64 protein-coding genes and 1 tRNA gene (1 of these 65 only partly in view) are annotated in these 84395 nt (G+C 35.8%); 23 read left to right on the top strand and 42 right to left on the bottom strand.

The window, feature by feature from the left end:
• Positions 1-205: 205 nt before the first annotated feature.
• Together pheS and ICJ84_RS15550 are read right to left on the bottom strand one after the other, a co-directional pair.
• Positions 206-1225 carry a phenylalanine--tRNA ligase subunit alpha gene (pheS, locus tag ICJ84_RS15555; protein ID WP_188217337.1) on the bottom strand — a complete coding sequence of 340 codons (1020 nt, stop codon included), beginning with the start codon at positions 1223-1225 and terminating at the stop codon, positions 206-208.
• A 128-nt stretch (positions 1226-1353) separates the two neighbouring features.
• Entirely contained in the window at positions 1354-1710 is a 357-nt protein-coding gene (locus tag ICJ84_RS15550; protein ID WP_188217336.1) for a hypothetical protein, read from the bottom strand.
• A gap of 74 nt (positions 1711-1784) precedes the next feature.
• Here ICJ84_RS15550 and ICJ84_RS15545 point away from each other — a divergent pair, with 74 nt between their 5' ends.
• Entirely contained in the window at positions 1785-2327 is a 543-nt protein-coding gene (locus ICJ84_RS15545; protein ID WP_188217335.1) for a CvpA family protein, read from the top strand.
• A gap of 1 nt (position 2328) precedes the next feature.
• On the opposite strand, the gene ICJ84_RS15540 is transcribed toward ICJ84_RS15545, so the two are convergent.
• The 10 genes from ICJ84_RS15540 to ICJ84_RS15495 form a co-directional block, all read right to left on the bottom strand.
• A complete protein-coding gene (locus ICJ84_RS15540; protein ID WP_188217334.1) occupies positions 2329-2955 on the bottom strand; it encodes a carbonic anhydrase in 627 nt (208 codons plus the stop codon).
• 38 nt (positions 2956-2993) lie between these two features.
• Positions 2994-3743, bottom strand: a complete 750-nt coding sequence (locus tag ICJ84_RS15535; RefSeq protein ID WP_188217333.1) for a tetratricopeptide repeat protein — start codon at positions 3741-3743, stop codon at positions 2994-2996.
• Between the two features lies 1 nt (position 3744).
• A complete protein-coding gene (locus tag ICJ84_RS15530) occupies positions 3745-5517 on the bottom strand; it encodes a BatD family protein (protein WP_188217344.1) in 1773 nt (590 codons plus the stop codon).
• An 82-nt stretch (positions 5518-5599) separates the two neighbouring features.
• On the bottom strand, positions 5600-6472 hold the full coding sequence (locus ICJ84_RS15525) for a tetratricopeptide repeat protein (protein WP_188217332.1): 873 nt from the start codon (positions 6470-6472) through the stop codon (positions 5600-5602).
• A 102-nt stretch (positions 6473-6574) separates the two neighbouring features.
• A complete protein-coding gene (locus tag ICJ84_RS15520) occupies positions 6575-7612 on the bottom strand; it encodes a VWA domain-containing protein (RefSeq protein ID WP_188217331.1) in 1038 nt (345 codons plus the stop codon).
• Between the two features lie 37 nt (positions 7613-7649).
• Positions 7650-8657, bottom strand: coding sequence for a vWA domain-containing protein (locus tag ICJ84_RS15515; protein ID WP_188217330.1), 1008 nt, complete (start codon positions 8655-8657; stop codon positions 7650-7652).
• On the bottom strand, positions 8657-10333 hold the full coding sequence (locus tag ICJ84_RS15510) for a BatD family protein (protein WP_188217343.1): 1677 nt from the start codon (positions 10331-10333) through the stop codon (positions 8657-8659). Before ICJ84_RS15510 ends, ICJ84_RS15515 begins: the two co-directional genes overlap by 1 nt.
• A 7-nt stretch (positions 10334-10340) precedes the next feature.
• A complete protein-coding gene (locus ICJ84_RS15505) occupies positions 10341-11207 on the bottom strand; it encodes a DUF58 domain-containing protein (protein WP_188217329.1) in 867 nt (288 codons plus the stop codon).
• Between the two features lie 44 nt (positions 11208-11251).
• Positions 11252-12253 carry an AAA family ATPase gene (locus ICJ84_RS15500; protein WP_394367630.1) on the bottom strand — a complete coding sequence of 334 codons (1002 nt, stop codon included), beginning with the start codon at positions 12251-12253 and terminating at the stop codon, positions 11252-11254.
• Positions 12254-12439: 186 nt separating this feature from the next.
• A complete protein-coding gene (locus ICJ84_RS15495; protein ID WP_188217327.1) occupies positions 12440-13579 on the bottom strand; it encodes a DUF4382 domain-containing protein in 1140 nt (379 codons plus the stop codon).
• Positions 13580-13850: 271 nt separating this feature from the next.
• Between ICJ84_RS15495 and ICJ84_RS15490 the strand changes: the two genes are divergently transcribed.
• Together ICJ84_RS15490 and ICJ84_RS15485 are read left to right on the top strand one after the other, a co-directional pair.
• Positions 13851-14603: an SDR family NAD(P)-dependent oxidoreductase gene (locus ICJ84_RS15490; protein ID WP_188217326.1), complete on the top strand. Its 753-nt coding sequence runs from the start codon at positions 13851-13853 to the stop codon at positions 14601-14603.
• A gap of 3 nt (positions 14604-14606) precedes the next feature.
• A complete protein-coding gene (locus ICJ84_RS15485; protein ID WP_188217325.1) occupies positions 14607-15740 on the top strand; it encodes an ATP-binding protein in 1134 nt (377 codons plus the stop codon).
• A gap of 142 nt (positions 15741-15882) precedes the next feature.
• Here the strand turns inward: ICJ84_RS15485 and ICJ84_RS15480 are convergent, their stop codons facing one another.
• From ICJ84_RS15480 to nhaA, 4 genes are all read right to left on the bottom strand, one after another.
• Entirely contained in the window at positions 15883-17073 is a 1191-nt protein-coding gene (locus tag ICJ84_RS15480) for a DUF1501 domain-containing protein (RefSeq protein ID WP_188217324.1), read from the bottom strand.
• 2 nt (positions 17074-17075) lie between these two features.
• Positions 17076-18455, bottom strand: coding sequence for a DUF1800 domain-containing protein (locus ICJ84_RS15475; protein WP_188217323.1), 1380 nt, complete (start codon positions 18453-18455; stop codon positions 17076-17078).
• An 81-nt stretch (positions 18456-18536) separates the two neighbouring features.
• Positions 18537-20090 carry an L-piperidine-6-carboxylate dehydrogenase gene (amaB, locus tag ICJ84_RS15470; protein WP_188217322.1) on the bottom strand — a complete coding sequence of 518 codons (1554 nt, stop codon included), beginning with the start codon at positions 20088-20090 and terminating at the stop codon, positions 18537-18539.
• Positions 20091-20186: 96 nt separating this feature from the next.
• Entirely contained in the window at positions 20187-21503 is a 1317-nt protein-coding gene (gene nhaA, locus ICJ84_RS15465) for a Na+/H+ antiporter NhaA (RefSeq protein ID WP_188217321.1), read from the bottom strand.
• A gap of 146 nt (positions 21504-21649) precedes the next feature.
• On the opposite strand from nhaA, the gene ICJ84_RS15460 reads away from it, so the two are divergent.
• Positions 21650-22672 carry an isoaspartyl peptidase/L-asparaginase family protein gene (locus ICJ84_RS15460; protein WP_188217320.1) on the top strand — a complete coding sequence of 341 codons (1023 nt, stop codon included), beginning with the start codon at positions 21650-21652 and terminating at the stop codon, positions 22670-22672.
• On the opposite strand, the gene ICJ84_RS15455 is transcribed toward ICJ84_RS15460, so the two are convergent.
• On the bottom strand, positions 22673-24559 hold the full coding sequence (locus tag ICJ84_RS15455) for a T9SS type B sorting domain-containing protein (RefSeq protein WP_188217319.1): 1887 nt from the start codon (positions 24557-24559) through the stop codon (positions 22673-22675). It abuts the gene before it with no gap.
• Positions 24560-24780: 221 nt separating this feature from the next.
• Here ICJ84_RS15455 and ICJ84_RS15450 point away from each other — a divergent pair, with 221 nt between their 5' ends.
• The 3 genes from ICJ84_RS15450 to ICJ84_RS15440 are packed head-to-tail and all read left to right on the top strand — an operon-like array spanning position 24781 to position 33275.
• A complete protein-coding gene (locus ICJ84_RS15450; RefSeq protein ID WP_188217318.1) occupies positions 24781-30360 on the top strand; it encodes an alpha-2-macroglobulin family protein in 5580 nt (1859 codons plus the stop codon).
• A gap of 52 nt (positions 30361-30412) precedes the next feature.
• Positions 30413-32764: a penicillin-binding protein 1C gene (gene pbpC, locus ICJ84_RS15445; protein ID WP_188217317.1), complete on the top strand. Its 2352-nt coding sequence runs from the start codon at positions 30413-30415 to the stop codon at positions 32762-32764.
• Between the two features lie 52 nt (positions 32765-32816).
• Complete coding sequence (locus ICJ84_RS15440; RefSeq protein ID WP_188217316.1) at positions 32817-33275, top strand: hypothetical protein; 459 nt, start codon at positions 32817-32819, stop codon at positions 33273-33275.
• A gap of 1 nt (position 33276) precedes the next feature.
• Here the strand turns inward: ICJ84_RS15440 and ICJ84_RS15435 are convergent, their stop codons facing one another.
• Genes ICJ84_RS15435 through ICJ84_RS15425 form a run of 3 tightly spaced genes read right to left on the bottom strand, consistent with a single transcriptional unit; the run spans position 33277 to position 34929 of the window.
• Positions 33277-33813, bottom strand: coding sequence for a YciI family protein (locus ICJ84_RS15435; RefSeq protein WP_188217315.1), 537 nt, complete (start codon positions 33811-33813; stop codon positions 33277-33279).
• Positions 33804-34274, bottom strand: a complete 471-nt coding sequence (locus ICJ84_RS15430; protein WP_188217314.1) for a CYTH domain-containing protein — start codon at positions 34272-34274, stop codon at positions 33804-33806. The genes ICJ84_RS15435 and ICJ84_RS15430 overlap by 10 nt, the downstream gene beginning before the upstream one ends.
• The gene (locus ICJ84_RS15425) at positions 34261-34929 is read right to left on the bottom strand and encodes an NAD(P)H-binding protein (RefSeq protein ID WP_194408575.1); all 669 of its coding nucleotides are present in this window, start codon (positions 34927-34929) and stop codon (positions 34261-34263) included. The genes ICJ84_RS15430 and ICJ84_RS15425 overlap by 14 nt, the downstream gene beginning before the upstream one ends.
• Positions 34930-34985: 56 nt before the next feature.
• Between ICJ84_RS15425 and dinB the strand changes: the two genes are divergently transcribed.
• A complete protein-coding gene (dinB, locus tag ICJ84_RS15420) occupies positions 34986-36083 on the top strand; it encodes a DNA polymerase IV (protein ID WP_188217313.1) in 1098 nt (365 codons plus the stop codon).
• A 67-nt stretch (positions 36084-36150) separates the two neighbouring features.
• Here dinB and pyk read toward each other — a convergent pair whose 3' ends face one another.
• The 5 genes from pyk to ICJ84_RS15395 form a co-directional block, all read right to left on the bottom strand.
• A complete protein-coding gene (gene pyk, locus ICJ84_RS15415) occupies positions 36151-37584 on the bottom strand; it encodes a pyruvate kinase (protein ID WP_188217312.1) in 1434 nt (477 codons plus the stop codon).
• A gap of 3 nt (positions 37585-37587) precedes the next feature.
• A complete protein-coding gene (locus tag ICJ84_RS15410; protein WP_188217311.1) occupies positions 37588-38070 on the bottom strand; it encodes an IPExxxVDY family protein in 483 nt (160 codons plus the stop codon).
• A gap of 119 nt (positions 38071-38189) precedes the next feature.
• The gene (gene rnc, locus ICJ84_RS15405; protein WP_188217310.1) at positions 38190-38930 is read right to left on the bottom strand and encodes a ribonuclease III; all 741 of its coding nucleotides are present in this window, start codon (positions 38928-38930) and stop codon (positions 38190-38192) included.
• Positions 38931-38937: 7 nt separating this feature from the next.
• On the bottom strand, positions 38938-40188 hold the full coding sequence (gene fabF, locus ICJ84_RS15400; RefSeq protein ID WP_188217309.1) for a beta-ketoacyl-ACP synthase II: 1251 nt from the start codon (positions 40186-40188) through the stop codon (positions 38938-38940).
• A gap of 12 nt (positions 40189-40200) precedes the next feature.
• Positions 40201-40434: an acyl carrier protein gene (locus tag ICJ84_RS15395; RefSeq protein ID WP_008269813.1), complete on the bottom strand. Its 234-nt coding sequence runs from the start codon at positions 40432-40434 to the stop codon at positions 40201-40203.
• Between the two features lie 274 nt (positions 40435-40708).
• On the opposite strand from ICJ84_RS15395, the gene purN reads away from it, so the two are divergent.
• The 4 genes from purN to ICJ84_RS15375 all read left to right on the top strand — a co-directional run bounded on the left by purN (position 40709) and on the right by ICJ84_RS15375 (position 44918).
• Positions 40709-41281 carry a phosphoribosylglycinamide formyltransferase gene (gene purN / locus ICJ84_RS15390; protein ID WP_188217308.1) on the top strand — a complete coding sequence of 191 codons (573 nt, stop codon included), beginning with the start codon at positions 40709-40711 and terminating at the stop codon, positions 41279-41281.
• Positions 41282-41315: 34 nt separating this feature from the next.
• A complete protein-coding gene (locus ICJ84_RS15385; RefSeq protein WP_188217307.1) occupies positions 41316-41957 on the top strand; it encodes a ribonuclease H1 domain-containing protein in 642 nt (213 codons plus the stop codon).
• A gap of 54 nt (positions 41958-42011) precedes the next feature.
• Positions 42012-42938 (top strand): PfkB family carbohydrate kinase, encoded by a 927-nt coding sequence (locus ICJ84_RS15380; protein WP_188217306.1) that lies wholly within the window; start codon positions 42012-42014, stop codon positions 42936-42938.
• Between the two features lie 81 nt (positions 42939-43019).
• On the top strand, positions 43020-44918 hold the full coding sequence (locus tag ICJ84_RS15375) for an amidophosphoribosyltransferase (RefSeq protein ID WP_188217305.1): 1899 nt from the start codon (positions 43020-43022) through the stop codon (positions 44916-44918).
• 712 nt (positions 44919-45630) lie between these two features.
• Here ICJ84_RS15375 and ICJ84_RS15370 read toward each other — a convergent pair.
• Positions 45631-46239 (bottom strand): superoxide dismutase, encoded by a 609-nt coding sequence (locus tag ICJ84_RS15370; protein ID WP_188217304.1) that lies wholly within the window; start codon positions 46237-46239, stop codon positions 45631-45633.
• Between the two features lie 127 nt (positions 46240-46366).
• Here ICJ84_RS15370 and ICJ84_RS15365 point away from each other — a divergent pair, with 127 nt between their 5' ends.
• The 7 genes from ICJ84_RS15365 to ICJ84_RS15335 all read left to right on the top strand — a co-directional run bounded on the left by ICJ84_RS15365 (position 46367) and on the right by ICJ84_RS15335 (position 58205).
• Positions 46367-49498 carry a UvrD-helicase domain-containing protein gene (locus ICJ84_RS15365; RefSeq protein WP_188217303.1) on the top strand — a complete coding sequence of 1044 codons (3132 nt, stop codon included), beginning with the start codon at positions 46367-46369 and terminating at the stop codon, positions 49496-49498.
• Between the two features lie 135 nt (positions 49499-49633).
• A complete protein-coding gene (locus tag ICJ84_RS15360; protein WP_194408574.1) occupies positions 49634-50941 on the top strand; it encodes an OmpA family protein in 1308 nt (435 codons plus the stop codon).
• A gap of 126 nt (positions 50942-51067) precedes the next feature.
• On the top strand, positions 51068-52459 hold the full coding sequence (locus tag ICJ84_RS15355) for an OmpA family protein (protein ID WP_188217302.1): 1392 nt from the start codon (positions 51068-51070) through the stop codon (positions 52457-52459).
• A gap of 79 nt (positions 52460-52538) precedes the next feature.
• A complete protein-coding gene (locus ICJ84_RS15350) occupies positions 52539-55307 on the top strand; it encodes a PD-(D/E)XK nuclease family protein (protein WP_188217301.1) in 2769 nt (922 codons plus the stop codon).
• The gene (locus tag ICJ84_RS15345; RefSeq protein ID WP_188217300.1) at positions 55308-56150 is read left to right on the top strand and encodes an alpha/beta hydrolase family protein; all 843 of its coding nucleotides are present in this window, start codon (positions 55308-55310) and stop codon (positions 56148-56150) included. It abuts the gene before it with no gap.
• 1 nt (position 56151) lies between these two features.
• Complete coding sequence (locus ICJ84_RS15340; protein WP_188217299.1) at positions 56152-56862, top strand: NUDIX hydrolase; 711 nt, start codon at positions 56152-56154, stop codon at positions 56860-56862.
• An 89-nt stretch (positions 56863-56951) separates the two neighbouring features.
• Entirely contained in the window at positions 56952-58205 is a 1254-nt protein-coding gene (locus tag ICJ84_RS15335) for a hypothetical protein (RefSeq protein WP_188217298.1), read from the top strand.
• A gap of 71 nt (positions 58206-58276) precedes the next feature.
• On the opposite strand, the gene ICJ84_RS15330 is transcribed toward ICJ84_RS15335, so the two are convergent.
• From ICJ84_RS15330 to ICJ84_RS15270, 13 genes are all read right to left on the bottom strand, one after another.
• Positions 58277-59464, bottom strand: coding sequence for an aldose epimerase family protein (locus ICJ84_RS15330; protein ID WP_188217297.1), 1188 nt, complete (start codon positions 59462-59464; stop codon positions 58277-58279).
• A 67-nt stretch (positions 59465-59531) separates the two neighbouring features.
• Complete coding sequence (locus ICJ84_RS15325) at positions 59532-61517, bottom strand: alpha-L-arabinofuranosidase C-terminal domain-containing protein (protein WP_188217296.1); 1986 nt, start codon at positions 61515-61517, stop codon at positions 59532-59534.
• A 22-nt stretch (positions 61518-61539) separates the two neighbouring features.
• Positions 61540-63903 carry a glycoside hydrolase family 127 protein gene (locus tag ICJ84_RS15320; protein ID WP_188217295.1) on the bottom strand — a complete coding sequence of 788 codons (2364 nt, stop codon included), beginning with the start codon at positions 63901-63903 and terminating at the stop codon, positions 61540-61542.
• A gap of 2 nt (positions 63904-63905) precedes the next feature.
• The gene (locus tag ICJ84_RS15315) at positions 63906-64892 is read right to left on the bottom strand and encodes an arabinan endo-1,5-alpha-L-arabinosidase (RefSeq protein ID WP_188217294.1); all 987 of its coding nucleotides are present in this window, start codon (positions 64890-64892) and stop codon (positions 63906-63908) included.
• Positions 64893-64901: 9 nt separating this feature from the next.
• Positions 64902-65831, bottom strand: coding sequence for a glycoside hydrolase family 43 protein (locus tag ICJ84_RS15310; protein ID WP_241748773.1), 930 nt, complete (start codon positions 65829-65831; stop codon positions 64902-64904).
• Positions 65832-65901: 70 nt separating this feature from the next.
• Positions 65902-67602 (bottom strand): arabinan endo-1,5-alpha-L-arabinosidase, encoded by a 1701-nt coding sequence (locus ICJ84_RS15305; protein WP_241748771.1) that lies wholly within the window; start codon positions 67600-67602, stop codon positions 65902-65904.
• Positions 67603-67613: 11 nt separating this feature from the next.
• Positions 67614-69170, bottom strand: coding sequence for an alpha-N-arabinofuranosidase (locus ICJ84_RS15300; RefSeq protein WP_188217292.1), 1557 nt, complete (start codon positions 69168-69170; stop codon positions 67614-67616).
• Positions 69171-69425: 255 nt separating this feature from the next.
• Positions 69426-70991: a RagB/SusD family nutrient uptake outer membrane protein gene (locus ICJ84_RS15295; protein WP_188217291.1), complete on the bottom strand. Its 1566-nt coding sequence runs from the start codon at positions 70989-70991 to the stop codon at positions 69426-69428.
• 30 nt (positions 70992-71021) lie between these two features.
• Positions 71022-74321, bottom strand: coding sequence for a SusC/RagA family TonB-linked outer membrane protein (locus ICJ84_RS15290; protein ID WP_188217290.1), 3300 nt, complete (start codon positions 74319-74321; stop codon positions 71022-71024).
• Between the two features lie 158 nt (positions 74322-74479).
• Complete coding sequence (locus ICJ84_RS15285) at positions 74480-75634, bottom strand: FecR family protein (RefSeq protein WP_188217289.1); 1155 nt, start codon at positions 75632-75634, stop codon at positions 74480-74482.
• A gap of 182 nt (positions 75635-75816) precedes the next feature.
• On the bottom strand, positions 75817-76350 hold the full coding sequence (locus tag ICJ84_RS15280; protein ID WP_188217288.1) for an RNA polymerase sigma-70 factor: 534 nt from the start codon (positions 76348-76350) through the stop codon (positions 75817-75819).
• Between the two features lie 195 nt (positions 76351-76545).
• Positions 76546-76619 (bottom strand) — tRNA-Ala (locus ICJ84_RS15275).
• 5 nt (positions 76620-76624) lie between these two features.
• Positions 76625-77419 (bottom strand): universal stress protein, encoded by a 795-nt coding sequence (locus ICJ84_RS15270; protein ID WP_188217287.1) that lies wholly within the window; start codon positions 77417-77419, stop codon positions 76625-76627.
• A 174-nt stretch (positions 77420-77593) separates the two neighbouring features.
• Here ICJ84_RS15270 and ICJ84_RS15265 point away from each other — a divergent pair, with 174 nt between their 5' ends.
• On the top strand, positions 77594-78937 hold the full coding sequence (locus ICJ84_RS15265; protein ID WP_188217286.1) for an MATE family efflux transporter: 1344 nt from the start codon (positions 77594-77596) through the stop codon (positions 78935-78937).
• 15 nt (positions 78938-78952) lie between these two features.
• Positions 78953-79123, top strand: coding sequence for a hypothetical protein (locus ICJ84_RS15260; RefSeq protein ID WP_188217285.1), 171 nt, complete (start codon positions 78953-78955; stop codon positions 79121-79123).
• Between the two features lie 210 nt (positions 79124-79333).
• On the opposite strand, the gene ICJ84_RS15255 is transcribed toward ICJ84_RS15260, so the two are convergent.
• Positions 79334-79975, bottom strand: a complete 642-nt coding sequence (locus ICJ84_RS15255) for a 2OG-Fe(II) oxygenase (RefSeq protein ID WP_188217284.1) — start codon at positions 79973-79975, stop codon at positions 79334-79336.
• Between the two features lie 114 nt (positions 79976-80089).
• Between ICJ84_RS15255 and ICJ84_RS15250 the strand changes: the two genes are divergently transcribed.
• Positions 80090-80542 (top strand): 6-pyruvoyl trahydropterin synthase family protein, encoded by a 453-nt coding sequence (locus ICJ84_RS15250; protein WP_188217283.1) that lies wholly within the window; start codon positions 80090-80092, stop codon positions 80540-80542.
• A 172-nt stretch (positions 80543-80714) separates the two neighbouring features.
• The gene (locus ICJ84_RS15245; RefSeq protein ID WP_188217282.1) at positions 80715-81467 is read left to right on the top strand and encodes a UDP-2,3-diacylglucosamine diphosphatase; all 753 of its coding nucleotides are present in this window, start codon (positions 80715-80717) and stop codon (positions 81465-81467) included.
• Here the strand turns inward: ICJ84_RS15245 and ICJ84_RS15240 are convergent.
• Positions 81464-82732 (bottom strand): MFS transporter, encoded by a 1269-nt coding sequence (locus tag ICJ84_RS15240; protein ID WP_188217281.1) that lies wholly within the window; start codon positions 82730-82732, stop codon positions 81464-81466. The two genes, ICJ84_RS15245 and ICJ84_RS15240, sit on opposite strands and share 4 nt — an antisense overlap.
• A 3-nt stretch (positions 82733-82735) precedes the next feature.
• On the bottom strand, positions 82736-84395 hold the 3' portion of the coding sequence (gene recJ / locus ICJ84_RS15235; RefSeq protein ID WP_188217280.1) for a single-stranded-DNA-specific exonuclease RecJ. The gene runs 32 nt beyond the window's last position; 1660 of the gene's 1692 nt are visible here — the last part of the coding sequence; the start codon falls outside the window, past its right edge — the gene reads right to left on this strand; it ends in the stop codon at positions 82736-82738.

The following is an 84395-nucleotide window of genomic DNA, read 5'->3' as shown; positions in this document are numbered from 1 at the left end:
ACATGAAGAATATTTTTGAATTTGTTAAATGACGAATGGGTATTGAGTACTCCTGTGGGAGTTTTTAATGCCAAAACTATACTATATATAATGGATACTAATCATAATACTCTTTATTATATAGGCATAGATCCTATATACAATATATGTAATAAAAAAGCCGGTGATTTCTCACCAGCTTAATTCAATATATATTTTCATTTTTTTATAAAGCAGATTTAAACTGCTCTAAGAAACGCACATCGTTTTCACTTAATAAACGAATATCGTTAATCTGATGCAATAGCATCGCGATACGATCGATACCCACACCAAAAGCAAATCCTGAATATTCTTTAGAATCGATATTACAGTTTTCAAGTACATTTGGATCTACCATACCACACCCACCAATTTCTAACCAGCCGGTTCCTTTAGTGATACGATAATCAGATTCGGTTTCTAATCCCCAGTACACATCAATCTCGGCACTTGGCTCGGTAAACGGGAAGTAAGACGGACGTAAACGGATTTTTGATTTTCCGAATAACTGCGTGGTGAAATACTGTAAGGTCTGTTTTAAATCGGCAAAACTAACTTCTTTATCAATATATAATCCTTCAATCTGATGGAAGAAACAGTGTGAACGTGCCGAAATAGCTTCATTTCTGTATACACGCCCCGGTGAAATAGTACGAATAGGTGGTTGATTCTTTTCCATATAACGCACCTGCACCGAACTGGTATGTGTACGCAATAACACATCTGGATTCGTTTGAATGAAAAAAGTATCCTGCATATCACGTGCCGGATGGTATTCCGGCAAGTTTAATGCCGTAAAGTTATGCCAGTCATCTTCTATCTCTGGTCCTTCACTTACATTAAAACCAATATTAGAAAAGATATCAATAATTTGATTCTTTACGATAGATATCGGATGACGTGCTCCTAAATTAACTGGTTCCCCCGGACGCGATAAATCGCCATAAACCCCTTTTACTTCTTCTTTACTCTCTAACTCCTCTTTTAAGGCATTTACTTTTTCTTCAGCAGCTTTCTTTAGGGCGTTAACAGCTTGACCAAACTCTTTCTTCTGTTCGTTTGCTACATTCTTAAACTCTGCAAAATACTGATTTAATAACCCCTTTTTTCCTAAATACTGAATTCTAAAAGCTTCAACTTCTTCTTTAGTTTCCGCTTTAAACGCATCGGCTTCAGCTATAAGTTCTTTTATCTTATCTATCATAACATCCTTAAAATGATGGCAAATTTACTATTTTTTGTTTATTTGCGTTAGCGATTGGAATGGAAATCCTTTTGTTTGCAACAAAAGATTGAAATAGAAAGCGCGCCCCAAAGGGTAACGCCCAAAATCTATTGAATATATTCGGCTTCTAAAAAGTAATTTACAATAGCCTCTTTCATTAACACACTTTGCTCTCCGGCCTTTAAATGGGGTAATTCTGCCTTTACTTTATAGTGCGGCCATTTATCGTCATCGTAAAAATCGAACTCATAATACCCGTAAGGCTCTAAAAGTCGGCAAATCGCAATATGCATTAAATCTAACTTATGGTCTTTTTTAAATTTAAGGTGCGGCTGTCCCAATTCCTGAACACCAATTAAGTAAATAATAGCATCTAAATCTAGAGTATCACCATCGGCAAATTGCTTTGAAAGCTTATCTACCACCAAATCCCATCGTTCTTTTAATTGTTCGTCTCTTGCCATTTTGAAATGTGTTTTGTAGTCTGTATCTACGAAGTCGCAAAGTTAATTTATATTTGTTAAAAATCTGATAGAATATGAGTGTATTAGACATCGTTTTACTGGCCTTACTGTTATTTGGACTAATTAGAGGATTTTCAAAGGGGTTATTTGTTGAAGTAGCCTCGTTAGCTGCCTTAATTGCCGGTGTTTATGGTGCGATTCACTTTAGTGATTATGCAGGAAGTTTTGTTGAAGACAACGTAGACTGGGATGAAAAATACATTAACATTGTAGCATTCGCCATTACTTTTATTATTATTGTTCTAGTAATTGCAATTGCCGGAAAAGCATTAACACGCCTAGCCGACTTTGCGGCTTTAGGAATCGTTAACAAAGTACTTGGTGGTATTTTTGGCGCTTTAAAAATCGGGTTGATTTTAAGCATCGTTCTAATTGTTTTTGATACGATGAACAAAACGCTTCCGTTTGCAAGTGAGGAAAACCTGGAAGACTCCGTGCTTTACGAACCTGTAAAATCTTTGGCGCCTATGATTTTCCCAAGTATTTTAAATAAGAAGAACATTCTTGATGAAGACGGCACTGAGGAAGCACCAACAATGGAGACCCAGACGACTTAGATTAATCTAAGTGATAAATCTCTCTAATTTTTTCGAGAATCGCTTCAAAATCTATTTTTAGATCGATAAGTTCTCCAGTATGTACATCGAACACCCAACCGTGAACTTTTAAACCGCGTTCGCGTACCGCTTTTTGAACCGCTGATGTTTTAATTAAATTCACACATTGCTCCTGAACATTTAGTTCTACCAGTCGTTCGTATTTTTTTTCTTCATCTGTAATGTCATTTAGTTCCTTTTTATGAAGTCGGTATACATCACGAATATTACGTAACCATGGATTTAAAATCCCTAAATCGGCAGATTGCATTGCTGATTTGACTCCACCACATGCGTAATGCCCACAAACCACCACATGATTCACTTTTAAATGCATCACGGCATATTCGATAACCGACATCACATTCAAATCGGTAGCGATAACCATATTAGCTATGTTTCTGTGAACAAAAGCTTCACCTGGGCCTAAACCCATCAATTCTTCAGCTGTTACGCGACTATCTGAACATCCAATAAATAATAAATCAGGATTTTGACCTTCACCTAAACTTTCAAAGTAATCAGGATCAACTTCCAGTTTACTTTCAATCCATTTTCTATTGTTTTCAAAAACTCTATCTAAATTCATATACAACCATTAATGGATTAAAGGTAGTCTAAAAAACGTTATAAGGCTTTAATATCTTCTGCAGACACCCAACCTGATTTTCCATCGGCAAGTTTAATTTTTTTCCAGTCTTCAACTGTATCTAAAATTTGCACTTTGGTACCTTCATGTAGCCTGAACGCTTCCTCACTTCTGTTGTTCGGTTCATTCTTCACCTTACTCTCCTGAACAAATACAATGGCAGGACGATCCTTTTTATCTAAACTAAATTTATGAAAAGCAAAAGACAGACTAATACAAATCAGTCCTAAAGCGATAAAAGCACCAATAAACGCCATGCGTTTTCTTAAGGTAGAATAGGCAAAATAATATGTTAAAAACAATATGACGAAACAAAATACAAAAGCTACAGCCAATTTGGCCCAGCCATCGAAAGTGAATGTATTGGTCACCTTTTTAACGAATTTAGAAAAACCGCCTTCGGGTAATATATCAATCGCATCGATGGTCATGTTTCTGGCGAAACTTAAATTGTTTTGAATATCGGAATCGTTTGGCGACAGCTGTAAAGCCTTTTCATAATAATAAATACTTGGTGCAATATTATTCAATTTATAATTTGCATTTCCTAAATTGAAATACAGCTCTGCCGATTCCATTTTAGTAGCCAAAATGGCTTCATACTTATCAATCGCTTCGGCATACTTACCCTCGTTATATAAGGTATTTGCTTGCTGAAACAGTGCCTGATTTTGTGCAAACACTCCAAAACTTACTAAAACCAAAAGTGTACATAATAACTTTTTCATCTTATCGTGCTTGTTTATCAATTAACGAAATGGTCTTCGCTGCTTTGTCGTAATCTTCCTGCATAGTCACAATATCAATAGGCGTATAGCGTGCCAACTCACAACTTTGTAATATGCCCTTGAAATCGTTAACCACATCTTGTTCTACCTGCTTTTCTGTAAGCAATTCCGTGATATTTTCTTTACTTAACTCACTGGTTTCAATATGCAGTTTCGCTTTTAAATAGTTGTGTAATGCTTTTTCTAAAGCAATATAGAATTCTTCCTCTTTTCCTAGTGATTTCTTAGCGTGCCCCAAATATTTTCTCGCCAGTTTATCGGCCTTACGGATTCTGTTACCATACACATCGGCATCACGAACTGCTTTTTTCTTTCTAATTACAATAGCTAAAGGAATTGCTAAAAATGGCAGTAACAATAAACTCCAGAACAGGTTTGTTTTGAAAAACTTCGATCTTGAAGTGCTTATAAATTCGGTATCGGTTTTTATAAACGCAAACTGATCGTTGTTTAGCATAATAGGCTGCTTAACATTACTTGCTGGTGTATTCGCATTTGAAGCCACATTATTGGTCGGCCCTTCCAACACATCAATGACGATTTCATCAGACGACAAACGTTTATAGCTCTTCGTTTTTAAATCGAAATAGGAAAACGAAATGCTTGGGATCGGGTATTTTCCTTTGTATTGCGGCACCACCGTATAACTGTCGGAAATGCTTCCTTGCATACCGGATAAATTCGTTCTGATATCTTCGTTGTGTTCCGGTTCATAAACTTCCAGTGAACTTGGTAAAGACACTTTTGGCAACTTGAATAACTTTAAATTACCATTACCCTTTACAGCCACTTTAAGCTGAAGCGACTCTGAAGCGCTTAATTCTTTTTTTGAAGCCGTAACATCAAAACTGAAATCACCAACGGCTCCTGTAAAATCGGCCGGTTTGCCAGCTTCCGGTAAGGCTTTTACATTAATGGATCTATTTCCAGCAGACACAGTTCTATTGGTACGCGTCATTAATACGCCTCCAAAAATATCACGTCGGTTGGTTGGTACTCGTAATGCGATATCTAACGTTAAAGGCTCAATGTTTAATTCTCCTGTTTTCTGTGGATACAATACGGTTTTACGCAATACTAAAAAGCGATAATTTTCACCTTTATACGTTCCGTTTTGTACTTTTTGTCCTTGGGTATCGATATTCTGACTCCAGAAATCGTTGAATCTAGGTGTATCGATTTCATTCCAGTTATCTACCGCTACCGTAGGGGATACATAAAGTTTATACACCACCGTAATGGCTTCGTTTAAATACGGATTTTCTTTAGACACCTCTGCTACCAAATGCACACTTTCCGATGCTATGTAATCCGGATTATTCGGGTCTTTAGGAATATCGACGGCTGCTGTGACTTCAACTTTAATAGGTACCGTTTTATACACTTCGCCATCTATGGTAATAGACGCCTGGTTAATAGTAAAATTTCCTCTTTGCTTTGGTGCTAAAAAATAACTGTAGGTTTTCTTATAAGAGCGCACCCCATTAATCCAGGAGTTACTTACCGACTGATTTGGCCCACCAACCACCGTAAAATTTGAAAAATCGGGAGGATTGAAATTATCGCCATCCTGATTCATTTCAAAATCGATACGCAGGCGCTCGTTAACGCCCAAAGTTTGCTTACTAACTTTGGCTTCAAAGGTTACTTGTGCTGTTAGTACACTTGTACATAATACAACTAACAGTAAGGTTATGTGCTTTATCAATTTCATCATAAATACGATATTAGATTTCTTGTTTACCATTTGTTTGCTCTTGAAATTGCAATTCGTAAACCATAAATCGTCTATTCGTTTACCAGTCTTTTTCCGTTTTTATTTTCACGCCTTTAACCTTTTCTGCGTTCATTTTCTCCTGAACTTTTTGCTCTTGGTTATTCATGGCTTCTAATAAATTCTTTATTTGTTGTGGCGACATTTGACCTTTTCTAGGCTGTTGTGGCTGTTCTTTTTCATCACCCTCACCTTGATCTTTTTCATCTTTAGGCTTACCATCGTCACTTTCTTTATCGTCGCCGTCTTTTTTATCCTGATCGCCTTTATCTTGGTTATCTTTATTCTGATCGTCTTTATCGTCGCCCTGATCTTTGTTATCCTTATTCTCCTGATCTTCCTTGTTTTCCTGATTTTTATCTTTCTGTTGATCCTGATTATCTTTGTTATCCTGATCATTTTCGTTTTGATCTTGCTGATCCTGATCTTTTTGTTGCTCGGCACAAATCTTTGCTAAACCCAAATTGTACCGTGTTTCGTCGTCGCTAGGATCGTTTCTTAAAGCATTTTTATACGCTTCAACCGCTTCTTTACACTTTTTGTTTTCCATTAACACATTCCCTATATTATGGAAAGCTTTATGTTTTTCAGATTTAGACGTTGCTGTTTTAGCTGCCTGTTCTAAACGATAAAGGGCTTCATCTGTATTTCCCTTTTTAATATATGAACTTCCTAAATTATAAATACCGGCAACAGACGATGGTTGTTCTGAAACCGCTTTTCTATAGGCCATCTCAGCCGATATAAAATCGTCATCCTGAATTAGATTATTGGCTTCATATACATAAGTATCCGCTTTTTTTTGCGCTAACAAAGCCTGCTTTTGAGCATCGTCATCCTGTGCAAAAACATTGCAAACCAATAATGATAATAAGATTACTATTATATTTTTCATTTTCATAATTTCTAAGATATAAAACCCTATGTTTTTGTTAGTTAAAAATTATATAAAATATTCTTTTAAATTCCTTGAATAAGATTTCCGCTTTCGCGGAAATTAAAGATTTTCGTTAAATAAATTTAATTTCTTTAACCAAGCCGTTTTACGGTCTAATAAGAAAATATCCAATAATAAAAAGAAAATAGCAAAACCTAAAAACCATTGAAACTGGTCTTTAAAATCGGCGAATTGTTTGGTTTCAAATTCCTTTTTATCCATGTTGTTTAAAATGTCACGAATACTTTCTACAACCTCATTGGTATTCCTTCCATTTATGTAAATACCATTCGCTTCGCTGGCTATGGTTTTAAGGGTTTCTTCATTTAATTTGGTAATAACCGTTTCGCCCTGGCTGTCTTTCTTGTAATTTAAAAGTACCCCGTTACGCTTTTCAGGAATCGGGCCACCTTGCACATCTCCTACACCAATTGTAAAAATACGAATGCCTTCTTCGTTGGCTTCTTCGGCCACAGCAGCCGCTTGTTCGCTGTGATCTTCACCATCTGAAATAATGATTAACACACGATTGGTCTGCTCTTCGTCATCAAAATAGGTTGTGGCTAATTTGATTGCTTCATTGATTGCAGTACCCTGCGACGATAACATATCGGTATTCATGCCTTGCAGAAACATTTTAGCCGAAGCATAATCGGTAGTAATAGGTAACTGCGGAAAGGCTTTTCCAGCGTAAGCGATAATACCCACACGGTCGCTCGCTAAATTATTGATGATTTGCGTTACCAGCTGCTTTGCCTTCTCTAAACGATTCGGTGCAATATCTTCGGCCAGCATACTTTTAGACACATCGACAGCGAAAACAATATCAACACCTTCACGCTTTACGGTTTCTAACTTAGAACCTACTTTTGGATTCACCAAAGCAATCGATAAAGAGGCAAACGCCAAACTTAATACAATCACTTTTAAAACCGATTTAAACAATGAGGTATTCGGACTTAAACGCTTTAGGAGTTCTTTATCGGCAAATTTACGCTGTGCCCTGTGTTTCCAAAATTGAAGCACCAAAAAGAATAGGATTATTACCGGAATAACACCTAATACCCAAAACCATATTTTTTCTTCTAATTGATACATATTCTCTCTTTAATTTCCTTGGAGTTGCTTAGTATAATTAAACAAAACTTCTAAAAATAGTGTTACGTAACAGAAATTCCAGCAATAACATTAAGCCTGCTAAAATCACCAGTGGACGGAATTTCTCGTCGTAATTATAATATTTGAATTCTTCTATTTCTGTTTTCTCCAACTTATTAATTTCTTCGTAAATATCTTCAAGCTTTTTATTATCGGTTGCTCGAAAATATTTTCCTCCCGTTACCGATGCGATCTCTTTCAATAAAGCTTCATCGATTTCTACCTGAATTCGCCCATATTGAAAATCGCCGGTTCTTGGATCTATCGCAATTGGTGATAAAGCCATACCATTCGTCCCCAAACCAATCGTATACACTTTAATACCGTATTCTACCGCTAACTCGCTGGCAATTTTGGGATCTATAAATCCGGAATTATTAACCCCATCGGTTAACAAAATGATGACTTTACTCTTTGCTTTACTGTCTTTCAAACGGTTTACCGAAGTGGCTAATCCCATACCAATGGCGGTTCCTCCTTCAATAACCGTGTTATACTTGATGTCTTTTAAAGAACGTAATACAATCGTTTTATCACTGGTAATTGGTGTTTTTGTATAACTTTCTCCAGCGTACTCCACCAATCCGATACGATCGTTCGGTCGTCCTTTAATGAACTCGGCTGCCACATTTTTTAAAGCTTCCAGACGATTAGGACGTAAATCTTTAGCCAACATACTCGCCGAAACGTCAATCGCCATAACAATATCAATTCCTCGGGTTGTTTTTGTTTTCGTCGACACATCGACTGTGCGGGGTCTAGCCAAAGCCGTAATTAACAAACCTAAAGCCAATAATCGTAACACAAAAAGCATATGTTTGAATTTCGGCAATACCGAATTAGTCACTTTAAAGCCTTTTATACTTGATATTTTCAGCTCGGCGGTTTGCTTATGGTGTTTAAACACGTACCAAAGAATGACTAACGGCAATAATAACAGTAACCAGAAAAATTCTTTGTTTAAAAATTCTATCCCTTCAAACATTACTCTTCTGATTTTTTAAGTTCAACTGAATTTAAAATACGCTCTACCATTTGATCGGCATAAGTATCGTTTTGTTTCCAGGTTAAGCTGATTTGCTGGATTACACTTCCTGCTGTAAACCCTAAAATAGCATAGTTAGCTGTTTCATGTCTATCAGTATTTGGAACCGGCATGTCTAAAGTTCCGAATACTTTTAATCCTTCAGCACCATTTGGCGTCGTAAACTTTTCACTTTTAGTAACTATATTTTGTGCTCCAGCTTGTTCTAAAACCTTCAAACTATTATCTAAGGCTTTTTGCAAATCGATTTTATTCTCCTGATCTTGATTCTGACCTAAATTTTTAATCTTAGTAGTCGTTACCACAACATAAAAACGATCTATTAAACTGCCATAAGTAAACTGAGTTAACTCAATTTGTTGTGCAATGTCTTCTGGCAATTCCGGCGTAGTACGTCTTAACACTTTAGGCGTAGAAATCGTTACCGGTGGCACACCATAATCACTGGTTACCCATTCACCTTCTAAAAGTTCTTTAGTCTCATGCCCTATAATGGTATCTTTAACATAACCAAAACCATACTTGATACCAAAACCTACAAAGGTTGCTGTTAATAAAAATACACAAATGGCTACAGTTAATATGATTTTGTTACGTTTCTTTTTACGCTCCTGTTCGGCTCTGTATTGCTCATCCAGAAGTTTTTCCTCCTCACTTGGCTCAGGAAGCGCTTCTTTAACGTGATCGATTTCTACGTCAATGGTGTTACGGTCTAATTTAGCCAACTCAACATCGACAGCAGACTTGGCAAACTTCACCAAATCGGCACGTTTTAAAATGCTTTCCAGATTTCTAATATCATCCTGACTGATATCAATCTGATTCCCCTCTTTCAATAATTTTAAGCGACTGATTAATTCATCTGTAGTACTTTCCAAAGCACGATCGTAAACCTTTTCATCAAGGTACTTTCTAATGATGAAAGTTAACTCAGAATAATAATCTTTAATTTCTTCATTTTCTAAATAATGGCTTTCATCTAACTTTTTCAAAGCCAGTTTCGCACGATCGTAAGGGGGCAATAAGGCAATTTCTTCTTCCTCGGTTAACGGTTTTTTTCTCCAGATAAACCAGTAAATTAAAAACGCAATAACACCGATAATGAGTAAAGCAACCAATACATATTTCCACCAGTTACTTGCTGGTTTTTTAACTTCAATGATAGGTTTTATATCGTAAAGTCCTTGTTTTGTAGTATCAACAACCACATTCCTCACCTCAACTTGTAACGAATCGGTAAAAAAGGTTTTATCACCAACAATAATTTTTTGTCTCGGAATAGTATAAGCCCCTGAATCGAACTGTGTTAAGCCGTATTTTTTAATCAGATTAAATTTATCCTGATTCTTTAAAGTATCGACATCATAAGAATCGATAACCTCTAACGGATTGAAGGTTTGTCCTTCGGGGAAAACAACCAGATTTGTAGAATCGGTTTCCACCGAAACCGTATATGTAATTTGTTGTCCGATTTTTATAGACGTAGAATCGATAGTCGATTTAACCTGCGCACCAGCAACAAACGAAAACAATACAAAAGATACAGAAAACAAGATTGAAATCGGAAGGTTTTGGCCTTTAGATTTTTGATTCATAATGTTCATTTTGTAACTCATATATGCTTTATCCTCTTCGTTTAAAATAGCCCAACATTTTTTTAACATAGCTCTCATCAACACGACAATCTATAGTTCCTGCTCCAGCCTTGTTAAAGCTTTCTTTATAATAGTTTACTTTTTCCTGATAATATTTCGCGTAGTTCAAACGCACTTTTTTAGACGATGTATTTACCAGCATGTATTCGCCGGTTTCTTCATCCTGCATTTGCACAACTCCTAGGTTAGGAATCTCTTCCTCGCGCTTATCGTATATGCGAATTCCGGTCACATCATGCTTACCGGCAACAATTTTCATGGTGTGATTATAATCATCGGCGATGAAATCAGACAACACAAACACAATGGCTTTTTTCTTCATCACATTTTGCATGAATTTTAAAGCTTCAGCGAGATTAGTCTGTTTACTTTCCGGCTCGAACTCGATTAATTCACGAATAATGCGTAACACGTGCGAACGCCCCTTTTTAGGCGGAATATACAATTCGACCTTGTCGGAAAATAATATCAATCCGATTTTATCGTTATTCTGTGTTGCCGAGAAGGCCAAGGTTGCCGCAATTTCGGTGACCACTTCGTTTTTAAACTGCTGATCGGTACCAAATAGCTCAGAACCCGACACATCGACCATAAGCATCATGGTAAGTTCGCGCTCTTCTTCAAACACTTTTACAAAAGGTTCGTTATAACGCGCAGTAACGTTCCAATCGATATTACGGACATCGTCGCCAAAATGATACTGACGAACTTCACTAAACGTCATACCACGACCTTTAAAGGTAGAATGGTATTCTCCTCCGAAGATATGATCAGACAAACGACGTGTCTTAATCTCTATTTTTCGTACTTTTTTTAGTAAATCTTTTGTATCCATTATTCAATCATCATTAATAAACAAGCGAACTGCAACAGATTCTACTATGGCACTTCGATTTCGTTTACAATTTTATTGATGATATCTACTGAAGTTACATTTTCAGCCTCAGCTTCGTAAGTAATACCAATTCTGTGTCTTAACACATCATGAACCACAGCACGTACGTCTTCAGGAATAACATAACCGCGACGTTTGATAAAGGCGTAACATTTTGCAGCTGTTGCTAAGTTAATACTACCACGAGGTGATGCCCCAAAAGATATTAATGGTTTTAAATCGGCTAGTTTATATTTTTCTGGGTAACGTGTTGCAAAAATGATATCCAGAATGTACTTCTCGATTTTCTCATCCATATACACTTCGCGAACTGCTTTTTGTGCTTTTAATATTTGATCTGTAGAAACTACAGGATTTACTTTTTCCCAGGCCCCTTTTAAATTCGCACGCATAATTAACTGCTCTTCTGCAATTTTTGGATAATCGATAACGGTTTTTAACATAAAACGATCGACCTGTGCTTCCGGTAACGGATAGGTTCCTTCCTGCTCTACCGGGTTTTGCGTTGCCATTACTAAGAATGGTTTATCTAACGGAAAGGTATCGTCGCCAATAGTTACCTGCTTTTCCTGCATAGCCTCAAGTAAAGCCGCCTGCACTTTCGCAGGAGCCCTGTTAATCTCATCAGCTAATACGAAATTGGCGAAAATAGGTCCCTTTTTAATAGAGAAATCGTTTACCTTCATGTTATAGATTAAAGTTCCTGTAACATCGGCAGGCAATAAATCTGGTGTAAACTGAATACGGCTAAAACTACCGTGAACCGCTTGCGACAGCGTGTTAATCGCTAAGGTTTTTGCCAGACCAGGCACACCTTCTAATAAAATATGCCCTTGACCAAGTAATCCGATAAGTAATCTTTCGACCATGTATTTTTGTCCGACAATGACCTTGTTCATTTCAAGCATCAATAAGTCAACAAAAGCACTTTCTTTTTCTATTTTTTCGTTAATTGTCTTAATATCAATAGTACCTGTATCTTCCATCATATTAGAATTTTTAAAAGCCGAATATAATACGCTTATTCGACCCATGCAAATTGTTAATTTTTTTCTACGAACCCTGTTAATAATAGGTTAAAATAAAATTTTTAAGAAGTTAATAATAGGTTAAAACAAAAAAAAGCAATGCGAATTGCATTGCTTTTAATTTTTTAAGTGTTTTACTGAATATTATTCAGCGACTACTAAAGTAATCTCTCCTGCAGGGGTATCAGCTCCTGGAGTTACTGTAACATTAACTGTTTGCGTTACATAACCTTCTGCTGAAATTGTTACTATATAATCTCCCGCTGGAACTTCTTCTAAAAGAAACACTCCTGCTTCTGTAGTATCCATAATCTTTACATCATCAGCAGTATCTTCAGTTCCCATGTCATCTACAACAATAGATACTTCTGCATTCACACCTTCAGCTAACCCTAAAACCGTACCTGAAATAGAACCTGGTTTCATCATTAATACAATAGGCTCTGCAATTGCAGTTATCTCACCATTCACAACTACTACATCCATAGCACTTGCACTTCCGTAATCTGATTCTCCATCAATTGGAGAAACCATAACTTCGTAAGTTCCGGCTGGCACACCCCATAATGCAAAGGCACCATTTTCGTCGGTAATTGCAGAAATCACAAAATCGTCTTCTGTTTCTTCAGTTCCCATGTCATCAACCAATACAGAAGCCATTGCCGGAAGCGCTTCCATTGGCTCTACAGTACCTTCAATAATACCAGAACTTACCTCTGCACTTGCATAAAGAACAGGCTTTAAAATGATATTATCTGAATTTCCTGCCATAACGATAGATTTATCTACATCAAAATCTAATACATAATCATAAGTGAATCCTTCTTCAATAACAGCATCAATTTTTACTTTTAATCCTGATTGCTGAGCACTTGGTGTTTTTAACGGGTAATTCTCAACGTTTCCTTCGTCATCTACCGCAATATCAATAGTATTTCCATCGCCTAACACTAAACGCATTTGGCTTAATGTTCCGGCTGGAATAGGGAAACGATCTACTAATACTTTACTGAAACCTCCGGTAAAGTCTAATAAATTAACCATTCCTCCGGTAGCTTCAAGAGACATCCATCCTTGGTCGCTGTCGCTGTCGTCGTTCATTTTAATCATTACATCAACGATGTTTACATTTACGGCAGCATAATCGCCAGGGGCGTCAACAAGTCGTACTGAAATTTTAGGTGCTTCGGCGCTTACTCCATCAGATTCAGAGTCTTTACAACCAAAAACAAACGTTAATAATAACAGTGGTAAAATAAATTTTAGCTGTTTTAAAGTTTTCATAAGGGTAATTTTTTTTAGATTAACTATGCTATATATACGCGGCAAAATGAGATACGGATTATATACTACTTCCGTTTCTTGAATGCACGCCGACCAAATTGCCTCCCAATTGCATAAAAACAACGGTTTAAATTCTTTTCCGTTTTAAAAAATTCAGATAAACAATTTACCCATTTAATCTTGTTTTTAAGTACTTTTATATACGAATTGCAGAAAAACAGATATAAACTGCAAAATTCTTGATCCTCAGATTTTATAGTTAAAATTTACAATGACAAAAACAGCCTTTATAACAGGAGCTACCAGTGGTATTGGACGTGCCACTGCCTATGAGTTTGCAAAACACGGTATTAATTTAGTCTTATGCGGACGACGTTTGGAACGGTTACAATCCTTAGAACAGGAATTAAAACATTTAACTGAGGTGCATATTTTAAACTTTGACGTTCGTGATAAAGCAGAGACTTTTAATGCCGTTGAAAGTTTACCCAAACCTTTCGATTCTATAGATATTTTAATCAACAATGCAGGGAATGCTCATGGTTTAGACCCGATTCAGGATGGAAGCATTGACGACTGGGATGCCATGATGGACATTAACGTAAAAGGCTTATTATATGTGAGTAAAGCTATTATTCCTCAAATGACCGCGCGTCAATCGGGACACATTATCAACATAGGTTCTTCCGCCGGAAAAGAAGTTTATCCAAAAGGCAACGTATACTGTGCGAGTAAACATGCGGTATTGGCCGTTACCGAAGGTATGCGTATTGATTTGAACCCATTTGGTATTAAAGTCAGCGCGATTAATCCGGGGTTGGTTGAAACCGAATTTTCTAAAGTGCGTTTTAAAGGCGACGACAAAGCCAACGATGTCTACAAAGGATTTGATGCGCTTCAGGCTCAAGATATTGCAGAAATCATCTACTTTGTTATTTCTCGCCCAGATCATGTTAATATTGCCGATATGCTTATCTTTCCAAAAGCACAAGCCAATAGTACTACTGTGAAAAAAGACCTCTAATCTATGATTAACAAACGCCTGCTTATAAAACATCTATTAGCTCATAATGATGAAAATAGCTTTTACGACAAAAAGCGTAAAATTGATATTAGTTTTAAAGAAGGCAAGGCAAAATTTTTAAAACATGTTTGTGCACTCTCAAACAGTAACCCTAAAAACAATTCCTATATTTTAATTGGGGTTGAAGATCAGGACAACCGTATTGTTGGGGTTGATTTTTTTGATGACAGTAAGATTCAGAATCTAATCAACGCATATTTATCCAATCCGCCAATTGTTCAATACGAAAATGTGTCTTTTCCGCATTTACCGGAGGACAAAGTCGTTGGTTTAGTAACCATAAGACCAACCGGAAAGATTACTTCACTGAGAAAAAACATCTGGAAATACTATGGTGGGTCGGTATTTTTTAGGGATGGCAGTATGAGCATGCCTAAAGTATTTGATATTGAAATTAAAGATATCAACTCGAAAATAGTTGAAGCCATTGAAAATAATGCGCAAAATAACATAGAGCACACCTTAAACGGGGTTTTCGACTTTATGAATTTGCACAAAGACTACAATCCGCAATACAAGGTTTTTAAGGAGTATTTTGTAGTTTGCTGGTCCGGGCAAAAAAAAGTCGTCAAAAATGAGACCTTTTATTCTAGAGTCGATATTAAACTTATTAACGAACAGGTTTTACTCTTTTTTTCTGCTCTGGATGAAGTTTCCATAACTATAGACGAGGATTCCTTTAGCATCGTGGAATACGTGAATCTGGGATTTCAAAATATCAATAAATACTATCAACTGGAAGAAACCACCATACGCTTTGAAAACAATGCCAGTTACACTATTGACTCCAAATTACTGTTTGAACCACCGCAATACGATAAAAAGGTGCTACATCACATTTATAACACTAACAATACCATTTTAGAAAAATTAAAAAAAGGATTAACCTTAACTCCGAATGAAGAAATCGATTTAAAAAATTTACCGGTTACCTATTTAATCTGTTATTTCAATTTATTTCATGAAGCGATAGACAAATTAAACGAGGCCAAACCTTATTTGAGAAATTATAGCGAATCGTTATACCAACTTTATAAAGAAACTATTAGAATTTTAAGAAAAGTAAAATATAGTTAACAAAATGTTTCTTAATTTGAAATTAATATAAAAAATTCACATCGTATAAGAAAATTCATTATATTTGAACTGCTATTAATCTTTTTAAGATATGACCTTGTTTCTAAGTGAGCTTGCTCGAACTGAAACAAGGTCTTTTAGTTTACAGGAATTGCAAGTGATTAAATGATCTGGTTAAAATCTTTTCATCATTTACCTCTAACCATTTATTTAATACAGTTGCGTAAATAGTTCTAAAATCAATTTCGAATTTTAAATCACCGTTTTCATCTAAGTTGTTCAAATCCGGAGAATCATTATATAATCCTTGTTTTTTGAGCTGATCCCCAATTACGAAAACATTATTCGCTGTACCATGATCGGTACCTATACTGGCATTTTGTTTTACTCTACGACCGAATTCGGAAAAGGTTAGTATTAAAGTATCTTTAAAAGTATTATTAATTTTAAGATCTTCAACAAAAGCCTCTATACTTTCGGCATATATTTTTAAAAGTCTCTTTTGCGTATTCAACTGGTTTACATGTGTATCAAACCCTCCTAAAGAAGAATAAAAAACTTTAGTTTCTATTCCCGAATTTATAAACTGAGCTGTAGTTTTCAATTGACTTGCAAATTTATTATCAGGGTATGCAGTCTTATTTGAAACCGTTTTTGTGGTTTCATAAATATACTTTGCCGAAGATTGTGCTTCAATCATGGTCTTATACAAATATCCCAAATTATGTTCATTCAAATGGGTATCATTTAGATTTCTTCCCAAATGTTTTAAATAAGGATCTTTAGAAAGATTAAATAAGCTTTGAGGGTTTTTAGTTGCTATGCCATTTAACTTACTCCCCTTTAGAACCAAGGATAAACTATCGTCAAATTCAATTCCCAAATGAGGATGTTCGGCATATTCATCTAAATAACGACCTAACCATCCTGTTTGAGAGTATTTATTGGAATCGGTAGCCGTTTGCCAAATATCCATTGATCTAAAGTGTGAGCGCACAGGATTGGGATATCCAACATTATTTATAACGGTTAAATTACCATTATCATAAAGCTTCTTTAAAGGTAAAAGACTACTATGCAACCCTAATTCATCATTAAGCTTTATGATATCATTTTCAGAAATACTTAAAGAGGGCCGCTCTTTATAATACAAATCATTTCTAAAAGGAATTAATGTATTTAACCCATCGTTACCACCTGATAACTGAACTATAACTAACCTTTTATACCCTAATTGCTTACTTGAAATCTGCTCAAATGCCTTCACAAAACTCGGAACAAAAAATAAACTACTAGCCAAAGAGGATTGTTTAATAAATTTTCTTCTTTCCATAATTAACACATTTGATATTCAGGCAAAGACATAAGTTGAATACAATATTCCTGTTTCGATACTCTACTCAAGGTTTTTAAATATCTTTTCGTATTGCTATGTAAGTCACACAACAACAAGTAGTTTCCTAAATCATTTACTTCTATTTTTTCAAAATTGTCATGAAATATTTCCCAATTATTTTGAACTTTAAATTTCCTCTCTAGTTGTTTTTTAAACGCTTCCTTTCTAACGACTATCATAGCGTCTGATTCTCCTAATCTCGCCTGTGAAATATAACCATCATTAAGTAGAATAGATGGTAATTTTAGACGAAAACTAATAGTATTGCTATCTATCCAGTTTCTTCCCGCTTTCCATCCTGCCACATTTGGCGGATCTAATAACACCTGCCCCATCTGCTTCTGAATAGAAATTAACGATTTGTAATTATTAAAGTTTATGGGTACAACTTTATTTATCCCCACTAAAAACTCTATTGGAGATTTTATTTTATTCCCGATATTTTCTGAATTATAAAACCAATCTGAGCTAAAAACAAATCGCATTAATGTTTCAATGTTATAATCACCATAAAACACGTCTGCCATCTGATTGATGTGCGTTTGATTTAATGAATCATTAACAAAATAACTATATACTTTTTCACAAATAAATTTCGCGCATTGCTTTTGTTCTAAGATAATATCTATGATATCCTCGCCGGAAAAATTGCCTGACTTTCCGAAAAAATACTTTATCGAATCATCATGATTAAAATGCCTTAAAACAAAATCACCCTTTAAATTATGACTATAGCCTGTAAAAGCTTTAGCACTTTCCTTGATGTCCTCTTCTCTATAATGCCCTTCTCCTAATGTGAATAACTCCATAAGTTCTCGGGCAAAATTTTCATTGGGCTTTTGTTTCTTATTTTGCTTAGTATTTAAATATTTGGTCATGGCTGCCTCTTTTGAAACAGCATTAACAAATTCCTTAAAATCACCCAAAGCATATCGGCGTAAAGTATTATTGTACCTCTGAGTATACACTGTATTGTTATCTTCACAGACAAAAATATTAGCCCAAAAAAGTGTCATTTTTTCTCGTAGAAGTTCTGAAGGATTCATCAGTCGTAAAATCCATGCTTCATTTAACTCTAAACTTTTTTTACGACTTAAATCTTGAATTCTTTTTCTATCTCTTGAAGACAGCCTATTGTCCCCATTTAAAATAACATCTAACTCCGATGTATCTATCTTCAATGGGGTTAATTTCTTGGAATTTAAAAAAAGATTATCGATTATTTTTTCCTTTTTAAGAGTAGCCAAAGCAGATAATTCTTCTGGCAATATTCCAAATCCTGCACGCCAATATAAATGTTGAATATGCTTAAGCTTCATAAATAAGAAATTAATTAATACACCATAACACTTTAGACTACAGAATATTGAAAAAGTTTAAAGGCAATATTTTGGTTTAATCTACAAATCAAATTTAATACCTTGTGCTAAAGGCAATTCAGTAGTATAGTTGATGGTATTGGTTTGACGTCGCATATACACTTTCCAGGCATCAGAACCTGATTCACGACCGCCTCCCGTTTCCTTTTCGCCTCCAAAAGCACCTCCAATTTCAGCGCCAGAGGTTCCAATATTTACATTAGCAATACCACAATCTGATCCTGCAACGGAAAGAAAACGCTCGGCTTCTCTTAAATTGTTAGTCATAATGGCTGATGACAATCCTTGTGCCACGTTATTTTGAATATCAATAGCGTTTTCAACGTCTCCTGAATATTTAAGAAGGTAAAGCACCGGTGCAAAAGTTTCATGTTGCACAATTTTAAACTCAGGTTGTGCTTCTGCAATGGCTGGTTTTACATAACAACCACTTTCATAGCCTTCACCAGACAATACACCGCCTTCGACCACTAAATTTCCACCTTCATCAACAACCGCTGTTAAAGCTTTCTTATACAAATTTACCGCCTCTACATCTATCAATGGACCAACGTGATTGGTTTGGTCTAACGGATTTCCTATTCTTAATTGTTTATAAGCATCGACAAGAGCCGTTTTCACCTGATCGTAAATACTTTCATGAATAATTAATCGACGTGTACTCGTACAACGCTGGCCGGCTGTTCCAACCGCACCAAACACAGCACCTATTACTGTCATTTTAATATCGGCATCCGGTGTTACAATAATGGCGTTATTTCCTCCAAGTTCCAATAAACTTTTCCCTAAGCGGGCGGCAACTTCCTGAGCTACAATTTTCCCCATTCGGGTTGATCCTGTTGCAGATATTAAAGGCACACGTGTATCCTTAGTCATAAACTCTCCGACCTGATAATCGCCATTAATTAAACACGAAATACCTTCCGGTAAATTATTGGCTTTAAACACTTCGGATGCGATATTCTGACAAGCAATGCCGCAAAGCGGCGTTTTTTCACTCGGTTTCCAAACACACACATCTCCACAAACCCAAGCCAAAGCGGTATTCCAGGACCAGACAGCCACCGGAAAGTTAAATGCCGAAATAATCCCCACAACGCCTAACGGATGATATTGCTCATACATACGATGTCCCGGACGTTCGGAATGCATGGTTAACCCATGTAACTGACGCGATAAGCCCGCGGCAAAATCGCAGATATCAATCATTTCCTGAACTTCCCCAAGACCTTCCTGATAGGATTTTCCCATTTCGTAAGAGACCAATTTCCCTAAGGCTTCTTTCTTCTCACGAAGCTTGTCAGCAAACTGACGTACGATTTCACCGCGCTGTGGTGCCGGCATCAATCGCCAGGTTTTAAAAGCTGAAGTCGCCGTTTCTAAAACCTTTTCATAATCGGTTTTGGTCGTTGATTTTACCTGAGCTATAAGCTGACCGTCAACTGGAGAATAACTCGCTATTAAATCACCTGAACCAAAATGGTTTGCCCCAGTGGACGTGCCTTCATTTACAGCTTTTACTCCTAAACTTTCAAGAGCTTTATCAATTCCAAACCTTACTGTTTCTGCCTGCATATTTTATCGATTTATTATTAATTTTTACATTATTTACGAATATACCAATTAAATAGCAGTTTTACCGAATATCTCTTCAGAAGACTCCTCCAATATTTATTCTTCTTTAGCCTTAGTTATTTTAACTAAACTCCTAATAACCAAATACCCTAAAATACCGGAAAGTAGTGATCCACCCAAAATGCCCACTTTAGCAGAACTCAACAAAACCTCATCTGTAAATGCTAAATTGGCAATAAATAAGGACATGGTAAAACCTAGTCCGCCAAGTAAAGCAGCTCCTAAAATATGTTTAAAACTTACACCTTCAGGCAAATTTGCTATTCTGGCTTTTATAGCCAGCCAGGACGCCAGACTAATACCTATAAATTTACCTAAAATTAAGGCTACAGCGATTGGAACAGCCAATCCAAAATTGATCTCAGAATCACTGGTTAACGTCACTCCGGCATTAGCAAAAGCAAACACTGGCATGATAAAAAATACAATCCACGGATGTAAATCATGTTCGATTTTTTGTAACGGGGAATTAATACTTTCTGAAGCCATTCTAATATCGATAGCCGCATGCACATGTTCTTCTTTTAAAATATGATGTGTTCTTATATGTTCGCGTTCTTCAGAAAATCTTTTTAAAGAGGTTTTAATCTTTTCAAAGAAACCGTCTAATGTTGTTGTTCTTGTTGCTGGAATTGTAAAGGCCAATAATACTCCGGCAATGGTTGGGTGTATTCCAGATTTTAAAAACAGTATCCAAACGACTACGCTTAGGGGGAAAAAGATAAATTTAGAGAAATATTTTTTCATTCCTAAAATGACCATTATTAATAAAATAACCGCTGAATATAAAATGAGCATTAAATTAATATCGGTAACATAAAATACCCCAATAACAACGACGGCTGCTAAATCGTCAACTATCGCAAAAGCCGTTAAAAAGACTTTTAACCCTAAAGGCACACGTTTACCAAAAAGTTTTAAAACTCCGAGTGAAAAAGCTATATCTGTAGCCATGGGCACACCCCAACCTGATTTTAATTCAGGGGTGGAAGCCATACTTAAATATATAATTATTGGAATAATAACGCCACCTAATGCAGCAACAACAGGTAATGACGCCTTCCTTATGGAAGACAATTCGCCATCTAATATTTCTCGTTTAATCTCAAGTCCTACATGAAAAAAGAAAATAGCCATTAAGCCATCGTTAATCCAAAGATAAAAGGGTTCTGTTAATTCAAATCCATTGTGAATAAATCCAAAAGTAAATTCACTTTTTAATAAATCATGATACATAGCACTCCAAGGAGAGTTAGCTACAAGTAAAGCCAATGCCGTAGTAAATAACAGTAAAAAACTTCCGGAATTGGAAGATTTTATAAATCGATTTATAGGATCCAATATTTTATTCATTTCAAAAACTATATTTTAATTTTCAAGATACAAATTACAACCCCTGCAAAACATGACGTTTATCAGCTTTAATCTGAAACACTTAAGCAGTGTATTAAAATTTAACAGAAAACATTACCTTTAAGATTATCTTGAACCTTTTTATTATGACTAAACTCATTGGCTTACTCTTCGTCATCCTCAGTTGTTTCTCCTGTAAAAAAACAACTGAAAAACCAGTAGAACCACATACCCCAAATCCTCCATTTGCCATCGTTGTTCATGGTGGAGCCGGAACGATTTTGAAGAAAAACATGTCGTCAGAAACCGAAGCCCTTTACAAAGCAAAACTAGAAGAAGCCATTAAAGTTGGTTATAATATTCTGAAAAACGGAGGAAGCAGTTTAGATGCTGTGCAAAACACCATTAACGTCCTAGAAGATTCTCCGCTGTTCAATGCCGGTAAAGGCGCCGTATTTACCAATGCCGAAACCAACGAACACGACGCATCTATTATGGATGGCAAAACCTTAAATGCCGGAGCTTCATCAGGTACAAAAACCGTTAAAAATCCGATTAATCTCGCACGAGCTATTATGGATAACTCGCCACATGTCATGCTTTCTGGTGAAGGCGCCGAACAATTTGCCCACGAGCAAGGTTTAACGATTGTCCATCCGTCTTACTTTTATAACGAAAACCGTTTTAAATCGCTCCAAAAAGTGAAAGCTTCCGAACACATCGCATTTTACGATGAAACTATAAAAGATTCCAAATTCGGGACTGTAGGGTGTGTCGCACTGGATAAAAACGGAAATCTCGCTGCGGGTACATCAACCGGGGGTATGACTAACAAACGCTGGGGACGCATTGGCGACTCGCCAATTATAGGAGCCGGCACCTATGCCAACAACAACACCTGCGCTATTTCGTGTACGGGCTGGGGCGAGTATTTTATACGCTCGGTGGTCGCTCATGATATTTCTGCTTTAATGGAATACAAAGGTTTATCTATTGAAGAAGCAGCCCGAGAAGTAATACAAAATAAAGTTGCTCCCTTAGGTGGCGATGGCGGCATTATCGGGGTCGACAAACACGGTAATATTGCTATGGAATTCAATACAGCAGGCATGTACAGAGCTTCCCTTGATACTAATGGAAACTTACTTGTTAACATGTATAATGATTAACTAATGCTTAAGTGTAAAATGCCCAGTAAATTTTTGATCTTCGATTGTTATTATATACCAATAATCGCCTGATGGTAACAAAACATTATTAAATGTACCATCCCAAGAAAAAGCACCTTCAGAATCGAATTTTAATAATTTACCATATCTATCAAAAATAGAAACACTATAACTATTATAATGTTCTATTCCTTTAAGATTGAATTTATCATGAATACCGTCGCCATTTGGAGTAAAATACTTTGGAATATAAAAATGCAAATGTTTAGAGGTTAATACTTCCGTACAACTATTTTCTTTTACATAAACCGTGTATATTCCACCATCTAAAGCAGAAAAAACATTATTTGATTGAAAAGAAAAACCATCAATAGAATACAAAAAGTTCCCTTCATTAGCTGTTTTAACAATTATATTGCTTCCGTCGGAAATAACATTGTAAATAACAGGGTTATCAATTTGAATAAGTTCAACTGTTTTGGTAACTGTACAATTGTTATTTGAAACCATTACTGAATAAATTCCAGGTTGCGATACACTAATAGCCTCAGTAGTCTCTCCATTATTCCATAGGTAAGTAATAAAACTGGTTGGATTTTCAACATTTGCATTTAAAGTAATAAATGTGTTCTCACAAAACTCTAAACTTTCATCATAAACTATAGGCCTTTCAAAATACGTTACAGATATACCTGTCCTTTCTTGAGACACACAGCCGGCTATTTCGCTTTGGGCTTCAGCATAATAAATTCCAGAGGACATAGGCTTAAATGTGTTACTATTTTCCAAAAGCAAATTTCCTCCATTTTCAGCATCATACCAATTCACCAAAATACCACTTTTAAAAGCTACACTTAACGGTGTTAAATCGTCTTCACATAATAGCAGATCTCCGTTACTAACCGGGGCTTCGGGGAAATCGATAATTTGAATTTCAAATACATCGGAAACCGTGTTACAGTAATCATTATTAACATTTATAGGATCCTCAGCTATTTTTGTTCTAAAAAATGTTGTTTCTATTAATGCTGAAATATTAAGCTTTTCATTAGTTTCTCCAGCTATATCCTCCCAAACTACACCGTCATCACTCTGTTGCCATTGATAAAAATGTGTCGAAAAAATAGAATAATCTGGTTGTGCTGAAAGTTGAGTAAAATAGGGCAATTGGTCTTTACACAAATTTGCTTGACTATTATCTTGTTCATCAATAACGGTAACAGAATCTCCGCAGGATTTAAAAACAATATCGTCTATTGCCAAATCATTCCCACATCCACCAACTCCGTTATTAATCATTTTTAAAATAACTGAGGTTTGTCCTGACAACGCCTGAAATACCAAGGCATATTGCTCCCAATTAGGACTTGAAGTCCCGTAAATATTTCCAGTGTCTCCACTCGCTAGTAAATTAGTATCGCTACTATCCCAAATTTGAAACTTTACATTTATTGGAATGCCATTGCCGCTACAACCAGAAGCAGGCAAAAGGTTCAACATCCATGCAGAAAATTCGTAAGTTGTATTTTCACAAAGTCCGGTAATCGAGGTTTTATAAAATTCACCAGCAGTATAACTGGCATTTACAATTAACATTCTACCATTGTTATCATTTAACGAATGATCATTTATAACATGCCAACCATAAGCATTAGAATTGTTCGAAACCGTATAAAAACCATCATTAGGTCCGCTATTTGCAAATAAATATGTTGTGGTTTCAGCTGGAAGTTCGACACTTGCTAAACCTGCCCCAAATGTTTCGGTAAAAATAGGATCTCCGGAGTTTCCTGAGCAAAACCCAAGTTGTCCATATACTTTATTTGCTGAAACAAACAGAAAAATCAGTATAAAAGTTAATTGAAACTTCTCAGTAATTTTAATCATCAATAAAAATAGTCTTTAAGAAATTCTTAGTTATATCTTCTAGCAATATACAACGATTGCAGAATACATTTTTGCAAACTCATTTATAAAACGTTGAAATGCAAATAACAAGTGTTATTACTAAAAATTAAATTAACATTAAAAACTTTAGAATTACATTTTTGACGGAAATATTACACAATATTTTCATTAAATTCGTTAGCGCATAAAACCTCGTTAACATGTCTTTTAAACATATTATAACTCTTGTATTAAGCTTTGTTCTTATTTTTTCCTGTAAAAAAAAATCAGGTGATCAAAACACCGACAATCTCTTTAAATTCAAAGACTATGTTAGTTACACAACCTCAGGAAGAGTTTCTGTTGCCGATCCTATAGTAATTAGTTTAAGAAAAGATGTTGAAAATTGGGTTATAGGTCAAGAAATTACAAATGATATTATTAGTGTTAAACCTCATATTCAAGGCAAATTAACTGCTACCAATGCACATACCCTATCCTTTAGTCCCGACGAACCATTAGAATCTGATACAGAATATACCGTTACGGTAAAACTCGATGCCATTTATAAAAATATCACAAAGGAATTTGAAAGCTATACTTTTCAGTTTAAAACTATAGAGCCTAACTTCAACATTATTACCAATAATTTACAATCGTACAGTAAAACATGGCAATATATAGAAGCCACCCTAAAATCGGCCGATGTTATTTCTTTAGATAAAGCCAAACAATTGGTTGAAGCTTCGCAAAATGGAAAAACATTAAAATTACAATGGAACGAAACCAGCGAAAATACCAGAATTTTCGATTTTAAAATTGACAGTATTCATCGTCTGGTAGAAGATTCAGAAATTATTGTAACATGGAATGGTAAAGCGATAAGTGCAGACAATACAGGAGAAAACAAAATCAATATTCCAGGAGTTAATAATTTTTCAATTGTTAATATTGATGTTATACAGCGTCCGGAGCAATCGCTAATTATCAATTTTTCCGATCCTCTAAAAAAACAACAAAATTTCGATGGTTTAATCAGCATTCAAAACGCTAAAAATCCAAAATACATTGTCGATGGTAACGTTTTAAAAGTTTATCCTAACAGCCGATTAGTGGGCAACGTATCTATTGACATTTTTCAAGGCATCACCAATGTCGATGGTTATAAACTTAAAAAACCATTTTCTGAAACACTATCTTTCGAAGAATTAAAACCTCAGGTCAGACTAATTAGTAACGGTAATATTTTACCAAATTCCAAAGAATTAAAATTTAATTTTGAAGCCGTTAATCTGAAAGCCATCGATGTTAGAATCATCAAAATTTTTGAAGATAACGTACTTCAGTTTTTACAAGACAATAACTTAAACAGCAACAGCGCAAACGATATAAAACGTGTTGGGCGTCGTATTGCCAAACAAACCATTTCTTTATACCAGGAAGGTGATATTAACGAAGGAAAATGGAAAGCTTACAGCATCGATTTATCAAAATATTTTAAGGCTGATGCGGGTTCAATTTATCGTGTAGAATTGAGTTTCAGCAAAGAGTATTCCCTGTATAATTGTGATGATTATACACCAAGCATTTCTGATGACGATTACTATGAAGATGATTATTACTATGACGAAGATGACCTTGACAGTAATTCTGACTACAACTCTGAAAATGAAGATCAAAAAGAAGAAGCCTACTGGGACAATTTAACCTACCGCTATAAAAACTATACTTACAACTGGCGCGAACGCGATAACCCGTGCCACGACTCCTATTATAATGAAGAACGAGTGGTATCTCAAAACCTGCTGGCCTCAAACCTTGGTGTCATTGCCAAAAAAGGTAGTAACAACAGTTACTTTTTTGCTGTAACCGATATTTTAACTACCGAACCGGTGGCAAATGCCGAAATTAAACTATATAATTTTCAACAACAGGAAATTAACAAAGTAAAAACCGATAACGAAGGACTGGTTAACGTAAATACCAATAAGCATGTCGCTTTTGCCATTGTTTCTAAAGCAGAACATATTACCTACATTAAACATCAGGACGGAAACTCACTATCTCTTAGCAAATTTGATGTTTCTGGCAGCAAGTTACAGCGTGGTCTTAAAGGGTACATTTATGGCGAACGCGGGGTTTGGCGTCCAGGAGACACCTTATTTCTAAGTTTTATTTTAAACGATAAAGCAAATAAATTACCGCAAGGTCATCCGGTAAAAATGGAAATCACAGACCCTAATGGCAAACTCATTCACAAAAATGTAACGACAGAAAACATCAACAACTTTTATCGCTTTACAGTACCCACCTCAACCGAAGATAAAACAGGTAACTACACAGCCAAAGTATCGGTTGGCGGAGCGACATTCCATAAAAGTTTACGCATTGAAACCGTAAAACCAAACCGATTAAAACTTAAAATCGATTTTAAAAACGACATATTAACTGCGGACACACCTGTAAACGGGCTTCTAGATGTGAAATGGCTACACGGCGCTCCGGCTAAAAACTTAAAGGCTGAAATTAAAGCTAAGTTCAGTACATCATATGCTGGTTTCGAGAATTATAAAGATTATGTATTTACAGATCCTACACGACATTTTTCATCAGAAGATATTACCGTTTTCGAAGGTAAAGTAGATGAACAAGGTCAGGCAACTATTAACAGCAAATTAAACGTTGGTAAAAATGCTCCAGGCTTATTAAATGTGCAGTTTTTAGTTCGTGCCTTCGAAAATGGCGGTGATTTTTCCATGGATGCGTTTACCAAAACCTATGCCCCCTACCCTTCTTTTGTTGGTTTAAAATCTCCAAAAGGAAATCGCTATGGCTCTTTTTACACTGGTAAAAATCAGAAATTCGATGTCATTGTTACTGATGCTGATGGCAGACCCGTTAAACGAAATAATTTAGAAGTAAAAATTTATAAAATTGAATGGCGCTGGTGGTGGAGTTCCTCTTACGATAATCTTTCAAGCTATGTATCCAGCAATTATCATCGTCCGTATTTAGATCAAAAAATCAATACCGATGCCAATGGTAAAACCCATTTCACTTTAAATATTCCAGAAAGCGAACGTGGTCGTTATCTTATTCGTGTTATCGACCCTGTTAGCGGACATGCTACAGGGCGCACGGCATATTTCTATAAAAACTGGAATCAAACAGCGCCTTCATCAGATAAAGAAGCCGCTAAAATGTTAGTCTTTTCAGCCGATAAAGAAACTTATAATGTTGGGGAAACCGCTAGAATTACCTTCCCGTCCGGTACAGAAGGTCGCGCCTTAATCAGCATTGAAAATGGCTCTGAAGTGGTTTCATATCAATGGATAAAAACAACTCAAAATGAAACTACTGTAAATATTCCAATTACTCCTGAAATGGCTCCGAATGTATTTATTAATATTTCATTATTACAACCACATGCCATTACAGCAAACGATTTACCTATTCGTTTGTATGGTGTTATTCCAATACTGGTTGAAAATCCAGATACCCGACTGTATCCTGAAATAAAAATGCCAAATGAATTAAAACCGGAACAGGAATTTAAAATTGAGGTATCAGAAAAAAACAAAAAGGCCATGACCTATACCATTGCAGTTGTTGAAGAAGGGTTGTTAGATCTAACCCGATTTAAAACGCCAAATGCCTGGCATACGTTTTACGCTCGGGAAGCTTTAGGTGTAAAAACCTGGGATGTTTTTGATGATGTTATCGGGGCTTACAGCGGAAGCATAGATCAGGTATTTGCCATTGGCGGCGATGGCTCTGCGCTTGCAGGAAAAAACAAAAAAGCCAACCGTTTTAAACCCGTTGTTACGTATTTAGGTCCTTTTTCGCTTGAGGCCGGAAAAACAGCTTCACACACACTAAAATTACCAAATTACATAGGAGCTGTTAGAGCTATGGTTATTGCAGGTAATGCCAATACAGAGGCCTACGGAAGCAACGAAAAATCCGTTCTAGTTAAAAAGCCTTTGATGGTTTTAGCAACGCTACCGCGGAAATTAAGTCCGGGTGAAAAAGTAACTTTACCGGTTACCGTTTTTGCTATGGATTCAAAAATAAAGCAGGTTAATATTAAACTCAAACTGAGTAATGGTATTGAAATTTTAGGAGATAAAACTAAAACATTAAATTTTAAAAATCCTGATGAACAAATGACTTATTTTGAGTTAGATGTTAGCAAAGCAAAAGGATTCAGTACTATAGAAGTAATTGCTTCTGGTCATGGAGAAACCGCCTCGCAAAAGGTAGAGCTTGATGTGTTTAACCCAAACCCTGTAAGCACTAAAATGACTAATCAGGTTTTAAATCCGTATGAAACCAGTGCTTTGGAATTTTCTACTTTCGGGGTTTCGGGAACCAACACTGCTACTATAGAATTTTCAACCTTACCTCCAATGGATTTCTCTCGTCGTTTGCAATACTTAATACAATATCCTCATGGTTGTCTAGAACAAACGACTTCGAGTGTATTCCCGCAGTTATATTTAAATGACATTTTCGATTTACCTTACGAAAAGAAAAAAAACATTCAGAATAATATTGAGAATGCCATTAAACGCCTTGGTACTTTTCAGCAACCAAATGGTGGTTTAAGTTATTGGATAGGCGAAAACACGACCAACGATTGGGGAAGTAGTTATGCAGGACATTTTATGCTGGAAGCCGAGAAAAAAGGTTTTGTTTTGCCTCTTACCTTTAAAATCAACTGGTTGAAATACCAAAAACAAGCGGCTCGCGACTGGCGACCAAGTTACACCTCTTACAATTCTGACTTAGCTCAAGCTTACCGACTATACACTTTAGCGTTGGCCGGACAAGCCGATTTAGCTGCTATGAATCGTCTACGTGAGTTCAATGAACTATCTAATGAAGCCAAATGGCGATTAGCGGCTGCTTATGTTCTTGCGGGACAAAAAGAAGCCAGCGAAGCCATATCTAGCAAAGCTAATATTAATTTTACATCGGCTTCATACGATTATTACACTTATGGTTCGGTTGATAGAAACAGAGCCATGGCCCTGGAAACCATGGTACTTACTAAACACCCTAAAACCAGAGAAATTGCCGAATATATTGCCAAACGTTTATCCAGTAGCGATTGGATGAGCACCCAAACAACCGCTTATAGTTTATTGGCTATGGCTAAAATGGTAGAGGTAAATGGTGGCAAAGCCATTAATCTGGAATACACGATTAACGGAAAAACAGAAACCATCAATACGAAAAGCACTATTGCTCAACGCAACTTATCCATACAGGATGGCAACAATACCTTGAATGTTAAAAATCATTTAGGCAATGTCGTTTTTATTAACCTGATGAATTCGGGTAAATTACCTTTAGGAGAAGAATTAATCGAGCAACGCGGTTTAAATATTTCGGTAGTTTATAAAGATTTAAAAGGCAACACCATCAACATAAATAACCTTCATCAGGGACAGGATTTTGCAGCTATGATAACTGTAAATAATTTAAAAGATGAACCTGTTAATGATATTGCTTTAACTCAAATTTTCCCATCGGGTTGGGATATCTTCAACACCCGTTTTACTGCTTTTGGAGACAATACAACAAATCCGGCACGTTATACCGATATTCGAGACGATCGTGTTAGCTTCTATTTCGACTTAAATAAACGAGGAAAACAAAGCTCAAAAACTTTTAGTGTTTTACTAAATGCATCGTATTTGGGCACTTATTTTTTACCGGGAATACAAGCCGAAGCCATGTATGACAACGATTATTTTGTAAGAACCAAAGGGCAGTGGATAACTGTGGAGAAATAAAATTCCTTTTAAGGGATATTACTCAACCTGAAAGCTCAATATTACTTATAACTTGAATACTATTGTATCTTATATAAAATATCACAAAATTAAATCGGCAATTATACTGGTTTTGTTAATTGCCTATTATTTCTGCTTACCAAAAGAACTATTTAAAGCTCCAACGGCAACCGTTATAACCAGCAACAACAACGAATTACTTGGAGCTTTAATAGCAAATGATGGCCAGTGGCGTTTTCCGCATAACGATAGCATTCCTGAAAAATTTAAAACATGCATCCTTCAGTTTGAAGATGAATATTTTTATTACCATTGGGGATTCAATCCGGTTTCCATTTTCAAAGCCCTGCGCGACAATCTAAACTCAAAAACCGTTAAGCGTGGCGGCAGCACTATTACGCAACAGGTTATTAGATTATCCCGAAAAGGACGTTCCAGAACCTATTTTGAAAAACTAAAAGAACTTATTTTAGCTACTCGTCTTGAGTTCAGAACTTCAAAAAACAACATTCTATCGTATTACAGCAGTAATGCGCCGTTTGGCGGTAATGTCGTGGGGTTGGATGCTGCTTCCTGGCGCTATTTTAATCGCGATGCGCATCATCTATCCTGGGCAGAAAGTGCCACCTTAGCCATACTTCCTAATGCTCCAAGCTTAATTTATCCAGGGAAAAATCAAGAAATCCTGCTTAAAAAACGCAACCGTTTACTTAAAAAGTTAGTACAAGACCAAATTATAGACTCTTTAACCTATACTCTTTCTGTTGAAGAACCCCTTCCTGAAACACCATATCCCTTGCCGAAAATAGCGCCTCATTTATTACATAAAATTGCTAAAACTCAAAATGGAAACCATATTAAAACAACCATTGATATCTCGTTACAAAAGCAAGTCAATTACCTCGTGAAATCGCATTATAACACATTAAAACAAAACGAAATTTATAATTGTGCCGTTTTAGTTTTAAATGTTCACACCAGACAAGTACTTGCTTATGTTGGCAACACCCCTACAGATAAAGCCCATCAAAAGGATGTTGATATTATTGATAAACCCCGCAGTACAGGCAGTATTTTAAAACCATTTTTATTTGCAGCTATGCTTGATGCTGGTGACATACTACCTAATACTTTAGTTGCCGATGTTCCCACACAATTTGGAAGCTACAACCCAGAAAACTTTAACAAAAGTTATGATGGTGCTGTACCTGCCAGTAAAGCCTTATCGCGTTCTTTAAATATTCCTGCAGTTAGAATGCTTCAGGAATTTGGTATCGATCGTTTTTATCAATACCTAAAAACTTTGAAGTTAAAAGATTTAAAATACAATACTAATCATTACGGTCTTTCACTTATTTTAGGTGGTGCTGAAAGTAATTTGTGGGATTTATGCAAAAGCTATGCTTCGCTGTCTTCCACCTTAAATCATTATAACGAAACCTCCAGTGAGTATTTTACTCGTGAGTTTTGTGAACCTACCTTTTTAGCCTCAGAAACCATCAAATTTGGAAAAAAAACAATCGAAAAAACACTATTTGACGCCGCTTCAATTTACTTAACTTTTGAAAGTTTAAAAGAAGTTAACCGCCCTGAAAATGACGATAACTGGGAATTTTTTGATAACTCTAAACAAATAGCCTGGAAAACCGGCACCAGTTTTGGGTTTCGCGATGCCTGGGCCATTGGCACAACCAAAGATTATGTGGTTGGCGTATGGGTTGGTAATGCCGATGGTGAAGGCCGTCCGGGTTTGATTGGCGTACAAACCGCAGCCCCAATTTTATTTGATGTTTTCGACCTTTTACCACATAGTCCCTGGTTTTCTCAACCTTTTGATGAAATGCATCAGGCAGAAATATGTAAACAAAGTGGCTACCGAGCATCTGCTAATTGCGACGACACTCAACAAGCATTTGTCCAACTAAGCGGCTTAAAAACGCCTCCCTGCCCATATCATAAACTTATTCATTTAGATCAAACCGAACAGTTTCAAGTCAACTCATCATGCGAAGCGTATAGTAATATAAAAACCAAATCATGGTTTATCTTGCCCCCGGTAATGGCTTATTATTATAAAACTAAAAATCCGTTTTATAAGTCACTTCCTAAATTTAGAGACGACTGCATTGATTATAATACAGCCAGTATGGAATTTATTTATCCGGAAGAACACAATAGTGTTTTCTTACCAAAAGATTTCAACGGCAAAACAAACGAGCTCATTTTAAAAATAGCGCATTCAAAACCTGAAACCGAAGTGTTCTGGTATTTAGACAACCTCTATTTAGGAACTACAAAAACCATACATGAGTTTGCTATAGTTCCAGAAAAAGGAACCCATATCATTACAGTTGTTGATGCACTTGGTAATGAAACTAAACGGCGCATCGACATTTTAAAATAATTAAACGCAACCTTTTCTTACTTTTGGTATCTATATATAAAATACAACCGTTATGAAAATTTCAAGTCTTCTATTATGTCTATTTATTTTGTTATCTGGTTGTTCTGATAAAGACAAAGAGAGTATTGACTGTTCCGTTATTTACATTGGAAACCCTTTACTCCTCCTAAAAATAACAGATACAAACGGAAATAACTTAATAGAAAATGAAACCTATACTGCCGAAAACATTTCTATAAATTATAATAACAATACGATAAATGATGTTGTTATTGATGATTATCCGCAATTAAACGCCTTTATAAATGTACCGTTATTTGGCACCGATATAGAAAGAACTTTCAAAATCAATCTTTCTGAAACCGAAACAGATGTTTTAATTGTAAACGTAACATTAGAAGAAGGTATTTGTAAATATATATTTACCATTCCTCTCTCAGGAACTTATAACGGTAATAGTATAACCATTGAAAATTACAACAACAATTATCTTATCACCGTTGTAAAATAAACTATCTTAAAGGAAATCCTTTCGCGGCCCACCACGGATGAATTTCAACAATCAAACGTCCTGCTTTTACCATCGGGTCGGCATTTGCTAAACTATCAGCCATTTTTTGAGTAGGAACGTTGTAAATAGTAATACCTCGAATATCGCCATCATCTCCAAAAGGTCCGGAGATATCGGCATAACCTAATTCATACATTTTACTTAAATGATCGAGATGTGCTTCCTGTAGTAATTCGGCTTCTTCTTCGTTTTGAGAACGTATTGGTCCGCTTTTTAAAAAAGCCATAAAGTACTGTTGCATTAAAATGGTATCCTGCGTTTTTTCGTCAACATAATCGAAAGTTTTAAAGCCTTTGGCTTTAAGTTCATCTTTAATTTGTTGCGTAGTTTTAACCACTGGTTTTTCAACAACTTCAATCGTATCTTTTACTTCTTCAATAGGCTCAGAAATGACTTCTGTCTCTTTTGGTTCATTTTTACAGGCTATAAGGGTCAGTAGTAACACAAAAACCGATACTGTTCTTTTTATTATTTCCATAGTTTAAATGGGTGTTTACTTAGTTGTGAATTGTAATATTTTATTTCACCGGTGACTTCTGTTCCAAGCCATTCCGGTTTTATAAATTGATCTTCTTTGGTCTCTAATTCCACTTCGGCTACAATAAGCCCATCATTATCGCCATAAAACTCATCGATTTCGAACGTATGCTTTCCAGCTTTTACTTCATAACGCGTTTTATCAATAACGCCTTCTTCACAAATTTTAAAAAGTGCTTCAGCTTCAAGTGCTGTGATTTCCTTTTCCCATTCAAAACGCTCCAATCCATCGCTTGACGACGGACCTTTCACCGTGATAAATCCTTGTTCCCCCTTTAAACGCACACGAACGGTTCTAGCCTTGTCGGTATTTAAAAATCCTTGAACTATTCTGGTTTGCTTAAATGCTTCAGCTTTAAAAGCTGTAGACTTTACTAAAAATTTACGTTCAATTTCTATCATTTAGATTAGCTATGCTTTTAATTTTATCTGAAGGAATACGGTTTTCTTTATAAATATTATTATCCAGCCACACCATTGCTCGTGCAATTGTCTCAGGCTCTATCGATTGGTATTTTTTCAATTTGCCAATCAATAAAGGGTTTATCACTCGCATAACCCATTTAGCTAAAGATTCTCCCAGACGCTTTTCTTCTCTGTTTCCTGCAATTAATGAAGGTTGTAACAAAAAGGTGTTTTCAATCTTCTGAGCCAACACATCACGTTCCATGTCACCTTTTAATCTGGAGTAAAATACCGAACTATTTACATGAGCTCCTAAAGCTGATACCACAATAAACGTATTGATGTTGCTACGCTTACACATTTGCGCAGCCATAACCGGAATACCATAATCTACTTTGGTATACATGTCCTGATCTGGCGTTTTAGCCTTCGTAGTCCCAACGCAACAGAACACCACATCGGCTTTAAATCGACCTGAACTCACTTCAAGATTAAATAAATCAACGATATACTCTTCCAGCTTAGCGTGTTTTACTCCGCAGGATCGTCGGCTGAAAACAATAACTTTTTCATACCTGTCATCTTCTAAAAGCAGTTGTAAAACCAGCCCTCCAACCAGTCCCGTAGCTCCTAAAATAATTGCTGTTTTCAAATTATTGTTTTTAATGAAAATCGTTTGCTTTGATAAAGATATTATAAATTTACAATATGCTACCGACCTCTAACATAAGAAAAATTATTCATGTGGATATGGATGCTTTTTATGCGTCTGTAGAACAAATGGACAATCCTGAACTTAAGGGAAAACCCATTGCGGTTGGCGGCGGAGGTAAGCGTGGTGTTATTAGTGCCGCCAGTTACGAAGCTAGAAAATTTGGCGTGAAAAGTGCCATGTCTGGAACATTAGCAGCTAAATTGTGTCCAGATTTAATTTTTGTACGTCATAACTTTGAACGTTATGCTGAAATCTCAAAGAAGATCAGAAAGATTTTCTTGGAATATACCGACCTCGTGGAACCTCTATCTTTAGATGAAGCTTATTTAGATGTTACCCACAATAAAAAAGGCAACCCGAGCGCGTCACTAATTGCCAAAGAAATTCGTGAGCGTATTTTTAATGAAATCGGATTAACGGCTTCAGCAGGCATTTCCATCAATAAATTTGTAGCGAAAGTGGCCAGCGATTACAACAAGCCTAATGGACAAAAAACTGTAAATCCGGAAGAGGTTATTGAATTCTTGGAACAGTTAGACATTCGAAAGTTTTACGGAGTTGGAAAAGTTACCGCTGAAAAAATGTATCAGCTAGGCATCTTTACCGGAATGGATTTAAAACAAAAATCTATTGACTATCTCGAAGAACACTTTGGCAAATCGGGCACGTATTATTACTATGTGGTACGCGGTATTCACAATAGCGAAGTCAAACCCAATCGGATTAGAAAAAGTTTGGCAGCCGAGCGCACCTTTAGCGAAAATCTTTCCAGTGAAGTGTTTATGTTAGAAAAACTAGAACACATCGCCGATGAAGTTTCACGTCGATTATCAAAAAGTAAAGTATCAGGAAAAACAGTAACCTTAAAAATAAAATACAGCGATTTTTCATTACAAACCCGAAGCAAGACCCTACCTTATTTTATTAATGATAAAGCATTAATTCTCGATACAGCTAAAGAGTTATTGTATCAGGAAAAACTAAAAAATTCAGTACGCCTTTTAGGTATTTCATTATCTAATTTAAATACCGAAACCAAAAAAGAACCGGATCAAAAAAGCGTAAGTGTGCAGTTAAAGTTTGGATTTTAATCATAATTAAAACAAAAAAGCCGCTTAATGTCTCAAGCAGCTTTTAAATTTATATTTTGAATACGAGTTACTTTGTAATCTCTCTTACGCGCAGCGTATTTACCATACCTTTTTCAGCAATTGGCATTGAAGCTAAACTCACTACCATATCTCCTTTCTTAACAAAACCTGCGTTCTTAGCGATACGGTTAATGTCGCCTACGGTTTCATCAGTTGAAACAAACTTATCGTAATAGAAAGCTTTAACTCCCCAAAGTAAACTTAACTGTGTTAAGATACGTTTGTTTGGCGTAAATACTAAAATATGGCAAGAAGGTCTCCATGCAGAAATCTGAAATGCCGTATACCCACTATTGGTTAATGTTGAAATAGCTTTAGCATCAATCTCGTTGGCCATTAATGCCGCGTGGTAACAAATCGATTTTGTAATAAAACGTTTTGTACGCACGTGAGGCGGTAATTGTGGCACCTGAATTAATGGAGAATCTTCTACATTTTTAAGAATATTCGCCATTTGCTTAATCACCTGTACCGGATACTGACCAACAGAAGTTTCACCTGAAAGCATTACTGCATCAGCACCATCCATCACCGAGTTAGCTACATCATTTACTTCAGCACGTGTCGGAGTTAAACTGCTAATCATCGTTTCCATCATCTGGGTTGCAATGATTACTGGAATTCTCGCCTTTTTAGCACGTAACACTAATTGCTTTTGAATTAATGGTACTTCTTCGGCAGGAACTTCAACACCAAGGTCTCCACGCGCTACCATTAATCCGTCACAATTTGCCACAATAGCATCAATATTTTTAACTGCTTCTGGCTTTTCAATTTTTGCTATAACAGGAATTTTATGCTCACTGTGTTTCTCAATTAAATCACGCAACTGCTGTAAATCTTCAGCGTGACGCACAAACGATAAAGCAATCCAATCAACATCCTGACTAATCGCAAAAATCGCATCTTCAATATCTTTTTCCGTTAAGGCTGGCTGAGAAATGTTTGTGTTAGGTAAGTTAACCCCTTTCTTAGATTTTAATGGCCCACCTTGAATGACTTTCGCTTTAACTTCTGAATCACCATCAGTCGACACTACTTCAAAGATTAATTTGCCGTCGTCTAAAAGAATTCGTTCTCCTGGTTTAGCATCCTGAGGGAATCTTTCGTAAGTCATGTAAACACGCTCTTTAGTTCCTTCGAAACGCTCTCCTGTTGCAAATACGATTTCATCACCTGGATTTACAACCACTTCTTCCTTCATAACCCCTACACGAAGTTTAGGACCTTGTAAATCGGCTAATATCGCTGCAGAAAACCCAAACTCATCATTCAGTTCACGTATCATTTTAATACGCTCGGCAACATCGTTATAATCGGCATGTGAAAAGTTAATTCTAAAAACATTAGCGCCTTCTTCAAGCATTCCTTTTAGAACTTCTTTGGTACTTGTAGCAGGCCCTAGCGTTGCTACTATTTTGGTTTTTTTATTTAATGGCATTAGCTAAAAAATTAAATTTTCTTTTGATTTCAATTTATTAATATCAACACTAAAGGCAGTTGCTACTTTAGGAATGCTTAATATACTTTGCAGTATATATTTCTCCTTATTTGTACTAAACTCGTTATCTATTTTTAAAAAATAATTAACGGCCCTGTGTTCTGGTATTAAATGCGATATTCTTGTTATCTTTTCCTGTAAATCGAACAACGACTTACCTGTGTTTGGTTGATGAACTTCTGTTTTACATGTATTGGAAACCAAATTCCATGTGGTTAACTGTTTTTCATCTTTCCATTCGAAAATAGAATAGGCTGACTGGTCTACATTTACATCAATGTCGGCTTGTTTTCGAGCCAGACTAATTCCTAAATGTTTGTTTAAAAGATAAGCTAAACGATAATCGTCAATGGAACAATGAATGGCAATTAAAGTATGTGACACTTCATCAAAAACATCATCGAGAATAAGTTTGTGAACAGCCATAACTTATATTAAACGTTGTAAATATAGTATTTATAAACATTCAATTGTTATAAGATTCTATTAATATTTAGAAGATTTTTAACTAAAACGTTGTAGTTAATAGCTTTGTTCGATAAGTTTTACTGCATTTTTGATATTTTACTTTGAAACACAAAAAAAGCACGTTTCGAAGCTTTTTCTTCAGCTTTTTTCTTTGAAGTTGCTCTGGCTTTTGCCACCACTTTATTGTCTATAGACAATTTTACAGAGAAGTGTTTGATCTCGTCGATACCGGTATCATCATAAACATTATAATTAAATGTTTTCTTCTCTTTTTGACACCATTCGATAAGTAAACTTTTATAACTAATCACTTTGCCTTCCAGACGTTCGATATCGACATAAGGAATGATAATGCGATCGTAAATGAATTTTTCACAGTACTTATACCCTCGATCCAGAAAAATAGCACCAACTAAGGCTTCAAATAAATTTCCGTGAATATTATCTCCGAATTGTCCCGGCGGAATTTTACTCTCAACCAAATCAATCAGTCTTAATTCCTTACCTAATTCGTTAAGATGCTCTCTACTTACTACTTTAGAGCGCATCTTTGTCAAGTAGCCTTCATCACCGCTAGGTACTTCTAAATATAAATGAGAGGCAATAACAGCACTTAACATGGCATCACCTAAAAACTCAAGACGTTCGTAATTAACAGCATTGCCTTTGCTGTCTTTAATGTTCATGGAACGATGCGTGAATGCCTTTTTGAAGTATCTTAATTCTTTAGGTTTAAACCCAAGAATATTATGTAGCTTCATAAAAAAATTCCCGTTGCGTTTAAAACGGGAATTTAATATGTTACGAATGTTTTTCATTCGGGATTTAGTCTAATTTCTTGAATAATACACAAGCGTTATGTCCGCCAAATCCAAATGTATTACTCATAGCCACTTTAATGTCTCGCTTTTGAGCCTTGTTCAAAGTTAAATTTAATTCCGGATCAATATTTTCGTCTACCGTTGTATGGTTTATGGTTGGCGGTACAATACCGTTTTCCATAGCCAAAATAGCCGAAATAGCTTCAATAGCTCCCGCAGCACCCAATAAATGCCCGGTCATTGATTTTGTTGAATTAATATTTATGTGTTTTGCATGATCGCCAAACACCTCTGAAATTGCTTTAAGTTCTGCAACGTCTCCTAGTGGTGTAGATGTTCCATGTGTATTAATATGGTCTACGTCTTCAGGATTTAGGCCTGCATTCTCTAAACAATTTTTCATTACGGCTACTACGCCTTTTCCATCCGGATGTGGTGCCGTCATGTGGTAAGCATCAGAAGATAAACCTCCACCTATAAATTCTGCATAAATTTTTGCACCTCTTGCTTTTGCGTGCTCATATTCTTCCAGAACCAGTGCTCCTGCACCTTCACCTAATACAAAACCGTCTCTTGTGCCGTCAAACGGACGAGAGGCTGTTTCAGGGCTTTCGTTTCTAGTTGATAAGGCATGCATCGCATTGAACCCTCCCATTCCTGCAATTGTTACTGCTGCTTCACTTCCTCCGGTAACAACTACATCACAATGTCCTAAACGAATCGTGTTTAAAGCATCGAACATAGCGTTTGCTGAAGAAGCACAGGCTGAAACCGTAGTATAGTTAGGCCCCATAAATCCATGTTTAATAGAAATATTTCCTGGTGCAATATCTGCAATCATTTTAGGAATAAAGAACGGATTGAATCTTGGCGTACCGTCACCTTTCGCAAAATTTAAAACCTCTTCTTGGAAGGTCTCAAGACCTCCAATACCAGCACCCCATATAACCCCAACACGTAGTTTGTTTACTCTGTCTAAGTCTAAATTCGCATCTGCAATAGCTTCATCTGAAGCAACCATAGCATACTGCGTAAACTTATCCATTCTACCTGCCAGCTTACGGTCTATAAAGTCTGTTGCGTTAAAGTTTTTCAACTCACAAGCAAACTTGGTTTTAAACTTTTCGGTATCAAAATAGGTTATAGGCGCAGCACCACTTTTACCACTGATTAAGGCATCCCAATATTCATCTTTGGTATTCCCTATCGGTGTTAAAGCGCCCAATCCTGTGACTACAACTCGCTTTAATTCCATAAAGTACTTGGCTTATTTTGCTTCTTCGATATATGATATAGCTTGACCTACTGTTGCAATGTTCTCTGCTTGGTCGTCTGGAATCTGGATATCGAATTCTTTTTCGAACTCCATGATTAATTCTACAGTATCTAAAGAGTCTGCTCCTAAATCGTTAGTGAAGCTTGCTTCAGTTACAACTTCGTTTTCATCAACTCCTAATTTGTCTACGATAATCGCTTTTACTCTTGATGCAATGTCTGACATAATCTTTTAATTTTAAGTTTTAATTAGTTGGCAAAAATAAAAAACTTTATTTTTATAACACACCTTTAGTATTAAAAAAGTGTTTCTAATTTACTAAATTCATTTTAAGAATTTGAATTTAACCCATTAATTGTTAATAATTATTCTTTTTTTTGCCGAATAAACATAACAGTATAGGCCTTTAGGTGAAAAACGCTTGAATATTTATACGAAGTATTCTTTTTAATTTTACAACGAATTTCACCTAAAAATAACTTAAAATAATAAGCAGCAAATGAAACGTATTGTCATTTTTGCGTCAGGAAGTGGTTCTAATGCAGAGAATTTAGTCGAATATTTCAACAAAAGCAACGTCGCTTCGGTTGTTCAAATTCTTACAAATAATCCTCAAGCCAAAGTTTTAGATCGTGCCAAACGATTAAAAGTAAGCGCACTCTCATTTAACAAAATCGCTTTAACCGAATCAAACGACGTTTTAAATCTTTTACACGCCACAAAACCAGATTTAATTGTGCTAGCAGGCTTTTTATGGAAATTCCCTGAATCTATTATTAATGAATACCCAAACAAAGTCATCAATGTACACCCGGCATTATTACCTAAATTTGGAGGGAAAGGCATGTATGGGATGAATGTGCATCAGGCTGTAGTTGAGCATAAAGAAACCGAAACCGGTATTACCATTCATTATGTTAATGAAAACTACGACGAAGGCGCAATTATTTTCCAGGCTAAATGCAATGTAACTCCAAATGATACTGCCGAAGATGTTGCTGCTAAAATTCACGAACTGGAAATGGAACACTTCCCTAAAGTGGTAGAACAATTATTATTAAAACAAGACTAACAGCTATATAACAGTAAGCCCTGCGTATTATACCATGTCTAAAAAAAAGAAAAAATACTATACGGTTTGGAAAGGACACAACGTCGGTGTTTTTGAAACATGGAACGACTGTAAGGCTCAAATAACCAATTACGAAGGTGCACAATACAAATCGTTTGAAACGTTTGAAGCTGCCAAAAAGGCTTTAAACGGAAACTACAACGACTATATAGGTAAGAACAAATCATTCACCAGTACTCTATCTGCAGAGCAGCTAAAAAAAATTGGACAGCCTAATTATAATTCCATTTCAGTCGATGCCGCTTCTAGCGGAAATCCGGGTGTTATGGAGTATCGTGGTGTCGACACCAAAACCAAACAACAACTCTTTATTCAAGGGCCTTTTCAGGAAGGCACGAATAATATAGGTGAATTTTTAGCCATTGTTCACGGCCTTGCACTCCTTAAAAAGAAAAACAGCAACCGTATAATTTACACCGACTCAAAGACCGCAATAAGCTGGGTTAAGAAGAAAACCTGCAACACCAAATTAGAACGCAACGAAAAAAATAAAGACCTTTTTGAATTGGTAGACCGTGCGGTTAACTGGCTAAAGACCAATACCTACACAACAACCATCGTAAAATGGGAAACAAAAGCTTGGGGTGAAATTCCAGCAGATTTTGGACGAAAATAAATTCGTTTTTTAGCACTTAAAAGACGTATATTTGCACCAAAATTAAAAACCTTTATGGGTAAATTAGTAATTGTTGGCACAGTAGCCTTTGATGCTATTGAAACGCCGTTCGGGAAAACCGACAAAATACTTGGTGGTGCAGCCACTTTTATTGGATTATCTGCTTCACATTTTAACGTAGACGCCGCAGCTGTATCGGTTGTTGGTGGCGATTTTCCTCAGGAATATTTAGACTTATTATCAAGTAAAAATATTGATATCTCAGGAATTGAAATCGTTAAAGACGGAAAAACATTTTTCTGGAGCGGTCGTTACCACAACGACATGAACAGCCGTGACACCTTAGTTACCGAGCTTAACACCTTAACCGATTTCAACCCTGTTGTTCCTCAAGATTATAAAAATGCTGATGTCGTGATGTTAGGAAATCTTCATCCTATCGTCCAACTAAGTGTTTTAGAACAAATGGAAGAAAAACCTAAACTGGTCATTCTAGATACTATGAATTTCTGGATGGACTGTGCTTTAGACGATTTACATAAGGTGATTAAGAAAATTGATGTTATTACCATTAACGATGAAGAAGCCAGACAATTAACTGGAGAATATTCTCTATTAGTTGCTGCCAGAAAAATTCAGGAAATGGGACCTAAATATGTTGTGATTAAAAAAGGAGAACACGGTGCTTTATTGTTTAATAACGATAACGTATTCTATGCTCCGGCTTTACCACTTGAAGAAGTTTTCGATCCAACCGGTGCCGGAGACACCTTTGCTGGAGGTTTTGCTGGATATATTGCAAAAACAGGTGACACCTCTTTCGAAAACATGAAGAATGCTGTAATTTACGGTTCTACTTTAGCCTCGTTCTGTGTTGAAAAATTCGGAACCGAACGTATGCAGAACTTAAGTGAAGGTGAAGTCCATAAGCGCTTGTTACAGTTTAAACAGTTAACACAATTTGAAATAGAATTAGCATAAAACCGCGCGCTCGAATTTGAGCGCGTTTTTAATTATAAACGTTAATATTTACGCAAAAGCGATAAACACAATAGATCCAAAATGAGTGATGCTTTAAAACACGAATGTGGAATAGCCATGGTTAGGTTATTAAAACCACTAGAGTACTACAAAGAAAAATACGGAAGTGCATTTTACGGAGTCAACAAAATGTACCTTATGATGGAAAAACAGCACAACCGTGGTCAAGACGGTGCTGGTTTTGCAAGTATCAAACTAGACATGAAGCCTGGTGAACGTTACATTAGTAGAGTACGTTCTATTGCACAACAGCCTATTCAGGATATTTTTGCTCAAATTAACGATCGTATCAATACCGAGCTTTCAGCACATCCGGAATACGCTAACGACGTTGCAGCACAGAAAAAGAACATTCCATACATTGGTGAAGTTTTATTAGGTCACGTTCGTTACGGAACTTTTGGTAAAAACAGTGTAGAAAGTGTTCACCCGTTTTTAAGACAAAACAACTGGATGCACAGAAACTTAATTATGGCGGGTAACTTTAACATGACGAATGTTAAAGAGTTATTCGGAAATTTAATTGAGTTAGGTCAGCACCCAAAAGAATACACCGACACTATTACTATAATGGAGAAAATCGGTCATTTCTTAGACGATGCCGTTGCTAAAGTATACAAAGACCTTAAAAAAGAGGGATACAACAAAAGAGATGCCTCTCCACAAATTGCAGAACGTTTAAAAGTTGGTAAAATATTAAAACGTGCAGCAAAAAACTGGGATGGTGGTTATGCTATGGCTGGTCTTATTGGTCATGGGGATGCCTTCGTTTTACGTGATCCTGCAGGTATCCGTCCAGCCTATTACTACCAGGACGATGAAGTTGTAGTAATCGCTTCAGAGCGTCCGGTAATTCAAACGGTTTTCAACGTAAAGTTTGATGACGTTCATGAATTAGATCCTGGAAAAGCTATCATCATTAAAAAATCTGGTGAAGTTCGTTTCAAACAAATTTTAGAGCCTTTAGAAAGAAAATCATGTTCTTTTGAGCGTATTTATTTCTCAAGAGGAAGTGATGCCGAAATTTATCAGGAACGTAAAAAATTAGGAAACTTGGTAATGCCTAAGGTTCTTGAATCTATTAATTACGATATTAAGAATACGGTTTTCTCATTCATACCAAATACTGCTGAAACCTCTTTTTACGGGATGATAGACTCGGCAGATTTATATTTAAATGAAAAGAAAACAGCAGCCATTTTAGAAGGACAACATTCGCTTTCTTCTGAAAAAATCAAGGAAATCTTATCTCAGCATATTCGTGTTGAAAAAATCGCTATTAAAGATGCAAAACTTAGAACGTTTATCACGGAAGATAGCAGCCGTGACGATTTAGTAGCGCACGTTTACGACATTACTTACGGTGTAATTAAGCCAGAAGACAACTTGGTTATTATTGACGATAGTATAGTTCGCGGAACCACACTTAAGAAAAGTATCTTAAGAATGTTAGACCGTTTAGGACCAAAACGCATTGTCGTTGTATCGTCTGCCCCACAAATTAGATATCCTGACTGTTACGGTATCGATATGGCTAACTTAGAAAGTTTAATAGCCTTTAGAGCAGCCTTGGAATTATTAAAAGAAAACGGTCAATACCATATTGTTGAAGAGGTTTACAACAAGTGTATAGAGCAAACCGAGCTAGCAGATAAGTACGTACAGAACTTTGTTAAAGAAATATACGATCCGTTTACAGACGAACAAATTTCTGATAAAATTGCTGAGCTTTTAAGTCCGGATAATATTAATGCTGATGTAAAAATCATCTTCCAACCGGTAGAAAATTTACATGAAGCTTGTCCGAAAAACTCAGGTGATTGGTATTTTACAGGCGATTATCCAACTGTTGGAGGTAACCGTGTTGTGAACCGAGCATTTATTAATTTTTACGAAGGTAATAAAGAACGTGCTTATTAATTAAGCACTTCTTAATTGAGATCGCCTGAAAATGCATAAATCTCATTTTATCTAAGATAAAATACATTTTGCCTGAAAAAAATGCACTTTATCTAATAAATAATATAATTACCTGAATTACGTATACATTCGTAAGACCATAACATAAGTAGGTTAAGTTCATGGTAGATTTGGGGCAAAAAAAGGTGAACTTCTGTTCGCCTTTTTTTATGCGTTTCAGGTATTTCTCTTCGTTACTCAAAAAAGCTTAAAAATCTTACCTAAATGCCTTTAAACCAAATTTTTGGCTGTTCAACTAAAATATTTTACCACAATATTATGCTGCTATATATTTGCTGAACCATAACATAAGTAGGTTAAGTTCATGGTAGATTTGGGGCAAAGAAAGGTGAACTTCTGTTCGCCTTTTTTTATACACTTTAGTTTCCTAATTATGAGAAACTTCACAAAAACTAAAAATTAAGCATATTCGCTTAAGCCAAATTATTGGTAGTTCAACCAAAATATTTTATCACAATTTTTTACCGCAATATATTTACCTTACCATAACATAAGTAGGTTAAGTTTATGGTAGATTTGGGGCAAAAAGGTGGACATTCTGTCCGCCTTTTTCATTTAATACAAATACACTTTAAATATTCGAAAAAATGAAGTATAAAAAAATCGCCTAGATTTCTCCAAGCGATTTCTTACTATACTTTAATAAAACTAATTACTTAGCTTCAGCGTAACGTCTTTCAACTTCATTCCAGTTTACTACTTTAAAGAACGCATCGATATAATCTGGACGACGGTTTTGGTAGTTTAAATAATAAGCGTGTTCCCAAACATCAAGACCTAAAATTGGAGTTGCTCCGCAACCAATTCCTGGCATTAATGGGTTATCTTGATTCGCTGTAGAACAGATCTCTACTTTTCCTCCTTTATGAACACATAACCATGCCCAACCAGATCCGAAACGTGTAGCAGCTGCCTTACTGAATGCTTCAACAAATGCATCTTTGGAACCAAATTCTGCCTCAATAGCATCTTTTAATTCTCCTGATAAATATCCTCTATCTTCTGGGTTCATTACCGACCAGAATAAAGAGTGGTTAAAATATCCACCACCATTGTTTCTAACAGCAGCATTATCTAAATCTAAATTAGTAAGAATCTCTTCAACAGATTTTCCTTCTAAATCAGTACCTGCGATTGCAGCATTGAAATTATTTGTATATCCTTGGTGGTGCTTAGAATGGTGAATCTCCATAGTGCGTGCATCAATGTGCGGCTCTAAAGCATCGTAAGCATAACCTAATTCAGGTAATTCGAAAGCCATAATTTTTTTGTTTTAACTATTAATAAATATTTTAAGTTCAAATTTACACATAAATGCCCTCAATTAAAAATAATAAATCGTTATGATATGATTGATAGTTTTTATCTTGTGTTCAAATTTCAAATTCATGCTGCAAACCCCACCATTTATAATATATAACGCTTCGGCTGGAAGTGGTAAAACCTTCACTTTGGTTAAAGAATATCTAAAAATTTTATTCAGTTCTGACACTTCAGATCAGTTTAAACGCATTTTAGCCATCACGTTTACCAATAAAGCGGTTGCCGAAATGAAAGAGCGTATTATTGAGGTGTTAAAGCAATTTTCTGAACCTGAAATTCTGGAAAAGCCAAACACTATGTTTGAGTTCATTAGTAAAGATTTGAATATGCCGCCTGAAAAAGTTCACGAAAAATCTATTAAATTACTAAATACCATCATTCATAATTATGCCGCTTTCGATATATCGACGATTGATGGTTTTACTCATAAACTAATAAGAACTTTTGCTTACGACTTAAAACTGCCTATTAATTTTGAAGTAGAACTCGACCAGGATTCCTTATTAAATCAGGCCGTAGATAGCCTTATTGCTAAAGCCGGAAGCGATAAAGCCCTGACCAAGGTTTTAGTTGATTTCGCCATTGAAAAAGCCGATGACGATAAAAGTTTTGACATTGCCTTCGATTTTAATAAAATTGCCAAATTACTGGTTAACGAGAACGATATTCCGTTTATTGAAACCTTAAAATCAAAGACTCTATCTGATTTCAACTCACTTAAAACACAGTTAAAAACAGATATAAAAACCACAGAAACAGCCATTATTGAAGCCGCTCAAGATACTTTAGATTTAATAGAGAGTGTTGGTTTAGAGTTTAGTGACTTTTCAAGTAGTTATCTTCCGAAACATTTCATGAAAATCAGTGAAGGTAATTTTGATGTGTCTTTTGTACCAAAGTGGCAGGACAATATAGATAACGGTACGCTTTATCCTAAAAAGGTGAGCAGTGATGTTGCTTCAACCATTGAATCCATTCAACCGCAAATCGCATCAGCTTTCAATTTAACCAAGCAAGGCATTTTTCACGTTAAATTTTTAAAAGCCTTTTATAAAAATATCACGCCTTTATCAGTTTTAAATGCGATTAATAAGGAATTAAAAGCGCTGAAACTAGACCAAAACAAAATGCTGATTTCAGAATTTAACACCATTATTAGTCAGGAAATCAGCAACCAACCAACACCTTTCGTTTACGAGCGTATTGGCGAAAAATTCAACCATTATTTTATTGACGAGTTTCAGGATACTTCGGTGATGCAGTGGCAGAATTTAATTCCGTTGTTAGACAGCTCTCTATCTGCCGATAAAGGAACCACCATGCTAGTAGGAGACGCCAAACAAGCCATTTACCGCTGGCGAGGTGGAAAAGCCGAACAATTTATTGATTTGTTTGTAGATAAAAATCCATTTCATGTTGGAAAGGATTTAAAGAATCTTCCTGCAAACTTTAGAAGTTTTAAAGAAGTGGTCGATTTTAATAACAAATTTTTTAGCTTTTTAGCACAACAGGTCTTTAGCAATAACACCTATAAAAACCTTTACGAAAAAGCGCATCAGAACATTAATAAAACTGAAAGCGGTTATGTAGAGCTCTCGTTCTTAGATTTCGATAAAGACGACGACCGAGACGAGCAGTTTTGCGAACAGGTTTTAAAAACCATTAATCGTTGCCTTGAAAACAACTTTAAACTGGAAGATATTTGTATTTTGGTTAGAAAGAAAAAAGAGGGTGTTGCTGTGGCTAATTATTTAAGTCAGTTTAATATTCCTATCATTTCTTCAGAAACTCTATTGATTAACAATGCTCCGGAAGTTGTTTTTTTAAATAATCTTTTAAAACTCTTAATTCAACCGAAAAATAACGAGGTTAAAATTGCGGTATTAACCTATCTGGCAGACTTATTTAATGTAGAAAACAAACACGAATTCTTCAGCGAACATTTAAGTTTACCGTTGCAGGAATTCTTTAAAAGTTTTGAAAACTATAATATTTATGTAAATAGTCCATATTTGCTTCAACTGCCACTTTACGACTTAACTGAAACTTTGGTAAGAAGTTTTCATCTGGTTGAAAATTCAAATGCTTATATTCAGTTTTATTTAGATATTGTTCTGGACTTTTCTCATAAAAAAGGCTCAGATATAAGTGGGTTTTTAGATTATTTCGATTCAAAAAAGGAATCGCTAAGCATTGTTTCACCCAAAGGTCAGGATGCTGTTCAAATCATGACCATTCATAAATCTAAAGGGCTGGAATTCCCTGTGGTAATATTTCCTTATGCCGATTTAGATATCTATCGAGAAATTGAACCTAAAGAATGGTTTCCTATTAACGATGAAATGTATCAAGGTTTTTCACATACCTTGTTGAATTTCAACAAGGATTTTGAATATTACGGAGATGTAGGTTTAAATATTTATACCAACCATCGATCGGAACAGGAACTGGACAATATTAATCTACTATATGTAGCCCTAACACGTCCTGTGGAACACCTCTATATTATTTCAACGAAAGACCTTAACACTAAGGGAGAAGTGAATAGCAATAAATACTCCGGATTATTCATTAATTACCTTCAACATCTTGGACTTTGGAATAATAACCAAGAAACTTATAGCTTCGGAATAGCTGAAAAAACAAATGAGCATAAAAAAATAGCTGAAGGCATGATAACGGCAAACGAATTTATCTCAACTGCTAAAGAAGACCATAACATCAAAGTCGTAACAAAATCTGGAATGCTTTGGGACACCAATCAAGAAGAAGCTATCGAAAGAGGGAATCTGATTCACAACATTATGGCGGAAATTATTTCTAAAAACGACGTCGATTTTGCTATAAGCGAATTCTTAACCACTGGAACAATAAGTCAAAACCAAGCTAGCCGACTAAAAGAGACCATTCATAAAATTGTAACTCATCCAAAACTCGAAATATATTATCATGCCGACAATACAGTCTATAATGAACGTGATATCATCTCTAAAGAAGGTATGATTTTAAGACCAGACCGCATCATTTTATTTCCTGATAATCAATCTGTAATCATTGATTACAAAACCGGAATGGAAGACAAAAAACACGTACAACAATTACAAACTTATGAGGATGTTTTAAATGAAATGAACATTTCTGTACTAAAAAAAATCTTGATTTATACGAACGAAGACGTCTCAATTAGAGAAGTCTAATTCCTACATCACGAACAAAAATTACACTTCATGCGATTTTTTTGCACTTAATCGAAAAAAAGCGATTCATGTTTCAGAAAGTTTATAAAGCTTTAAATTTGCTGGCTTAAAAAATTGTTCAAACAAATCTGACACATGAAAAAAATTATTTTATTTTTCGCTTTAGTTGTTGTAGGTCTAAGCACCCTACAAGCACAAGATGCTAATAACCGTTGGTTAATTGGTATAGGTGTTAATGCTGTGGATACCTATCCTACAAATGTTGGTGATACTCACTTCCCAGGACAAAGCTGGTGGACAGACGAATATTTCAATGCTACCGACCACTGGAATATCGCACCTTACCCATCTTCTTTAACAGTTTCTCGTTACTTAGGTGGAAATTTCTCTTTTGGAGTTTTTGGTTCTGTTAACAAAATAACTAAAGTTGGAGATGCTTCTACTTATTTAGGAAAACAAATCGACGATTTCTCATACTATGGTGTTGATGGGTTCTTCAAATATAGCTTCGCTACCACAGGACGCTTAGAGCCTTTCTTAAAAATTGGAGGAGGTTACTCTTGGATTGATACAGTTGGTGCTGGAACTTTAAACGGTGGTGCTGGTTTTAACTGGTGGTTTACTAAAAAGAAAAATGTAGCATTAAACTTTCAATCAACTTACAAACACTCTTTCGAGGATTATTTAATTCCTCACTTTCAACACAACGTAGGTATCGCTTACAAATTTGGAGCTAAAGATACTGACAAAGATGGCATCAAAGACAATGATGATGCCTGTCCTGAAGTTGCTGGTTTACCAGAATTCAACGGTTGTCCTGATTCTGATGGTGACGGTGTTCAAGACAGTGAAGATGAGTGTCCTGAAGTTGCTGGTTTAAAAGAATTAAATGGTTGTCCTGATTCTGATGGTGACGGTGTTGCTGATAAAGACGATAGATGTCCAAATGCTGCTGGTTCTAAAGCATTAAACGGTTGTCCTGATTCTGATGGTGACGGTGTTGTTGATATCGATGATAAATGTCCAAATGAAGCAGGTCCTGCATCTAACAATGGCTGTCCTGAAGTAGTTGTAGATAACACTCAAGAATTGATCGATGCGTTAGCTAAAACTATTTTCTTTGAATTTGACAGTGCGAGATTAACTCCGGACAATCAAATTACTTTAAACAAAATTGCTGATTTAATCGAAAAAACAGACAAAACCTACAATTTAACTATTGAAGGTTATGCTGATAACGTTGGTGCTAAATCATACAACCAGACATTATCTGAGAAAAGAGCAAAAGCTGTTGCTGATTATTTAACTAGCACTGGTGTAACTCCTGCTAATGTTTCTACAGTTGGTTTTGGTGAAAACAATCCAGTTGCCGATAACAAAACTAAAGAAGGTAGAGCAGAAAACAGAAGAAGTGAGATTAAAATCACTTTGGTTTCAAAATAAAAAAACTTACATATTTTTTTTAAAAGCCTCATATTGTGAGGCTTTTTTTATTATATTTATTTTGTTAATAAATTTTAACAACTTAAATTTGTTTACGATTAACACTTAAAAATTAAACTTTTGAATATGAAAAATCTTAGCAGATTATTGTTCGCTATGTTGTTTGTGCTAGGCTACAGCAACATGAATGCGCAAGACAAAAACAATCCTTGGCAGATTACAATTGGTGCAAATGGCGTTGACGCTTATCCTTCTGGTGACGGCGTTGTGGGCAATGCACAGTTTGGAGAATCTATTTTCGACGAATATTTCAATGTCGACGATCACTGGAATATTTTGCCATCTTTATCTACAATCTCGGTTTCTAAGTATTTAGGCGGTGGTTTCTCTTTTGGAGTTGCCGGATCTTTAAACAAAATCGAAAAATGGGGTGATGTACCGGGGTCTGACCCTGAAGAAGTAAATGAAGTTGACGATTTATCATACTACGGTATAGATGGTACTATCAAATACAACTTCTTACAAGGAACAACAATTGACCCATTCGTTGGTGTAGGTGGTGGTTACACTTGGATTGATGAAATAGGAGCTGGAACTTTAAATGGAACTCTTGGTTTCAATATTTGGTTCAGCGAAAACATCGGTTTAACGTTACAATCATCTTACAAACACGCTTTCGAAGACTATTTACAGACACATTTCCAACACACTGCAGGTATCTCTATTAAATTTGGTGGTGCTGACAGCGATGGAGATGGTATCTACGATAAAGACGATGCTTGTCCTGAAGTTGCTGGTACTAAAGAGTTCAATGGATGTCCTGATACTGACGGTGATGGTATAGAAGACAGCAAAGACGATTGTCCAAACGAAGCTGGTTCAGCTGAAATGAACGGTTGTCCTGATACTGACGGCGATGGTATTGCTGATAAAGATGATAAATGTCCTACAGTTGCAGGTTTATCTTCACTAAACGGTTGTCCTGACGCTGACGGTGATGGTGTTACCGATGCTGAAGATAACTGTCCTAACGAAGCAGGTCCTGCATCTAACAACGGTTGTCCTTACGCTGATAGAGACGGTGATGGTGTATTAGATAAAGATGATTTATGTCCAGACAAAGTAGGTACCGTTGCTAACAATGGATGTCCTGAAGTAACTGAAGCTGTACAAAAAGCACTTAACGATTACGCTAAAACCATTTTATTCGATACTGGTAAGTCTTCAATTAAATCGCAATCAGCTCAAGTATTAAATGATATTGTTGCTATCTTAAAAGAGTACCCTAATTCGAAATTTACAGTTGAAGGACATACTGATAGTGTTGGTAGCGAGTCATTAAACCAAAAATTATCTGAATCTAGAGCTAATGCAGTTAAAGATTACTTAACTAGCAATGGTATTGACGGCGCTAGACTATCTGCTCAAGGTTACGGAGAGGCTAAGCCAATCGATTCTAACTCAACTGCTGCTGGTAGAGCTAACAACAGACGTGTTGAAATTAACTTAATAAAATAAGAAAACTAGACATTAGTTTTTAATAAATAAGTTTTATAAAAACGCTTCGGATATCCGAAGCGTTTTTTATTTTTATCCAATGACGACGTTTATTTTTGATGTTCTAAGAGATTTACAGGAAAACCACAGAAATCTTTCAGAATTAACCTTTGTTTTACCCAGCAAAAGAGCCGGGCTTTTTTTAAAACACCAACTTCATAAAGTTTGTCAACAAACTATTTTTGCTCCTGAAATTATCAGTATTGAAGAATTTGTTGAAGAATTATCAGGCTTAAAAACGGTTTCGAATACCGAATTACTCTTCGAATTCTATAATACCTATCTTCAGCTTTCAAAAAAAGAAGAAGCCGATTCTTTTGAAGTCTTTACGAAATGGGCACAAATTCTATTACAGGACTTTAACGAGATTGATCGTTATCATATTCCACAGAAAAAGATTTTCGACTATTTAATTGATATTAAAGAAATTGAGCATCATCATTGGTCACTTGAAGAAAATCAAACAGAATTCATCAAAAATTATTTAGCTTTTTGGAACAAACTTCATAGTTATTACAATCACTTTTCAGAAGCCTTAAAAGCTAAAAGCATAGGTTATCAGGGCTTATTGTATCGTGAAGCTGCAGATAGCATCACCAATTATATTGAAAATAATTCAGATAAACAACATGTCTTTTTAGGTTTTAATGCCTTAAACACGTGTGAAGAAACCATTATTCAGGCTTTGTTAAAACACAATTTAGCTGATATTTATTGGGATATTGATGCTAAATTTTTCAACAACACCTACCACGATGCCTCATTATTTACCAGACAGCATAAAAAAAACTGGACATATTTCAAGGAAAACGACTTTAAGTGGATTACAAATAATTACACTATAGAAAAAAACATTTCAACCTTTGCAATTCCGAAAAACATTGGACAAGCCAAATATATAGGTTCACTTTTAAAACAGTTACAACAGGATAATCCAGATTTAGAAAACACCGCAGTAGTTTTAGGAGATGAAGATTTATTGATTCCGGTATTAAATTCCATTCCCGATGGGATTAATGCCCTAAACATCACTATGGGATTTCCGTTAAAGTCCATTCCGTTAGCCTGGCTTTTTGAATCTTTATTCTATTTACACAAAGCATCGTCAATAACCTTTTATTACAAAGATGTCATCAACATCATTTCACACCAATTTATCAGACCTTTATTTTATATAAATGAAACCGATTATGCATCAAAACTGATTGAAACTATTGACGCGAACAACATCATTTATCTTACCACATCGCGCTTAAAAGAGATTGCAACCGAATCGAAAACAATAATTGACCTATTATTTTCAAATTGGGATGAATCCATTGAAACAGCGCTTAAAAATTGTTCTGAACTAATTATTCAGATTAAAAACCATCTCGATCAGGATAAAGATGCCAATTTACTGTCTCTAGAGTACCTGTATCGCTTTAACGAATTATTTAATGAGCTAGACAACCTCAATTCTAAATACAAGCACATAAACGATGTTTCCACGCTTTTTGGAATTTATAAAGAATTATTAAGTTCAGAAACCTTAGACTTTCAAGGGGAGCCTTTAAAAGGTTTACAGGTCATGGGAATGTTAGAATCACGCGTTTTAGATTTTGAAACCGTAATCATATCATCGGTGAACGAAGGTGTTTTGCCTTCCGGAAAGAGCAACAATTCGTTTATTCCATTCGATCTGAAAATAGAAAATAAGCTTCCTACATACAAAGAAAAAGATGCTGTTTACACCTATCACTTTTACCGCTTATTACAACGCGCTAAAAACGTATATATCCTCTACAACACTGAAGCCGATGTGCTAACCGGTGGTGAAAAAAGCCGTTTCATTACGCAGTTAGAACTGGAAGGGATTCATAATATCAACCATCAAATTCTGACTCCGAAAGTCCCTGTAATTAAGCCAAGTGAACAAACAGTTGAAAAAACAGAACAACTAATCAAGGACATAAAAGCTGTTGCCGAAAAAGGATTTTCACCTTCATCATTAACGTCATATATTAGAAATCCTATTGATTTCTATTATCAAAAGATATTAAAAATTAAAGAACATGACGACGTTGAAGAGACTGTTGCTGCCAACACCTTAGGAACCGTTGTTCACAATACACTTGAAGATTTCTATAAACCTTTGGAAGGCTCGTTTATTTCTGCTGAAATTATTAAAAATTTAAAAAATAAAATAGACGAACGCGTCACGTTTCATTTTAAAAATGAATACAAAGAAGGTGATATTACTAAAGGTAAAAACCTGATTATCTATGAAATTGCCAAACGCTTTGTTTCCAATTTTTTAGATTTTGAAATTAAGGACTTAAAAGCAGGAAACGAGATAAAAATCGTAGCTATTGAAGCCGATAATAAAGTAGAAATCACAGACATTCCTGAATTGAATTTCCCTGTTAAACTAGTAGGCAAGGTAGACCGCGTAGACGAATACAACGGCGTCATTCGAATTATAGATTACAAAACAGGTCGTGTAGACCAAAATCAGGTTGAAATTATAAACTGGGAAGACTTGACCTCCGATTATAAAAAATACAGTAAAAGTTTTCAGGTGTTAACTTATGCCTACATGATGCACCTCACTAATGAAATAAAGCTTCCTGTTGAAGCCGGGATTATTTCCTTTAAAAACCTAAGTGCTGGTGTCTTAAAATTCGCTAAAAAGGACAAACCGGGCTATGGCGCGAAAAAAGATGTACTAATAACTAATGAAACGCTTTATAATTTTAAGAATGAATTAAAAAATCTTATTTTAGAAATTTGCAACCCTAACATTCCGTTCACAGAAAAAGACGTCTAAATGCTAACCAAACAGCAAACCGTTATTGATGGTCAACATCAAAAGCCCATTTTTATTGATGCCACATTTACATCAACTAAAATCAATCAACCAATTATAATATTTTGTCATGGTTACAAAGGTTTTAAAGACTGGGGCGCCTGGAATTTAATGGCCAATGCTTTCGCGGAACAAGGGTTTTACTTCCTGAAATTCAACTTTTCACATAACGGCAGCACCATAGAACAACCTATAGACTTTCCTGACTTGCAAGCCTTCGGAAATAATAATTACACCAAAGAACTGGACGATTTAAACAGTGTTATAAACTGGGTTTATAATACTACCGAAATTCAACTGTTAGCTGACAAAAACAATATTTTTTTAATGGGTCATAGCCGTGGCGGGGGTATTACCTTAATTAAGGCAGAAGAAGACTCGAGAGTTAAAAAACTCATCAGTTTAGCCAGTGTATCTGATTTTAAAAGTAGAATGACAAGGCTTTGTGATGTAAACCAATGGAGAGAAGCAGGCGTAACCTTTATTGAAAACAGCAGAACCAAACAACAAATACCGCATTATTATCAATTTTACGAAGATTTTATAGCCAACCAAGAACGCTTCAATATTCAGCGTGCGGCTAAAAATCTAAACATACCACACCTTATCATGCATGGAGTTGCAGACACCAGTGTCTCTATTAAAGAATCTGAAAATATTCATAAATGGAATACAAATAGTAAATTTGTATCCATAGAAAATGCTGATCACGTTTTCGGCACCAAACACCCTTGGAACCACAAAGAACTACCACCGCAACTAAACACCGTAATTCAAGAAACTGTAAATTTTTTAAATGAATAACATGACCGCCACACAAGACACACACACCTACGAGAATGGAGAGAAAATTTATGTTGCTACCGATTGTATCATTTTCGGATTTGATGACGGTATTTTAAAACTTTTAGTTTTTGAACGTCGTGTAAAACCAAAACAGGGCGAGTTATCTCTTATTGGAAGTTTTGTTAGTCCGAATGAAAGTGTTACCGAAGCCGCTCAACGCGTTTTAAAGGAAATTACAGGCCTGGAAAACATTTTCATGGAAGAACTTAAATGTTATTCTGATACCAGTAGAGATGATGGCGCACGCTGTATTTCCATTGCGCAATATGCCTTAATTCGTATTGGTGAATACGACAAGGAACTGGTTAAAAAACACGGCGCACATTGGTTTGAAGTTGATAAATTACCAAAACTGGTTTACGACCACGGCGATATGGTTCAGGATGCCTTAGAACGATTAAAATTAAAATCACGATTCTATCCCATAGGAATCGAATTATTACCAAAACAGTTTACCATTCCGCAGCTTCAAAAACTATACGAAGTCATTCATCAGAAGGAATTAGACCCAAGAAACTTCCGAAAAAAGGTACTATCTCTTAAACTCCTCATTCCATTGGACAAAAAAGACAAATCGAGCTCTAAAAAGGGAGCATATCTTTATAAATTTGATTATAAAAAGTATAAAAAACTAGAGGAAAAAGGCTTTAACTTTTCGATATTTAAATAACAGAAAATTTTTACATATTTTTCATAGTTAATAATTTTATGAAATTATTGACGTATAATTACCTATGAACAAAAAATAAATTATCAACTATGATAAAAATAAAAAGTGAAGATTACTATTTAATCTTCACTTTCTTATTAATCGGAATTTCAATAATATTAAAAGCATACTTCAGTCAATCCGGTTATTTAACATCTGATTCTTTGAATTATTTTAAACTTACTAATAGCTTAATTAATGGTGAAGGATTCTATAGCGGATATAGTTGGGAACAGGATAATTTAAGTTTTTTCTCTATTTGGCCTGTTGGATACCCTTGCTCTATTTACCTTTTCACTAAAATAAGTGGTTTATCTATTTTTTGGGCTTCAAAATTTTTGAATATATCTTTTATAGGACTCATTTTAATATTATTTAAAATACTTTTTAATAAAAATGCATTTCTATTTGGATTAATTTTTCTATTTGCATCATATATTGAAACCTTTACCTATTCACTAAGTGAAGGGCTTTTTATTACAGGTTTAGTATGGATGGCTTTCTCTTTTTATTTTTTTAATTACTCAAAAAATATAGCCTTAATCAGTATTAACATCTTACTATCTTCTTTAACCTTGTTCTTATCAAGATACATTGGTGCCTTTAGTGTAAGTATAATTACATTATTTACACTTTATTATACATTTATAGAAAAAAACAAACTTAAATCAAAGATTTTGTTTTCGATTATTTTTTTAAACATCCTGTTTATTGCTTTATATTTATACAATAACTATTTAAAAACAGGGTTTATTACAGGAGCTTTTAGAAGGATTGAAATCGGAAGTAACTTAAAATTATTAAAACATTTATTAAACGCATTAGTCGCCGAAAGTATTATTCCTTTTAATAATATTTCATCCTTTTCAATACTATTTTTTGCATTACAATTTTTGATTATTGCAATTATTATTTTTTCTTCTAGAAGCTATTTTTTTAAACCAATTCAATTAAAAAATTCAAACAAACCATTATATCTCTCCCTTATATTTGGAATTATTGGAGTTATCTATATTATTTTTATTATCGTTATACGTTGGAAACTAAAATTTAACTGGTGGAATTTCAGACTTCTAAGTCCTGGTAGTTTTATGATATTCATTTCAATTCTAATATTCTTAAAAAACTTTACACAAAACGAATTCTTTATAAAATTCAAAAAAATTTGGATTACTTTGGCATTAATATCTTGGTTTATAAACGTTCCCTACTCTTTATTTACTAAGGATGAGCAAAACAAGTGTTCTACAGAATTACAAAAAGGAAAGAATCAATTTCAAAAGGGAATACATCTAATAGAATAAATAATCTTAATATTTTAAACAAAAAATCCCGATAAGCAGTCTTATCGGGATTTTTTATGATTATGTTTAAATTACTTTGTCGTAAATTTAAAAATGGTTGCCGACTTATACGTTTCCCCTGGGTTTAAGGTTGTTGATGGGAAATCCGGTTGGTTTGGAGAATCCGGATAATGTTGTGTTTCTAAACAAAGCCCGGTTCTGTATTCGTAATTCCCACCTTGCTTAGAAGGCAAAGTGCCATCTAGAAAGTTTCCGGTGTATAACTGAATACCTGGCTCATTAGAAATAACTTCTAAAACTCTACCACTTTCTTCGTCGTATGCAATAGCTACCGAACGTTCTCCTGCATCCTGCTTATTTAAAACCCAACAATGGTCGTAACCTAAACCACGTTTTAACTGTACATCTTCAATGTTAATATCTTGCCCAATTGGCTTGGCAGTTCTAAAATCGAAAGGCGTACCTTCAACCTTTACAAGTTCCCCAGTTGGTATCAATGTTTCATTAACAGGCACAAATTGATCAGCATCTATAGACAGTTTATGATTTAAAATGGTTTTTGAAAAATCGCCTGTTAAATTGAAATATGAATGTTGAGTTAAGTTCACAATGGTAGGTTTATCTGTAATCGCTTCGTAATCTACTCTCAACGCATTGTTATTATCTAAAGTATAAACCACTTTTGTGTTTAAGTTCCCCGGATACCCTTCTTCCATATCCTTACTTAAATACGTTAATACTAAAGATGCCGTGCTATCGGTTTGTGTTTCTGAAGCTGTCCAAACCACTTTATCAAATCCTTTTGTACCACCGTGTAAGTGATTAGATCCGTCGTTAGTTGCTAAAGCATACTCCTCCCCATTTAAAGAAAATTTTCCATTGGCAATACGGTTACCGTAACGCCCGATTAAAGCCCCAAAAAAGGTTGGATTTGTTTCGTAAGGTGCTAATGTTTCATAACCCAAAACTACATCCTTATAATTGTTATTTTTGTCTGGCGCCGTCCAGTTGGTAATAATACCACCAAAAGTGATGATACTAACTTCCATACCTTTTTCATTTTTTAAGGTATACTGATCTACAGCAATACTGTCTGAAGTCATTCCAAACGCTTTCTTTGAAATGGTCACTAACGGAGTAGACTCAACCGCGACTTCGGTCTCTACCGTTTGTTTTTTGTCACTCTTACACTGCACACTTAATAACGCTGCTCCTAATAAAGCAAACGTATAAAAGCCTCTTTTAAATGTATTGTTCATTTTTATCTTTATTTAGTTATTCTTGAAACAAGATATAAAATTAACTTTAAAATTGTTAAATTCACACTTATCTTGTTTTAAATTTAATTACAGATACTGAATAAGGTTGTAAATCCAATTGAATTCTACCACTTTTATTCTGAATTTCAGCAGTTACAGGAACAATCTTATCCGGATTTTCAAAGGAATTTTCATCTTCCAGGTTTTCACTTTTTAGTACGATTAGTTCTCCTTTTTTATAAACCTTTTCCCCTTTTAAATTTATAGCAACCTCTTGCGATTGATTTGAAGTATTTACCACTTTTACAATCACTTCATTTGTTCCTGAATCGGTTACTGCTGAAGCATATAATTCGTTTTGTCCTGTTAAAGCTTTTCCGTTATTGGTTACCGAAATCAAATCAGTTCCACGATTTGTTGAAAACAACTTTTGAACCTGATAGTTTGCTGTTCCATACGATTGAAGATTATTAAACCAAATCATATCTGGAGTCCATTGCCAACCTTCTTCATGTGCCATTAACGGGGCATAAGAGGTTAAATTCACCACCTCTGCATTACGTTCTAAGCCTGTCATAAAAGCAGCTTCCGAGAAAGCACACTCCCAGTTATTTCTATTTTCAGGACTTGCAATAGCTACGCTTTGTGCAGCATATTCACCCGCAAAAATTTTTGGTCCGTTTCTGTCATAGCTATCATAACGCGTTGCATTTTCTCTAAACCATTCCGGACTACAGTAATAATGTTCATCAATAATTTCAGCATTTAACTTCTTTAACTCTTCCATTCCGTATTCGAAGTAATCCCCATCTGGAAATGGCCCGCTTCCTGAAACAATAATCATCTCTGGATACTGAGCTTTAATTGCCTGTTCAAACACTTTATAACGCTCAATATAATCCGGTCCCCATTGCTCATTACCTACGCCTATATATTTCAGGTTAAACGGCTTTGGATGCCCCATCTCGTTTCTTAATTTCCCCCAAGGTGTATCGATAGCCCCGTTAGCAAATTCAATTAAATCTATTGCATCCTGAATATACGGATCTAACTCGTCCATGGGCACTAATTCGCCTGAATTAAACTGACAAGCCATACCGCAGCTTAAAATAGGTAAAGGCTCTGCTCCTAAATCCTCAGACAATTGAAAATACTCGAAAAAACCCAAACCAAAACTCTGGTAATAATCAGGTGTTAATCGATGATTGAACTCGGTATTCCATCGGTTTACTAAAACCTCTCTATTTTCAATTGGACCAACTGTTTTTTTCCATTGGTAACGTCTTGCCAGCGTCCGTCCTTCTACTATACAACCTCCAGGAAATCTTAAAAATCCGGGATCTAAATCGTATAATAACTGCACTAAATCTTTACGCAGTCCTTTCTCTCTGCCTTTCCAGGTATCTACAGGAAATAAAGAAATCATATCTAAATCGATTTCACCTGTACCTTCAAAAGTGAATTTAAGTTTCGCTTTGGCAAGCGTATTTGTTGCCAAAATTTGCGCGGTATAATCGGTCCAGTCTGTAGATGTTATATCTACTGAAGTTTCTCCTAAAACCGTATTATTTTCACCAATAAACTCAACATTAATTTTACTGATATTTCCACTGTGTTTAGCCGCTGAAAAATATAAGTTATAGCTTTCGCCTTCTTTGATTCCCATGCCTCGAAAACCTTCGTTAATTAGTTCATAGCCTTTATCATCATTCACCTTAACTCTAATGAAGTTGGTATTTCCTGTATTATCAGCATATTTAACAATAGATCCTATCCCTGAATTTTTGTTAAATGAATGTTTATCACTATTGGGTTGATCCCAGCCTAAAAACGGATCGACAGTAAACTCGAACGATCTGTTCTTAATCATTTCGGCATACAAACCACCATCGGCAGCAAAATTGATGTCTTCAAAAAACACACCATACATAGTCGGCTGAATGCCTGCAATTTTATTATTGATATCTACCTCTAAATCGGTTTGTCCGACCGCCAAAAATGCATTTAGCATCAGGGATAAACCAATAGCTTTTGTTAAACGCTGCTTTATCATAATATTTTGTTTAGTTGTTGTATTAATTATTAGCTTCACTAATTAATCGTACACCATAAATGCCTCCAGCTACTGAACCAGCTTCGGCTTCAAAGCGTACTTTTAAAATGTCATTTCCCTCAATTAATATAGATGGAATCACATAATCCACATCATAAAAGGTATTCCCTTTAGAACCATCTAATGTCACTTCGGCTATAAGTCCTCCGTTTATTAAAATTTTGAATGTTCTGTCTCTATCTCCCCCAAAATAGGTGATACGCAAAGCTTTGGCTTTATGTGCTTTATTATTCAAATTATAACTAAACCAACCTGAAGCATCACGCCAATGGCGGTTTTGATGTACTCCATTGTTTGAACTCTGAGATTCAATACCGTGATCGGATTCCGGTTGCTGTTCTCCAGGAGCAACATAATCAATGGTTATAGATCTTAAATACGCTTCGGCTTTTTGCTTTTCCTCAAGAGCTTGCTTCATTTTAGCTAAGCTTTCGGGTGTTTCTTTTTTGAAGTAAATAGCATATCGTTTCTCATGAATTTTATAAAATGGCTGAAGTATCAAACCTTTAAACGGATTTGGGTACACCATATCTCCTGTAGAAAAGTTTAACGGCTTACCTTCAATAGGCTTTATACTATTTAAAATACTTTGAAGGTTTTCAGACACAAACATCGGCACTTCGGTTAATGGTAAAAATGGTCCGTTAGCTATATGTCCGCCACGACTATCATCTGCAAATAAACCAACTTGATTGTCTTCTCCTGTTACCGCAGCCAAGACAATAGGCCCATATTTAACCGATACATAACCTGACTTATCAGGAATTTGCTCCAAGCTTAAATGCATTGGTAATTGCATTTCAATAGTATCAGCCTGTTTCCAATTCCGGGTAATCGAGATATAATGTCCAGGTTGGGTATCCACATCCATCAATTTTTTATTGATGAAAAGTTTCAATTCTCCTGGTTTTACCCATGCAGGATAACGCAATTTTAAAGTTGCTTTTGTCTTCTTTTTACTATGCCAAACTAACTGTGTAATTGATTCTTCAGGGAAGTTGGTATTTTGAATTATTTCAGCCTCTTTTTCTTTCCACTCTACTTTCGATGGAATAAATAAATTCACATAAAGCGTATCTTTTGTTTTAGCATAAATAAGTTCATTATACTTGGTATGATTTTCTAAACCAGAACCGACGCAACACCAAAAACTGGTTTCAGGTTGTGAATACACACGGTAATGTCCAGGACGCATGGGTGTAAAGTACACAAACCCACCGTTAGGATTTTGTGAGGATAAAATATGATTATATAAAGCACTTTCGTAAAATTCAATATAATTATCATCTCCTGTATCTTCAAACAACAGCTTACTGAGCTTAAGCATATTGTAGGTATTACAAGTTTCAGGACCTTGCTCGCCTGCTAAAACCGAACTAAAATCATCAATCGGATTAAAATGTTCACGAACACTGTTACCTCCAATACTAAGCGAACGATGTTGGGTAACATTATCGTAGAAATAAGCCGCTGCGTCATGATACTTTAAATCGTGATCTAACTGACTGATTCTTTCAAAACCAATAAACTTAGGAATTTGGGTATTGGCATGCATTCCTGTAAGGATATCTTCATTTTCAGATAACGGATTTAATAAAGCCTTTTCGGAAAAACGCTTTGCTAAATCTAAATAGGTTTTATCACCTGTAATATTATAAACCTCAGCAAATACTTCATTTAATCCTCCATGCTCTGAACGCAACATATCCTGAACCTGAGCATCGGTTAAATCTTTAGTGCTATCAATAAACCAATCGGTTAATTTAATAAGCATATCTTTAGCTTCTACTTTCTCGGCATGCATCCAGGCATCTTTTAATCCTGCAAACGTTTTATGAATATTATAAAGCGGTACCCATTTATCGTTTAAACTAAAACTTCCTGCTTTAATTTTACCTGCTTTAATCTCTTGCCACAAGTCTGAACTTCCCGGAATTCCCCCAATATAACCATTGCCATTAACACCCTGAACACGTTGTAATTCGGAAAGGGTATAATCTAGCAACTCTTCTGCTTCAGGGTTTTTAGTTGACGCATAATACATAGATAGAGCCGATACATAATGCCCTAGAATATGTCCGTCTAATCCTGTATTTTCCCAGTTAGTGTAGGATGCTTCTTTTGGTTTTAATCCTGCTTCTCGTAAAAACGGCGCTAATAATCGGTCTGGATTAAGTTGCTGGATGTAATCAAAATCGGTTTCAGAGGCTTTTTTAAATACGCCTGAAGTTACACTAACCTGATTCAATGGAAATACCTCAACCTGTTTTTGAGCCTGACTTAGCAGGGTGCTTAACATTAATAAACTTCCGACTAACTTTGTCATAGCTATTCTAATTTCGTTTTTAAACTCGGCCATCCTGCTTCATCCCAAATTAACTCAGAAACTTTAAGTTTTGGTACGCCATTATCATTGGCATCATAAGCATGAAAAAACATATAATCTTTTCCTTTAAATGTATAAGTACTGTTATGTCCTGCTCCATACCAGTTTTCATTACCTTCAACTAATAAAGTTCCGCCGCCTTCAAAAAGGGGTTTTCCTGCTTTATCTAAATAAGGCCCAGTTACATTTTTTGAACGCCCCAAAACGACTTTATAAGTGCTTTTTTCACCTCGGCAACATAAATCCCAAGACAGGAATAAATAGTAATAATCATTCTTTTTGAAAATGAATGGAGCTTCTAAAGCCGCATCACCAGGATTGGAGTCTGCTAAATCGAATGAGCGCTCTCGACGGGCAATGGTATGCCATTCCTGAGGTTCTGCAATGGATAATAAATCTGAATTTAGCTTTACCATTTTTAAACCATCCCAGAACGACCCAAAAGACAACCATGGTGTATTTTCATCATCAAAAACCAAATTTGGGTCTATCGCATTCCATAAATCACGATTAGGTATCGACTGAATAACAATACCATGATCGACCCATTTATAATTTTCATGGGAAGGATTTAATGTTTTATTGGTTGCCACGCCAATGGCAGAGGTGTTTTTAGCAAACGCAGACACCGAATAATACACATAATAGGTTCCCTTATAAAACGAAATGTCAGGTGCCCAGATATGATTTTCAAAGTTAGAAACCACCTGATTTGTCCACTCTGGTTTTTCAGAAAACACCGAAGGTTGTTTTTCCCAGTGCTTTAAATCTTTTGAACTGAAACAGCTAATACCCCGTCCTGTACAAAATAAATAAAACGTATCATCTTGCTGAATAACCACTGGATCATGCACTCGAATGTCCTGAGCAAATGCCAATGTTCCGAAAAACAAAAGAAGTAAACTAAATTTTAATGTTATTGATTTCATAAGATTCTATTATTCCTGAATACCTTCAGAGGTCATTATTACTCGCTTCATAGTTCCGTCTTCATTATAATACAAACGGTCTACACAAACCGAACGTCTGTAACTTCCGCCATGCGTTGGAATGCTTCCATTGTGATAAATGAAATAATCTTTGCCTTTAAACTCAATAATTGCCTGATGATTCGTATTACTATTTCCGGCTACCTCATTTAAAATCCCTTTAAACTCCCAAGGTCCTGTAATGGATTTACTCATCGCATAGGCAATTTTTTCAGGGAACTGATAGGCATACGACAAGTAGTACCAATCACCCTTTTTATGAACCCATGGTGCTTCGGTAAAGTTTGGTAAATCGACAGTCATAATCGGGCCATCAAGCTCAATCATATTCGGTTTTAGCTTAGCATATTTACAAACGGTATTTCCCCAGAATAAATACGCCTGACCATCATCATCAATCCACACTGTTGGATCAATATCATCCCAACTAATTTTAGTTTGGGTCGTCATGTCATTTGTAATTAAAGCCTTTCCAATAGCATCTTTAAAAGGCCCTGCAGGGCTATCTGACACTGCGACACCAATGGCTTTCCCATGAATACTTCCATGTTCTACCGTTGCATACCAATAAAACTTTCCTTTATGTTCTATAACCTGAGACGCCCATGCACTGCCTGAAGCCCACTTAAAATCTGTCGGTTTTAAAGGCACCGGGTGTTCTTCCCAATGTACCATATCTGACGATGAGTACACTAACCATTCATGCATACGATACGCATTCACATCGTTTGGTGCCTGGTCGTGCCCTGCATACAAATACACTTTATCATTATGTACAATAGCTGCAGCATCGGCTGTATATTTATCAGTGATTATCGGGTTATTAAACTTCTCTACGGCTTGCATAGCAGCAGACGTTTTTGTCGATTTACAAGACATCGCTAAGGCTAAAACCCCTACTAAATACACATAACTTTGTTTCATGATCAATTTCTTTTTAGTCATCCATTTATATTTTCTTTCCCCAAACCGGCAAACCACCTGCCGTAAGACCAGAATAAGTAATCGTTACTTTTCGTGTATCAGCCTCCCAGTCCCAGGCATCTTTTACTTTACATTTCACCCCGTTAATCGTTAATGTCTTTAAAGCACTATCATAAGACCAACTTCCGGTAATACCCCCTGTAATTTTCTTATCTGCGGTAAGGTATATGGTTTTAGACGTTTGAATAGTTCTGTACTGATACCCCATGTCAATATGCTCCCAAGTGCCAACAAAAGAGGCTTCTGTAATTTCAGTTTCTGGCACTCCGGCATAACGCTCTGGAGCAATAACCGGCCAACCATCTTCGGTCCATTGAATTTCGCGTACATGTCCCATCATAATCGCGTTAGAAACTGCTATCCCTGGAACATTTTCAGGTAACCGAGCCTGAGATGCATAAAACCATTCCTGCGTATCCGGATTTTGAAATACTGCATTATGTGCAAATCCAACCCATCCTGTATGGTTTTTAAAACTATACGGATGCGTTAACATCGGGTAACAATCTGCTCCAGCTGAAACATTTGCTCCATTAATTCCCAAGTATGGTCCGGTGATATTTTTTGATCGTGCTACTCTGGTATTATAAGCTACAGACAATTCATCGTAAGCCATAAACAAATAGTAGTAATCGGTATCCGGATTATATAAAATTTCAGCTCCTTCTGAAGCCTGCCAACGGCTACTCCCTCGCTTAGCAATGGTTACTCCGTAATCTTCTAAAGTTTCTAATTTGTCTGGTTTTCCGGTATCCGGATTTAACTTTAAAGCTGCTATTCCTGAATGCCAAGACCCATAAACTAAGTACTGCTCATTTTGAGGCGTTTCTATAAATGTTGGATCGATGGCATTGTACTTAAAATATGCACTCCAATCATTTCCTCCAGCTCTGGCATATGTCTCTAATCCATCGGCTACTGAGCAAACCACCATACCTTTGTCAGTCCAGATATTAGTCGCCAAATCATCAGTTTCCATCAACCCAATAAACGCACGCTCACTCCATGAAGTATTAAAATCGGTTCCTACAATTGGCTCTATAACCACTATACTGTAGTACATTCTGAATTTATCACCTACCTTTCTCACGCAAGGTGCCCAATAACCATACTGTGGATTTTCGATAGCCGGCAAAACAGGATCCATTTTAGATCGCATACTGTTTAGAGTATCTTTCACCCAAGTAGGTGCAGCTGTCATGGTACTGCCTCGATATTCCCAGTTTACTAAATCTTTCGATCTACGGTGATGAAAATGCCCATGTCCATCATGCGCATTTCCATAGGACGCATCGGTTTGATACATGTAATAGTACTCACCATCTTTAACAACCGACGGATCGTGTACATTAGCTAAATTCCATTGCGAACGGCTACTCCATGAAGTAATTGATGAATAATTGTCGACATACGTCGGACCATCAAAAGTCTCTACTACAGGAGGTTCGTATCCACACTCCACAGAATTTACAACTGAACTGGTATAAGTTCCTCCATTTCCATCGGCATAGGTAATAATCTGCGTTATTCCAGAACATTCTTTACTAATAACTGTTCCTGCCTTTTCAAAGTTTTCAGTATCATCTTTGGAACAGCTCATAAGTGTCAAAGCCACTAAAAATAAAATTCTTAGAACTTCAATTTTAAATATTTTAAACGTTTTCATAAACTCACATATTATTTCCCCTCCAGCATCACAACAGAAAACGGAGGAATGGTTATAGTAAGCTTATTCTTTTTGAATTTGAAATCTTTAAAATCTTCAACTTTAACTGTTGAAGGATTATCAAATGTATTATGGTCTTGTAAATGCTTGGATGCTACGATGTTCGCAGTAAAATCCTTTATTCCTAAATTGGCACAATCAATTTCAATCGTATTTTCTTTCTTAGAATCGATATTCACCAAAGAAATATGGACTAATCCTTCTTTATCCTTTGAAGCAGATGCTGAAATTGCCGGAAGTGATTCTCCATTGAAATTATACTCCGGAGAGTCGAATGAAAGCGGCAACAATTTGGCATCCTGATGCGCTGTATACATTTTCATAACGTGATACGTAGGCGTTAATAACATTTTTTCGTCCTTCGTTAAAATCACTGCCTGTAATACATTAACTGCCTGTGCAAGATTAGCCATTTTAATTCTGTCAGCTCTTTCATGAAGCATATTTAATGTAATTCCAGCAATCATGGCATCACGCATAGAATTTTGCTGATAGGCAAACCCTGGATTTGTTCCTTCTTCAACAGCATACCAACTTCCCCATTCATCAACCACTAAAGCCACTCTCTTTTTCGGATCATATTTATCCATGATGGCGATATGATTATCTAAAATTTCGCTGGTTTTTAAACAGGTTTTCATGATAGAGAAATAATCAGATTCATCAAATTTTGTAGCAGAACCTGAAGGTGGCCACCCTGTACGAGTATAATAATGTACCGAAAGTCCCCACATCATACCATGTGGCACATCGCGCATCATTACTTCGGTCCAACGATAATTATCGGCATCGGCACCAGAAGCTATTCTTTTAATATCTATTCCCGGATAGTTTCTTGCATAAGTAGCGTATTGTCTGTATAAATTCGCAAAATATTCAGGTGTCATATTTCCGCCGCAGCCCCAACTTTCATTTCCAATACCCCAGTATTTCACGCGCCACGGTTCTTCCTGCCCATTGGCTTTTCTCCATTGGGCCATGCTTGTATTACCATCGTAATTACAATACTCTACCCAATCATTTAATTCTTCAACCGTTCCACTACCTACATTCCCTGCCAAATAAGGCTCAGCACCAAGCAACTCACATAACTCTAAAAACTCATGAGTTCCAAAACTGTTATCCTCTTCTACCATACCCCAATGGGTATTCACAATAACAGGTCTTTCTGCTTTTGGACCCACCCCATCTTTCCAATGGTACTCATCTGCAAAGCAACCTCCCGGCCAGCGCAAATTAGGAATCTTTAATCCTTTAAGGGCTTCAACAATGTCATTTCTAATACCGTTTGTGTTTGGTATTTCGCTATCTTCTCCTACATAAAAACCATCGTAAACAGATCGCCCTAGATGTTCAGCAAAATGCCCATAAATATGTTTGCTTATTACTGGTGCATTATCATCTACCTGAATGGATATTGAAGTTGTATTATTTTGTGCATTCAAACCCGCTGTAGCTATTACAAATAAGGCCAAGGGTTTTAATAGTTTAGTTTTTAAAGCTGTCATTAGTTGTTGGTATAAATTTTATACATTTTTCTCTACAAACACTATAAGTGTTTAATGTACACTTACAAATAAATTAAAAAAAGTTAATATATCCAAGACGTGAAAGTAAATAACTGTAATATTAACATTTAAAACAAACACTTCATTTAACAACGAAGCATTCTATTATATAACACGTTTTTAAATCATATGGCAAGTTTTTATAAACTTGCCATATGAAGAATAATTAACTCAAATAATAAATCCTGAGATTTTTTAGTAACCGAAATTTTGATCGGTTCCTGGATTATTATCGATTTCCAACTGAGGTATCGGGAAATATTCTCTTCCTTTAGAATAGGTTGCATATTCGGCATCTCTGGCTTTTAACCAGTTTAATTTATTGGTATCATCTAACCAGCCCCAACGGCGAATATCATCGAAGCGGTGTCCTTCTAAAGCGAACTCCAAAAAGCGTTCATGCCCAATTTGTTCACGCATTTCTTCCTGACTCATCCCTGGCTTTGTAACACTTAAATCCGGTAAATTAACACGATTCCTTACCTCTTGAATATAAGTATAAGCTGATGCTGTAGCTCCAGTTTCATTTAACGTTTCCGCATACATTAATAACACATCAGCATAGCGCATTAAACGCTCGTTAATACCTGAACGCCAATCGTATTCGTTAGCATATTCACCATCAGAATTCTGGTATTTTCTACAGAATAAATCATTTAAATCTGCTGGATTGTTCCCGTAAAATGTCGCAAAATCTTGTCCGTATAACATCATGCCCCCCGGTTTGTTGTAAAACATGGTCGCATCTAAACGAGGATCAACCTCTCCTGAAACGGTAGTCTCTTCATGGAATTCATTAAATAATGCCAATGTTGGTTGCACATCAGTCCAACCAAAAGCTCTTGGCCCATAAGTGATAGCTCTTGCAGAAGTTTTACCCCATCCTGATTGTGGCGCACCACCCCATCCTAAATCTACACCACCTGCTTCTCTACTGAATTGTACTTCAAAAACAGACTCTGAATTATTTTCATTTTTATCAGTGAAATTATCTCGATAGTTAGTTACTAAGGAATATACGTTTAAATCTATCACCGCCTTAAAAGCATCTCTAGCATTAATAAAATCCTTATTAAACAAATATGCTTTTCCTAAATAGGCTAAAGCCGCCCCTTTAGTTGCACGACCAACCTCGCCAGCATCTAAACCAGAAATACCAGTGGTGTAAGAAACTGGTAACATAACTGAAGCGGTTTTAAAATCTTCAATCACCTGAGCCCATCCTTCTGCCTCTGTTTTTTGAGGATAAAATGCCGCCAATTCCACTGGAACCGGTACATTTTTAAACAGGTTAACTGCATGAAATAAGTACAGACCTCTTAAAAAATACGCCTGTCCTAAAATTCTGTTTTTAAGGTCTTCATCTTCCATAGCAATACCCGGTACTTTATCTAAGACCTGATTGGAACGATAAATTCCCTGATAATAGGTTTCGTAAGCCCATCCGTAAATAGCAGGATCTGCCACATTTGAATTGAATCGCCCAACATTGTACATTGACCCCCATGGACTATTACTTCTAGAGTCATCGCCTTTTAAATCTAATAATAACGGGGTACTTCGCATGTAAGTTCCATCGGTGAGTAAACTACCGTAAGCGGCATTTACACCTTGTAATGCGTCTTGATCATCAGCCCAAAACGAATCTACAGCATCGTTATTAGGGTCTACCTGTATTAAATCATCCTCTGCCACACAACTGCTTAACACGATTGATAAGGAAAGGAAAAGTGATACATATTTTAAATTTATATATTTCATTTTGATTTCTTTTTAATTATTAATTACCCCTTAAAAACCTAATTGAACACCTAAAGAAATGGTTCTTGGATTCGGGAAAGACCCTCCATCATAACCTCTGGAGAATAACCCGTCGTTACTATTAAAATCCGGATCGTAACCACGATAATCACTAATAGTAAACACATTTTGAGCATTAATATACACTTTCGCATCCTGTACAACACCGTTCGTTCCGATTGGAATTTTATAACCTAATTCGATATTCTGAAGCTTGACGTAATCGGCATTTTCAACAAAACGGTTTGAATCTCTAAGGTTTGCATTTGGATCTCCAATTATTGGACGCGGTACATTGGTGTCAGTATTTGTTGGTGTCCAGTAATCTAACATATCGGTATGGTGATTACCATATTGACCCACCATTAAATTACGATACAACCCGTTGAAGGCTTTATGTCCTCCTGCTCCTTGGAAAAAAAATGATAAATCAAAATTTTTATAATTACAGCTAAAGTTTAGACCATAGCTATATTTTGGAATTGTGATACCTTGATATGTTCTGTCCTGATCATTAATTATTCCATCAGCAGCATCTGGCTCACCATCACCATCTGTATCTACGGTTAGCTGATCTTTAAATTTAATATCTCCGGCGGCAGCACCAATTTGCGTTGGAGAATTTGCTACCTCTTCAGCAGATTGAAAAATACCATCGGTTTCATAGGCAAAAATCTCTCCAATAGAACGTCCAACTTCAGTTTTTGACGCCGCTCCATAAATTGGATTTCCGTCCAAACCAATCTGTAACACTTCATTTTTAAGCGTTCCCAAGTTAGCTGAAATATTATACTGAAACTCGTTCTTATAATTACTATAAGAAGCTGTAAACTCAAATCCTTTATTTTCTACCGCTCCTGCATTTGTTGTAATACTTGCCGGAAATGCTCCTGTTGAATATGGTAGTGGTACACCAATTAATAAATCGGTAGATTTTTTCACGTAATACTCTCCGGTAACCTGTAATGCATTATTAAAAAAGCCTAATTCAATGGCCGCATTGGTTGTTTTTGTAATCTCCCAATGCACATCCGGATCTAAAGAACTCACCACAGTAGTACCTGGAGCTAATTCATTATTAAAATTATAGCTTGCAAACTGGTTTGTAGTAGTTGCGAAAAAATACGGCGGAATCGTATTGTTTCCTAATTCCCCGTAACCTCCTCTTAATTTTACCGAACTTAACCAGTCTGGTAAAGTAATAAAATGCTCATTACTTAATTTCCAAGCGCCTGAGAAAGAATAGAAATTTCCTTTATTATTAATTTCACTAAACAAAGATGTTCTATCTTGTCTGAAATTTGCTGTAATTAAATAACGGTCATCATAAGAATAGTTTAAACGACTTAAATAAGAAATACCTGTTATAGTACTTTCGAACTCCCCAGTGCTTGTTGCATCGGCATATTCTAAATGACTAATTGTGCCCGGCTCGTAACCAACACCTCTAGACCAATGGTTGTAATTTTCGTTACGCTCTTGAATTAAACCTCCTAATACAGAAATGTTATGTTTACCCAACTCTACATTATAAGTTAATAAGTTATTCAAGAAGGTTCTAGTTTGATTACCTGTAGACACATCCAAAGAGGCTTCATCGTTAGTTGTAATATAATACCAACCCAAATCACTCGGCGGAATAAAAGTTCTGTTCTTCCAGTCTAAACGATCGAAACTCGCATCTAACTTATACTTTAAGCCTTTAACGATTTCTATTTCTCCCCAAACATCACCAATAAAGCGATTTCTTCTAGCGGTATTATCTATCAAATTATTATATCCGATAGCATTCATAGAAATCGCACGTTGCGTTAAATTATCGGTACCACCGTAACCTCCTAATCTGTTTTCATCATAAACTGGCATGGTTGGAATAGCCCCAACTATATCTGAAATTGCCGATTGCCCTGCCAAATACTCATTAAAATTTTCTTTACCAGAATCGGTATATCCTATTTTCGCTCCATACTTAAATTTACCTTTTTGACCGTTTAAGTTTAAATTGGTTGAAATACGTTCGTAATCCTGAGGTGAATCTACATAACTACTGTTTTTAAAGTAATCCAGATTTAAATTGTATCCCAAACTTTCAGCGCCTCCGTTAACACTTACCGAATGATTTTCAATATACCCCGTTTTAAAAGCCGCATCTTGCCAATCGGTATTAACATCATCAATATACGAAGCATTGTTCGGATCGTTGCCCGGAGCAACACTTAAACCAGCATTAACTTCAGCTGCGCTGGTAATATTTTGATACCCTAATCTATCGGTAACCGACCATGTGTTGGCTACATTTTGAATACCAAATAACGATTTCAGATTCACGCTTAATTGTCCTGCTTTTCCCTTTTTAGTGGTAATAATAACCACCCCATTAGCCCCTCGAACACCGTAAATTGCCGCAGCCGAGGCATCTTTTAACACTTGCATGGACTCAATATCTCCCGGCGCAAAATCGAATGGGCTATCTACAATCATCCCATCAATAACAAATAGTGGATTGTTATTACTAAAGGAATTAACCCCTCTAATTTTTATATTGACAAATCCTCCCGGTTCACCTGAAGATTGTACGGTAACGCCAGCAACCTGACCTTGTAACATTTTAGCGGCATCATAGGTGACGGTTTTTTTTGCTTCTTCTACATCTACAACACTTACAGAACCTGTTAAATCTGATTTTTTCTGAGTCCCGTAGCCCACAACAACAACCTCGTCTAGTGCTGCTGCATTTTCTCTTAATACGACGGTTAAAGATGTTTTGCCTCCAACCGAAACTTCACGAGTAGTGTACCCGACGTACGACACAACAAGTACCACATTTTCATCGTTTACCGTTAAAGAAAATCTTCCATCAAAATCGGTTTGCGCTCCTGTATTAGTGCCTTTCAATATAATATTAGCTCCCGGAAGCGGTAATCCGGAGGCATCTACAACAGTGCCCGAAATCTGAATTCCCTGATCTTCATATATAATCAGCTCTGCTCTTTTCTTTATAACAATGGTGTTATTTTTAGAGACTTCAAAATTGAGATTATCAGATTCTAAGCTTTCGTTAAGCAAATCCTGAATCTTAACTAACCCCTTTTTCAATTGAACTTTAGGGGTATTCTTAAATAAGTCCTTAGGATAAATAAAATGATAATCAGTTTGTTCTTTTATAATTTTGAACACCCTATCGACACTTACCACTTCATCCTTGCTAATAAATACTTCTTCCTGTGAAAACACATTTACTGAATTCAAACTGAAAACAGTAGTACATAATAAGAAGATAAATGTTCTCATAATAAACAATAGCAGCCGTTTTCGCGTACGCGAACGGTCCGTAATTAATTTAATTTTCATAATTTAGTTGTTGGATTAGTTAAACATAGGTTTTAATTAATTTAGTTTAGGAGAGACGAAGTTCGATACCGCCAAATGTCAAAACTTCGTTCTCTTTTTTATTTTAAAATAATGGTCTTATCGTTTATCTGGTAATCAGAAATGATTCCGAAATTCTGAATGGTGTTAAGAATCTCAGTGATATTCTGATTCTTCCCTAAAACACCAATAAATTCTTCGTTTTCAAGGGCTTTATTTTCAAAAATCACTTCAGTATCATACCATCTCGAAAGCACCGTCATAATTTCCTTTAAACTTTTATTTTCAAAGCTGAAGATGCCTTCTCGCCATGAAATTTCATTGTATACATCAACCTCATATACCTTAAATGAGTTGGTTTGTAAATCGAGGTTGGCTTGCTGACTCGGTTTTAAAACCTCTTTTTTGTCATCTATACCAACCTCTACTTTACCTTCAACCAAAGTCGTGTATACGTTAAATTCTTCTTTATAGGCCTTTACATTAAACTCAGTTCCTAAAACCTTAATTTCCTGCTTATTGTTGTAGACTTTGAATTTAGACCCTTTATTTTCGGTACTTGATGACACATCAAAATAAGCTTCACCATATACTAATTCAACCTTACGGGTATCGCCATCAACAAAACTTACTGGGTATTTTAATTGCGATTCTGAATTTAACCACACCTTAGTACCATCGGAAAGCTCAACAATAAACTGCCCACCTCTGGGAATGGTTAAATAATTATATGCGATTTGATTATATTTAGAAACTGGCTTTTTATACACAAGGTTATCCCCATCGCTATTGGCATTTTCTCCTTGAAACGAACTACCTTCACCCAGTTCCACATGTGTACCATCTTCTAAAGTTAACGTTGCTTTATCTGATCCTGTTTCTATATTATTCACAATAATATGAGGTACTTCACCTGAAGGATAGTTCTGCTTAATTAAATAGGCTACCGCCAAGAATGCAACCAATACAGCTGCGGCAGTGTAATACCAATTAAGCTTTCTAACAGGGTTTGTTATTTGCTTTTCCACTAATTGCCAGTCAGCATCCTGATTTATTTGTTGTAATAAAGCTTGACGCTTATCAATAGCTTCCTTATTAGTTAATTCGTTTAGGATATAAGCTTTATCCTCATCAGAGAACAGGTCTGATTTAAGCAGCCGTTTAGGGGACTTATTTTTCAGTAACGACGTTGCCGTTTTTTTTGAAAGTTTAAATATTTTATTGAAAACTGGCATTTAAAATATATTTATTTAACCTATTTGTATGCTCATTTAACTATAAGACGACAGAAGAGTAAAGGGGGGTTAAAAAAATTTCACCTTTTTTTAAGAAATTATGAAATAGAGGATATTTGAAAGCTATCAAATTAACATATTACTACAAAATACCTATTGAAATTACAGTAATCCCAAAATGCCTATTCTAAAGCAAAGACAAGAAAAAGAAAGTATTCTTTTAAAATGGGTTTGAGCTTTTTGTAAGCTATTTTTTTCTGTGCTTTAACCGTATTGACAGAAATATTAAGTTCGGTTGCAATATCCTGATTGCTATACTCTTGAATACTTAATAATAATATTTCTGCACATTTTTTTGGCAAAGTCTCAATAGCCTGATGTATTATTTTAGAGGTTTCTACCAAAGCAACTTCTCTCAAAAAAAATGGTTCGGTCTCCATCTTTTGTATGTCCTTATCAGAAAGTTGTGCTGTTGATTTATACATCTTACTCTTAAGGTAATCCAGGCATTTATTTTTTACAGAAGCGTATAAGTAAGTTTTAATATTATTTTCATTTTTAAAGGTAATTTTATCTTCCCATATTTTAACAAACACATCCTGTACAATATCTTTTGCAAGTTCTAAATCGCCAATATACTTATTGGCAAACAAACATAAAGACATGTACTGATTGTCGAAATATTCTTTAAATTCCTTTAAACTAATGCTATGCATTTAAAATGATTATTAATCCCAAAATCAAATCTCTCTCTTAAAGTTATGCAAGATTTATTGAATAATATATTTCTTTTTCAGAAAAAAGAAGTAAGTGTCTACAAAACACTTTTTCAAATATACTTAATAAAGTTAATTGTTATTCTCAAACTTTAGTATATAAAAAAACTCCAGAGAAAATTCTCTGGAGTTTTGTGGAGAATACCGGGCTCGAACCGGTGACCTTTTGGCTGCCAGCCAAACGCTCTAGCCAACTGAGCTAATCCCCCATATTTTATTTTAATCCGCTTAATACCAATACTGGTATCGAGCTGTAAAATTCTTTTTTCAAGATAATATTTTTCTCCCAAGCTTTTACAAAAAAGCCACGTTTGCGTCTTACCACGCATAACATATCCGGTTGATTGGCCTGAAAATGTTCTAAAACCCCTTGATAAGTTGTTGCGTTCACAGTTTCAGATGTCGAATCTACCAAAGCCTTCAACTCATCATTTACCACAAAGTCTCCTTCACCATAAAATGGCGTTTTTACCAATAGTAAATTTACCAATGATTTAAATTGCTCTTTAACCGATTTAAGAGGATTCAATACATCAGCTTTTTTAATAATAGCCGACTTCACCGCAAATAAAATATTAGATACCGGTTTAAACTTGTAACCTTCGGGTACAATTAAAGCCGGTATTTGGGTGTGCTTAATAATTTTACCAGAGGTTTTCCCTAAATACACCTCATCACTAATTGATGTCGTTCTTGGCTCAATTAAAATTAAATCGATATCACCAACTTTACAGGCCAATTCCAAGGTATCAATTAATTTTCCTTTAAAGGTTTTGATAATAATCTCAACATTTTTAGTGTCAATTTGAGACACCAAGTCACTTAAATAAGCCTTACTTTCACGTTCAATAATGTCATCAACTTTAAGCATCGTTCCTGCCTTAGTGTATACATTATACACCTGCACCACGTAAAGTTTAGCTCCAAAAGCTTCAGCAAAATCTACAGCATACTGTAAATTGCTTAAAGCATTTGACGAAGACCCTACCGGAACTAAAATATTTTTCATATTGATGACTTTTGAAATCTAAATTTAAGATAATTATTGAAAATCGAGTGTAAATGTAAAACATTTTGCATTACACTAAATAAAATTATAACATTCTCTTAAGACCGATTTTTAATCCGGAAAACCTAAACCATTAAAAATTACGACCTTTGCCATTTGTTTAGCAGAAAATTTATGAATCGCACCTTAAGCTTTAAACACATTAACAAACTGGCTATTCCTGCGTTAATCGCCGGAATTTCAGAACCTATTTTATCCATTACAGACACAGCCATTGTTGGAAACATGGAGGTTAATGCTACCGAATCGCTAGCAGCGGTTGGTATTGTGGGCACATTCATCTCGATGTTAATTTGGGTTTTAGGACAAACGCGAAGTGCCATTTCATCTATCGTTTCTCAATACGTTGGCGCTAATAAAGTTGATAAAATAAAAAATCTGCCGGCTCAAGCGATTTTCATAATTACCGCTCTGAGTATTATTATCATCCTCACAACCTTTCCATTTACCAATACCATTTTTAGACTCTATAATGCTTCGGGTGTTATTTTAGATTACACTTCGGAATATTATAAAATTAGGGTCTTCGGTTTTCCGTTTACCTTATTTTCAATTGCTGTTTTTGGTACCTTCAGAGGATTACAAAACACCTATTACCCGATGATTATTGCTATTGTTGGGGCTTTAACCAATATTGTTTTAGATGTTGTTCTGGTATTTGGTATTGAAGGAATTATTCCTGTTTTAAACATTAAAGGCGCGGCATATGCAAGCCTGATTTCACAATGTATTATGGCTATACTTTCAGCCTACTACCTGTTAAAGAAAACCAATATTCCGTTAAAGTTAAGCTTCCCATTAAATCATGAAATCAACCGATTTATTATCATGATTCTTAATTTATTTGTTAGAACTCTGGCGCTAAATGCTACCTTATATTTTGCAACTAGATTTGCCACAGGTTACGGAACAGCACATATTGCAGCATACACGATAGCCATTAACTTATGGTTCTTTGGTGCCTTTTTTATTGATGGTTACGCCAGTGCAGGCAACATTTTATCAGGAAAACTTTACGGTGCTAAAGATTACAAAACTTTAATGGCATTAAGTAACAAACTTATAAGATATGGTATTGTGGTTGGAGTCATTCTGGCTATAATTGGAGGTATCTTCTACTATCCTATAGGACGTGTATTTTCAAAGGATCACGAAGTTTTAAACTTGTTTTACAGCTCCTTTTGGATTGTCCTCCTCATGCAGCCCCTCTGTGCTTTAGCCTTTATTTTCGACGCCATTTTTAAAGGCTTGGGAATGATGAAATTTTTAAGAAATATTCTGCTGTTCTCAACCTTTATCGTTTTTATTCCTATCCTGTTCTTATTAGATAGTTTCAACTACAAACTACACGCCATATTTATTGCCATGACCTTTTGGATTATCGCCAGAGGTCTTCCGCTCATTATATTTTTCAGAAAAAAGTTCCTAACCCTGTCTAAAACGCTTAAATTTGTTTGATAAGCAATCTTATATATGAGTTTATTCACTACGCTTTTATTTCAAATTGATATTGAAGATAAAATAAAACAAGCTCCAAATAAAGGCTACGAAATTGGCGTTTTTATAGGCTCCATGTTGCCTTTTATTGTTTTGGTACTTATTGCTTACGCCATATACCGCTACAACAAAAAAAAGAATCAATAAATTATCGTCAGGGCGAGTTTACAAAGCATTAAAGAGAACTGACTAAAATTTAAAAGCTCGTTTTGTAACATTCAAATCTCGATTATCGTGCAAAAAGTGTACCTTTAAAAACGAATATAAACCTTTAAAATTATGGGCAACAGACTGTTTTTAATATTAGCTATCGTGTTAGTAATCATCTACGTTTATAACCGTAGAAAAAGACGCTAATTATCTTGTTTTTAACCACCCAGTTATGCTTAAACGCTCGGTATTAACCACTTTTACCTCGTGTTCTATAATCTGGCTTTCAAAAATAACCACGCGACCAGGAAACGGATAAATGACCTTTTCAGTTTCCTGTCCGTTTTCGTTTAAATATAACACCAATTCTCCTCCATTTTCAGGTAACCAACCATCTTCGTTTAAATAACAAACAATGGATAATTTTCGGCGATCATCATTTTGAAAGGTATCAATATGGCGCTTATAAAAGGTATTCTGAGGGTACACTGCGTAATGAAATTCCTTATGCATAATACCCAAAAAACAGGTCTTATTTAAATACCCAACCAAATCGTTTATTTTATTAAAAAACAACTGTTCAGTAGCATCGGCCTTACTTTCATCCATCCATAAAATCATATCGCCACGAATCGATTTTTCTATGGTTTCATTCACACGATTTCCTATTGCAGCTTTTTTAAAAGCATCTTCTTCATGCTTCTCAATTAGCGACTGCCTCAAAACACAGACTTCTTCGTCTGTAAAGAAGTTTTCTACAATACTAAATTTTTGGGTTGAGATGTCCGAAATAATATTTTCGTATAGCGGATTTTCAACAAAATCAATAGCCTCAAAAAGTTGACTCATAAATAATTAAGCAAAAAACTATCAATCCTGAGTGGATAAAAGCGCGCAAATGTAAACTAAAATCTAATTGCTTTTACAAAATGAATATCTTTGTATATAAATTTTTTTATTTTGATGACCTACATCCGCATAACAAAACAGTTTTCTTTCGAAACTGGCCATGCCCTTTACGGGTACGATGGTAAGTGTAAAAATGTACACGGACACAGCTACAAACTATCGGTAACGGTATTTGGTAAACCTATTTCTGATAAAAACCATGTGAAATACGGGATGGTTATTGACTTTGGCGATCTTAAAAAAATCGTAAAAGAAGAGATTGTAAACGTCTTCGATCACGCCACTGTTTTCAACAAAAACACACCACATGTTGAGTTAGCGAAAGAATTGGAAGATCGTGGACACAATGTGCTTTTAGTCGACTACCAGCCAACCAGCGAGATGATGGTTATCGACTTTGCAAAAAAAATTAAAAGCCGTTTACCTGAACACATCATGCTGCATTCGTTAAAACTACAAGAAACGGACAGCTCGTTTGCCGAGTGGTATGCTAACGACAACCTTTAGGGCATTACCCTACACGAGGTTTCGGGTCGGGTTTTCCGCTATATCTTTTTCTCGTGCTGAATTGATTTCAGTGCCTCAAAAAAAGATACCGCTGCAACCCCTAACGCAAACACAAATTCACAAACCTAAATAAAGCGATTCCTGCGAAAGCAGGAATTATTATATTTACAGCATGCAAATTCCAGAAGGAAAAAAAATATATTTCGCCTCCGATAATCATCTCGGTGCGCCCACAGCAAAAGACTCTTTACCTCGCGAAAAAAAATTTGTCGCCTGGTTAGATGAGGTTAAACAAGATGCTGCGGCTATTTTTTTATTGGGCGATCTATTCGACTTTTGGTTCGAGTATAAAACCGTAGTACCTAAAGGCTTCACCAGAACATTGGGTAAACTTGCCGAAATTACGGACTCAGGCATTCCTGTTTACTTTTTTGTCGGTAATCACGATTTATGGATGAACGGCTACTTTGAAGAAGAACTTAATATTCCGGTTTATCACAAACCAAAAGAATTCACCTTTAACGACACCAAATTTTTTATTGGTCACGGCGATGGCTTAGGTCCGGGTGACAAAGGCTACAAACGCATGAAAAAAGTGTTTACCAATCCGTTTTCAAAATGGTTATTTCGTTGGCTACATCCTGATTTAGGCGTTAAGCTAGCCCAATACATGTCGGTTAAAAACAAACTGATTTCTGGTGACGAAGATGCTAAGTTCCTTGGCGAAGACAACGAATGGCTTGTACAATACTGTAAACGCAAATTAGAAACCGAGCATCGCGATTTCTTTATTTTCGGACATCGCCATTTACCTTTAGAAATCAATCTAAACGAGCAATCAAAATACATCAATCTTGGCGATTGGATTACGTATTACACCTATGGCGTTTTTGACGGAAAAGAATTTGAGTTAAAGACTTATTAATCGCTTTTTTCGTGCTCTTCCAAATCCTTAGTTAAATCTAACTTTCTAAAACTTGGAGAAACAATTGCTGTTGTAATTACCGTAATTAAAGTCATAGTACCTCCAAAAACTACGGCCGTTACCGTTCCCATTAATTTCGCCGTTACACCACTTTCAAAAGCACCTAATTCGTTTGAAGACCCAACAAACATGGAGTTTACCGACGATACACGACCACGCATATTATCAGTTGTTTTTAGCTGTAAAATGGTTTGACGAATTACCATTGACACGCCATCGGTTACCCCACTAAAAAATAAAGCAGCTACCGATACCCAGAAAATGGATGACAATCCGAAAACAATAATACACACCCCGAAACCAAAAATAGCACCGAGTAATTTCATCCCGGCATTTCTACTAATAGGAATATAAGCTGTGACCAACATAGTGATAAACGCCCCGACAGCAGGCGCCGCTCGAAGCACCCCAAAACCCTGACTTCCTACCTTTAAAATATCCTGAGCAAAAACCGGTAAGAGAGCAATAGCCCCTCCAAACAACACGGCTACCATATCTAAAGTTAAAGCTCCTAAAATAGCTTTGGTTTTAAAAACAAAACGCACACCTTCTTTTAAACTTTCAACGACGGGTTCACCTATTTTAGGATTTAAAATAGGCTTCTTTTTAATTTGAAGTAAAATGATTAACGACAAAATGATTAATCCGAAAATGATGCATAGCGACCAGTGGACACCAATCCAACTGATAGCAAACCCCCCGAAAGCAGGCCCTAACACAGCTGCCATTTGCCATGTAGAACTATTCCACGTAGCTGCATTGGGATATACTTTTTTAGGCACTAATAATGCTACCAAGGAGAAAATGGTGGGACCAAAAAACGAGCGTAAAAAGCCTCCAAAAAACACTAAAGCATAAATACTGTATAAGATAGTTTTTGTCGACCAACCATCGACGACTCTAGGCCAAGTGAGTAAAAATAACCCCAAACTAATTAATGAAAACGCCGAAATACATTTGGCTAACAAGTTTCGTTTTTCATTTTGGTCTACAATATGACCGGCAAACAAGGCCATGGTAAAGGCCGGAATAATTTCCATTAACCCAATAACTCCCAATGACAGCGGATCTTTGGTTAAGCTATACACCTGCCATTCGATTACAATAAACTGCATGGTCCAACCAAAAACCAACACAAACCGAAGCAATAAAAAAATATTAAACTCTCGGTAACGTAACGCCGCGTATGGGTCTTTTTTAATCATGAATTACTTTATATCTCTTAATTTAAGTTGTAACGACACATTGCCCTGCCACTCATTTTCATCGATGGAATACACCGCATCGAAAGGCGCCTGACTGGAGATAATATCCATTTTATCTCCCAAGCCAAAACCAATCCCGACAATAGCATTAGAATCGGATTGTTTTACCGTTATACGCAAATGCGTTTGATCGGCTCCAACACGTTTTCCCCAGCCGGTATCCAATAAATTGGTCGTCATAAAAACCGGTGTCATATTACTTGGTCCGAAAGGTGCAAACTGCTTTAAAATTCTATAAAACTTAGGCGTAATATCGTTTAAATTAATCTGAGCATCTATTTTAATTTCGGGCACCAGAAGACTTCTGTCAATTGTTTTGGTAACCTCATCTTCAAACGCCTGTTTAAAAACTTCGTAGTTTTCTTCTTTTAGTGTTAATCCGGCTGCGTACTTGTGTCCACCAAATTGTTCAATATGTTCACTACAGGCTTCCAGAGCATTATACACATCAAACCCAACCACCGAACGTGCCGATGCGGCCAGCTTATCACCACTTTTAGTAAATACCAGAGTTGGGCGATAATAAGTTTCGGTTAAACGGGACGCTACAATACCAATTACACCTTTATGCCAACTTTCATGGTACACCACCGAAGTGATTCGGTCTTCTTCTTTGTTTTCTTTAATTTGCTCTAAAGCCTCTTCGGTAATGCGTCTGTCTGTTTCACGACGGTCTTCATTATAACTGTTAATTTCTTCGGCATATGTAGTCGCCAAAGCTTCATCTACTTCCGCCAATAATGTTACAGCATAATTACCGTGTTTCATGCGTCCGGCAGCGTTAATTCTGGGGGCTACAGTAAAAACGACATCAGTAATAGTCAATTCATTTTTCTTATTCACCTGATCGAGAAGCGCTTTAATTCCTGGACGCGGAAATGCATTAATAACTTTCAGACCGTAAAACGCTAAAATCCTATTTTCACCTGTTATCGGAACAATATCGGCACCGATAGCTGTCGCAACCAAATCTAAATAAGCAACTAAATCCTCAATAGTTTTACCATCGCGTTCGGCAAGTGCCTGAATAAGCTTGAAACCAACCCCACAGCCACATAATTCTTTGTACGGATACTCACAATCTGAACGTTTAGGATCTAAAACGGCAATCGCTTCTGGAATGGTATCGCCCGGTCTGTGGTGATCGCAAATGATAAAATCAATGCCTTTTTGTTTAGCATACTCGACCTTATCAATCGCTTTAATACCACAATCTAAAGCAACAATTAATGTAAAATCATTATCGCTGGCAAAGTCAATACCTTTAAAAGAAATTCCGTAACCTTCATCATAACGATCAGGAATATAAGTCGCCACTAAGTCCGTTCTGGTTTTTAAATACAAACTCATTAAAGCCACCGAAGTCGTTCCGTCTACATCATAATCACCATAAACGAGAATGTTCTCATTATTAGCAAAAGCCTGTTCTATTCTCGCAACCGCTTTATCCATATCTTTCATCAGGTATGGATCGTGCAAATCGTTTAAATCGGGGCGAAAAAAGGCTTTGGCTTCATCAAAGGTTTCAATACCTCGCTGTAATAATAGCGTAGCTGTAATATCATCTACTTGTAAAGCGTCCTTTAAGGATGCTAATTTTTCG

This window comes from Aestuariibaculum suncheonense (genome assembly GCF_014596935.1).
GTDB lineage: Bacteria > Bacteroidota > Bacteroidia > Flavobacteriales > Flavobacteriaceae > Aestuariibaculum > Aestuariibaculum suncheonense.
Note: the sequence above shows the minus strand (reverse complement) of the source record. Positions and strands in the feature narration are given on the sequence as shown.

What these genes read in the sequence shown, in the direction of transcription:
- pheS (WP_188217337.1), bottom strand. Translation starts at nt 1,225, where the DNA reads ATGATAGATAAGATAAAAGAACTTATAGCTGAAGCCGATGCGTTTAAA.
- ICJ84_RS15550 (WP_188217336.1), bottom strand. Translation starts at nt 1,710, where the DNA reads ATGGCAAGAGACGAACAATTAAAAGAACGATGGGATTTGGTGGTAGAT.
- ICJ84_RS15545 (WP_188217335.1), top strand. Translation starts at nt 1,785, where the DNA reads ATGAGTGTATTAGACATCGTTTTACTGGCCTTACTGTTATTTGGACTA.
- ICJ84_RS15540 (WP_188217334.1), bottom strand. Translation starts at nt 2,955, where the DNA reads ATGAATTTAGATAGAGTTTTTGAAAACAATAGAAAATGGATTGAAAGT.
- ICJ84_RS15535 (WP_188217333.1), bottom strand. Translation starts at nt 3,743, where the DNA reads ATGAAAAAGTTATTATGTACACTTTTGGTTTTAGTAAGTTTTGGAGTG.
- ICJ84_RS15530 (WP_188217344.1), bottom strand. Translation starts at nt 5,517, where the DNA reads ATGAAATTGATAAAGCACATAACCTTACTGTTAGTTGTATTATGTACA.
- ICJ84_RS15525 (WP_188217332.1), bottom strand. Translation starts at nt 6,472, where the DNA reads ATGAAAAATATAATAGTAATCTTATTATCATTATTGGTTTGCAATGTT.
- ICJ84_RS15520 (WP_188217331.1), bottom strand. Translation starts at nt 7,612, where the DNA reads ATGTATCAATTAGAAGAAAAAATATGGTTTTGGGTATTAGGTGTTATT.
- ICJ84_RS15515 (WP_188217330.1), bottom strand. Translation starts at nt 8,657, where the DNA reads ATGTTTGAAGGGATAGAATTTTTAAACAAAGAATTTTTCTGGTTACTG.
- ICJ84_RS15510 (WP_188217343.1), bottom strand. Translation starts at nt 10,333, where the DNA reads ATGAGTTACAAAATGAACATTATGAATCAAAAATCTAAAGGCCAAAAC.
- ICJ84_RS15505 (WP_188217329.1), bottom strand. Translation starts at nt 11,207, where the DNA reads ATGGATACAAAAGATTTACTAAAAAAAGTACGAAAAATAGAGATTAAG.
- ICJ84_RS15500 (WP_394367630.1), bottom strand. Translation starts at nt 12,253, where the DNA reads ATGGAAGATACAGGTACTATTGATATTAAGACAATTAACGAAAAAATA.
- ICJ84_RS15495 (WP_188217327.1), bottom strand. Translation starts at nt 13,579, where the DNA reads ATGAAAACTTTAAAACAGCTAAAATTTATTTTACCACTGTTATTATTA.
- ICJ84_RS15490 (WP_188217326.1), top strand. Translation starts at nt 13,851, where the DNA reads ATGACAAAAACAGCCTTTATAACAGGAGCTACCAGTGGTATTGGACGT.
- ICJ84_RS15485 (WP_188217325.1), top strand. Translation starts at nt 14,607, where the DNA reads ATGATTAACAAACGCCTGCTTATAAAACATCTATTAGCTCATAATGAT.
- ICJ84_RS15480 (WP_188217324.1), bottom strand. Translation starts at nt 17,073, where the DNA reads ATGGAAAGAAGAAAATTTATTAAACAATCCTCTTTGGCTAGTAGTTTA.
- ICJ84_RS15475 (WP_188217323.1), bottom strand. Translation starts at nt 18,455, where the DNA reads ATGAAGCTTAAGCATATTCAACATTTATATTGGCGTGCAGGATTTGGA.
- amaB (WP_188217322.1), bottom strand. Translation starts at nt 20,090, where the DNA reads ATGCAGGCAGAAACAGTAAGGTTTGGAATTGATAAAGCTCTTGAAAGT.
- nhaA (WP_188217321.1), bottom strand. Translation starts at nt 21,503, where the DNA reads ATGAATAAAATATTGGATCCTATAAATCGATTTATAAAATCTTCCAAT.
- ICJ84_RS15460 (WP_188217320.1), top strand. Translation starts at nt 21,650, where the DNA reads ATGACTAAACTCATTGGCTTACTCTTCGTCATCCTCAGTTGTTTCTCC.
- ICJ84_RS15455 (WP_188217319.1), bottom strand. Translation starts at nt 24,559, where the DNA reads ATGATTAAAATTACTGAGAAGTTTCAATTAACTTTTATACTGATTTTT.
- ICJ84_RS15450 (WP_188217318.1), top strand. Translation starts at nt 24,781, where the DNA reads ATGTCTTTTAAACATATTATAACTCTTGTATTAAGCTTTGTTCTTATT.
- ICJ84_RS15440 (WP_188217316.1), top strand. Translation starts at nt 32,817, where the DNA reads ATGAAAATTTCAAGTCTTCTATTATGTCTATTTATTTTGTTATCTGGT.
- ICJ84_RS15435 (WP_188217315.1), bottom strand. Translation starts at nt 33,813, where the DNA reads ATGGAAATAATAAAAAGAACAGTATCGGTTTTTGTGTTACTACTGACC.
- ICJ84_RS15430 (WP_188217314.1), bottom strand. Translation starts at nt 34,274, where the DNA reads ATGATAGAAATTGAACGTAAATTTTTAGTAAAGTCTACAGCTTTTAAA.
- dinB (WP_188217313.1), top strand. Translation starts at nt 34,986, where the DNA reads ATGCTACCGACCTCTAACATAAGAAAAATTATTCATGTGGATATGGAT.
- pyk (WP_188217312.1), bottom strand. Translation starts at nt 37,584, where the DNA reads ATGCCATTAAATAAAAAAACCAAAATAGTAGCAACGCTAGGGCCTGCT.
- ICJ84_RS15410 (WP_188217311.1), bottom strand. Translation starts at nt 38,070, where the DNA reads ATGGCTGTTCACAAACTTATTCTCGATGATGTTTTTGATGAAGTGTCA.
- rnc (WP_188217310.1), bottom strand. Translation starts at nt 38,930, where the DNA reads ATGAAAAACATTCGTAACATATTAAATTCCCGTTTTAAACGCAACGGG.
- fabF (WP_188217309.1), bottom strand. Translation starts at nt 40,188, where the DNA reads ATGGAATTAAAGCGAGTTGTAGTCACAGGATTGGGCGCTTTAACACCG.
- ICJ84_RS15395 (WP_008269813.1), bottom strand. Translation starts at nt 40,434, where the DNA reads ATGTCAGACATTGCATCAAGAGTAAAAGCGATTATCGTAGACAAATTA.
- purN (WP_188217308.1), top strand. Translation starts at nt 40,709, where the DNA reads ATGAAACGTATTGTCATTTTTGCGTCAGGAAGTGGTTCTAATGCAGAG.
- ICJ84_RS15385 (WP_188217307.1), top strand. Translation starts at nt 41,316, where the DNA reads ATGTCTAAAAAAAAGAAAAAATACTATACGGTTTGGAAAGGACACAAC.
- ICJ84_RS15380 (WP_188217306.1), top strand. Translation starts at nt 42,012, where the DNA reads ATGGGTAAATTAGTAATTGTTGGCACAGTAGCCTTTGATGCTATTGAA.
- ICJ84_RS15375 (WP_188217305.1), top strand. Translation starts at nt 43,020, where the DNA reads ATGAGTGATGCTTTAAAACACGAATGTGGAATAGCCATGGTTAGGTTA.
- ICJ84_RS15370 (WP_188217304.1), bottom strand. Translation starts at nt 46,239, where the DNA reads ATGGCTTTCGAATTACCTGAATTAGGTTATGCTTACGATGCTTTAGAG.
- ICJ84_RS15365 (WP_188217303.1), top strand. Translation starts at nt 46,367, where the DNA reads ATGCTGCAAACCCCACCATTTATAATATATAACGCTTCGGCTGGAAGT.
- ICJ84_RS15360 (WP_194408574.1), top strand. Translation starts at nt 49,634, where the DNA reads ATGAAAAAAATTATTTTATTTTTCGCTTTAGTTGTTGTAGGTCTAAGC.
- ICJ84_RS15355 (WP_188217302.1), top strand. Translation starts at nt 51,068, where the DNA reads ATGAAAAATCTTAGCAGATTATTGTTCGCTATGTTGTTTGTGCTAGGC.
- ICJ84_RS15350 (WP_188217301.1), top strand. Translation starts at nt 52,539, where the DNA reads ATGACGACGTTTATTTTTGATGTTCTAAGAGATTTACAGGAAAACCAC.
- ICJ84_RS15345 (WP_188217300.1), top strand. Translation starts at nt 55,308, where the DNA reads ATGCTAACCAAACAGCAAACCGTTATTGATGGTCAACATCAAAAGCCC.
- ICJ84_RS15340 (WP_188217299.1), top strand. Translation starts at nt 56,152, where the DNA reads ATGACCGCCACACAAGACACACACACCTACGAGAATGGAGAGAAAATT.
- ICJ84_RS15335 (WP_188217298.1), top strand. Translation starts at nt 56,952, where the DNA reads ATGATAAAAATAAAAAGTGAAGATTACTATTTAATCTTCACTTTCTTA.
- ICJ84_RS15330 (WP_188217297.1), bottom strand. Translation starts at nt 59,464, where the DNA reads ATGAACAATACATTTAAAAGAGGCTTTTATACGTTTGCTTTATTAGGA.
- ICJ84_RS15325 (WP_188217296.1), bottom strand. Translation starts at nt 61,517, where the DNA reads ATGATAAAGCAGCGTTTAACAAAAGCTATTGGTTTATCCCTGATGCTA.
- ICJ84_RS15320 (WP_188217295.1), bottom strand. Translation starts at nt 63,903, where the DNA reads ATGACAAAGTTAGTCGGAAGTTTATTAATGTTAAGCACCCTGCTAAGT.
- ICJ84_RS15315 (WP_188217294.1), bottom strand. Translation starts at nt 64,892, where the DNA reads ATGAAATCAATAACATTAAAATTTAGTTTACTTCTTTTGTTTTTCGGA.
- ICJ84_RS15310 (WP_241748773.1), bottom strand. Translation starts at nt 65,831, where the DNA reads ATGTCTTGTAAATCGACAAAAACGTCTGCTGCTATGCAAGCCGTAGAG.
- ICJ84_RS15305 (WP_241748771.1), bottom strand. Translation starts at nt 67,602, where the DNA reads ATGAAAACGTTTAAAATATTTAAAATTGAAGTTCTAAGAATTTTATTT.
- ICJ84_RS15300 (WP_188217292.1), bottom strand. Translation starts at nt 69,170, where the DNA reads ATGACAGCTTTAAAAACTAAACTATTAAAACCCTTGGCCTTATTTGTA.
- ICJ84_RS15295 (WP_188217291.1), bottom strand. Translation starts at nt 70,991, where the DNA reads ATGAAATATATAAATTTAAAATATGTATCACTTTTCCTTTCCTTATCA.
- ICJ84_RS15290 (WP_188217290.1), bottom strand. Translation starts at nt 74,321, where the DNA reads ATGAGAACATTTATCTTCTTATTATGTACTACTGTTTTCAGTTTGAAT.
- ICJ84_RS15285 (WP_188217289.1), bottom strand. Translation starts at nt 75,634, where the DNA reads ATGCCAGTTTTCAATAAAATATTTAAACTTTCAAAAAAAACGGCAACG.
- ICJ84_RS15280 (WP_188217288.1), bottom strand. Translation starts at nt 76,350, where the DNA reads ATGCATAGCATTAGTTTAAAGGAATTTAAAGAATATTTCGACAATCAG.
- ICJ84_RS15270 (WP_188217287.1), bottom strand. Translation starts at nt 77,419, where the DNA reads ATGAAAAATATTTTAGTTCCGGTAGGGTCTTCGTCAAATGCTTTAAGC.
- ICJ84_RS15265 (WP_188217286.1), top strand. Translation starts at nt 77,594, where the DNA reads ATGAATCGCACCTTAAGCTTTAAACACATTAACAAACTGGCTATTCCT.
- ICJ84_RS15260 (WP_188217285.1), top strand. Translation starts at nt 78,953, where the DNA reads ATGAGTTTATTCACTACGCTTTTATTTCAAATTGATATTGAAGATAAA.
- ICJ84_RS15255 (WP_188217284.1), bottom strand. Translation starts at nt 79,975, where the DNA reads ATGAGTCAACTTTTTGAGGCTATTGATTTTGTTGAAAATCCGCTATAC.
- ICJ84_RS15250 (WP_188217283.1), top strand. Translation starts at nt 80,090, where the DNA reads ATGACCTACATCCGCATAACAAAACAGTTTTCTTTCGAAACTGGCCAT.
- ICJ84_RS15245 (WP_188217282.1), top strand. Translation starts at nt 80,715, where the DNA reads ATGCAAATTCCAGAAGGAAAAAAAATATATTTCGCCTCCGATAATCAT.
- ICJ84_RS15240 (WP_188217281.1), bottom strand. Translation starts at nt 82,732, where the DNA reads ATGATTAAAAAAGACCCATACGCGGCGTTACGTTACCGAGAGTTTAAT.